Annotated in this window: 112 protein-coding genes and 1 tRNA gene (2 of these 113 only partly in view); 44 read left to right on the forward strand and 69 right to left on the reverse strand. The window is 64.7% G+C overall.

Annotation, left to right across the window (positions count from 1 at the left end; all coding sequences use genetic code 11):
- The 7 genes from IVA79_RS28715 to IVA79_RS28745 all read left to right on the forward strand — a co-directional run.
- A protein-coding gene (locus tag IVA79_RS28715) for an MDR family oxidoreductase (RefSeq protein WP_247559351.1) crosses the window boundary here: on the forward strand, positions 1–341 show its 3' portion. 646 nt of this gene lie to the left of the window's left edge; the window shows 341 of its 987 coding nt (coding positions 647–987); the start codon falls outside the window, past its left edge; it ends in the stop codon at positions 339–341.
- A gap of 113 nt (positions 342–454) precedes the next feature.
- On the forward strand, positions 455–1,054 hold the full coding sequence (locus tag IVA79_RS28720; RefSeq protein ID WP_247559353.1) for a hypothetical protein: 600 nt from the start codon (positions 455–457) through the stop codon (positions 1,052–1,054).
- A 164-nt stretch (positions 1,055–1,218) separates the two neighbouring features.
- Positions 1,219–1,470, forward strand: a complete 252-nt coding sequence (locus tag IVA79_RS28725) for a hypothetical protein (protein ID WP_247559355.1) — start codon at positions 1,219–1,221, stop codon at positions 1,468–1,470.
- A gap of 103 nt (positions 1,471–1,573) precedes the next feature.
- Positions 1,574–3,280: a methyl-accepting chemotaxis protein gene (locus IVA79_RS28730; RefSeq protein ID WP_247559357.1), complete on the forward strand. Its 1,707-nt coding sequence runs from the start codon at positions 1,574–1,576 to the stop codon at positions 3,278–3,280.
- A gap of 344 nt (positions 3,281–3,624) precedes the next feature.
- A complete protein-coding gene (locus IVA79_RS28735) occupies positions 3,625–5,781 on the forward strand; it encodes a methyl-accepting chemotaxis protein (RefSeq protein ID WP_247559359.1) in 2,157 nt (718 codons plus the stop codon).
- 139 nt (positions 5,782–5,920) lie between these two features.
- The gene (locus IVA79_RS28740) at positions 5,921–7,891 is read left to right on the forward strand and encodes a methyl-accepting chemotaxis protein (protein WP_247559361.1); all 1,971 of its coding nucleotides are present in this window, start codon (positions 5,921–5,923) and stop codon (positions 7,889–7,891) included.
- Positions 7,892–8,179: 288 nt separating this feature from the next.
- The gene (locus IVA79_RS28745) at positions 8,180–9,868 is read left to right on the forward strand and encodes a methyl-accepting chemotaxis protein (protein ID WP_247559363.1); all 1,689 of its coding nucleotides are present in this window, start codon (positions 8,180–8,182) and stop codon (positions 9,866–9,868) included.
- 3 nt (positions 9,869–9,871) lie between these two features.
- Here IVA79_RS28745 and IVA79_RS28750 read toward each other — a convergent pair whose 3' ends face one another.
- The 6 genes from IVA79_RS28750 to IVA79_RS28775 all read right to left on the reverse strand — a co-directional run bounded on the left by IVA79_RS28750 (position 9,872) and on the right by IVA79_RS28775 (position 16,365).
- Complete coding sequence (locus tag IVA79_RS28750) at positions 9,872–12,574, reverse strand: DUF2339 domain-containing protein (RefSeq protein ID WP_247559365.1); 2,703 nt, start codon at positions 12,572–12,574, stop codon at positions 9,872–9,874.
- A gap of 44 nt (positions 12,575–12,618) precedes the next feature.
- On the reverse strand, positions 12,619–13,587 hold the full coding sequence (locus tag IVA79_RS28755; protein ID WP_247559367.1) for an NAD regulator: 969 nt from the start codon (positions 13,585–13,587) through the stop codon (positions 12,619–12,621).
- 19 nt (positions 13,588–13,606) lie between these two features.
- Entirely contained in the window at positions 13,607–14,113 is a 507-nt protein-coding gene (locus tag IVA79_RS28760; RefSeq protein WP_247559369.1) for a protein tyrosine phosphatase, read from the reverse strand.
- 142 nt (positions 14,114–14,255) lie between these two features.
- Positions 14,256–14,870 carry an HD family hydrolase gene (locus tag IVA79_RS28765; RefSeq protein WP_247559371.1) on the reverse strand — a complete coding sequence of 205 codons (615 nt, stop codon included), beginning with the start codon at positions 14,868–14,870 and terminating at the stop codon, positions 14,256–14,258.
- On the reverse strand, positions 14,867–15,493 hold the full coding sequence (locus IVA79_RS28770; RefSeq protein WP_247559373.1) for a DNA-3-methyladenine glycosylase I: 627 nt from the start codon (positions 15,491–15,493) through the stop codon (positions 14,867–14,869). The genes IVA79_RS28765 and IVA79_RS28770 overlap by 4 nt, the downstream gene beginning before the upstream one ends.
- The gene (locus IVA79_RS28775) at positions 15,490–16,365 is read right to left on the reverse strand and encodes a folate-binding protein YgfZ (RefSeq protein ID WP_247559376.1); all 876 of its coding nucleotides are present in this window, start codon (positions 16,363–16,365) and stop codon (positions 15,490–15,492) included. The genes IVA79_RS28770 and IVA79_RS28775 overlap by 4 nt, the downstream gene beginning before the upstream one ends.
- A gap of 101 nt (positions 16,366–16,466) precedes the next feature.
- Here IVA79_RS28775 and IVA79_RS28780 point away from each other — a divergent pair, with 101 nt between their 5' ends.
- The 5 genes from IVA79_RS28780 (at position 16,467) to IVA79_RS28800 (ending at position 20,601) form a co-directional block, all read left to right on the forward strand.
- Positions 16,467–17,801 (forward strand): dihydroorotase, encoded by a 1,335-nt coding sequence (locus IVA79_RS28780; protein ID WP_247559378.1) that lies wholly within the window; start codon positions 16,467–16,469, stop codon positions 17,799–17,801.
- A gap of 190 nt (positions 17,802–17,991) precedes the next feature.
- Entirely contained in the window at positions 17,992–18,861 is an 870-nt protein-coding gene (locus tag IVA79_RS28785; RefSeq protein ID WP_247559380.1) for a sulfurtransferase, read from the forward strand.
- Positions 18,862–18,955: 94 nt separating this feature from the next.
- Positions 18,956–19,648, forward strand: coding sequence for an RNA polymerase sigma factor (locus IVA79_RS28790; protein WP_247559383.1), 693 nt, complete (start codon positions 18,956–18,958; stop codon positions 19,646–19,648).
- An 89-nt stretch (positions 19,649–19,737) separates the two neighbouring features.
- Positions 19,738–20,271, forward strand: coding sequence for a DUF4142 domain-containing protein (locus IVA79_RS28795; protein ID WP_247559386.1), 534 nt, complete (start codon positions 19,738–19,740; stop codon positions 20,269–20,271).
- Between the two features lie 9 nt (positions 20,272–20,280).
- Positions 20,281–20,601 (forward strand): cupredoxin family copper-binding protein, encoded by a 321-nt coding sequence (locus tag IVA79_RS28800; protein ID WP_247559388.1) that lies wholly within the window; start codon positions 20,281–20,283, stop codon positions 20,599–20,601.
- Positions 20,602–20,619: 18 nt separating this feature from the next.
- Here the strand turns inward: IVA79_RS28800 and IVA79_RS28805 are convergent, their stop codons facing one another.
- From IVA79_RS28805 to IVA79_RS28820, 4 genes are all read right to left on the reverse strand, one after another.
- Positions 20,620–20,886, reverse strand: coding sequence for a hypothetical protein (locus IVA79_RS28805; RefSeq protein ID WP_212288024.1), 267 nt, complete (start codon positions 20,884–20,886; stop codon positions 20,620–20,622).
- 272 nt (positions 20,887–21,158) lie between these two features.
- The gene (locus IVA79_RS28810; protein WP_247559390.1) at positions 21,159–21,536 is read right to left on the reverse strand and encodes a TIGR02301 family protein; all 378 of its coding nucleotides are present in this window, start codon (positions 21,534–21,536) and stop codon (positions 21,159–21,161) included.
- Positions 21,537–21,583: 47 nt separating this feature from the next.
- Positions 21,584–22,018, reverse strand: a complete 435-nt coding sequence (locus IVA79_RS28815) for an NUDIX domain-containing protein (protein ID WP_247559392.1) — start codon at positions 22,016–22,018, stop codon at positions 21,584–21,586.
- 3 nt (positions 22,019–22,021) lie between these two features.
- The gene (locus tag IVA79_RS28820; RefSeq protein ID WP_247559394.1) at positions 22,022–22,522 is read right to left on the reverse strand and encodes a hypothetical protein; all 501 of its coding nucleotides are present in this window, start codon (positions 22,520–22,522) and stop codon (positions 22,022–22,024) included.
- Between the two features lie 77 nt (positions 22,523–22,599).
- Here IVA79_RS28820 and IVA79_RS28825 point away from each other — a divergent pair, with 77 nt between their 5' ends.
- Positions 22,600–23,358: an SOS response-associated peptidase gene (locus tag IVA79_RS28825; protein WP_247559396.1), complete on the forward strand. Its 759-nt coding sequence runs from the start codon at positions 22,600–22,602 to the stop codon at positions 23,356–23,358.
- Between the two features lie 143 nt (positions 23,359–23,501).
- On the opposite strand, the gene IVA79_RS28830 is transcribed toward IVA79_RS28825, so the two are convergent.
- From IVA79_RS28830 to IVA79_RS28855, 6 genes are all read right to left on the reverse strand, one after another.
- Positions 23,502–24,695 carry a CoA transferase gene (locus IVA79_RS28830; protein ID WP_247559398.1) on the reverse strand — a complete coding sequence of 398 codons (1,194 nt, stop codon included), beginning with the start codon at positions 24,693–24,695 and terminating at the stop codon, positions 23,502–23,504.
- Between the two features lie 32 nt (positions 24,696–24,727).
- On the reverse strand, positions 24,728–25,657 hold the full coding sequence (locus IVA79_RS28835; protein WP_247559401.1) for a glycine reductase: 930 nt from the start codon (positions 25,655–25,657) through the stop codon (positions 24,728–24,730).
- Between the two features lie 138 nt (positions 25,658–25,795).
- Complete coding sequence (locus tag IVA79_RS28840) at positions 25,796–26,377, reverse strand: NUDIX domain-containing protein (protein WP_247559403.1); 582 nt, start codon at positions 26,375–26,377, stop codon at positions 25,796–25,798.
- Between the two features lie 9 nt (positions 26,378–26,386).
- Positions 26,387–26,830, reverse strand: a complete 444-nt coding sequence (locus tag IVA79_RS28845; RefSeq protein ID WP_247559405.1) for a GNAT family acetyltransferase — start codon at positions 26,828–26,830, stop codon at positions 26,387–26,389.
- Positions 26,827–28,254, reverse strand: a complete 1,428-nt coding sequence (locus IVA79_RS28850; protein WP_247559407.1) for an FAD-binding oxidoreductase — start codon at positions 28,252–28,254, stop codon at positions 26,827–26,829. The genes IVA79_RS28845 and IVA79_RS28850 overlap by 4 nt, the downstream gene beginning before the upstream one ends.
- A 101-nt stretch (positions 28,255–28,355) precedes the next feature.
- Positions 28,356–29,345: an L-threonylcarbamoyladenylate synthase gene (locus tag IVA79_RS28855; RefSeq protein ID WP_247559409.1), complete on the reverse strand. Its 990-nt coding sequence runs from the start codon at positions 29,343–29,345 to the stop codon at positions 28,356–28,358.
- 68 nt (positions 29,346–29,413) lie between these two features.
- Between IVA79_RS28855 and IVA79_RS28860 the strand changes: the two genes are divergently transcribed.
- Positions 29,414–29,490: transfer RNA gene (locus IVA79_RS28860), tRNA-Pro, on the forward strand.
- A 145-nt stretch (positions 29,491–29,635) separates the two neighbouring features.
- Here IVA79_RS28860 and IVA79_RS28865 read toward each other — a convergent pair.
- The 8 genes from IVA79_RS28865 to IVA79_RS28895 form a co-directional block, all read right to left on the reverse strand.
- The gene (locus tag IVA79_RS28865; RefSeq protein ID WP_247559411.1) at positions 29,636–30,034 is read right to left on the reverse strand and encodes a hypothetical protein; all 399 of its coding nucleotides are present in this window, start codon (positions 30,032–30,034) and stop codon (positions 29,636–29,638) included.
- Positions 30,035–30,108: 74 nt separating this feature from the next.
- Positions 30,109–30,396, reverse strand: coding sequence for a BrnA antitoxin family protein (locus IVA79_RS28870; protein WP_247559413.1), 288 nt, complete (start codon positions 30,394–30,396; stop codon positions 30,109–30,111).
- Entirely contained in the window at positions 30,377–30,637 is a 261-nt protein-coding gene (locus IVA79_RS28875; RefSeq protein WP_247559415.1) for a BrnT family toxin, read from the reverse strand. Before IVA79_RS28875 ends, IVA79_RS28870 begins: the two co-directional genes overlap by 20 nt.
- Before the next feature lie 121 nt (positions 30,638–30,758).
- Positions 30,759–30,995, reverse strand: a complete 237-nt coding sequence (locus IVA79_RS28880) for a hypothetical protein (RefSeq protein ID WP_247559417.1) — start codon at positions 30,993–30,995, stop codon at positions 30,759–30,761.
- 57 nt (positions 30,996–31,052) lie between these two features.
- Positions 31,053–31,178, reverse strand: coding sequence for a hypothetical protein (locus IVA79_RS36860; protein WP_256465665.1), 126 nt, complete (start codon positions 31,176–31,178; stop codon positions 31,053–31,055).
- 241 nt (positions 31,179–31,419) lie between these two features.
- Positions 31,420–31,716 carry a hypothetical protein gene (locus tag IVA79_RS28885; protein ID WP_247559419.1) on the reverse strand — a complete coding sequence of 99 codons (297 nt, stop codon included), beginning with the start codon at positions 31,714–31,716 and terminating at the stop codon, positions 31,420–31,422.
- Positions 31,717–31,876: 160 nt separating this feature from the next.
- Positions 31,877–32,203, reverse strand: a complete 327-nt coding sequence (locus IVA79_RS28890; RefSeq protein ID WP_247559421.1) for a hypothetical protein — start codon at positions 32,201–32,203, stop codon at positions 31,877–31,879.
- Positions 32,204–32,348: 145 nt separating this feature from the next.
- Positions 32,349–32,573, reverse strand: a complete 225-nt coding sequence (locus IVA79_RS28895) for a hypothetical protein (RefSeq protein ID WP_247559424.1) — start codon at positions 32,571–32,573, stop codon at positions 32,349–32,351.
- 275 nt (positions 32,574–32,848) lie between these two features.
- Here IVA79_RS28895 and IVA79_RS28900 point away from each other — a divergent pair, with 275 nt between their 5' ends.
- Positions 32,849–33,808: an N-carbamoyl-D-amino-acid hydrolase gene (locus IVA79_RS28900; protein WP_247559427.1), complete on the forward strand. Its 960-nt coding sequence runs from the start codon at positions 32,849–32,851 to the stop codon at positions 33,806–33,808.
- 1,147 nt (positions 33,809–34,955) lie between these two features.
- On the forward strand, positions 34,956–35,888 hold the full coding sequence (locus IVA79_RS28905) for an AraC family transcriptional regulator (RefSeq protein ID WP_247559429.1): 933 nt from the start codon (positions 34,956–34,958) through the stop codon (positions 35,886–35,888).
- A gap of 66 nt (positions 35,889–35,954) precedes the next feature.
- On the opposite strand, the gene IVA79_RS28910 is transcribed toward IVA79_RS28905, so the two are convergent.
- The 6 genes from IVA79_RS28910 to IVA79_RS28935 form a co-directional block, all read right to left on the reverse strand.
- Positions 35,955–37,187 carry a Zn-dependent hydrolase gene (locus IVA79_RS28910; protein ID WP_247559431.1) on the reverse strand — a complete coding sequence of 411 codons (1,233 nt, stop codon included), beginning with the start codon at positions 37,185–37,187 and terminating at the stop codon, positions 35,955–35,957.
- A complete protein-coding gene (locus IVA79_RS28915; RefSeq protein ID WP_247559432.1) occupies positions 37,180–37,965 on the reverse strand; it encodes an ABC transporter ATP-binding protein in 786 nt (261 codons plus the stop codon). Before IVA79_RS28915 ends, IVA79_RS28910 begins: the two co-directional genes overlap by 8 nt.
- Positions 37,962–38,735 carry an ABC transporter permease gene (locus IVA79_RS28920; RefSeq protein WP_247559728.1) on the reverse strand — a complete coding sequence of 258 codons (774 nt, stop codon included), beginning with the start codon at positions 38,733–38,735 and terminating at the stop codon, positions 37,962–37,964. The genes IVA79_RS28915 and IVA79_RS28920 overlap by 4 nt, the downstream gene beginning before the upstream one ends.
- A 72-nt stretch (positions 38,736–38,807) precedes the next feature.
- Entirely contained in the window at positions 38,808–39,752 is a 945-nt protein-coding gene (locus tag IVA79_RS28925) for an ABC transporter substrate-binding protein (protein ID WP_247559435.1), read from the reverse strand.
- A gap of 84 nt (positions 39,753–39,836) precedes the next feature.
- On the reverse strand, positions 39,837–40,565 hold the full coding sequence (gene hutC / locus IVA79_RS28930) for a histidine utilization repressor (protein WP_247559437.1): 729 nt from the start codon (positions 40,563–40,565) through the stop codon (positions 39,837–39,839).
- Positions 40,562–41,920, reverse strand: a complete 1,359-nt coding sequence (locus IVA79_RS28935) for a formimidoylglutamate deiminase (RefSeq protein WP_247559439.1) — start codon at positions 41,918–41,920, stop codon at positions 40,562–40,564. Before IVA79_RS28935 ends, hutC begins: the two co-directional genes overlap by 4 nt.
- Positions 41,921–42,019: 99 nt before the next feature.
- Between IVA79_RS28935 and hutI the strand changes: the two genes are divergently transcribed.
- The 6 genes from hutI to IVA79_RS28965 all read left to right on the forward strand — a co-directional run bounded on the left by hutI (position 42,020) and on the right by IVA79_RS28965 (position 51,505).
- Positions 42,020–43,234, forward strand: a complete 1,215-nt coding sequence (gene hutI, locus IVA79_RS28940) for an imidazolonepropionase (protein ID WP_247559441.1) — start codon at positions 42,020–42,022, stop codon at positions 43,232–43,234.
- Positions 43,231–44,790, forward strand: coding sequence for a histidine ammonia-lyase (gene hutH / locus IVA79_RS28945; protein WP_247559443.1), 1,560 nt, complete (start codon positions 43,231–43,233; stop codon positions 44,788–44,790). Before hutI ends, hutH begins: the two co-directional genes overlap by 4 nt.
- Before the next feature lie 9 nt (positions 44,791–44,799).
- Complete coding sequence (hutU, locus tag IVA79_RS28950; protein WP_247559445.1) at positions 44,800–46,470, forward strand: urocanate hydratase; 1,671 nt, start codon at positions 44,800–44,802, stop codon at positions 46,468–46,470.
- Positions 46,471–46,949: 479 nt separating this feature from the next.
- Positions 46,950–49,901: a patatin-like phospholipase family protein gene (locus IVA79_RS28955; RefSeq protein WP_247559447.1), complete on the forward strand. Its 2,952-nt coding sequence runs from the start codon at positions 46,950–46,952 to the stop codon at positions 49,899–49,901.
- 24 nt (positions 49,902–49,925) lie between these two features.
- Positions 49,926–50,849 (forward strand): hypothetical protein, encoded by a 924-nt coding sequence (locus tag IVA79_RS28960; RefSeq protein ID WP_247559449.1) that lies wholly within the window; start codon positions 49,926–49,928, stop codon positions 50,847–50,849.
- A complete protein-coding gene (locus IVA79_RS28965) occupies positions 50,753–51,505 on the forward strand; it encodes a hypothetical protein (protein WP_247559451.1) in 753 nt (250 codons plus the stop codon). Before IVA79_RS28960 ends, IVA79_RS28965 begins: the two co-directional genes overlap by 97 nt.
- A 65-nt stretch (positions 51,506–51,570) precedes the next feature.
- On the opposite strand, the gene IVA79_RS28970 is transcribed toward IVA79_RS28965, so the two are convergent.
- The 5 genes from IVA79_RS28970 to IVA79_RS28990 all read right to left on the reverse strand — a co-directional run bounded on the left by IVA79_RS28970 (position 51,571) and on the right by IVA79_RS28990 (position 56,970).
- Positions 51,571–53,589 (reverse strand): EAL domain-containing protein, encoded by a 2,019-nt coding sequence (locus IVA79_RS28970; RefSeq protein WP_247559454.1) that lies wholly within the window; start codon positions 53,587–53,589, stop codon positions 51,571–51,573.
- Positions 53,590–53,834: 245 nt separating this feature from the next.
- Positions 53,835–54,719 (reverse strand): BJP family subclass B3 metallo-beta-lactamase, encoded by an 885-nt coding sequence (gene blaBJP, locus IVA79_RS28975; RefSeq protein WP_247559456.1) that lies wholly within the window; start codon positions 54,717–54,719, stop codon positions 53,835–53,837.
- Between the two features lie 141 nt (positions 54,720–54,860).
- Entirely contained in the window at positions 54,861–55,142 is a 282-nt protein-coding gene (locus IVA79_RS28980) for a TonB-dependent receptor plug domain-containing protein (protein ID WP_247559458.1), read from the reverse strand.
- 63 nt (positions 55,143–55,205) lie between these two features.
- Positions 55,206–56,429 carry a hypothetical protein gene (locus tag IVA79_RS28985; protein ID WP_247559460.1) on the reverse strand — a complete coding sequence of 408 codons (1,224 nt, stop codon included), beginning with the start codon at positions 56,427–56,429 and terminating at the stop codon, positions 55,206–55,208.
- Between the two features lie 250 nt (positions 56,430–56,679).
- A complete protein-coding gene (locus IVA79_RS28990; protein WP_247559463.1) occupies positions 56,680–56,970 on the reverse strand; it encodes a hypothetical protein in 291 nt (96 codons plus the stop codon).
- A gap of 161 nt (positions 56,971–57,131) precedes the next feature.
- Between IVA79_RS28990 and IVA79_RS28995 the strand changes: the two genes are divergently transcribed.
- Positions 57,132–57,941 carry a substrate-binding domain-containing protein gene (locus IVA79_RS28995; RefSeq protein ID WP_247559466.1) on the forward strand — a complete coding sequence of 270 codons (810 nt, stop codon included), beginning with the start codon at positions 57,132–57,134 and terminating at the stop codon, positions 57,939–57,941.
- Here IVA79_RS28995 and IVA79_RS29000 read toward each other — a convergent pair.
- Complete coding sequence (locus IVA79_RS29000; protein ID WP_247559468.1) at positions 57,915–58,613, reverse strand: ABC transporter permease; 699 nt, start codon at positions 58,611–58,613, stop codon at positions 57,915–57,917. The genes IVA79_RS28995 and IVA79_RS29000 overlap by 27 nt on opposite strands.
- A 211-nt stretch (positions 58,614–58,824) precedes the next feature.
- Between IVA79_RS29000 and IVA79_RS29005 the strand changes: the two genes are divergently transcribed.
- From IVA79_RS29005 to IVA79_RS29020, 4 genes are all read left to right on the forward strand, one after another.
- Positions 58,825–59,775: a 3-hydroxybutyryl-CoA dehydrogenase gene (locus IVA79_RS29005; RefSeq protein ID WP_346658211.1), complete on the forward strand. Its 951-nt coding sequence runs from the start codon at positions 58,825–58,827 to the stop codon at positions 59,773–59,775.
- A gap of 139 nt (positions 59,776–59,914) precedes the next feature.
- A complete protein-coding gene (locus IVA79_RS29010) occupies positions 59,915–60,379 on the forward strand; it encodes a group III truncated hemoglobin (RefSeq protein ID WP_247559472.1) in 465 nt (154 codons plus the stop codon).
- Positions 60,380–60,642: 263 nt separating this feature from the next.
- Positions 60,643–61,296, forward strand: a complete 654-nt coding sequence (locus tag IVA79_RS29015; protein WP_247559474.1) for a Rieske 2Fe-2S domain-containing protein — start codon at positions 60,643–60,645, stop codon at positions 61,294–61,296.
- A 130-nt stretch (positions 61,297–61,426) separates the two neighbouring features.
- Positions 61,427–63,154: a methanol/ethanol family PQQ-dependent dehydrogenase gene (locus IVA79_RS29020; protein WP_247559477.1), complete on the forward strand. Its 1,728-nt coding sequence runs from the start codon at positions 61,427–61,429 to the stop codon at positions 63,152–63,154.
- A 120-nt stretch (positions 63,155–63,274) separates the two neighbouring features.
- Here the strand turns inward: IVA79_RS29020 and IVA79_RS29025 are convergent, their stop codons facing one another.
- The 7 genes from IVA79_RS29025 to xoxF5 form a co-directional block, all read right to left on the reverse strand.
- Positions 63,275–63,535, reverse strand: coding sequence for a hypothetical protein (locus tag IVA79_RS29025; protein ID WP_247559479.1), 261 nt, complete (start codon positions 63,533–63,535; stop codon positions 63,275–63,277).
- Positions 63,536–63,669: 134 nt separating this feature from the next.
- Positions 63,670–65,982 carry a molybdopterin cofactor-binding domain-containing protein gene (locus IVA79_RS29030; protein ID WP_247559481.1) on the reverse strand — a complete coding sequence of 771 codons (2,313 nt, stop codon included), beginning with the start codon at positions 65,980–65,982 and terminating at the stop codon, positions 63,670–63,672.
- Between the two features lies 1 nt (position 65,983).
- Positions 65,984–66,436 carry a (2Fe-2S)-binding protein gene (locus tag IVA79_RS29035; protein WP_247559731.1) on the reverse strand — a complete coding sequence of 151 codons (453 nt, stop codon included), beginning with the start codon at positions 66,434–66,436 and terminating at the stop codon, positions 65,984–65,986.
- A 638-nt stretch (positions 66,437–67,074) separates the two neighbouring features.
- Complete coding sequence (gfa, locus tag IVA79_RS29040) at positions 67,075–67,638, reverse strand: S-(hydroxymethyl)glutathione synthase (protein WP_247559483.1); 564 nt, start codon at positions 67,636–67,638, stop codon at positions 67,075–67,077.
- A 33-nt stretch (positions 67,639–67,671) separates the two neighbouring features.
- Positions 67,672–68,781, reverse strand: a complete 1,110-nt coding sequence (locus tag IVA79_RS29045; RefSeq protein WP_246918087.1) for an S-(hydroxymethyl)glutathione dehydrogenase/class III alcohol dehydrogenase — start codon at positions 68,779–68,781, stop codon at positions 67,672–67,674.
- 60 nt (positions 68,782–68,841) lie between these two features.
- Positions 68,842–69,336: a c-type cytochrome, methanol metabolism-related gene (locus IVA79_RS29050; protein ID WP_247559734.1), complete on the reverse strand. Its 495-nt coding sequence runs from the start codon at positions 69,334–69,336 to the stop codon at positions 68,842–68,844.
- Between the two features lie 110 nt (positions 69,337–69,446).
- Positions 69,447–71,249: a lanthanide-dependent methanol dehydrogenase XoxF5 gene (gene xoxF5, locus IVA79_RS29055; protein ID WP_247559735.1), complete on the reverse strand. Its 1,803-nt coding sequence runs from the start codon at positions 71,247–71,249 to the stop codon at positions 69,447–69,449.
- 514 nt (positions 71,250–71,763) lie between these two features.
- Here xoxF5 and IVA79_RS29060 point away from each other — a divergent pair.
- The gene (locus IVA79_RS29060) at positions 71,764–72,732 is read left to right on the forward strand and encodes a helix-turn-helix domain-containing protein (protein ID WP_247559485.1); all 969 of its coding nucleotides are present in this window, start codon (positions 71,764–71,766) and stop codon (positions 72,730–72,732) included.
- Positions 72,733–72,795: 63 nt separating this feature from the next.
- On the opposite strand, the gene IVA79_RS29065 is transcribed toward IVA79_RS29060, so the two are convergent.
- The 5 genes from IVA79_RS29065 to IVA79_RS29085 all read right to left on the reverse strand — a co-directional run bounded on the left by IVA79_RS29065 (position 72,796) and on the right by IVA79_RS29085 (position 77,488).
- On the reverse strand, positions 72,796–73,221 hold the full coding sequence (locus IVA79_RS29065; protein WP_247559487.1) for a hypothetical protein: 426 nt from the start codon (positions 73,219–73,221) through the stop codon (positions 72,796–72,798).
- Positions 73,222–73,346: 125 nt separating this feature from the next.
- Complete coding sequence (locus IVA79_RS29070) at positions 73,347–74,336, reverse strand: tripartite tricarboxylate transporter substrate binding protein (protein WP_247559489.1); 990 nt, start codon at positions 74,334–74,336, stop codon at positions 73,347–73,349.
- A gap of 193 nt (positions 74,337–74,529) precedes the next feature.
- Entirely contained in the window at positions 74,530–75,459 is a 930-nt protein-coding gene (locus IVA79_RS29075) for a transporter substrate-binding domain-containing protein (protein ID WP_247559491.1), read from the reverse strand.
- Positions 75,456–75,800, reverse strand: a complete 345-nt coding sequence (locus tag IVA79_RS29080; RefSeq protein WP_247559493.1) for a cytochrome c — start codon at positions 75,798–75,800, stop codon at positions 75,456–75,458. Before IVA79_RS29080 ends, IVA79_RS29075 begins: the two co-directional genes overlap by 4 nt.
- Positions 75,801–75,823: 23 nt before the next feature.
- Positions 75,824–77,488 carry a methanol/ethanol family PQQ-dependent dehydrogenase gene (locus tag IVA79_RS29085; RefSeq protein ID WP_247559497.1) on the reverse strand — a complete coding sequence of 555 codons (1,665 nt, stop codon included), beginning with the start codon at positions 77,486–77,488 and terminating at the stop codon, positions 75,824–75,826.
- Between the two features lie 340 nt (positions 77,489–77,828).
- Between IVA79_RS29085 and IVA79_RS29090 the strand changes: the two genes are divergently transcribed.
- The 5 genes from IVA79_RS29090 (at position 77,829) to IVA79_RS29110 (ending at position 80,273) form a co-directional block, all read left to right on the forward strand.
- Positions 77,829–78,221: an EF-hand domain-containing protein gene (locus IVA79_RS29090; RefSeq protein ID WP_247559499.1), complete on the forward strand. Its 393-nt coding sequence runs from the start codon at positions 77,829–77,831 to the stop codon at positions 78,219–78,221.
- Positions 78,222–78,363: 142 nt separating this feature from the next.
- Positions 78,364–78,693, forward strand: a complete 330-nt coding sequence (locus IVA79_RS29095) for a hypothetical protein (RefSeq protein ID WP_247559501.1) — start codon at positions 78,364–78,366, stop codon at positions 78,691–78,693.
- A gap of 228 nt (positions 78,694–78,921) precedes the next feature.
- Positions 78,922–79,002, forward strand: coding sequence for a pyrroloquinoline quinone precursor peptide PqqA (gene pqqA / locus IVA79_RS29100; RefSeq protein WP_008562446.1), 81 nt, complete (start codon positions 78,922–78,924; stop codon positions 79,000–79,002).
- A 24-nt stretch (positions 79,003–79,026) separates the two neighbouring features.
- The gene (locus IVA79_RS29105; protein WP_346658209.1) at positions 79,027–79,929 is read left to right on the forward strand and encodes a hypothetical protein; all 903 of its coding nucleotides are present in this window, start codon (positions 79,027–79,029) and stop codon (positions 79,927–79,929) included.
- 134 nt (positions 79,930–80,063) lie between these two features.
- A complete protein-coding gene (locus tag IVA79_RS29110; protein WP_247559505.1) occupies positions 80,064–80,273 on the forward strand; it encodes a hypothetical protein in 210 nt (69 codons plus the stop codon).
- A gap of 10 nt (positions 80,274–80,283) precedes the next feature.
- Here the strand turns inward: IVA79_RS29110 and IVA79_RS29115 are convergent, their stop codons facing one another.
- Genes IVA79_RS29115 through IVA79_RS29135 form a run of 5 tightly spaced genes read right to left on the reverse strand, consistent with a single transcriptional unit; the run spans position 80,284 to position 83,967 of the window.
- A complete protein-coding gene (locus IVA79_RS29115) occupies positions 80,284–80,631 on the reverse strand; it encodes a hypothetical protein (RefSeq protein WP_247559508.1) in 348 nt (115 codons plus the stop codon).
- A 26-nt stretch (positions 80,632–80,657) separates the two neighbouring features.
- Entirely contained in the window at positions 80,658–81,452 is a 795-nt protein-coding gene (locus IVA79_RS29120; protein WP_247559510.1) for a pentapeptide repeat-containing protein, read from the reverse strand.
- Between the two features lie 47 nt (positions 81,453–81,499).
- Positions 81,500–82,240, reverse strand: a complete 741-nt coding sequence (locus tag IVA79_RS29125; RefSeq protein ID WP_247559512.1) for an ATP-binding cassette domain-containing protein — start codon at positions 82,238–82,240, stop codon at positions 81,500–81,502.
- Positions 82,230–82,967: an ABC transporter permease subunit gene (locus IVA79_RS29130; protein ID WP_247559514.1), complete on the reverse strand. Its 738-nt coding sequence runs from the start codon at positions 82,965–82,967 to the stop codon at positions 82,230–82,232. The genes IVA79_RS29125 and IVA79_RS29130 overlap by 11 nt, the downstream gene beginning before the upstream one ends.
- Position 82,968: 1 nt before the next feature.
- Complete coding sequence (locus tag IVA79_RS29135) at positions 82,969–83,967, reverse strand: ABC transporter substrate-binding protein (protein ID WP_247559738.1); 999 nt, start codon at positions 83,965–83,967, stop codon at positions 82,969–82,971.
- An 87-nt stretch (positions 83,968–84,054) separates the two neighbouring features.
- Between IVA79_RS29135 and IVA79_RS29140 the strand changes: the two genes are divergently transcribed.
- Positions 84,055–84,414 carry a hypothetical protein gene (locus IVA79_RS29140; protein WP_247559516.1) on the forward strand — a complete coding sequence of 120 codons (360 nt, stop codon included), beginning with the start codon at positions 84,055–84,057 and terminating at the stop codon, positions 84,412–84,414.
- Between the two features lie 122 nt (positions 84,415–84,536).
- Here IVA79_RS29140 and IVA79_RS29145 read toward each other — a convergent pair whose 3' ends face one another.
- Complete coding sequence (locus IVA79_RS29145) at positions 84,537–85,355, reverse strand: quinoprotein dehydrogenase-associated SoxYZ-like carrier (protein ID WP_247559518.1); 819 nt, start codon at positions 85,353–85,355, stop codon at positions 84,537–84,539.
- 94 nt (positions 85,356–85,449) lie between these two features.
- Complete coding sequence (locus IVA79_RS29150) at positions 85,450–86,376, reverse strand: quinoprotein relay system zinc metallohydrolase 2 (protein ID WP_247559521.1); 927 nt, start codon at positions 86,374–86,376, stop codon at positions 85,450–85,452.
- A 126-nt stretch (positions 86,377–86,502) separates the two neighbouring features.
- Between IVA79_RS29150 and IVA79_RS29155 the strand changes: the two genes are divergently transcribed.
- Together IVA79_RS29155 and IVA79_RS29160 are read left to right on the forward strand one after the other, a co-directional pair.
- The gene (locus IVA79_RS29155) at positions 86,503–87,384 is read left to right on the forward strand and encodes a substrate-binding domain-containing protein (protein WP_247559523.1); all 882 of its coding nucleotides are present in this window, start codon (positions 86,503–86,505) and stop codon (positions 87,382–87,384) included.
- 10 nt (positions 87,385–87,394) lie between these two features.
- The gene (locus tag IVA79_RS29160) at positions 87,395–87,952 is read left to right on the forward strand and encodes a PQQ-dependent catabolism-associated CXXCW motif protein (RefSeq protein WP_247559525.1); all 558 of its coding nucleotides are present in this window, start codon (positions 87,395–87,397) and stop codon (positions 87,950–87,952) included.
- Between the two features lie 58 nt (positions 87,953–88,010).
- On the opposite strand, the gene IVA79_RS29165 is transcribed toward IVA79_RS29160, so the two are convergent.
- The 6 genes from IVA79_RS29165 to IVA79_RS29190 form a co-directional block, all read right to left on the reverse strand.
- On the reverse strand, positions 88,011–88,313 hold the full coding sequence (locus tag IVA79_RS29165) for a copper-binding protein (protein WP_247559528.1): 303 nt from the start codon (positions 88,311–88,313) through the stop codon (positions 88,011–88,013).
- A 140-nt stretch (positions 88,314–88,453) separates the two neighbouring features.
- Positions 88,454–89,062 (reverse strand): hypothetical protein, encoded by a 609-nt coding sequence (locus tag IVA79_RS29170; protein WP_247559530.1) that lies wholly within the window; start codon positions 89,060–89,062, stop codon positions 88,454–88,456.
- Positions 89,059–89,907 carry an ABC transporter permease gene (locus tag IVA79_RS29175; protein WP_247559532.1) on the reverse strand — a complete coding sequence of 283 codons (849 nt, stop codon included), beginning with the start codon at positions 89,905–89,907 and terminating at the stop codon, positions 89,059–89,061. The genes IVA79_RS29170 and IVA79_RS29175 overlap by 4 nt, the downstream gene beginning before the upstream one ends.
- Positions 89,904–90,710 (reverse strand): ABC transporter ATP-binding protein, encoded by an 807-nt coding sequence (locus IVA79_RS29180; protein WP_247559534.1) that lies wholly within the window; start codon positions 90,708–90,710, stop codon positions 89,904–89,906. Before IVA79_RS29180 ends, IVA79_RS29175 begins: the two co-directional genes overlap by 4 nt.
- Positions 90,707–91,699, reverse strand: coding sequence for a YVTN family beta-propeller repeat protein (locus tag IVA79_RS29185; RefSeq protein WP_247559536.1), 993 nt, complete (start codon positions 91,697–91,699; stop codon positions 90,707–90,709). The genes IVA79_RS29180 and IVA79_RS29185 overlap by 4 nt, the downstream gene beginning before the upstream one ends.
- Entirely contained in the window at positions 91,684–92,865 is a 1,182-nt protein-coding gene (locus IVA79_RS29190; protein WP_247559538.1) for an ABC transporter substrate-binding protein, read from the reverse strand. Before IVA79_RS29190 ends, IVA79_RS29185 begins: the two co-directional genes overlap by 16 nt.
- Before the next feature lie 59 nt (positions 92,866–92,924).
- Between IVA79_RS29190 and IVA79_RS29195 the strand changes: the two genes are divergently transcribed.
- Positions 92,925–93,497, forward strand: coding sequence for a DUF3280 domain-containing protein (locus IVA79_RS29195; RefSeq protein WP_247559540.1), 573 nt, complete (start codon positions 92,925–92,927; stop codon positions 93,495–93,497).
- A 171-nt stretch (positions 93,498–93,668) separates the two neighbouring features.
- On the opposite strand, the gene fghA is transcribed toward IVA79_RS29195, so the two are convergent.
- Both fghA and IVA79_RS29205 read right to left on the reverse strand, forming a co-directional pair.
- Positions 93,669–94,514, reverse strand: a complete 846-nt coding sequence (gene fghA / locus IVA79_RS29200; RefSeq protein WP_247559543.1) for an S-formylglutathione hydrolase — start codon at positions 94,512–94,514, stop codon at positions 93,669–93,671.
- Between the two features lie 67 nt (positions 94,515–94,581).
- Positions 94,582–95,202: a response regulator transcription factor gene (locus tag IVA79_RS29205; RefSeq protein WP_247559545.1), complete on the reverse strand. Its 621-nt coding sequence runs from the start codon at positions 95,200–95,202 to the stop codon at positions 94,582–94,584.
- Positions 95,203–95,404: 202 nt separating this feature from the next.
- On the opposite strand from IVA79_RS29205, the gene IVA79_RS29210 reads away from it, so the two are divergent.
- Together IVA79_RS29210 and IVA79_RS29215 are read left to right on the forward strand one after the other, a co-directional pair.
- A complete protein-coding gene (locus IVA79_RS29210; protein WP_247559547.1) occupies positions 95,405–96,760 on the forward strand; it encodes a histidine kinase in 1,356 nt (451 codons plus the stop codon).
- 163 nt (positions 96,761–96,923) lie between these two features.
- Positions 96,924–99,395, forward strand: a complete 2,472-nt coding sequence (locus IVA79_RS29215) for a TonB-dependent receptor (RefSeq protein WP_247559550.1) — start codon at positions 96,924–96,926, stop codon at positions 99,393–99,395.
- A gap of 68 nt (positions 99,396–99,463) precedes the next feature.
- On the opposite strand, the gene IVA79_RS29220 is transcribed toward IVA79_RS29215, so the two are convergent.
- Genes IVA79_RS29220 through IVA79_RS29230 form a run of 3 tightly spaced genes read right to left on the reverse strand, consistent with a single transcriptional unit; the run spans position 99,464 to position 102,990 of the window.
- Positions 99,464–100,489: an ABC transporter permease gene (locus IVA79_RS29220; RefSeq protein WP_247559553.1), complete on the reverse strand. Its 1,026-nt coding sequence runs from the start codon at positions 100,487–100,489 to the stop codon at positions 99,464–99,466.
- Positions 100,486–102,003 (reverse strand): sugar ABC transporter ATP-binding protein, encoded by a 1,518-nt coding sequence (locus IVA79_RS29225; protein WP_247559556.1) that lies wholly within the window; start codon positions 102,001–102,003, stop codon positions 100,486–100,488. The genes IVA79_RS29220 and IVA79_RS29225 overlap by 4 nt, the downstream gene beginning before the upstream one ends.
- A 33-nt stretch (positions 102,004–102,036) precedes the next feature.
- On the reverse strand, positions 102,037–102,990 hold the full coding sequence (locus IVA79_RS29230; protein ID WP_247559558.1) for a sugar-binding protein: 954 nt from the start codon (positions 102,988–102,990) through the stop codon (positions 102,037–102,039).
- 298 nt (positions 102,991–103,288) lie between these two features.
- On the opposite strand from IVA79_RS29230, the gene IVA79_RS29235 reads away from it, so the two are divergent.
- From IVA79_RS29235 to IVA79_RS29255, 5 genes are all read left to right on the forward strand, one after another.
- Positions 103,289–103,456: a hypothetical protein gene (locus IVA79_RS29235; RefSeq protein ID WP_247559560.1), complete on the forward strand. Its 168-nt coding sequence runs from the start codon at positions 103,289–103,291 to the stop codon at positions 103,454–103,456.
- A 60-nt stretch (positions 103,457–103,516) separates the two neighbouring features.
- Positions 103,517–103,924: a hypothetical protein gene (locus IVA79_RS29240; protein ID WP_247559561.1), complete on the forward strand. Its 408-nt coding sequence runs from the start codon at positions 103,517–103,519 to the stop codon at positions 103,922–103,924.
- Between the two features lie 152 nt (positions 103,925–104,076).
- Positions 104,077–105,540, forward strand: a complete 1,464-nt coding sequence (locus IVA79_RS29245; protein ID WP_247559563.1) for a GH1 family beta-glucosidase — start codon at positions 104,077–104,079, stop codon at positions 105,538–105,540.
- 234 nt (positions 105,541–105,774) lie between these two features.
- Positions 105,775–107,007, forward strand: coding sequence for an acetyl-CoA C-acetyltransferase (locus tag IVA79_RS29250; protein ID WP_247559565.1), 1,233 nt, complete (start codon positions 105,775–105,777; stop codon positions 107,005–107,007).
- Positions 107,008–107,288: 281 nt separating this feature from the next.
- Positions 107,289–107,591, forward strand: a complete 303-nt coding sequence (locus tag IVA79_RS29255; RefSeq protein ID WP_094891268.1) for an HU family DNA-binding protein — start codon at positions 107,289–107,291, stop codon at positions 107,589–107,591.
- A gap of 69 nt (positions 107,592–107,660) precedes the next feature.
- On the opposite strand, the gene IVA79_RS29260 is transcribed toward IVA79_RS29255, so the two are convergent.
- The 3 genes in view from IVA79_RS29260 to IVA79_RS29270 are tightly spaced (at most 8 nt apart) and all read right to left on the reverse strand, a layout consistent with a single transcriptional unit that may run on beyond the window.
- Positions 107,661–107,816, reverse strand: a complete 156-nt coding sequence (locus IVA79_RS29260) for a hypothetical protein (RefSeq protein ID WP_247559567.1) — start codon at positions 107,814–107,816, stop codon at positions 107,661–107,663.
- A gap of 5 nt (positions 107,817–107,821) precedes the next feature.
- Positions 107,822–110,215, reverse strand: coding sequence for an endopeptidase La (gene lon / locus IVA79_RS29265; protein WP_247559569.1), 2,394 nt, complete (start codon positions 110,213–110,215; stop codon positions 107,822–107,824).
- 8 nt (positions 110,216–110,223) lie between these two features.
- Positions 110,224–110,284, reverse strand: partial view of an Hsp20/alpha crystallin family protein gene (locus tag IVA79_RS29270; protein ID WP_247559575.1) — the final stretch only. The gene runs 323 nt beyond the window's last position; 61 of the gene's 384 nt are visible here — the last part of the coding sequence; its start codon lies beyond the right edge, outside the window — the gene reads right to left on this strand; the stop codon is at positions 110,224–110,226.

Consider the following 110,284-nt stretch of genomic DNA (forward strand, 5'->3'; position numbering starts at 1 on the left):
GGGCGGGCGGCGTCGACAGCGTCGGCTCGACCACACTGGCGAATCTGTTGTCGATGACGAAATACGGCGGGGCCATCGCCGCCTGCGGCCTCGCCGCCGGCATGGACCTGCCGTCGTCCGTCGCACCTTTCATTTTGCGCGGGGTGTGCCTTCTCGGCATCGATTCCGTGATGTGCCCGATCGAACCGCGCAAGGCTGCCTGGCAACGCTTGGCATCCGATCTGGATCGGACGAAACTGTCTGAAATCACTCAGGAAATATCGCTCGACGAAGTCCCGCAATGGGGTGCGAAAATCCTGGCCGGCCAGGTCCGCGGCCGCATCGTGGTAAAAATTGTCTAACGGCGTTCAGACTTTACCAACCAAGCTGCTTCAATGTCGCCATGGTTAGTATGGTAAGCAGCGGGTAAAGAGATAAGGCATCGCCCGCTGCGGGGGTCGGTTCGGAGTTGAGCATGCTTGCGCGTATTGTGTTGGGGGCTGTCACGGCGGCAGCGACGTTTGCGCCGGCCATTGCCGGAAGCATGAATGCCGATGAGGCGCGTCGTTTCGTGGCGGGCAAAGTGTTTGCCTTCACCTGTTTCGACGGCACCCGCGGTGCGGGCCGCATCCTCGACGACCTCGGCGCCGCCGGCGCGGTGCAGTTCTCCGGCGCAGGCCCGGTGAAACATCTCCGCCTGCCCGGCAACACGCTCCAGATCCGCGGCCAGAACGTCTGCGCCTCGATCAAGGGCATTCCGTTCGAGCCCTGTTTCAACCTCGAAAAGACCGATGATCGCAGCTTCCGCGGCTCGGTGTCCGGCATGGGCTTCGCCTATTGCGACTTCCATCACCAGGGCGGCAACCAGATGCTGATGGCGCGCGCCGCGGCGCGGCCGCGTTCGCTGCACAGGTCCGAGCACACCGGTTCGGTCGGCCCGTCCAACACCGAAGTCGCCGCGCGCGTGGAGACGCCGCGTGTCGAGAGCAGCCGCCTCGAGCCGGTGAAGTCGGATACCAAGTCGGAGCCTGCCAAGAACGAGGGCCCGCTGGAGCTGCGTCGCTCGACCCAGTGAAACGGTCGCGCCGGACAGCCCGCGCACTTTGTCGTTGAAGACGTCCATCGAACACGAAGCCGCCGCGCCGTAGTCATACGGACGGCGGCTTTCATGCGTTGGTAGCTGTTCGCGCTCCAGTTTGCGTACGGCCGGGGGGCGCGGCCCGATAAAAGGGTTCAACAATGTCGCTGTACTTCTTCCGCATCAGCACCGGCCGCTATTCCGGCGCCGCCGACCAGCCGTACGAGTTCGAGGATCGCGCAGCCGCCTGGACCGAGATGACCGAGGTCTGCGCCAATCTGCTCGGCGGCATCGCGCGCAGCCTGAAGCCGAATGCCGAGTGGTGCATGGAGCTGCTCGACGAAAACAAGCAGCCCGTCTTCCGCATCAGCCTCGTTGGAGAGACCCATCCGCTGCCCAATCACCGCGATTGACGCCGTGCCTTTACGGACCGGTTTCTTAAGACATCGGGAATCCTTTGGAGCGATGCTTCACCGATTTATGCTTTTCCGGTTTGGCACTTCGAAAGGGAAGCCGATGCATTTCCTTGGTCGTTTTCGCATCCTGACGAAGATTCTGGGCATCGTAGCGCTGCTTTGCGCGATCTCTGCGAGCATCGCCTATATCGGCGTCTCCGCGCTCGCCGATCTCAACGACAAGGCCGACGTCATGTCGACCGCCGCGCGAAGGGCCCTGCTGGCCGCCCGCGCCAACCAGAACGTGATCGCGCTGAACCGTGCCGAGTTCCGCAGTGCGCTCGACCCCCGCGACGACAACCGCCTGTCCGCGCGCGAAGTGATCGATACGCAGCTCAAGCAATATCAGGAGCGGTTCGATCAGGTCTCCGGGACCCTCGACGAACAGGCGAAGGCGATGTTGCCGGCCGTGCGCGAGGCATTCTCCGTCTATAAGAGCCAGCTCGACACGACCTTGACGGTCGTCGAAGGCGAGAAGTCCGCAAAGCTCAGCGACAGTGCCGACAAGCTGCGCGACACCGCGATGAAGAGCAGGGCCGCGGCCGAGAACCTGCAGGCCAAGATCCGCGCGGTGGCCGACCGCCTGAACACGCGCGTCGAGGAGAAGGCGCGCGAAGCGCGTGAGCAATATGAAACGACGTCGCGGCTGCTGATCGTGCTGGCCGCGATTGGCGTCATCGTCGGCGGCGTGGTCGGCTTCGCGCTCGGTCAGTACGGCATCGCCAAGCCCATCCGCGCTATTGTCGGCCTGCTCCAGGAGCTTGCCGCGGGCAATTATTCGGTCGAGGTGAGGGGCGGCGAGCGCAAGGACGAAGTCGGCGATGTCGCCAAGACGGCCGAGGTATTCAAGGAGAACGGCCTCGCCAAGATTCGCATGGAAGCCGAGCAGAAAGAGGCAGAGCAGCGCAGCGCCGCGCAGCGGCGTCAGGACATGTTGAGCCTCGCCGATCAGTTCGAGGCGGCCGTAGGCGAGGTCATCGAGACCGTAAGCTCGGCCTCCACCGAGCTGGAGGCATCCGCAACGACGCTCACCTCGACCGCGGAGCACGCGCAGCAGCTCGCGACGGTCGTCGCCTCGGCCTCCGAGGAAGCGTCCACCAACGTGCAGTCGGTGGCGTCTGCGACCGAGGAGCTGTCGTCCTCGATCACCGAGATCAGCCGTCAGGTGCAGGAATCCGCGCGCGTCGCGAGCGAGGCGGTGGGCCAGGCCCGCACCACGACGGAACGGGTCAGCGAATTGTCCCAGGCGGCGATGCGCATCGGCGACGTGGTCGAATTGATCAATACCATCGCCGGCCAGACCAACCTTTTGGCGCTCAACGCCACGATCGAGGCCGCGCGCGCCGGCGAGGCCGGGCGCGGCTTCGCCGTGGTCGCCTCCGAGGTCAAGGCGCTCGCCGAGCAGACCGCGAAGGCGACGGGCGAGATCGGGCAGCAGATCGCCAGCATCCAGAGCGCGACCGAGCATTCGGTCGGCGCGATCAAGGACATCAGCCACACCATCGAGAAGCTGTCGGAGATCTCTTCGACCATCGCAGCCGCCGTGGAAGAGCAGGGTGCGGCGACGCAGGAAATCTCCCGCAACGTGCAGCAGGCGGCGGCAGGCACGCATCAAGTGTCGTCCAACATCACCGACGTGCAGCGCGGCGCGAGCGAGACGGGCTCGGCATCCTCGCAGGTGCTGTCCGCCGCGCAGATGCTGTCCGGCGACAGCAACCGCCTCAAGCTCGAGGTCAGCAAGTTTCTCGGCACCGTGCGCGCTGCCTAAGCACCACGCTCAAAGCACCTCGCCCAAGAGCAGATCCCGAGACGACCCGCGCGCCTAACGCGGGTCGCTTTCGCGTGACGATGATCCGCGCAAACGTCTCGGGCAAGACAGGATGAGAGCGCGGCTGCAAGAGAACGCAGTGGCGACCTCAAGCTGAAATTTACAACTTTCTGGCGATATTAGCTCTTCAACTTCAACTATTTGGCTTGAAATCTCAGTATTACTCCGAAGCCGGTCGTTAACCAAAATGCGGAACTCTGAGCGCTAGCTTCGTGGCAAGGGCGATCAACGTCCATGCAGCTGGCAAGGACTTGGCTGCGTGTTTCCTTTGGGGGAAACGTACCATGTTGAGCCTCAGTGATAATCAGCTGATCCGAACGGGGGCCGCCAGCGGATGGAGGCGGCTCGGAGAGGTTCGAATCGGCACGATCTTGCCGACCATCATCTCTGCGCTGGTGCTGCTCGGATTGGCCTCGGCCGGATTCATTGCCTACGAGGCCATCGTCAAGAGGCAAGAGTCGGAAGCGTTCCTGAAGGTCAATGGAGCTGCCCAGCTGCTGTTGCGCAGCGCAGGACATTGGGCAATTGAACGCGGGTTGACCAACGCGGCGTTGAAGTCGCCCGATGTCGTCGGCTCCGATCGCCGTGCCGAAATCGGAAAGGCGCGCGCGACGGCGGACGAGGCCTTTCGCAGCGCTGCCCTCGAGATCGGCGCGATTCCCGAAATGGCGGCGGGGCAAAGGCAGCTTGCGGACGCCAAGGCGAAATTCGAAGCGCTGAGTCTCTTGCGCGAGAAGGTCGATGCGGGCCTTTCGCGCCCGCGCGCCGAACGCGCGCCCGAGGTGGTGGATGGCTTCGTTCCCGCGATCACAGACGTGATCGAGGTCGCGAGCAACCGCTTGCGCTTGACGCTCGAAACTCTCACCAGCCCGCCGGTATCAAGGCTGGCTCAACTCATCGGCCTGCGGCATCTGACGGCTCAGATGGCCGAGAATGCCGGAAGAGAGCGCGCCTTGCTGGCAGGGGCCGTCGGAGCCCATGCAAAGCTCGGCAAGGAGGGCTTCGAACGCCTGTCGGGGCTGCGCGCGAAGGTCGAGCTTGCGTGGGACACGGTCGTGCCGGTACGGCTGCGCTCGGATCTTCCCGTGCAGATCGGCGAAGCGATGACGGAGGTCGAAAGAACCTATTTTGGCGTCTACGGAGAAACGCGTGCGACTGCGCTCGCCGGAGCCGAAAGTGGAGACTATCGGATCACGGGACCGGACTACTTCGCGCGGGCCACTGCCGGCATCAGCGCGGTTCTGAGGCTCGGCGAGGCGATCGGCGCCGCCGCCGATCGCGAAGCCACGATGCAGGCAGAAACCAGCACTCGTAATTTCGGTTTCACGGCGGTGTTGCTCTGTGCCTCCCTGGTGCTCGCCGGCGTCAGCTTCTGGATCACCTTTTCGCGGATCCTCAAGCCGCTTTCAGCCATTTCGGTTGCGATGGGCGGTCTTGCCAATGGTGACTTCACGACGGACGTGCCCGGCACCGGCCGAGGTGACGAGGTTGGCGAGATGGCGCGCACCGTTGAAGTCTTCAAGCGGAATGGTATCGAGGTGGAACGCATGCGCGGCGAGCAGGCTGAGGCCGAGAGGCGGGCGGCCGAGCAACGCAAGGCCGAGATGCATAGGCTCGCCGACGGCTTCGAAACCGCCATCGGGGAGATTGTCGATACTGTGTCCTCGGCTGCGACCGAGCTGGAGGCCTCGGCATCGACGCTGACCTCGACTGCAGAGCGCGGGCAGCAGCTCACCACCGTGGTGGCTGCCGCCTCCGAGGAGGCATCCACCAACGTGCAGTCGGTGGCGTCTGCGACCGAGGAGCTGTCGTCCTCGATCACCGAGATCAGCCGTCAGGTGCAGGAATCCGCGCGCGTCGCGAGCGAGGCGGTGAACCAGGCCCGCACCACGACGGAACGGGTCAGCGAATTGTCCCAGGCGGCGATGCGCATCGGCGACGTGGTCGAATTGATCAATACCATCGCCGGCCAGACCAACCTTTTGGCGCTCAACGCCACGATCGAGGCCGCGCGCGCCGGCGAGGCCGGGCGCGGCTTCGCCGTGGTCGCCTCCGAGGTCAAGGCGCTCGCCGAGCAGACCGCGAAGGCGACGGGCGAGATCGGGCAGCAGATCGCCAGCATCCAGAGCGCGACCGAGCATTCGGTCGGCGCGATCAAGGACATCAGCCACACCATCGAGAAGCTGTCGGAGACCTCTTCGACCATCGCAGCCGCCGTGGAAGAGCAGGGTGCGGCGACGCAGGAAATCTCCCGCAACGTGCAGCAGGCGGCGGCAGGCACGCATCAAGTGTCGTCCAACATCACCGACGTGCAGCGCGGCGCGAGCGAGACGGGCTCGGCATCCTCGCAGGTGCTGTCCGCCGCGCAGATGCTGTCCGGCGACAGCAACCGCCTCAAGCTCGAGGTCAGCAAGTTTCTCGGCACCGTGCGCGCCGCCTGACGGCGGCGTGCTTCGGCAGGCGTTGCGACCGCGCCCGCAGGGTTAACCTTCCGGAAAAGCGACGCAGTCATGATGCCTGCAATATTCCGGGCGCTGAGTCGCCCTTCGCGTATTGCGTCTCAATCGTTGGAGCATATTCATGCGTGGCACTTCCATTCGCCTTACCCACAAGGTCACGGCGATCGGATTGTTCGGCCTTATCGGGCTCGTCGCCTTCGGCGCGATCTACGGGATCGGCAGCCTTTCCCAGGACACCTCGCGCGACGCTGCCGAAGGCGCGCGCAGAGTGTCAGATCTGAACCAGCGGATCTCCCAGCAGTTGCTCGAGGCGCGCCGTGCCGAGAAGGATTTCCAGCTTCGTCGCGATCAGTCCTATGCGAAGCGTCACGCCGAACTTGCTTCCGATATCATTCGCAACCTTGACAGCCTCGGCAGCGCGGTGCGTGCGGCAGGATACGCGGCGGTTGGCGAGAAGGTGTCGCTGGTCCGCACCGGCTTCGAAAGATACGTGAGTGAATTTGCCGCCGTCGAGCAGGCCGAGATCAAGCTCGGATTGAACGAAACCCTCGGTCTGTCCGGCTCGTTGCGCTCGGCGGTCCACGACATCGAGACCAAGCTCAAGGAGGTCGACGACCCCAGGCTCACCAGCGGCATGCTGATGATGCGTCGCCAGGAAAAGGACTTCATGCTGCGCCGGGACCAGAAATACCTCGAGGCGCTCAAGAAGACCGCGGCGGAATTCTCCAAGCAGGTCGAGGCATCGACTATTCCCCCGGCGACCAAGGCTGATATCGGCAAGAAGCTCGGCAAGTACGAGGCTGACTTCACGGCCTGGGTAGCCGGCGCGCAGGACCTGGCCGCGCACGGCTCGGCAATGTCCAAAGAATTCCGGACGATCGAACCGGTCCTCGAAGAGATCGACAAGAACGTTACTCAGCGCTACGTCGCGGCGCAGGCCGCCGAAGAGTCGACGCGCGCATCAATCAAGTTCTGGATGTGGGTCGCGCTTGGATGCTCCATCCTCCTGGTCGGGGGCGTGTCCTTCTTCACCGGCCGCTCGATCTCGGCAGCCTTGATGGCCATGGTTCGATCGATGACGGGCTTGGCGGCCGGCAACATGTCGGTCGCAATCCCCGGCATTGGCCGAAAGGATGAAATCGGCGAGATGGCCGGTGCCGTCGAGGTGTTCAGGAGCAACATGGCGGAGGCCGATCGGCTGCGCACCGAGCAGGCCGAAGCGGACGCACGCGCCCGCGCGCGGCGCAAGGCCGACATGCAGCGGCTCGCCGATACGTTCGAGGGCGCGGTCGGCGAGATCATCGAGACGGTCTCGTCGGCGGCCACCGAGCTCGAGGCCTCGTCGAACACACTGACCCAGGCCGCCGAGCGCGGCAACGGGCTGGCCACGGCAGTGGCAGCCGCCTCGGAGGAGGCGTCCGCCAATGTGCAATCGGTTTCCGCAGCCAGCGAGGAGATGACCTCGTCGGTCTCCGAGATCAGCCGCCAAGTGCAGGAATCGGCGCGCGTCGCCGACGTCGCAGTCGGGCAGGCCCAGCGCACCAATGCGCGCGTCGCCGAGCTGACGAAGGCCGCCTCGCGCATCGGCGACGTGGTCGAGCTGATCAACACCATCGCGGCGCAGACCAACCTGCTGGCGCTCAACGCGACGATCGAGGCGGCGCGGGCGGGCGAAGCCGGCAAGGGTTTTGCGGTGGTCGCGACCGAAGTGAAGGCGCTTGCCGAGCAGACCGCGAAAGCCACGGGCGAGATCGGTCAGCACATCGCTGCGATCCAGGCCGCGACGGAGGACTCTGTCGGTGCGATCAAGGAGATCGGCGACACCATCGCGAAGATGTCGGAGATCTCGTCGACCATCGCCGCTGCGGTGGAGGAACAGGGGGCCGCCACGCAGGAGATCTCCCGCAACATCCAGCACGCGGCGCAAGGTACCTCCGAAGTGTCGGCGAACATCGCCGACGTCCAGCGCGGCGCCGGCGAGACCGGGGCTGCCTCGGCGCAGGTGCATTCGGCCGCGCAATCGCTGTCGCAGGAAAGCAACCGGCTCAAGAGCGAGGTCGCGCGCTTCCTGGAATCGGTGCGGGCGGCCTAGCGGCGGTCGTCACCCCGAGACGTGTTGCAGCGCGTCAAGGCGGCGCGCTCTCGCAACAGCAGGCGATAGCCGCGTGCAGCAACGAATGATTGCAGGGAAAATAAGCGGGCCGGGCCCCGCCCGTAGTTTTACGTAGGACGATGTTAACGCCTGCTTGCGAATATGAAGGGCAATCTTGCCGGATAAGAATCAGCCAGCACCGTTGAACTGACCGCCGCACGGTCGTCCGTCGTGACGACCGTGGCGCAGGTGGCGTGCGCGTTGCAAGGCATCGTTGGGGTTTGTGTGATGTCGAAGTTGTCGATCGTATTCAAGCTTCTGACCGTGTTGTCAGTTCTCGTTCTCTCGCTCGCCGGCGTCGGCGTGATGGCGATCGGCACCATGCAGAACATCAACGCCCACACCGTCGAGATTGCGCAGAGCTGGCTGCCGAGCGTGCGTGCGCTCGGCTCGATGCGCGCCGACATCAATGAGCTGCGTGTCGCGCTCCGTCTGCACTTGATGCAGGAGACCGCCGAGGGCAAGGAAGCCGCCGAGAAGCGCCTCGCCTCGCTGCGCGAGCGCATCGAGAAGACGCGCAAGGTCTACGAGCCGCTGATCACGGCCGCCGAAGAGCGCTCGCTCTACGAGCAATGGAGCAAGGCATGGGCCGACTATCTGAACGGCGTGCAAGAGGTGATGGCACTGTCGCGCAAGAGCGTCGGCCGCTTCCCCACTGACGCCAACGAGATGCTGCAGACCAAGGTCGCGAAGATGGCCCAGGCGGCGGATCCCCTGCTCCTGAAGGGCATCGAGCTCAATAACCAGGGCGCCGAGCTGGAGACGAAGCAGGCGGCCGACAGCTACGCCACGATCTTCCGCGTGCTGGTCGGCATCATCGTGCTCTCCGTCGTGATCGCGATCGGCGCCGCCTATTATCTCGTGCGCGACGTGTCTCGCGGCATAGCCTCGATCATCCGTCCGATGCAGTCGCTCGGCGAAGGCGACCTTTCGGCCGATGTGCCGCATCGCGGCGAGAAGACCGAGATCGGCTCGATGGCGGATGCGCTCCAGATCTTCAAGGAGGCGCTGATCGCCAAGAGGGCCGCCGACGAGGCGGCCGCGCGTGACGCCGAGGCCAAGATCGAACGCGGCCGCCGCGTCGACGCCATCACGCGCAATTTCGAGGCCATGATCGGCGAGGTCGTCGAGACGGTGTCCTCGGCCTCGACCGAGCTCGAGGCTTCCGCGGCCACGCTGAGTGGCACGGCGCAGCGTGGCCAGCAACTCGCGACCGTTGTTGCGGCCGCGTCCGAGGAAGCCTCCACCAACGTCCAGGCGGTGGCGTCGGCCTCGGAGGAGCTGTCGTCCTCCATCACCGAAATCAGCCGCCGCGTGCAGGATTCGGCGCGGATGGCTGCGGAAGCCGTCGAGCAGGCGGCGCGGACCAACGACCGCGTCAACGCGCTGTCGCAGGCGGCCTCCCGCATCGGCGACGTCGTCGAGCTCATCAACACCATCGCGGGCCAGACCAACCTGTTGGCGCTGAATGCGACCATCGAAGCTGCGCGCGCCGGCGAGGCCGGCCGCGGCTTTGCCGTCGTCGCCTCCGAGGTCAAGGCACTGGCCGAGCAGACCGCGAAGGCGACCGGCGAGATCGGGGCGCAGGTTTCGGGCATCCAGGCCGCGACGCAGGAATCCGTCACCGCTATCCAGGAGATTGGCGGCACCATCGAGCGCTTGTCCGAGGTGTCCTCGGCCATCGCCGCCGCTGTCGAGGAGCAGGGCGCCGCGACGCAGGAGATTTCGCGCAACGTCCAGCAGGCCGCGCTCGGAACGCAGGAAGTCTCGTCCAACATCACCGACGTGCAGCGCGGCGCGATCGACACTGGCTCGGCCTCGGGCGAGGTGCTCTCGGCCGCGAAATCGCTGGCGACCGACAGCACCCGTCTGAAGGTCGAGGTCGCGCAGTTCCTGGAGTCGGTCCGCGCGGCCTGACGCTTATGTGCCCGTCTGCGGCGCCGGCGGCGGGGCGACCTGCCGTCGGAACAGGATGCGCTGGTAGAGCCAGCCGATCGCCACCAGCACGACGCCGAGGCACATGAACGACAGCGCCCGGTAGACGCCTGTCAGCGTCGACATGTCGATGACGAAGGCCTTGAGGATCGTCAGCGCGATGACGGCGGCCGACGCCAGACGCGCCCGCTCCGAGTTGACGAGGATGCCGACGCCGAGCAGCACCACGCCGAAGCCGAGCCAGCCGATCGAATAGGTGTATTGCTCCGCCCCCGTGGTGCCGCCGTAAAGCAGCACCGGGCCGTGATAGAAGCGGCGGATCTCCAGCGTCACGTAAGCGAGCGCGAACACCAGCGCGCCGCCTGCGATCGTGTTGGCGTAGGCGACGGCGCGATGCCCCGCCACCGCATAGGACAATAGCAGCATCAGCACTGCCGGCAGAGCGTAGCCGAGCAACAGCAGGTTGAAGACGAGGCCGCCGACATTGACGCCGGAGAACAGCAATGGATTCTCCAGGACCAGGAGACCGAACACGCTGATGAACCCGGCGATCGCCGTGAGCACGACCGCGCCGACATTGTGCACGATGCTGTGGCTGCGCAGCCGCAAGCGCTCCAGCCCGATCGCCATCGCGAGCGTGATGCAGACTTGCAGCGCGAATTCGAGCAGCGAGGGGGCAGCGGTCATGCGGCCGCCGGTCGCAAAGTGCCGGATCTCCATGAAGGCGAGCAGCGCGGTGAACAGAATCGCGGCGGTCTCGACCATGCGCAGCGGCGGATCGTCGGCGCGGCGGCGCAGGAAGATGCTCGCGCCCCAGAACGATGCCGCCGGCAGGCCGTAGCCCCACAGCAGCCAATTGAAGATCGGCGTGGTGCCGACGGCATCGCCGACGATCAGCGGGTCATAGGCGATACGCGCAGTGACGAGCCCGGCGAAAATGGCGGCGAGCCAGCGCAGGAACGGGATCGGCCGCTGCAGCGAGATCCAGGCGGTGCCGAGCGACATCAGCGCCAGTGCGATCGTCAGCCAGCCCTTCTCCAGCGCGAAGGTCAGCGCCAGCGCCAGCGCACCGAGCGTGCCGGTCGCGAACAAGGCGGTGGAGATCATGGTGCCCGGTCGGGTCTCGCGGCGCGTGAGCGCCTCGGTCGCGGCGCCGAAAGCCGCGGCGAGCAGCACGGCGAGGATCGCAAACGGGATCGAGCGGTCGAGATGGGCGATGCGCGCGTAGAGCGCAACCAGGATCGCGATCGGCGTTGCGACCGCCGTTGCCGACCACACCACCGGGATGATCGCCGAGTTCGAACGGCCCTGGGCGAGGAAGCCCGCGACGCCGAAGCCGGCGGCGAAGAGCGCGGCCGTCACCAGATGCAGCGTCACCGAGCTGTCAATCGCGGTCGGTCCGATGCCGGACATCGGGCCGCCCGGCAACACCAGCATATCAGGATTGGCGCGCACCGCCCATTCGGCGAACACGATGACGGCGGTCGCCGCGGCTGCACCGACCGCGCCGGTGGCTGCCGGCGCGCGCCAGGCGACGAACAGCGTGCCTGCGACCAGCAGCGCAAACGCGATCAGCGCAAGATCGGCATGCGCGCTCGACAGCACGATCAGCATCGCGCCGAACAGATAGGCACCGAGCGAGCTCGATGACACCGGCTCGATCTTGCCATCTTCGATCGTCGGGCCGAACATGAAGTCGCAGACGACGAGGAGGGCAGCCAGCACGAAGCCCGCCATGACATGGAAGGCGTGCGGGGCGACCTGCAAGTCTTCGGTGTCCAGACCCGGGAAGATCCACAGCACGGCGAAGGCGATCGTCGTGACCGCAAGCCAGCGCCACAGCCGGATGCGGGCGAGGCCGAAGCTCGCGGCGGTGACGACCGCGAGGTAGACATAGAGCGCCCAATAGTCCGGCTTGCCGCTGGAGACCAGAACCGGCGTCACGAAGGCGCCGACCACGCCGAGGCCGGCGAGCGCGGGTCCGTGCAGCAGCGCGGCGGCGAGCGTGCACATCGCGACGATGCCGAGCAGCACGAAGGCGGTGGCGGGCACGAGGAAGCCGTAGAGCGCATAGGCGGCATAGATGGTCGCGAACGCCACCGCCGTACCGGCCGCAGTGAGGATCGCGGGAATGTTGGCGATCGGCAGCGCCTGGATGTTGGAAATGCTTTCCTTGCGCCGCGACCACTCGCCGGCCCCAAGCAGCGCTGCTGCGAACAGACCGCCCAGGAACACGCGCACGCCGGGGCCGAGCAGGCCGGCCTCGATCGAATAGCGCACCATGAAGAAGCCGCCGAGCGCGAGCGCAAGGCCGCCGATCCACACCACCCAGCGGGTGCCGAGCTGCTCCTCGAAGCCGGGGGCAGGCGCGGGCAGCGGAGGCGGTGCTGCGGCCTCAGGGACCGCCTCAGGCGGCGGGGGTGGAGCATCTGCGGTAACGGGCGGCGGGGCCGGCTCGGCTTCCGGCGCAAGCGGCGGCGGCTCTGCGGAAGCTGTCGAAGGCGCTTCAGTTTGCACCTGCGTGGGCATCAGCGGTGGCGGCTGCACCTGCCGCTGCGCGTAAAACTTCTCTTCGAGCGCGCTGAGCCGGCGGCGCAGCTCGGCGGCCTGGTTGGAGGCCTTGATCGCAATGAGGAACGCGGCGATCGCAATGAGCCACGCAAAGACGTCAAATGGGCCGTCGAACATGGAGCCTCCAGGCGATCGACGGGCGCCGATCATGAAATCCTTGTCTAGCGCCGGGAGCGTACGCGCAAGCCTGGTGCGGGCCGCTCCTGGAGCACGTCGCGGCGGAAGCGGTAGAGCGCCGCCGGCCGTCCGCCCGTCTGTGTCGACATGACCCCGGTCGGTTCGACCAGGGCTTCCATTTCGACCAGGCGGCGGAAATTCTGCTTGTGCAGGTGCCGGCCGGAAATCGCCTCGACCGTGTGCTGCAGTTCGGTAAGTGTGAATTCAGCGGGCAAAAGTTCAAAGACCACAGGACGATACTTCAGTTTTGCACGCAGCCGCGCGATCGCCGTGGCGAGAATCCGTCGGTGGTCGAACCGCATCGAGGTCCCGAGCGGGGGAAGCGTCTTGCGCGTTAATGCCGCAGGGCGGCCGTCGCGCCGCGCTTCCTCGACCAGCCCGGCCTCGTACAGCAGCTCGTAGCGGTCGAGCACGCGCTCTTCGTCCCAGGCTGCCCCGTCGAGGCCAAAGTAGAATCGCACGCGATCCCTACGCGGCAGTGCGCGCGTCGTCTCCGGCGTCTCCTCCGCGGCCCACTCGGTCAGCGCAGGAATGATGTCGCGGGCGATGATCGCGGGCGGCTCCTCACGCCAGTCTTCCCAGGGGAAGAAGCGATACCATGGCGAAAAGCTCGCCGCGTTTGCTGCAAGCTCGCCGTCCACCGCGCGTGTCAGTGCGAGATAGCCGATCGACACCATGTGCGCCCCGGTGTCGCCGGCCTCGGCATGGCGGCCGCGATCGCCAAAGGTGTAGAGCTGCTCGACATAGCCGAGCCGCAAGCCCGCCTGTTCCTCGACCCAGGCGCGCAGCCCGATCTCGAAGGTGCGGTGCGCGAGCGCATCGAACGGGCCGAACGGCAGGCCGGCAAGCCCGTCGCTGCCACGCGCGGTCAGGATCAGCGGCTCATGACCCGCGATCGCGACGATCGCCGCGGTCAGGCCGATCTCGATCGGCGTCAGGAGCTTGTCGCTCATGCGGGGATGGTCGGACGTGTCATTCGAGCTCGATCACGAAGGGGCGGCCCTCGACCATCATCGCGCCCGGGCCGATCTCGTCGAGCGCGCGCAGCATGCGGCCGTTGCGCCCGAGCGCACGGTCGGCAAGGCCGACGATGCGCCGGTTCGGCGAGGCGATCGGCGAGGCTGCGCGGATCTTCCTGGCGATCTCGAGCTCGTCGCGATCTGGATTGAGCGCGCAGACCGCCGCAAACGCGCTCGCGGTGGAGCGGCTGATGCCGGCATAGCAATGGACCACCAGCGGCGCGCTGCGGTCCCAGCCGCGCACGAAGTTCAGCACCTGATCGATATGCGTCTCGGACGGTGCGACGAAACCGTCCATCTCCTCGGTGATGTCGTCCATCGACACTTTGAGATGGTTGGCCGGCAGCACCGACACCGGACGTGCCACCTGCTCGACATTGGCCATCACCGTCAGCACATGGCTGGCTCCGGTGAGGCGGACGGTTTCGGGAAGCGCGGCGAGGGAACAGACGTGGATCATGGCGGACCTTTTTGCCGGCGATTATAGCCAGCCCTCGTAGGGTGGGCAAAGGCGCATCGCGCCGTGCCCACCATTTCGCACCGCGTGCACGTCGCCTCCTTTGGTGGGCACGGCGCAAGAGCGCCTTTCCCCCCTACGAGACCTACGCAAACACGGCGGCGAACCGTTCCAAAAACTGTTTCTCGGCCCGTGCCGCGGTCCAGGGCGTCAGGTAGTCGCGCCGGGCGCTGTCGGGAAGGCCGGGATCCTTGCCGAACAGGCGCTTGGCCTCGGTCTCGCTGAAGCCGGCGAGCACGGTCGCCTCCAGATAGGCCGCGCCGCGATCGGCGGCCTTGATGGCCGACGTGATCTCCTCAGGCAGCTCCGGCGGCAGGCCGAAGCGGATGTGGATCGCGCCGAGCAGGCGCTTCTCCACCGCCTTGTAATGGCCGTCGAGCACGGCCTTGAACGGCGAGATCATGTCGCCGATCACATATTCGGGCGCATCGTGCAGCAGCGCAGCGAGCCGCATGCGCCGGTCGACGCGCGGCATCTCGTGCCGCAGCACGGTCTCAACCAGCAACGTATGCTGCGCGACCGAGAAGATATGCGCGCCTGTCGTCTGCCCGTTCCAGCGCGCGACGCGGGCGAGGCCGTGCGCGATGTCGGCGATCTCGACGTCGAGCGGGGAGGGATCGAGCAAATCGAGCCGCCGGCCCGACAGCATGCGCTGCCAGGCCCGGGACTGCGCATCGCGCGCGGTCTTCTTCGCGGTCATTTTGCCTTGAGGCGCGGCTTGCGCTGCGTCTTGCCGCAGATCGCGTGACAATGGCAGTCGACGAGATGGTCGTTGACCATGCCGGTCGCCTGCATGAAGGCATAGACGATGGTCGGGCCGACGAATTTGAAGCCGCGCGAGGACAGCTCTTTCGAGATTTGCACCGATAATGGTGTCGAGGCCGGCACGCTCGCGGTGGTCTTGAACTGGTTGACCTTGGGGCGTCCGTCCATGAAGTCCCACAGCAGCTTCGAGAAGCCCGGTCCCCTCTCCATGATGTCGAGATAGGACTTCGCGCTCATGATCGCGCCGTCGATCTTGGCCTTGTTGCGCACGATGCCGGCATCGTTCATCAGCGCGTGAACCTTCTTGTCGTTGTAGCGCGCGATCTTTTCCGGCTGGAAATCGTCGAAGGCTTTGCGGAAATTATCGCGCTTGCGCAAAATCGTGATCCAGGACAGCCCGGCCTGAAAGCCGTCGAGGATCAGCTTTTCGTACAGCGCACGGTCGTCATATTCAGGCACGCCCCATTCGGTGTCGTGATAGGCGACATAGAGCGGATCTTCACCAGGCCAGGGGCAGCGCGTCTTTCCGTCGGGATGCAGGCGGGGAGCGCGGCTCATGTGGTGGGCTGCTTGGCTGGAATGCGAACGACGTCTGGTTCAGCGAGCGTCAAAGCCAGTCCTCCGGCCGTGAGCGGCTGGCCGGCGTCGAGCGCGTCTGCGACACGGTCGATGCGCACCAAGGCAATGCCCTTGCCGCCGGACGTCGAGCCGATGGTGCCGACCGGCTTGTCGCCGGCGAGAATGGTCGCGCCGGCCTCGGGCGAGGGGCCATCGAGCAGCACCTTGACGCTGCGTGTGCGCGCGGTGCCGCGATGCTGCATGCGCGAGACGACCTCCTGGCCGACATAGCAACCCTTGTCGAAATCGACGCCGGCAAGGCGGTCCATGTTGGTCTCGTGCGGGAATGCGTCGCTGTACATGAAATCGAACCCGCCGCGCGGCACGCCGAGCGCGATGCGGTGCGCCTCGTATTCGCTCGCATCGACCAGTTCGGCCCCGATGAGGTCGGACAGCTTCTGCTTGAGATTTTCGGGGATCAGGATGCGAACGCCGAGGCCTTCGTTGCGCGGGTCGGTAAAGGCGAGGTCCGGCTGCGCCGCGGGCTGGCCGTCCCAGGCCGCGAGCACGCCGAGATCGAGGTTCTCCACGGTGACCTTGGCGCGCAGCTTGTAGAATTTCAGCTTGGTGGCGAGGCTGTCTGCCAGCGCCTTCGGGCAGTCGATCAGGAACCCGCCGCCATGGCCTGCGGGCACCTCCGTGATCAGGAAATCCACGATGATCTTGCCCTGCGGCGTCAGCAGCGCGCCGAATCGCCCCAGCCCCGGTTTCAGCCTGTCGACGTCGGTCGTGACAAGGCCGTTGAGGAAGTTGCGCGCATCCTCGCCCGCGACCTTGATCACGCCCCGGTCGGGAAGAAACGCTGATTTCATACGAAAATCTCTTGCGACATGTTGCTCCGGAACGTAAGCCCGCGAGGCATAAACGACAAGACCTCGAGCCCTGCGCTTGGGGATGAGAGGGGCCTTCAGCCATGACCCAGCGTTTCGATGTGATCCTTAGGGGCGGCACCGTGGTCAATCAGGACGGCGAGGGTGTTCGCGATATCGGCATCACGGGCGGCAGGATCGCCGAACTGGGCCCGCTGTCACAGGGCTCCGCGGCGGAGGTGATCGACTGCAAGGGCCTGCACATCCTGCCCGGCGTGATGGACACCCAGGTGCATTTCCGCGAGCCTGGGTTGGAGCAGAAGGAAGACCTCGAGACCGGCTCGCGCAGCGCCGTGATGGGCGGCGTCACCGCCGTGTTCGAGATGCCGAACACCTCTCCGTTGACGGTGACAGAAGCCACGTTCACCGACAAGGTGAAGCGCGCCCATCACCGCATGCATTGCGATTTCGCGTTCTTCATCGGCGGCACTCGCGAGAACGTGCAGGATTTGCCGGTGCTGGAGCGCGCGCCGGGCTGCGCGGGCGTCAAGGTGTTCATCGGTTCCTCGACCGGCGCGCTGCTGGTGGAGGACGACGAAAGCCTGCGCCGCATCTTCCAGGTGATCCGCCGCCGCGCCGCGTTCCATGCCGAGGACGAATATCGCCTCAACGATCGCAAATCGCTGCGCATCGAGGGCGACGCACGCTCGCATCCGGTGTGGCGCGACGAGACCGCGGCGCTGATGGCCACCCAGCGCCTCGTCAAGCTCGCGCATGAGACCGGCAAGCGCATCCACGTGCTGCACATCTCGACCAAGGAAGAGATCGAGTTCCTGCGCGACCACAAGGACGTCGCCTCCTGCGAGGCGACGCCGCATCACCTCACGCTGGTCGCGCCCGAATGCTATGAGCGCCTTGGCACGCTGGCGCAGATGAACCCGCCGGTGCGCGGGGCCGATCATCGCGCCGGCATCTGGCGCGGCATCGAGCAGGGCATCATCGACGTGCTTGGTTCCGATCATGCCCCGCACACGCTGGAAGAGAAGCAGAAGACCTATCCGGCCTCGCCCTCCGGCATGACCGGTGTGCAGACGCTGGTGCCGCTGATGCTCGATCACGTCAACGCAGGCCGGCTGTCGCTGGCCCGCTTCGTCGACCTCACCAGCGCCGGCCCCGCGCGGCTCTACAACATGGCCTGCAAGGGCCGCATCGCCGCCGGCTACGATGCCGACTTCACGGTCGTTGACTTGAAGCGCAGCGAGACCATCACCAACAAATGGGTCGCGTCCAAGGCCGGCTGGACTCCGTATGATGGGTTGCGCGTCACGGGCTGGCCCGTCGGCACCTTCATCCGCGGTCGCCGCGTGATGTGGCAGGGCGAGCTGGTGACGGCCTCGCAAGGCGAGCCGGTGCGGTTTCTGGAGACGCTGAAGCAGTAGGCTTCTGGCGGGGGACGAACGCACCATCCCCGTCATTGCGAGGAGCTCGCGACAAAATTGCATAGCAATTTTGCGCTGATGCGACGAAGCAATCCAGAGTCTTGCCGCGGAGGGACCCGGGATTGCTTCGCTGCGCTCGCAATGACGAGGGGAGAGGTCTACGCTTCCTCTCAAACGGGAGTGCAGTCCGATGTCCCAACCATCACCCCTCATCACCACCGAGCACCTCGCCGCCATGCTCGGCGATCCCAACCTGCGCCTCTACGACTGCACGACCCACAACGAGCCCGTCCCACCCGGCAGCGACGTGCCGTATCGCGCGGTACCCGGCGACAAGACCTTCGCGGCCGGGCACATCCCAGGTGCCGATTTCCTCGACTTGCAAGGCGAGTTCTCCGACGCCTCCGCGCAGCAATTCTACATGATGCCTGACGTCGCCCAGCTGGAGGCCGCCTTCGGTCGCCACGGCCTCGACGCAGGCAAGACCATCGTGCTCTACAGCATCGGCACGATGATGTGGTCGACGCGGTTCTGGTGGATGCTGCGCGCGCTCGGCGTCGATGCGTGCGTGCTCGATGGCGGCTTCGACAAATGGAAGGACGAGGGGCGGCCGGTCGCAACAGGCGCGCCGAAGGGATATCCGGCGACGACCTTCAAGGCTACACCGCGCGCGGGCTTCTTCGTCGACAAGACCATTGTGAAGGCGCGGATCGACGATCCCTCGACGGTCATCGTCAACGCGCTCGGGCCGCAGTTTCATCGGGGCCTCGAGCCAAGCCGCTACGGCCGGCCGGGCCGCGTTCCCGGCAGCGTCAACGTCTCAGCCGCGACGCTCGTCAACGCCGACAAAACCCTGACGAGCCTCGCCGATGCCGAAGCGAAATTCGCAGCGGCAGGCGTCACGCGCGACAAGAATGTGATTCTCTATTGCGGCGGCGGCATCTCGGCGACGATCGACCTGTTCCTGCTGACGCAGCTCGGTTACGACAGACTGACGCTCTACGACGCCTCGATGGGCGAATGGGCGAGGGATCCGGCCCTGCCGATCGAGACGGATTAGGGGGCTCTTACCCTCCTCCAGGGGAGGGTAAGAAATCTCGGAACCTTTCCCCCGGGCCTGCATCCAATGTTCGGAGCCAATGGAGGTGCCCGCCATGCCAGGGACCGCAGCCAGCCTGTCCGCCGGCGTCAGGACATCGGAAGCCGAGCTGATCGACCGCGCGCGGCGCCGGGATGAAGCCGCATTGCGCGAGATCATGCAGGCCAACAACCGCAGGCTCTACAGGCTCGCCCGTGGTATCCTCCGCAGCGACAGTGAGGCCGAGGACGTGGTGCAGGAAACCTATATCCGCGCATTCACGCATCTCGACGACTTTCTTGGTGCGTCGGCGCTGTCGACGTGGTTGTCGCGCATTGCCATCAACGAAGCGCTCGGGCGCCTGCGCAGTCGGAAGCCGCAGATCGAACTGGGATCGGTGCCGGAGGCAACGCTCGAAGCACAGATCATCAAGTTTCCGCTTTCGTCCGCCGCCACTGATCCGGAAAAATCCATGGCTCAACGCGAGATCCAGCGCGTCGTCGAACACGCGGTCGATGAATTGCCGGACGCCTACCGCATGGTCTTCATCGCGCGGGCGATGGAGGGAATGAGCATGGAGGAGACGGCCGAGCTGCTCGGCGTCAAGCCCGAGACGGTCAAGACGCGACTGCACCGTGCGCGTACCATGCTGCGCGAGAACGTCGAGAAGAAGATCGGTCCCGTCGTGATGGACGCATTTCCGTTTGCCGGACAGCGCTGTGAGCGCCTGACCGAAGCCGTGCTCAGGCGCCTTGGCGTGGGCGCGTAATTATTCGGGAACGTTCGCGCGAAAGTCCCATCCAATCCCTGTGACGCAACGCGCCGGGCAACCTTCCGGCACCACAGGAGTATCAAGCCATGTTTACCCGACGGAGCGCGGCGATCGCCGCCGCCATTCTGTTGTCGAGTCCCGCGCTGCTGCAAAGCGCCAGCGCAGCCGACAAACCCACCGATCCGCAGATCGCCCACATCGCCTATACCGCCGGCGTGATCGACATCAACGCGGCCAAACAGGCGCAGAAGAAGGCGAAGAGCAAGGATGTCAAAGCTTTCGCCGAGGACATGTTGCGCGACCACGAGGCGGTCAACAAACAGGCGCTCGCGCTGGTCAAGAAGCTGAACGTCACCCCTGAAGACAACGACACCAGCAAGGCGTTGTCCAAGCAGGCGAGCGACAAGCTGGCCGAGCTCGATAAGCTGAGCGGTGCTGCCTTCGACAAGGCCTATGTCGCTAACGAGGTCGCCTACCACAAGCAGGTCAACGGCGCGCTGGAGACCCAGCTGATTCCGTCGGCGAACAATGCCGAGCTGAAGAGCCTGCTGCAAACCGGTCTGAAGATCTTCCAGGGCCATCAGCAGCACGCCGAGCATGTCGTGGCCGAGCTGAAATAGGGGAGCGCGATGATGTCGGGACGGCTGTTTTCGCTTCCTATCGCGCTTGTCTTCGCGGCGATGGTCGTCCCGGTGCACGCCGCGACGATAGAGATCACGATGGAGAACCTCGTGATCTCACCGGCCGAGATATCGGCCAGGGTCGGCGATACCATCACCTGGATCAACAAGGACGTCTTCGCCCATACCGCCACCGCGAAGAACGGCGACTTCGACGTGACCCTGCCGCCGAAGAAATCGGCGACATCAGTTCTGAAGAAGGCGGGAACGGTCGAGTATTACTGCCGCTATCATCCCAACATGAAAGCGACGCTCAAGGTCGAGCCGTGAGTGCGGCCTTTGGCAGGCTTACTGCCGCGCGATGCTGACTGAGAATTCGCCGTTGCGGATGCGGCCGGGGAAGCCCTCGACGAACTTGGCCACCGCGTCCTCGCCATAGGTGCCGACGAGCTCGGCAAAGGCCGCAAACAGGCTCGCCTGCGCCAGGCAGTCGCCGTCGACGCCGTCGTGGCGCGCCTCGGCCCAGGCCTCGTTGAGATAGCTCAGTGCGGCCTGCTTCTGCTCGTGATCGGGCAGTGGTGCGCGGGCGGGGGCGTAGGAAATCGGCTGGCTCATGAAACTCGATCAGGGCTGGGGCGCGATCCACGGCGATGCGCTGTGCGAGAGGTGTAGCACGGGCGTTAACGACCGCTAGGCCACATCTTTAAGAACGGTTAACGGCTGTGTACAAACTCGATGACAGAGTTCCACAGGGCTCGTCATTCCGGGGCGCGCGCAGCGCGAGCCCGGAATCCATCGGCCAGAGAGAGGGTGGAATGGATTCTCAGATGCGCAATTGCGCATCACAGCTTGCGACTTTGTCTCGCCCCGGAATAACGGACGCACGCTCAGTTCGCGTAGCGCGCCGTCAGATCGCGCGAGATCTTCGAGCCTTCCTCGATATAGCGGCGGATCGCCACCGTCGCGGCCGGCGTGCAGCTCCGGTAGGTCTGCTGAAAGCCGTTATAGCCGCGATTGAAGCCGGCGATCATGCGGGTGCGGCGCTCGCCGGAGGGGGTTTCGGCGTCGATCAGCGCCTGCATCTCGTTGCGCCATTTGTTGCCCTCGTTGGACCCGCAGATGCCGCGCAGATAGTGCAGCCCGCCGAGGATCTCCGCCAACCGCTGCAAATCGCCGTCAAACGGCGCCGCTACGTCCTGGGCCCTCATGGGCACGGAGGTGCAGGCGAGAATCAGGGCAAAAATGGCGAGAAATCGCGTGGACATCGGCGGGCTGTATGCCCCCTCGGGGCGATGGACGCAAGGCGGGGCGGTCAGGGGCCGATCAGGCGCGCGGCGGACTGGATGACCTCTTCCAGCCCCCCGGTCAACTTGAGCTCGCCGAGGCCTGCCAGGGCGTCGGGCGCGATCCAGCGGTAGTCGTCGAGTTCGTCGTTCAGGACCGGCTCCTTGGCCACCCAGCGGGCGGCAAATGACAGGATCAGGTAATGGCCGGCGCCAGCCGTCGCCGGCAGCACCTCGCGCCAGCCGGCGAGGCCGACGATCGCGATGGCGAGCCCGGTCTCCTCGTCGACCTCGCGGCTCAGCGCCTGGTGCAGCGATTCGCCGAACTCGACCCGGCCGCCCGGGAGCGAATAGAAACCCTTGGCGGGCGAGCGGGCGCGGCGGGTCAGCAGCACCTTGCCGTCGCGGAAAATGGCGGCGCTGACGGCAAGCTGGGGATGGCTCGGCTGGACGACTGCAGCCACGGCTCAGTTCGCCATGATGGTATCGACGTCAGCTTCGGCCCCGCCATGGATGATGCCGCCGCAGGCGGCGATCAGCGGCTTGACCCAGAGCGCGGCCTGCTCGGCGAGGCGGACGCGCGTCGTGTCCTTCTCGACCTCGCGCATGGCCGAGCCGACCGCTGTTAGAATCGAGGTCATGGTATCGGTGAGGTGGTCGAACTGGGCGCGGACGTTGGGATCGGCCTTCTCATAGGCTTCGATGGCGAGGTCGCGCGCCTTGAAGTTGGAGGCCGTGAAATGCTCGGCATAGGACAGCGGCGACCAGGTCAGAAAATCTTCCGCGCATTCGGGCATGTCGGGAACCATTTCCAGCAGCATCACGGCTTCATTGAAATGGTTGAGATAGTCGGTGGCAAGCCCGGTCCGCGGATTGATATTGGCCACGCGCAGCCGCTCGGCCCAGGCGGCGGCCTCGGGGCCCGTCTGTACATGCGTCCGCGCGGGTTGGGAGGCCATTGAGCTCATCCGCCGCAGTGTTAACGTTCGGGGTTAAAAGGACCTGAACGGACCCTATATAGACGCCCTGATATAGACGGCTTGGGATGTGTGGACGCTTCGTCATAACTTCGGCCCCCGCGGCCTTGCGGCAACTGTTCGGCTATATCGAGCAGCCGAATTTCCCGCCGCGGTACAACGTGGCGCCGACCCAGCCGATTCCGGTCGTATTGGTCGAGAACGGCGCGCGGCATTTCCACCTGATGCGCTGGGGGCTGTTGCCGGGCTGGGTCAAGGACCCCCGCGGATTCACGCTGCTGATCAACGCCCGCTCGGAGACGGTCCTCGAGAAGCCCGCCTTCAAGAGGGCGATACGCCGGCGGCGCGGGCTGATCCCGGCCGATGGCTATTACGAATGGAAGGTGGAGGACGGCCGCAAGCAGCCCTTCTTCATCCACCGTGCCGACGGTGCGCCGCTTGGTTTCGCTGCGGTGTTCGAGACCTGGGCCGGGCCGAACGGCGAAGAGCTCGACACGGTCGCGATCGTCACGGCCGCGGCGGGCGAGGATCTCGCCGCGCTGCATGACCGCGTGCCCGTCACCATCAGCCAGCGCGATTTCGAGCGCTGGCTCGACATCAAAGGCGACGAGGTCGACGCGATCCTGCCGCTGATGACCACCCCGCGCCGCGGCGAATTCGCCTGGCACCCGGTCTCAACCCGCGTCAACCGCGTCGCCAATGACGACGAGCAGCTCGTGCTGCCGATCAGCGCGAAGGAGATGGCGGCGGAGGCAGGGACGGCCAAGCCGAAGAAGGCGGTGCGGAAGGTCGCGGCGGCCGATGACGGGCAGGGCTCGTTGTTCTAGCTGCGGTGCCGTAGGGTGGGCAAAGGCGCAACGCGCCGTACCCACGATCTCTCGCTCAAGCGCGCGATGGTGGGCACGCTTCCGCCTTCGCTCTTCGAGCTACGGCGGACAAGTCGCTTTGCCCACCCTACGGCAGCGGAGCTTTACACAATCTCCCGTGCCCGCAACGCCGCGATCTCCGCGGCATCAAACCCCAACTCGCCGAGCACCGCCTCCGTATCCGCCCCCAGCTCCGGCGCCATCCGGTCCAGCTGGCCGCCGCCATGGGCGAGCTTGAAGCCGCTGCCGGCAAAGCGCAGGCGCCCGTAGGGCGTGTCCAGCTCCTGGATCGCGCCGCGCGCCTTGATTTGCGGATGGTCGATGACCTCCTCGACCTTCCAAATGCTGGCGCAGGGCGCGCCGGCGTCTTCCAGGATCGTCTCCCATTCGCGCGCCGGCCGTGCCGCCAGCGCCTCCTCGATGATGGCGCGCAGCGCCGGTTCGTTCTCGTTGCGCGAAAACCAATCGGCAAAGCGGGGGTCAGCGAGTGTGTCCTCGCGGCCGAGCGCAGCCATCAGCGCGCGGTACTGCTTCTCGTTGTTGACGGCGAGCAGGATATGGCCGTCGCCGCACTTGAACAAATTCGCCGTGGTCCTGCGGCTGACCGCCTGGTTGCCCGACAGCCTCTGACGATGGCCGGCGACCGACCAGTCCGCGATCTGCCCGGACAGGAACGCCAGCGTCGCCTCCAGCATGGAGACGTCGATGAGCTGGCCCTTGCCGGTGCGGTCGCGCTGGTAGAGCGCGCTCGACACGCCGAAGGCAGCGGTGGCGCCCGACAGTACGTCGCAGACCGCAAAGCCGGCGCGCGTCGGCCCGGTCTCGGGATGGCCCGTGATCGCCATGATGCCCGACAGCGCCTGCATCTTGCCGTCATAGCCGGGCCGCAAGCGATCCGGGCCGGTCTGGCCGAAGCCGGACACCGCGCAATAGATCAGCTTGGGGTTGATCGCGGACAGCGCCTCGTAGCCGATGCCGAGCTTGTCCATCACGCCGGGGCGGAAATTCTCCATGACCACGTCGACGGTCTCTGCGAGCTTCTTCACGATCGCAATCGCCTCGGGCTTCTGCAGATCGAGCGTCAGGCTGCGCTTGTTGCCGTTGATGGCCTGGAACGCCGGTGCCAGCCCACGCTCGGCCCATTCGCGGCTGAGCGGCGTACGGCGCATGTCCTCGCCCTCGCGCCGCTCGACCTTGATGACGTCAGCCCCGAGCAGCGCAAGTTGGTAGCTGGCATAGGGGCCGGCCAGCACCTGCGTGAAATCCAGGATCTTCACGCCCTCGAACGGTCGCGTCACGTCGCTCTCCCTTGGTCGGTTGTTGGAGGACGTCAGGCGGCGCGGTTGCCGCGCGCGATCTCCTTCTGCTTGTCGAATTCGGCGCGGCGGCGGGCGAGCTCTTCGGCTGAGAGCTGCGCGACGTTGTTGTAGTCGAGCTTCCAGGAGGCGTCCTCGCTCCAGCGCAGCGGCGATTGCATTGTGGTCTGCGGGCCGCTCGCGGTCTCCAGTAGACGCAGTGCCAGCTCGAGCGTCTGGGTCTGCGAGGCGACATCGTGCGGCTTGCCGGCCGAATTGCCGAGCGGGAAGTCGCTGAACAGGAAGCGCGGCACCGCCGCGTGCTCGATGATGTCCTTGGCGCAGCCCATGATCACGGTCGGAATGCCATTGGCTTCAAGGTGCCGCGCCACCAGTGCGGTGGTCTGGTGGCAGACCGGGCAGTTCGGCACCAGCACGGCGAGATCGACCTTGTCCGCAAGACAGCGCGAAAGAATCTCCGGCGCGTCGGTGTCGAGTGTGACGCGATGGCTGCGGTTGGTCGGCGCGCCGAAGAAGCGGGGGGCCACTTCGCCGATGCGGCCCGTAGCGGACGCCTTCAGGAGCTGCGGCAGCGGAAACCAGGTGCCGTTGTCGGTCGCGCTCGTGTGCTTGCGGTCGTAGCCGATGTGCGAGATGCGAAGGTCGTGCTGCTTCGAGGTGTCGCCGTCATAGACCTCATAGAATTTCGCAGCTCCGTTATACGCCGCGCCCGGCCCCTGGTCGCCCTTGGCGGGATCGTACGGCGCTGCGGTCGTGATGATGGTCACCCGCGACTGCGCCAGCGGCTTTTTCAGCGGCTGGAACGGCGCCGCGGTGTAATGCGCCCAGCGATACGCCGTGGTGTAGCCGATCGCCGCGTAATAATCGCGCGTGCGCTGCATGTAGGGAACGGGAGCATCATAGTCGGGCGCAAAGCCGAATTCGTCGTCGCGCGGAGCGGACATGGGCGCGTCTCCTGGTTCTTGGTTAAGCCCAGACTAGAGATAGTTTTCGCGTTGCTCAACGGGGGGAGGGGCGGCGCAGGACAGGATTGCATTGCGCAATGGCTCGCCCTGCACGGGGGGGAGAGGCGAAGAAAGCACCTACCTGAACACATGCAGCGCCACATATTGCAGCAGCATGATCGCCTTGGCGTCGATGATGCGGCCATCGGCGATCATCGCCAGCGCCTCGTCGATGCCGAGCTCCAGCACCTCGATGTCCTCGCCCTCGTGCTCCAGGCCGCCGCCGTCGCTGACCCGCATTTCAGGCTCGTACTCGGCGACGAAGAAATGCAGCTTCTCGGTGATGGCGCCCGGGCTCATGAAGGCCTCGAACACCTTGTGGACGTGGTGCAGGCGATAGCCGGTCTCCTCCTCGGCCTCGGCGCGGATGCGCTGCTCGGGCTCGGCGTTATCGAGCACGCCGGCGGCGGCCTCGATCAGCAGGTCGTCGTAGCCGCGGATGAAGGCCGGCAGGCGGAACTGGCGCACCAGGATCACGGTGCGCCGTGCGCGATTATACGGCAGCACGGCGGCGGCGTTGTCGCGCTCATAGGTCTCGCGGTGCTGCGTCTGCCACGCGCCATTGGCGCGCCGGTAGTCGAACGTCGTGGTCTTCAGCGTGGTCCAGCCGTCCGAGAGCACGCGGACGTCCTTGATGCGGACGCGGTCGGAAATGGTCATGGCTCGATCTCAGTTGCTTGGCGTGGTCGCGCGGCCGTCGAGCCACTTCTGGAACATCACGGATGTCGAAAGCTCGAAGCCCAGCGAGCCGTAAAACGCATTGGCCGGCGCATTCTCGCGGCGGACCAGCAGCTGCAGCTTCGAAATTCCAGCGGCGCGCAGCCAGTCCTCGGCCGCGGCCATGATGGCGCGGCCAAAGCCGCGCTTCTGGCAGTCTGGATCGACCGCGACGTAGTAGATCCAACCGCGATGGCCGTCATGGCCAACCATGATTGTTGCCACGATCGCGCCATTGTCGCGGCCGAGCAGGATGGTCGAGTTGTCGCGCCGCCGCGCCAGCGCGATGTCGGCATGCGGATCGTTCCAGGGACGCGTCAGGCCGCAGCGCTGCCACAGCGCCACCACCGGCTGGATATCGGCATCGGTGATGGCGTCGATCGCAAGACTATTCACAGCACTTTCCCCGGATTCATGATTCCGCGCGGATCGAGCATCGCCTTGATGGCGCGCATCAGCTCGATCGCGGTCTTGTCCTTGACGTCGGGCAGCTCGTCGCGCTTGAGCACGCCGATGCCGTGCTCGGCCGAGATCGAGCCGCCCATGCGCAGCACGATCGCGAACACCACCGCGTTCATCTCGTGCCAGCGCGCCAGAAAATCCGCGGTGTCGCCGCCGATCGGCTGGCTGACATTGTAATGCAGATTGCCATCGCCGAGATGGCCGAACGGCACCGGCCGCGCGCCGGGGATCAGCTTCACCACCGCGGCATCGGCCTCGGCGATGAATTCAGGCACGGCCGCGACCGGCACGGAGATGTCGTGCTTGATCGAGCCGCCCTCCGGCTTCTGCGCCGAAGACATCTCGTCGCGCAGCTTCCAGAAGCCGGCGCGCTGGGTGAGGTTGGCGGCGATCACGGCGTCGTCGACGATCTCCTCCTCCATGGCGCGGGCCAGGATCGTCTCCAGCGGCGTGCGAGCATCATCGCCGGGCGAAGACAACTCCATGAGCACGTACCAGGGATGCTTCTCGGCAAGCGGATCGCGCACGTCGATGCCGTGCTTGATCGAGAACTCCACCGCCATCTCCGACAGCAGCTCGAAACTCGTCAGCGCATTGGCAGCTTCGCTCTGCGCGATCGTGAGCAGCTTGAGCGCCGCCGCCGGCGACTTCAGCCCGACGAACGCGGTCTCGACCGCCCGCGGCTTCGGAAACAGTTTGAGCGTTGCCGCGGTGATGATGCCGAGCGTGCCTTCTGCGCCGATGAAGAGGTTGTGCAGATTGTAGCCGGTGTTGTCCTTCTTCAGCTTCGAGAGAGCATTGAGCACGCGCCCGTCGGCCAGCACCACCTCGAGCCCCAGCGCCATCTCGCGCGCGACGCCGTAGGCGAGCGCGGCGGTGCCACCGGCATTGGTCGAGAGATTGCCGCCGATGGTGCAGCTGCCTTCGGCCCCCAGCGACAGCGGAAACAGCCGGTCCACCTCCACCGCCTTCGCTTGCGCGATCTGCAGCACGACGCCGGCTTCGCAGGTCATGGTGTTGGAGGCGGTGTCGACCTCGCGGATCTTGTCCAGGCGCCGCAGCGACACCACGACTTCGCCATTGTGCGGCGTCTGCCCGCCGACGAGCCCGGTGTTGCCGCCCTGCGGCACCAGCGCGATGTTGTGCGCGGAAGCGAGCTTGCAGATCTCCGAGACCTCCGCCGTCGAGCCCGGGCGCAGCACCAGCGGCGAGCGGCCGTGGAACAGATTGCGCTCTTCGGTGAGGTAGGGCTCGATGTCGGTCGCATCGGTGATGGCATGGCGTTCGCCGACGATCTTGCGGAATTGCGCGATCAATTCGGGCGCAAGCGGCGGGGTGGCGGATTGATTGACGTTCATTCTCGTGTCTCTTCTCAAGCGTCTTACTCTTTGCGCATGATCTTGTCGGAAAACCGCTGCACACTTTGCGCTAACGCGGCCCTCCGGGTCCGGATCATGCGCTATCGTGCCACCGCCGCCCGGCGCAGCCGGTCGTTGATCGCTTCGCCGAGGCCGTCCTCGGGCACCGTCATTACCGCGATCGCCCGCGGGCTCTTCGCATCGAGCTCGCGAAGATAGCCGAACAGATTGGCGGCGGCTTCATCGAGATCAGCTGTGGGCGACAAATTCATGACGACGCAGGCGGCATCAACGCCGGGCAGCCGCACAGGGCCGAACGCGAGCAGGGCCTCGCCCGGCGCCACCTCACGCGCATCGAGCCGCACAGGGGCGCGCGGCGCGTAATGCGAGGCCAGCATGCCCGGGGCCAGCGGCTGGCTGTCATCGCTTTCGGCGTCCAGCGGCGGCCGCGCCAGCGGCTCGCCCAGCACCGCCTCGATCCGTTCGCGCGACAGCCCGCCGGGCCGCAGCAGCATCGGCGTCTCGAAGCAGCCCACGATGGTCGATTCGACGCCGACCTCGACCGGTCCGCCGTCAATGATGAGGTCGATCCGTCCCGATAAGTCGCTCTCGACATGGGCGGCCAGCGTCGGCGAGACGTGGCCGGAGACGTTGGCCGACGGCGCCACCACGGCCCCGCCGAAGGCGCGCAGGATCGCCTGCGCGACCGGGTGGGCGGGAATCCGGATCGCCACGGTGTCGAGGCCGGCGGTGGCGAGATCCGCCACCGGGCAGCCCTCCGTCTTCGGCACCACCAGCGTCAGCGGCCCCGGCCAGAACGCCTCGGCGAGCCTCAACGCGCGCGCGTCGAACCGCCCGATCCGCCGCGCGGCTTTGAGGTCGGCGACATGGGCGATCAGCGGATTGAATGCCGGGCGCCCCTTGGCGGCGTAGAGATGGGCGATCGCCGTGGCATTGGCGGCGTCCGCCCCGAGCCCGTAGACCGTCTCGGTCGGAAACGCGACCAGCCCGCCGGCGGCCAAGGCCCTGGCGGCCGCCTCCGCGCCGGCCGCGCCGGCCGGTAAAATCAGCGTTTCAAGGCCCGTTTTCACAGGGACAAAATTCCTCATCTCGGCCGCTTGCGGTGCGTCAAACCCGACGCTATAAGCCGCCTTCTTGTCGGAGTGTGGCTCAGCCCGGTAGAGCACTGCGTTCGGGACGCAGGGGTCGCAGGTTCGAATCCTGCCACTCCGACCATTCTTCCAAAAGTTGACGTTTTCCAGAGGCTTGGCGGACCGGCCGCCGGCGCCTCGGAACGCCTTATTGCAACGATTTTCGGGGCGGGTCCACGGCCGATTTGGCTGGGCAGGGCCGCTTGTCGCCGCGGCATGGCTTGTCAGGTTCAGGATGCCCCGGCCGGCCGGGGCTCAAACGAGACCACGACCCGCTTGGCCTTGATCCGGCCGTGCACGCCATAGCTGGACTTGACGCTTAGTGTCGTGCCGTCGGGATCGATCTTTGTGTCGAGCCCGAACATGATTCCGGCTTCCGTGAAGTCTGACAGCTGGACTTCGATCAACTCAAAGATGGTGAATGTGACGTCGACATGCTTGGTCAGCACGAAATGGCCGCGTGAGTCGACCTCTGACGTGATCTGGAATGCGCGGGCGACGAGCCGGCTTGGCGCGCCCTGGTGAAGCTCCAGCTGCAACAACGTTGCATCGTGAAACGAGGGAACGCCTTCGAACCAGGCGCACAATGCTGCGCCGCCTTCCAGTTCAGCAATCGTCGCTTTCGCCATTGATCAGTTCTTATAGTGAGCGCGCTTGTGCCGACGCTTGAGTGCCAAGCTTGGTAACGCCCTAGTCTTGGGCGCTAGATCGATTTTTGAGCCTTCTTGACGGCCTTCAGAAGCGCATCGTCGATCCGGCTCTGCCATCCGCGCCCGGAGGCCTTGAAATGGTCGATCACGGCGGGGCTCAATCGCAGCGACACGAGCTTCTTTGTAGGTGCCTTGTTGGGACCTCGGCCTCTGCGCATCCCAGGGAGGACTTCGTCGAACGGTTTGGCTTTCGCCATATCGCTCTCGGTCCATTCCGGATTGTTGCTCACCGCGCGCATATCGTTCGCGGTGTAGCGTTTGTTAGCGGCGGTTCGCTTCATAGAGTTGTGTTTCCTTCTTGCTGGCAGGGCGCATGCTGATGATGCTGACGGCCTCATTGCCATAGATGGCGAAGATCACCGAAATGACGCCGCGGATATTTACACCGATAGCCCGATAGCGGTTGAGCGCGGCTTGACGAACTAAGGCAGTATCGAAGAACCGGTCATTGAGATCAGCGAAATCCATCCCGTGCTTGTCGAGATTGGCCAGGCGCTTCGGTTCGTCCCAGATGATCTTCACTGATTATTTTGTATCTACAAAATAATCCATCGTCAATGGCCGGCAGAATGGCTTGTCTGATGACATGCCCCCAGACGTCTCTACCTCCGCGCCACCAGCACGCCCACCAGAAACGCCACCATCAGCGACGGCAGCGGCGCCTCTCAAACCATGTCGCGCACGACATCCGGCCAGTGCTGTTCCGGGACCAGTCTCGGCGATCCACCTTGGGCGTCGGCTCGATGCCCCAGTGTGATGCGAGCTCGGCGATCTCGCTTTGCGCCAGGCGCTGGCTGTCGCAGACGCGGAAGATCGCGGCCTCGAAGCGCTCACGCGGCGCGAGCCGCATCAGCGTCGCGACGGCGGTGCGCAACGTCATCTCGCCAAACCTTGCAGCCGCACCTGCTCCTCGGGGTCGGACGTCATGCGAAATCCCTCACAGCGCGAAATGGCGCGCGAGGGAGAAGGCCGCCGTCGCGGAACCGGACCAGCACCGGACCAGCGTGGATACCGCGCCCGCCCCGCCGCTCACGAGATGGGATCGCGTCAGCTGTCCGGTCATGATCGTGCTCCTTGCTCTCATGGAAAGGGCGGCCGTGGAGCTTTTTCCTCGCATCACACTCATCTTCGAGTTCGTGGAATGGGGTAGAGCCCTTGCGAAACCCATCACCTTTGCCTTTTGAGAGGGTTTCGATGGGTTTTCGCTCCGCTCTACCCATCCTACGCACTGTTCGGAGCCCCGCAAACGCGAGCGGCGCGGCCGTGATCGGCCGCGCCGCTGTGACCTTGCGACGTGAAGGGCATTAGTCCTCGTAGGGTGCGTAGGCTGATGTGCCCAAGCGAGGCTCGTCATAGCCGTAGCCCGGGCCCCAATAGCCGTAGGTGTTGGCGGGGTGCCAACCGCCGATGCGCTGGCATTGGCCGACGCCTGCCATCAATTGGCCGCCGTTCATAGCCGGGCCAGCAGCGCCGACAGCTTCTCCACTGGGTGTCGTACACCAGCCGGGACCGCGCCCCGCAGCGAGGCTGGGGCTTGCAGTTGCGAGCGGCAAAATCGCGGCCAGAGTTGCGGCGACGCTCACGAGTTTCGTACGTGTCATGGTTGTCTCCATGTTCGAGGTTTAACGGGGGACCAATCCCTCCTCCCAAGAGACGTTCCGTGCGGAGCGGTCGCGATTTCGCGAGCGAAAAGGGTTTCCTCGGGTTTCACGGAACGCCGCTAATCCATTCACGTGAGCGCGTCGTTGCGAGCGCGCATCATCATCTGCGAGCGATCAGCACGCCCACCAGAAACGCCACCATCAGCGACGGCAGCGGTGCCTCTCGCACCATGTCACGCACGACATCCGGCCAGTGCTGTTCCGGGACCAGTCTCGGCGATCGCACGTTTGGCGTCGGCTCGATGCCCCAGTGTGATGCGAGCTCGGCGATCTCGCTTTGCGCCAGGCGCACGTCGTCGCGGACGCGGAAGATCGTGGCCTCGACGCGCTCGCGCGGCGCAAGCTGCATCAGCGTCGCGACGGCGGTGCGCAACGTCATCTCGCCAAAACCTTGCAGCCTCACCTGCTCCTCGGGGTCCGACGTCATGCCCAATCCCTCACAGCGCCAAAATCCCTCACAGCGCAAAGTGGCGCGCGAGGGCGAAGGCCGCCGTCTTGCTCCATGCTCTCATGGAAATGGCGATCGTGGGAGCTTGGTTCCTTCGGGCACGCCAGCGAATCGCAGCCGCCGGCTACTTCCGCAGCAGCTCGCTCAAGGCCGCCGTCGCCTCGGCGCAGCGGATGTCGTCGATCTCGCGCGACAGGCTGAGCGCGCTCGCTCTCAGCTCTTCGAGCGTCCAGCTATCCGGCTGCTGGCTTTCGAGTTGACCGAGACGCTTGTTCAGATCGTCCAGTCTCGATTGGAGCTGCCCGATGCTGGCATCCCCATTCACTTTCCAAACGCGTTGTGCACGCATCGTCGTTCCCCTGATCGTCTCACGGCCTTGTGAGAGCGGTTCGTGGCCGGAATGGGAGTTTGTTTTGTCCGGCTTCAGACGGTGGGGAACCGTTGCATATTCGCAACGAAGTTCCTGGATTTTCGCGAGCGCTCGCCGCGGGCCCCACGATGATACCCGCAAGGCACGGAATTTGATTGTGTCCCATCACGACGATGGGCGAGCCGGCTTGTGCGCGCGGTGCGCCGCTCGATAGGCTCATGCCGGACGCACTTCGGGACATGAAGGAATGACGCGTGGCGAGATTTGTGACTGTCGCGGCCGGCCAGCTCGGCCCGATCGCGAGGACCGAGACCAGGACCGAAGTGGTGGCGCGGCTGATGATCTTGATGCGCGAGGCGAAGGCCTGCGGCTGCGACCTGATCGTCTATCCCGAGCTCGCGCTGACGACGTTTTTTCCGCGTTGGTATTTTGAGGATCAGGCCGAGATCGACAGCTTCTTCGAGCGCGAGATGCCGGGGCCGGAGACGCGAGGCCTGTTCGATCTGGCGCGCGAGCTCGGGATCGGCTTCTGTCTCGGCTATGCCGAGCTGACGGTCGAGGCCGGACTTGTCAGGCGCTACAACACGTCCATCCTCGTCGACCAGAGCGGCGCGATCACCTTGACGTATCGCAAGGTCCATCTGCCAGGCCACGCCGAGCACGAACCGTGGCGGAAATTCCAGCATCTGGAAAAGCGCTATTTCGAGCCCGGCAGCGGCTTCGGCGTCGCCAGCGCCTTCGGCGGCGTGATGGGCATGGCGATCTGCAATGACCGCCGCTGGAGCGAGACCTATCGGGTGATGGGTCTGCAGGGCGTCGAGATGGTGATGATCGGCTACAACACGCCGGTCCACAATCCGCCGGCGCCCGAGCATGACGATCTCTCGCTGTTCCACAACCATCTGGTGATGCAGGCCGGCGCCTATCAGAACGGCACCTTCGTGGTCGGCGTCGCCAAGGCCGGTATCGAGGAGGGCGTGGACCACATCGGCGGCAGCTGCATCATCGCGCCCTCCGGCGAGATCATCGCGAGATGCGCGACCAAGGGCGATGAGCTCGCGCTGGCGCGCTGCGATCTCGATCTCTGCAATTCCTACAAGCGCACCACCTTCAATTTCGACCTCCACCGCCAGCCGCACGCCTATGGGATGATCGTGGAGCGGAAGGGGGTGACGACGATGGCGGATGGGACGGCGGTAAGGCCGAAGGGGTGATCTCCTCTTCGTAGCCCGGGTGAGCGCAGCGATACCCGGGACAGCGTCTGTGGAGACCCGGATATCGCTGCGCTCATCCGGGCTACGCGATTGTGCCTGTGTCGCCCTCTGTCAATCCCTCTCGCCAAAAATATTCCGCTTTACCGAAATTCGGTTTTGTCGTATGTGTCGCCCATCCCGGCTCATCCAAGAGGGGCGATCTCGAGGTCGTCTTGATCGCGAGCCGGGCTTGCGGTGGACGCGGCAGCGTCGGCATGAGAGGCGCGGGCAGGGCGGGTAGTCCCTGTGAGCCCGAGGCTTCGTGCAGACGAGCGGCGCTGCTAGGTTCGTCTCGCCTGTAAGTTTCCAGCTTCGTCGACAGGGCTGGAAATACTGCGGCGACATGGCGGGCCGTGCGTACGGCAAAACCGTGTGGTCCTGACCGTCGTTGCCACGGTCAAGCTGTCGCGAAGGTGCGAGCGAGTCCAACCGGGCAGAACTGCATCATCCAATTCGCAGGTAGCGAGGGAGGCCAGAAGGAAAGTTCGGCTCCCGGGAGAGCACGGCATAAGCCGTCCGACCATCGCGCAGGGAAGGCCGAGTGATCGGCACCACCTGTATGCTGCTGTGCGGTTCTTCCTGCGTGTGCATTTCGCGCAGCGGACCGCGGGTGCCTGTCGGCACCCGGCCTTCCCTGCGCCCTCCTGGATAAGAGGGTGAGAGATCAAGCAAAGCTCGGGTGAATCAAGCCGCGAGAGCGAGAAGGCATGTCTGCGTGTCACAAATTCAAATATCGTAGGGTGGGCAAAGGCGCTCTTGCGCCGTGCCCACGATTTCTGTCGGCCGCGAAAGATACGTGGGCACGCTCCGCTTTGCCCACCCTACGGCACTCGATATCGTAGGGTGGGCAAAGCGCAGCGTGCCCACGCCTTGTTGCTCATGGAGGGAGATCGTGGGCACGGCGCTGCGCGCCTTTGCCCACCCTACGGCAGTGCGAAGGCGTGTCTGCGATTCAAATGTCCACGTCGCGCCATGTGATCGTGCGTTTGTGAAAACCTGTGAAGCTCGCTTCGCGCGCGCACGTGGACAGAAGCTGTCGGATATTGTAATGCGCATCTGAAATGCTGGAGCAATGTGGCCCGCACGCGGACTTCCAAAGGCCAATCCGATGACCCAGGCAGGCGCCTACGGAGAGAAGCTCGGGCAATTCCTGCGTTTGAAGGAGGCGCCGCCCGCCCTGGTCACGCGCTCGCTGCGCAGCGCCGAGCTCGCGGTCACCGAGACGCGGAATGATCGCCCGCTGATGGGTCTGTCCGGCTCGCTCACCGCGGAAGATGCGTTTCTCGTCAGCCTGAAGCTTCGCGACTACCCGGATTGCGAGCTCTGGGAGCGCGGCAAATCCATCATGAAGGCGGACGTTCGCGCCGGGACGACCTATCTCTACGACCTCAAGCTCGATCCGCGCTATGTGATCGACAAGCCGTTCCACTCGCTCTTTTTCTATCTTCCACGCTCAGCCCTCGATGGCGTCGCCGAGCAGAGCGGGGCGAAGCGCGTCGATCAGCTCGACTGTCAGATTGGCGTCGGCCACGACGACGAGATCATCCGACACATCGGAGCGGCGCTGCAACACGGGCTGCGACGGCCGCACGAAGCCAACCAGCTTTTCATCGATCACATGATGCTCGCCTTGACCGTCCATGTCGTCCGGACTTACGGCGGCCTTCAAGCCTTGGCGGGGCCCACCCGCGGCGGTCTCGCGCCCTGGCAGGTAAAACGCGCCTGCGAGCGGCTGGAATCCGATCTCGGCGGCAAACTCTCGCTGCAGACGATCGCGAGCGAGCTCGACCTCTCGGTCAGCCATTTTTCACGTGCATTTCGAAGCGCGGTCGGCATGCCGCCGCATCAATGGCTGCTTCATCAGCGCGTGAATGCCGCCAAGCAGTTGATGAGCGTGCGCGGCCTGCCCCTGTCGGAGATCGCGATCTCGGCGGGGTTTGCCAACCAAAGTCACTTCACCCGCGTGTTTTCCTCGATCGTCGGCGTCAGCCCGGCCGTGTGGCGCCGACAGACGTCCGGCGTCTCGGGCACAGACGCGTGAACTCCGGTGATGCGGGGCGACTGCCCGCAGCATTCGCGTCAGATCGCGCAATCGCTTGTCGTCACATCAGCCGCCGAGGATGCGCCGGCAAGCGTCGACGAAGACCTCCGCACCAGTGACGATATCGGCATCAGTGGTGTCTTCGGTCCAGTGATGGCTGATGCCGCCGATCGACGGCACGAACAGCATGCCGGCGGGCATGACCGTTGCCAGCATCTGCGCATCGTGGCCCGCGCCGCTGGGCATGCGAACGGATCGTCCACCAGCGAACGCCTTGCTTGCGACGTCGATCGCATCCTGGAAGCCGGCGTTCATCATCGCGGGCGCGCCGGTGCGCAGCTTCGTCACGGTGGCGGTGCAGGGACCGCTCGCACTGGCCTCCTCCGCCATGGTCCGCAGCAATTTCTCCAGCCGGGCGATGACGGCCGGATCGTCGTCGCGGATCTGGAACAGCATTTCGGCGCCGCCCGGAATGATGCTCGGCGCACCCGGATCGAGCGTGATGCGCCCGGTGGTCCAGACCGTGCGCGGACCGCAGGCATCAGGAAAACGCTCGTCGATGGCGACGCAGAATTTGGCCAGCGCCAGCCCCGCATCCCTGCGCACGGCCATGCGCGTGGTGCCGGCGTGATTCTGCTCGCCAACGAAATTGATCTGGTATTGCCAGATGCCGACGATGGAGGTGACGACGCCGATCGCGAGCTTGCCGCTTTCGAGCGTGTCGCCCTGCTCGATATGCGCCTCGAGATATCCGACGTGGCGGCCCGGCTCGGCGGTGACGCGCGGGCGGCCGGCGAGCCCCATGTCGGCGAGTGCGTCGCGCATCGTGCGGCCGCTGGTGCGATCGCACGCGGCGTCGATGTCGGCTTCCGTCACTTGCCCGACATAGGAGCGAGAGCCGAGGAAATGGCCGAAATGCCCTTCCTCGTCGCACCAGGCGGCGACTTCGACCGCGCCGTTCACGGAAGGATCGGCATTGAGCACGCGCGCGGCCTCGAGCGCATAGACGACGCCGAGCGGGCCATCGAGCCAGCCGGCATAGTTCTGGCTCTCCAGATGCGAGCCGGCCAGCAGCTTCGGTCCGGGCTTGGTGCTGGTGCCGAACACGTTGCCGATGCCGTCGATCGAAGCGGAGAGGCCCGCCTCCGGCAGCTTGCGCACCAGCCAGTCCAGCGAAAGCTTGTGCGGCTCGGAGAAGGTCGGCTTGTGCACGCCTGTTTTGTAAGCACCAATGGCACGGAGTGCATTCAAGTCGGCGAGGACGCGCTGGCCGTCGGCGCGCGGCGTGGTGTCAGGCATGTTCGGCAACCTTGAGTGCCTCGGTGCGGATTTCCTCGACCAGCCGCTCCTTGAGCTGGACGAATTCCGGCGTCGTCTTGATCTTGTAGGAGCGCGGATGCGGCAGGTCCACATTGATCTCGGCTTTGATCCGGCCGGGGCGCGCGCTCATGACGATGACGCGGCTGCCGAGGAAGATCGCTTCCTCGATGTCGTGGGTCACGAACAGCACGGTTTTCTGGTCGCGCTCCCAGATCCCGAGCAGCATCTCCTGCATCAAGGCGCGGGTCTGGTTGTCCAGTGCGCCGAACGGCTCGTCGAGCAGCAGGATTTTCGGATCGTTGGCGAGCGCGCGGGCAATTGCGGTGCGCTGCTGCATGCCGCCGGACAGCTGCTTCGGCCAATGGTTCTCGAAGCCGGACAACCCGACCTGGCGGATGAACGCGTCGGCAATCTTGTTGCGCTCCGCCTCGGACACACCACGCTCGCGCAGGCCGAACGCGATGTTCTCGCGCACAGTGAGCCAGGGAAATAGCGTGTAGGACTGGAACACCATGCCGCGATCGGCGCCGGGACCTGTCACCTCGCGCCCATCGAGCGTGACGCGCCCGCTGGTGGGACGATCGAGGCCGGCGACGATGCGGAGCAGCGTGGACTTGCCGCAGCCGGAGGGCCCAAGGATGGTGACGAAGTCGTTGTTGCCGATGGTGAGGTCGGTCGGCTCCAGCGCCCGCGTCGGCGCGTTGCCGTGGCGCGCGGGGAAGGTGCGGGAGACCTGCTCGATCTTGAGGATCGTCATGCGAGCCTCCACGGAAACAGCCAGGCGTTGAATGCCTTGAACATGAAGTCCGAGAGGAGCCCGATCAGCCCGATCACGATGATGCCGAAGATGATCTGGCCGGTGTTGAGCAGCGCCTGGCTGTCGGTGATCATGTGACCGATCCCCGAGGACGAGCCGATCAGCTCGGCGACGATGACGTAAGTCCAGGCCCAGCCCAGCACCAGCCGCAGGATTTCCGCGATCTCGGGGGCGGAGGAGGGCAGCAGCACGCGGCGGATGATGCCGCGGTCGCTGGCACCCAACGTATAGGCCGCCTCGACCAGGTCGCGCCGCGTCGCGCCGACGGTGACGGCGACCATCAGGATGACCTGGAACACCGAGCCGATGAAGATGACGAGCAGTTTTTGCAGTTCACCGATGCCGGCCCACAGGATCAGCAGCGGGATGAAGGCGGAGGCAGGCAGATAGCGCGCAAAGGAGACGAAGGGCTCAAGGAATGCCTCGATCGGCTTGTAGGCGCCCATCAGCACACCGAGCGGGACTGCGATGATCGCCGCGAGCGCGAAGCCGCCGACGACGCGCCAGATCGTCATGCCGATATCGTAGACGAAGCCCTGCTTGGCCAGCAGGTCATAACCCTCCTGCACCATGGTCAAGGGGTTGGCGAGGAAGGTTTTCGACACATGGCCGCCGAGCGTTGCCCAGGACCAGAGGGCAACGAACAGCACGAAGAACGCGAGGCCATAGGCCACGCGCTGCTTCGATGTCACAGGGTCCAGGGGACGCATCAAACTGTCTATCCGGCGTTGAAACGATTTGCCGGCCCCGCCGCGAGACGGGGCCGGCAGCTCTCGAGAGGTTTACTTGATGTAGCTCGCGTCGAAGAGGTCCTCGACCTTCGGCGCGGCCTTGATGATGCCGATCTCGAGCAGGAGGTCGGCGGCCTCCTTGTTGAAGGTCAGGAAGTCGCCGGCGAAGAACTTCTGGTTCGCGGCCTTGTCCTGCCAGCGCAGATATTTTGCCGAGTTGCCGAACTGCTCGCCGGTCTGCTTCACGTCGGCGCCCATGATCTCGTAGGCCTTGGCCTGGTCCTTGGCGATCATGTCGAGCGCCTCGAAATAACTGTCGGCGAGTGCCTTGGCGGCCTTGGGATTCTCGGTAAGGAATTTCGGCGTACAGCCGAAAGTGTCCATCACCATCGGATAGTCCAGCGTGGTCGCGATGATCTTGCCCTTGTCGGGCGCGGCGCGCACCGTCGACAGGTAAGGCTCATAGGTCATCGCGGCATCGTTCTGGCCGGAGACGAAAGCCTGCGCGGCCGCAGCCGGCTCCAGGTTGACGACGGTGACGTCCTTCACGGTGAGGCCGTTCTTCTTCAGCATCCAGGCCAGCGCAAAATACGGCGAGGTGCCGGGCGCCGAGGCCGCGACGGTCTTGCCCTTGAGGTCCTTGATCGAGGCGAGGTCGTTGCGTACGGCCATGCCGTCGGCGCCATAGCTCTTGTCGAGCTGGAAGATCTGCTTGGTCGCAACGCCATTGGCGTTCCAGGAGATCCAGGTCTCGACCGTCGTTGCCGCGCACTGGACGTCACCGGAGGCGATCGCGAGATGACGGTCCTTCTGCGGGATTTTCTTGATCGTCACGTCGAGCCCGTTCTTCTTGAAGATGCCGGCCTCCTTCGCCAGCGTCAGCGGCGCAAAGCCGGTCCATCCGGAAATGCCGACGCCGACCTTGACGTCGTCGGCGAGCACGGGAGTGGAGGCCGCGAGGGCAATGATTGTCGCAAATATCGTCGAATTACGCATGATTGTCGTCCTCTGCCGATCGATGGATTGACGTCCTGTTGATCTCTTCATGTAGCGATGCACGATTTGTGCCGACATATCCTCTCAGCCTCCCTTGAATCGCGCGACAAGGCGGTGAGAGTCACCGGGATAGAGCAGGCGCACGGCGGTGATCGTGCGCGCGCTGCGCCAGGTGTAACGGTCGATCACGAGACAGGGCGCGCCGACGGCGATCGCGAGCGCGTCCGCCGTATGGTCGTCCGCAACGATGGCGCTGATCGTATGCTCGGCCTCCGTCCATGGGACGTGGTGAAGCAGCCACGAGCCGGGCGGCTCGCGCGAGAAATCCGCGGCCGCGGCGGCAGGCACCGACGACAGGTCGATCAGCCTGTCCTCGACCGCAAACGGCACGTTGTCGGCGCTGTGCCGGCAGGTGATCGAAACCACCTTGCCGGCCTTCCTCACGCCGAGACGGTCACGGTCGGCTGCGGTCGCAGCTCGCAGCTTGCGATGGATCAGCTCATAGCCGTAGGCGCGCCCCAATGCGGTGATCTCGGCGCGGATGTCGGCGATCTTGAGCACCGCCGACTGATGTTGCGGTCGGCGTACGAACGAGCCGGCGCGCCGCCGCCGTTCGATCAGATCGGCTTGCGCGAGCTCCGACAGCGCCTTGTTCACCGTCATGCGCGAGCAGCCGTAACGCGCCACCAGCTCGTGCTCGAACGGGATGCGATGTCCGGGAGGCCACTCACCGGTCAGGATGCGCTTCTCGATGTCGGCGCGAATGCGCTTGTAGAGCGTCGGCTTGTCGGCGGCATCGGTCGCGAGGCTCATGCGAGGAGCCTCCGCACCGCCGCATTGAAGCGCTCGCGCGCGGCCTGGCGCAATCTGTGCCGGCCGCCTTCGACGACCTTGTGGCCGCCGGCCCAGACGCAATCGATCGCGCCAGTCCCTGCGGCAAAGATCCAACCGTCGATGGCGGCATCGCCGTGGCGTCCCGCGAGCGACGGATGCGCGGCGTCGAGCGTGACGATGTCGGCGCGCGCGCCGGGCGTAAGTCCCACCATCCCCTGCGCCAGCGCTTGGGCGCCGCCTGCGAGCGCGTGATCGAATAATGTGCGCCCCGTCGAACGGCCCGCGCCGCTGGAGAGCACGTTGCGCGCGCGATGCTTGAGCCGTTGGCCGTATTCGAGCTGGCGCAATTCGTCGGCGACGCCGACCAGCACGTTGGAATCGGTGCCGATACCGAACGCGCCGCCAGCGTCCAGAAATTCGCGCGCCGGAAAAATGCCGTCGCCAAGGCTCGCCTCGGTGATGGGGCAGAGGCCGGCAACCGCGCCGGTCTCCGCAAAGGCGGCGACTTCCTCATCCGTCGTATGAGTCGCGTGAATGAGGCACCAGCGCTGATCGACTGGCGCGTGCTCCAGCAACCATTGCACCGGTCGCCGTCCTGACCATGCCAGGCAATCCTCGACTTCCTTCACCTGCTCGGCGGCATGGATATGCACCGGCCCGCCTTCGGCAAACGGAATGATCGCCGCAAGCTCGTCCGGCGTGGCCGCACGCAGGCTGTGCGGTGCGATGCCGATATTGGCGCCGGGCAACGTGCTGATCGCCTTGCGCGAGGCGCTCATCAGCGCGGCGAACTGATCGACCGAGCAAATGAAGCGGCGCTGGCCGGCATGCGGCGCGGCGCCGCCGAACGAGCCGTGCGCATAAAAGCTCGGCAGCAACGTCAGGGCAATGCCGGAGGCCTCGGCAGCCTGCGCAATCCGCGCGGCCATCTCGGCGGGATCGGCATAGTGAGCGCCGTCGCGGTCGTGATGCAGATAGTGGAATTCGCCGACGCGGGTAAAACCCTGCTCCAGCATCTCGACATAGAGCAGCGTGGCAACGGCAACGACGTCGTCCGGCGTCATCGCCAACGCAAAGCGATACATCGTCTCGCGCCAGGTCCAGAAGGTGTCGGTGGAATCGCCGCGCAGCTCGGCAAGCCCGGCCATGCCGCGCTGGAACGCGTGGCTGTGCAGGCTCGCCAATCCCGGCAGCGCGATAGCGTGGCGCTCGTCGCCTGCGGCAGGCTGCACGCCCGCGGTCACCTCCGCGATCGCGCCGGCGGTGATCACCACCTGCACGTCATTGGCCCAGCCCGAGGGCAGGAGCGCGGAGGCGAAATGCAGTCGTGTCATGTTTCCATGCCGGCTGGACAGAAGGCCCATACGATTATATGTCTAGACATATAAGTCAAGCATCCCAAGGCGCAGGGACATCCGCGAAGGGACCATTGCATGGCAGAGCGCTTCGACCGGATCTGGCACAATGCCCGCCTCGCCACGATGCGGGCCGACCGTCCTGATCTCGGCGAGATCGAGCACGGGGTGATCGCCGCGCGCGGCGGACGTATTGTCTATGCCGGTGCCCAGACAGATTTTCCCGTCGATGCCGATGCAGCCGAAACGATCGACTGCGAAGGGCGCTGGATCACGCCCGGCCTCGTCGACTGTCACACCCATCTCGTCTATGGCGGCAACCGCGCCCACGAATTCGAGCTGCGCCTGAAGGGCGCGAGCTACGAGGAGATCGCGCGCGCCGGCGGCGGCATCGTCTCGACGGTGGCTGCCACGCGCAAGGCGAGCGAGGCAGATCTCATCGCCACCGCGTTGCCACGGCTCGATGCGCTGATCGACGAGGGCGCAACCACCGTCGAGATCAAATCCGGCTATGGCCTCGACACCGAGGCCGAGATGCGGCAGCTCGTGGCCGCGCGCGGCCTTAGCCGTCAACGACCGGTTGCGATCCGCACGTCCTTTCTCGGAGCCCACGCCCTGCCGCTGGAAGCGGACGGCGACAAGGATCGCTACATCGATCGCGTGTGCAAGGAGATGCTGCCGGCTGTTGCAAAGGCCGGCCTCGCCGACGCCGTCGATGCTTTCATGGAGGGCATCGCGTTCTCGGCCGAGCAGACGGCGCGGGTGTTCGAGACGGCGAGAGGGCTTGGGCTGCCGGTCAAGCTTCATGCCGATCAGCTGTCGAACCTCGGGGGTGCTGCGCTCGCCGCAAGATTCTCGGCGCTGTCGGCCGATCATCTCGAGCACACGGATGACGCCGGCGCCGCCGCGCTGGCGAAGGCCGGAACCGTCGCCGTGCTGCTGCCCGGCGCGTTCTACTTCATCCGCGAGACGCAGAAGCCTCCGGTCGAGGCATTCCGCAAACATGGCGTGCACATGGCGCTCGCGACCGATTGCAACCCGGGCAGCTCGCCGCTGACCTCGCTGCTGCTCACCATGAACATGGGCGCGACGCTGTTCCGGATGAACGTGGCCGAATGCCTTGCGGGCGTCACCCGTGAAGGCGCGCGGGCGCTCGGCATGCTCAATGAGACCGGCACGCTGGAGGCCGGCAAATGGTGCGATCTCGCGATCTGGGACATCGAGCGACCGGCCGAGCTCGTCTACCGCATCGGCTTCAATCCGCTGCATCGCCGGGTGTGGAGGGGTCAATGATGGGGCAGGGTGCAGCGATCGTCGTTACGCCGGGCACGGTCAGCCTCGATGATCTCGCGCGCGTGCTCGCAGGACAAGCCGTTGTGCTCGATTCCTCGTTCTGGCCGCGCGTGGTGGCGGCCGCCGAGATTGTTGCGAAGGCCGCGCAAGCCGATGCCCCCGTCTACGGCATCAACACCGGATTCGGGAAACTCGCCTCGAAGCGTATTCCGCCCGATCAGACCGCGCTGCTTCAGCGCAATCTGATCGTGTCGCATTGCTGCGGTGTCGGCCCCGCGACGCCTGAGCCGATTGTTCGCCTGATGATGGCGCTGAAGATCGTCTCGCTTGGGCGCGGCGCCTCGGGCGTACGCCGTGAGGTGATCGAGCAATTGCAGGGGATGCTGGCGCGAGGCGTCACTCCACTGGTACCGCAGCAGGGCTCGGTCGGCGCCTCCGGCGATCTTGCACCGCTGGCGCACATGACTGCGGTCATGATCGGCGAAGGACAGGCGATCGTCGATGGCAAGATCGTATCCGGCAGCGAGGCGCTCGCCGCGGCCGGAATCGCGCCGCTGACCCTCGGCCCCAAGGAAGGCCTCGCGCTGATCAACGGCACGCAGTTCTCGACCGCCTACGCGATATCAGGCGTGCTGCGTGCATTTCGCATGGCGCGCGCCGCGCTCGTGACCGGCGCATTGTCGGTGGACGCGGCCATGGCCTCGACGGCGCCGTTCCGTCCCGAAATCCAGGCGCTGCGCGGTCATGCCGGGCAGATCGCCGCGGCCGCGACGCTGACGGCGCTGCTCGATGGCAGCGACATCCGCCTGTCGCATCTCGACGGCGACGAACGCGTGCAGGATCCTTATTGCCTGCGTTGCCAGCCGCAGGTCGCGGGTGCGGCGCTCGACCTGATCACGCAGGCCGCGCGCACGCTGATTATCGAGGCCAATGCCGTCACCGACAATCCGTTGGTGCTGGTCGAGAGCGGCGAGATCGTCTCCGGTGGCAATTTCCACGCCGAGCCGGTGGCGTTTGCCGCCGACTCGATTGCGCTGGCGCTGTCGGAGATCGGTGCGATCAGCGAGCGGCGTATCGCGACGCTGGTCGATCCCGCGCTCAATTTCGGCCTGCCGCCGTTCCTGACACCTGATCCCGGCATCAATTCGGGCTTCATGATCGCCGAGGTCACGGCCGCCGCGCTCTATGCCGAGAACAAGCAGCGCGCAGCGGCCTGCTCGATCGACTCGACCCCGACCAGCGCCAATCAGGAAGACCACGTCTCGATGGCGGCGCACGCCGCGCGGCGGCTGTCGGACATGGCCGACAATCTCGCCGCCATTTTGGGCATCGAGTTGCTGGTCGCCGCGCAAGGCATCACCCTGCGCGCGCCGCATGCGACCAGCACGCCGCTCGTTGCCGTCATTGATAAGCTTCGCGAGCAGGTGCCCGCACTCGGCGCCGACCGCTACATGGCCGGCGATCTCGCCAAGGCCGCCGCACTGATCGAAGCCGATGCGTTGCCGGCCGCGGCCATTGCCGCACTTCCATCCGATCCGTTTCCGAGACTTGATTAAGAGGTCCGCATGAACCGCCGACTGGACAATGACCGCACCATCCGCGCGCCCCGCGGCAGCGACATCAGCGCCAAGACCTGGCTGACGGAAGCGCCGCTGCGCATGCTGATGAACAACCTCGATCCTGACGTCGCAGAGCGCCCGAGCGAGCTCGTCGTCTATGGCGGGATCGGCCGCGCCGCGCGCGACTGGGAGAGCTTTGACCGGATCGTTGCGGCCTTGCGCAAGCTCGAAGGCGACCAGACGCTGCTGGTCCAGTCCGGTAAGCCGGTCGGCGTGTTTCGGACCCATGCCGATGCGCCGCGCGTGCTGATCGCGAACTCCAACATCGTGCCGCATTGGGCGACGCTCGATCATTTTAACGAGCTCGATCGCCAGGGCCTGATGATGTACGGCCAGATGACGGCGGGCTCCTGGATCTATATCGGCAGTCAGGGCATCGTGCAGGGCACCTACGAGACCTTCGTCGAGGTCGGACGGCGTCACTATGGCGGCAGCCTTGCCGGCAAATGGATTCTCACCGCCGGTCTCGGCGGCATGGGCGGCGCGCAGCCGCTGGCTGCGACCATGGCCGGTGCTTCGATGCTCGCGGTCGAATGCCAGCCGAGCCGCATCGAGATGCGCTTGCGCACCGGCTATCTCGATCGCCAGGCCGCGACGCTCGACGAGGCGCTGGCGATCATGGCGGACGCCGCAAAGACGAAGAAGGCGGTCTCGGTCGGCCTGCTCGGCAATGCCGCCGAGATCTTCCCAGAACTGGTGCGCCGTGGCGTCAAGCCCGACGTCGTCACCGACCAGACCAGCGCGCACGATCCGGTCAACGGATATCTGCCGAAGGGCTGGACGCTCGCCGAGTGGGAAGCCAAGCGCAGCGCCGATCCGAAGGCGGTCGAACGCGCCTCGAAGTCCTCGATGGTCGAGCACGTCCAGGCCATGCTGGACTTCCACGCGCTGGGCATTCCGACGGTCGACTACGGCAACAACATCCGCCAGATGGCGCAGGACATGGGCCTGAAGAACGCCTTCGATTTCCCCGGCTTCGTTCCCGCCTATATCCGCCCTCTGTTCTGCCGCGGCGTCGGGCCGTTCCGCTGGGCTGCGCTCTCGGGTGACCCCGAGGACATCTTCAAGACCGACGCCAAGGTCAAGGAGCTGATGCCCGACGACAAGCATCTGCACAACTGGCTCGACATGGCCAAGGCGCGCATCAAGTTTCAGGGCCTGCCGGCGCGGATCTGCTGGGTCGGTCTCGGCGATCGTCACCGGCTCGGCCTCGCCTTCAACGAGATGGTGGCACGCGGCGAGCTCAAGGCGCCGATCGTGATCGGCCGCGATCATCTCGACAGCGGCTCGGTGGCGAGCCCCAACCGCGAGACCGAGGCGATGAAGGACGGCTCGGACGCGGTGTCGGACTGGCCGCTGTTGAACGCGCTGCTCAATTGCGCCAGCGGCGCCACCTGGGTGTCGCTGCATCACGGCGGCGGCGTCGGCATCGGCTATTCCCAGCATGCCGGCATGGTGATCGTTGCCGACGGCACGCCGGAAGCGGCCAAACGGATCGAGCGCGTGCTGTGGAACGACCCGGCCACCGGCGTCATGCGCCACGCCGATGCCGGCTACGACATCGCGATCGACTGTGCCCGCGACAAGGGGCTCGACCTGCCGAGCCTGGCGAAGTAGCGACAGCTCCCTTGTTCACCTGTCCCACAGGAAGAGGTATGAGATGCGGTCCGGGTGAGGGGTTAAAGTCCCTCTGAACGCCGCGGGCGTATAGACCAGCAGCTTCAGCATCGCGACGCAGCGGAACGTCGAATGGGCCCTGGCCAACCGCGCCGTCATCATCGACCAGGATAGCCGGTGCATGAGAGCAACGCGACGGAGCTTTTGGCAGACCAGGACGTCCAGGAGCGCGACTGCGTGTGAGCCGCTCGGACCGGCACCAGAGTGCGGTTTCGGCGTGCCCCGACGGCAGAATTCGTCCATGAGATAGCGGCCATCGCGTCGGCCCTCATCGATTTGTCGCAACGATCGCCCCATCCCTCGTCTGATACCTTGTCGGGATGTCAACCATTTATTTCGACCTGAGCGAGCTTTTTTGCTTCTTGCTAGCTCAGGTTTTGCGGCATCATGTGTCGCCGGCGTGTACAGGGGGCTGGGACATGGCTGACGATGGGCAAGCGCCGCCCGATCCAAGAGGCGTGGAGGCTCTGACAAGGATCTTGCGCCGCAAGATCTCGATTGTACCGGACCTGCTGGGGCTCGGCAGTCCTGCCACTGACGTCCACCCGATCGGATGGGATAAGGTGCAGGCCGACGAGCTTGCTTGGATTCGCAAGCGCCGCGAGTCGCTTGGCGGCCGTAGCGACGATGGCAACGCGCACGATATGCAGCTCTCGGCGCTCTCATTATCCGGTGGCGGCATCCGTAGCGCGGCATTTGCGCTTGGCGTGGTCCAGGCGCTCGCGTCCAGAAAGCTGCTCAAGCATTTTGATTATCTCTCGACCGTCTCGGGCGGAGGCTACGTCGGCGCCTTCCTCACCGCTTGGGTACAGCGTACCGACTATGACAAGGTTGAGAAGCAGCTGGACCTATGGGCGAGGCCGGCGCCCGACTCGCCATTGTCGCATCTCCGAAGGTACAGCCGCTATCTGGCTCCGCATTCGGGCCTGGTGTCCGCTGATACCCTGACGATCGTAGCGCTGTTCACGCGCAATCTGCTGCTCAACTGGATGATCATATTTCCTTTTGTCATTGCCGGCATCATCGCCGTGAAGCTCGGGGCAATGGGCGTCTGGCTGCTTGATCGGGTCGAATGGTTGCAGGAACTGCCCGCCTTGCTCGCCAGCATCGGGTTGGCGTTGATCGGCGCCTCACTGGTGGATTCGCTGCGACAACGGCCCGGCTGGGAGAGCGAAGTTTCGCAGGGATTGCGCTTCAATAAGAACGAGCTACTTCCCATGGCGCTCGGCACCATTTTCACGATGACCGCTGCGGCAACGGCCTTCGCAAAAAACAGGAGCTTCGATCTTGCCGACGCGGTGAGCATCACAGGCACGGGTGCGGTGATCGGGCTCACGGTATGGCTCCTGGCGTTCTACTTCGCGCGGAAGGCCGAACTCGATTCCAGCGAAACGGGCAGCGTCACGGCGAGCGCCGCGTTGCCTAAATCCACGGATTCTACGGTCGCGACGGAGCCGGCCAAGCGATACGTGGTGCTGACCGCATTCAGTTTCACGGTCGCCGGCGCGGTGACCGGGGCAGCCGCTGCCCTGCTCGCCTACGCCTTCCCAATGGTCAAGCCGGACTGGATGGACCGCGATCTGGCGATCATCACCTTCGGCCCTCCGCTGGCGATGAGTGCGCTGTTCTTCGGCGAGTTGGCGTATATTGGCCTCGCCAGCAAGACCCCGTGGGCAGATGCCGAGCGCGAATGGCTAGCGCGCGCTGCGGGCTATCACAGCCTTGTTGCAGGCATCTACCTCATCGTTACGGCGCTGGTGCTTCTCGGGTCGCCGTCGATGTTCAAGCTGGTCTGCTTGGCGCCGACGGTCGGTCCGCAGGCCATTGCCGCCGCCGGCGTCCTCGCCGGCATCCTGATCGCGTTGCTCGGCAAGGCTCCATCAACGGCTGCCATGAAGCGAGAGCAGGCCAATTCATTGACGGCCGTCCTCTACCGCGCCATCCTCGGTTGCGCCATGCCCGTTTTCCTGGCAAGCGTCGCCATCCTGATTTCGTGGAAGTTCGACGATTTGCTGTTCGGCGAGCCGCTCACGCGATCGTACTTCACGAGCGCGCCGACTCCACGCGTGAGTCAGTGCCTTCCCGAGACCGATGCGCTCGCCAAGCCCGTACCGCTCTTGACGGCGATGAGCTGGACGCTATGGGCCTTCATAGGCCTTACCGTCCTCGGGCTCATTGTGTCGCATTTCGTCAATATCAACCGCTTCTCGCTGCACAACATCTATCGCAACCGCCTGATCCGTACGTTCCTGGGCGCATCGCGTACGGATCGCACGCCGAATTTGTTCACCGATTTCGACGAGCGCGATAATCTCAAGCTGCGTGACATCTGGCCAAGCAAGGCCGAACCGCTGAAGGGGAAACCGCCGCACGAACCCACGCCGCCACCCCAGTTCCTCGTCGTCAACATGGCTCTGAACACGCTGGCCTCGCAGGAGCTGCAGCTCCAGGAGCGCAGAGCGCTATCGTTCGTGGCCACGCCGCAGTACATCGGCTCGGGTGACCAGAAATGGCGCCCGTCGCCGGATGCGGTCCCGATCGAGGGCTGCTTCCGTCCGGCGGCGTACTACAACGGCGGCATGTCGCTCGGCACTGCGGTGACAATCTCAGGTGCCGCCGCCAGTCCGAACATGGGGTATCACTCCTCACCGTCGCTCGGCGTGCTGATGACGATGTTCAACGTGCGGCTTGGCATGTGGGCCGGCAATCCAGGTCCGGAAGGCGCCGCTACGTTCTTCCGCCAGGGACCGCGGCCCGCCTACGAGCCACTGTTCCGCGAGGCGATGGGAATGACCAAGGCGAATGATCCGTACGTCTACCTGTCGGACGGTGGCCATTTCGAGAATCTCGGCGCTTACGAGATGATCCGCCGCGGCTGCAAGTTCATCATGATCAGCGACGCGGCCTGCGATCCCAATTACGGCTACGAGGATCTCGGAAATCTGGTTCGGCGGGTCTCGATCGATTTCGGCGTACGCATCAAGTTCCGGCCGCCGCTTGACGCGAGCGGGAAGGCCTCGCCCTACAAGGGCGAACCCTGCTCGCTCGCAGACATTTATTACCCCGATGATGGTGCTGCCCCGCCCGACCTCGATGAGGAGACGAAGGCAGAACGCCGGCACGGGCTGCTATTCTACGTGAAGCCCGTCCTGTTCGGTACCGAGCCCACATCGGTCATTGCCTATTTCAATCAGCATCCCGAATTTCCCCACGAGTCGACCGCAAACCAATGGTTCGGCGAGACCCAGTTCGAGGCGTACCGCGCGCTCGGCGCTTTCGTGATGGAAGAAGCTCTCGGCGATGTCCGACCCGGACGTGGATCGGAGATCGCGGACCTGTTTGCCGTGCTCGATAACAGATACCCAAAGTGATTCTTGGCCCGAGGGAGGTCTTTCATGCTCTGCCCGTCTCGCGCTCGAACGACTGCCAGAGGCATTACGGCGCTTCTGCTACTGTGCGCGCCGGTCGCATCGCTGGCGCAGTCCGATTTCAACTGCGCCCAATTGGCAAATGCGCCGCCTGGTCTCTACGTCAAGCGATTGGAGGACGCGGTGCCGGTGCCAATGCCGCGGGAGCTCAAATATGATATCAACGCACAGTTCTACTACATTCCCGCCGGGCCACGTACGGTCGGCGAGAACGAGGAGGTTGTCTATCACGTCCGTTCGCAGACAAAGGCGGCCGATGCCGGCCTACGGGCTGATCAGGCATTGGTCTATCGCAAGGAGGTTCGGACTTCCTGCCAGCGTGGCCATCTCGTTCAGCCTTTCACGGGCGACGAGTTCGCCTCGTTCACCGAGAACAGCCGATACGTGTCGTTGAACCGCTACTTCGATCATCACGCCGAGCAGGCGAAGGACCGGCGCGAAGACTCGGGGCTGCGCACGTACTTCCATTTCGAGGTCAGCGATGTCGGTCGCGGGTGCTTCCGTACAGACGATCCAAATAAGGTCGGCCCACTGCACGGCGCTTATGGCTTTCCCGACGTGCGGCCGAGCGCCGTCCTGGTCGCACGCGCGACAGAAGTTGTTGGCCCGGTTGCTGCGGGCGAGCTGACTGCGCGGTCGCAGCGCTATGCCGGACTTTCGTCGGAGTTCGCCTATGTGCGGGGACCGGGGCCCATCTGCTTCAGCTTCACCTCGCCGCGGCCTACCGCCTCTTCGCTGCGCGGCCAGATATTCACCTGGAATCGCGACTTTTACGCGGTGGAGCAGGCGAAGACTTGGCGGCCGATCCGCACCGATTTCGTGATCCATCGCGTACCGAAGGGCGAGAGCATGACAGCTACGATCACGTGGAAGGGTGGGCCGGGGCAATGATGACAGCGGATCCCGGCACCGCGCATCAGTCCGTCGGCTGGCGTATCGTGGCGACGCCGTTTCCGAATGCGGCGATCGTCTCGAATCCCGAGCGTGAGCGCAGAATTATCAATTGGGTATGGGCGACCGTTCCGCTTCAGTACTACACGCTCACGCGCTATGCAGGCGCGCTGAAGAGTAACGAATGGCTGGCGATCATCGTTTCAGTCTCGTCCTGCATGCTGTTGATCCTTCTAGTGAGCTTCATCCTGTCCCGGATTGTTCCGATGCAGGTTGCGGTCGAGCCGCAGCTCAAGCGTGAAGTCAAGTTGCGAGCCTGGTCGGTGGCGCTGATCACGCATTGGGCCGCCGCGGTTACGCTGATCGCGATTTCATTCTTCCTGGGAGACGTGATCGTCGGCAAGAACGAGGATCTGGTGCAGCAATTGTTCTGCCGGCTCGCCGTTTGTCACAATCACCCCGAGTTGCTTTCGGGCGCGACTATCTCGATCTTCCTGATCTACTCGGTTCTGGCGATGGCGCTCGTGCTCGGCGTGCTCAGGCTCGGTCGAAACACAACGCCGCCAGCGAGCGTTCCAGCCCCGTATGCGCTTGCAGTGATCGCGATCAGCACGGTGTTGCTCGACTTCCTGCACAGCGCAACGAAATGGAATTGAGGCAGTCAGCAAAAGGGGGTGCGGCCACGAAAACATCCGGCAGCGCTGCGGCATGCAGCGCCTGCTCAGGCCGGCACCAGCGACGTGGCTTCGGCGTGCAGCCCGAGCCGGCGGGTTTCGTCGGCGAGATACCCGGTCACGGCAGGGCCTGGCATGGGTTTTGCGAAATAATAGCCCTGGATGAAATCGCAGCCGAGCCGGCGCAGGGTGTCGAGCTGGGCACGGGTCTCGACGCCCTCGGCGACGCAGGCGATCTCCATGTCGTCGCAGAGGCCCGTGAGCGACTTGATGATCTTGTAGCTCACGGGATTGTCGTTGATGTCGGAAACGAAGCTGCGGTCGATCTTGATCTTGTCGAGCGGCAGCCGGTGCACGTGGCTCAGTGAGGAATAGCCGGTGCCGAAATCGTCCAGCGAAACGCCGCATCCCATCGCCTTCAGCGTCGCGATCGACTGCTGCGCGCGCACGAAGTCGAAAGTGACCGCAGTCTCGGTGATCTCGAAATCGATCCGGTGCGGCGGCAGCCCGCTCTTTTCGATGATGGAGATCAGCGGCAGGATGCCTTCGGCCGTGCAGACGTCGTGGGCGGAGAGGTTGAACGACAGGCGGATGTGATCGGGCCAGGTTCTGGCGGTCGCGAGCGCGCGAGCCAGCAGGGCCTGCGTCAGCGGCCGGATCAGGCCGATGCGCTCGGCGGCTGGAATGAAGTCGGCGGGCGAGACCAGGCCGAGACGGGAGCTGTGCCAGCGCGCCAGAACCTCGAAGCCGGCGGTGTGCTCGCTCATGGCATCCACGATCGGCTGGAACACCAGGTCCATCTCGGTGCTGAAATCGGCGCTGCGCAGCAAATTCTCGATAACGCCGCGGCTGCGGATCTCGGCCTCGAGCTCGCTCGAGAAGATCACGGTGCGGCCGCGCAGATGGCGCTTGGCATGATAGAGCGAGTAATCGGCGCATTCATAGAGCGCTTCCGACGTCGTCGCGGAGTCCGGGAATAATGCGAAACCGATCGAGCAGGACAGCCCGGTATGGGCGGTGTCGAGCTGATAGGGCAGCCTGACCTGATTGCCGATGCGCTCGCCGAGCCGCATCAGGTCGGCGTCCTCGGGGTCGCCGCACACCACGAGACCGAACTCGTCGCCGCCGAGCCGGGCTATTTCCACGCGCTGCGGGCCAAAGCCCTCGCAAACTTCGCGGATGCGCCGGCCCGCCTCGATCAGGACGCGGTCGCCGACTGAGTGGCCGGAATTGTCGTTGATCGGCTTGAAGCCATCGAGGTCGATGATCCCGACCGCGACCCGAACGTTCCTGCGCTCGGCGTCAGTGAAGGCGCTCGACAGCTCGGCGAAGAAGCGGCGGCGGTTCGGCAGCTCGGTGAGGGAATCGAGATTGGCAAGGCGGAAGTTTTCGTCCGAGAGCGCCTGCGTCGCCGCCTGCTGTGCGAGCAGCGACTTGCGGCTGGCGACGAGATCGGCGAAATCGCGGTAATAGATGAACAGCACCGTCACCATCGCGCCCGAGACCAGCAGGTTGTTGACCGCGATCGCCTTCAGTGTCGGCTCGCCCGTGGCGAAGAAGAACAGCACGTAAGGCACGTCGACGATCAGCGTCACGATCAGCGCCGCCGAGCGCAGATGCATCAGCGAAAAGATGCAGCCGATTACGGTGACCGCCATGTAGAAAGCGACCTGGCTCTTGGCGAAGGGATCGCCGTAGGGATAGAGTGCAAAGGACCAGGCGGTGAAGCCGGCGCCGACCGGCAGGGTCAGCCAGTTGGTGGCGCGCAGATTGCGCAGGATGTCGGCATCGCTGCGCACGATGTGACGCTGGCGCAGCCACCAATAGGTTCGAAGCCCCGCGAGCCCGGTCAGCAGGCTCGGCACGATCATCGTCAGCCAGTCCGGCGCCACATTCACATAGGTGTAGGCGACGGCGATCGTGTTGCTGATGAGGATGAAGTAGAGCAGCGGGACCTGCTTGGAGAAGGCGTCGAACTGCGCGCGCATCAGATCCGGATTGTCCGCCGGAACGCGAAACAGCCGCGTTGCGGCGGCAAAGTAAGACTTCAAATCGGCAACAGGCATTGCAATACGAGCCCCGGAATCCCTTGAAAAACGCCGGCGATCTTGCATGGCGGGGGTAAAGGGCGAGTTAGGTGGAACTTGCGCTCAAGCGCTAGCGCAAGTTGCACGCGACCGCGGACGTTTCGGGTCGCGTGCATTGGTGAGGCCGCATTAACGATAAGGGTGCCGCAGAAGCGGGCATCGGCCGCAAAGTTCTGCAAAGCCGTTGCTACGCCCTGCTAACCATAGGCCGCATCCGATGGCCGCTACTTCTTTTCCAGAGCTGCGGTCTGCTTGGCGAGTTGCTTGTCGAATTCCACCGACAGGCCGGTCACATAGGTCGCAAGCTCGCCCGGTTTGACGAACGGATTCGGCGCGCCGTCCTTCATCTGCGCGCGTTTGGCCTGCATGCCATAGACCTCCGGGTGCGGCCCGAGCAGCACGTCGATCTTCATCGCCTTGGCCTTGAGGTAGGTCGCCCGGTAGTCGTCGACGATACCGGCATAGGTCGGCTGGCCGACCAGGCGGTTCAGTGCCACCGTGCCGCTGCAGAAGAACAGCACCTCGCGGTTCTGGTCGCCGTCCTTGACGGTCATCTCCCAGCTCGTGCAGCCCGGCGAGTGGCCAGGCGTTGCATGTGCGGTGAGCGTGGTATCGCCGAGCGTGACCTTGTCGCCTTCCTTCACCGTGCGGTCGACCTTCACCGCGGGAAAGGTGAGATCCTCGTTCTTCTCGTCGCCGGGATAATAGCCGCCTTCGAGCAGAGGCTTGTCGCGCTCGCCGGCCACGAGCTGCGCACCCGTCTCCTTCTTGATCTCGGCAAAACCGCCGGTGTGATCGATATGCGCGTGCGAGTTGAGGACGATCTTGATGTCGGAAACCTTGAAGCCGAGCTTGGCGATGTTGTCCTTGATCATACCGGTCGACTGGGGCACCGCCGTGTCCATCAGGATCAGGCCCTGCGATGTCTTGATGACATAGACGGCAATGCCTTCGGTCCCGACATAGTAGATGTTGCCAATGAGCTGGAACGGCTCGAACGGTGCCGTCCACCTCTGCATAGCCGTCGCCAGGAAGGCCTTGAGGGTCTGCGCTTGCGCGCCCGTTGCGAGCAGTGCCAGGGCGCACAGCCCGGCCGAAAGTATTCTCATGGTTTGCCTCCCATCGTGTTCTTGTCGTTTTGATCGGGCGGATGTCGCGGCTCGACCGGTGCGCAGGTTACGTCGCAGCCGGCGTTGCGGGCAACTGCTTGTCGGAGCAAATTTACGTGCCGCGCGGGAATAGCGGCGTGCCTAGCGCCCGATCGTCACGCCGGCAGTCGAGCGCAGCGCGCCTCTCAGGCTAGTCGCGTTCATGTCGTCGAGCACTTGCCGCGTCAGCACGGTGGTCTGGCCCGGCGTGTCGAGGATCCGCTCTCCGCGCGAGGAGGAGAGCCTGTCGGCCCTGTAGGACGCGGCCGGATCGGTGGCGGGAACGGCAGCGACTGCATGACGTGGCCGTTTGTCCGCAGCGATAGCCGGCTGCGAGACGCAGAATGCGGCGATCACGATCAGAAGCAACGAGCTTGCGCGCATGTGCGATCTCCCATGACGGGATATCAGCCTAGCACATCATGACAGTGATCGCGGAAGAAAGGATCAGGCGAGAGCGGCCTGGCGTTCCCGCGCTGGTTCGCGGACCCGCTCGATCTTCCCAGGCTCGGCGAGCCGCGTGAAACTGCGATGGCTCGCCTGCGCGGGCGCTTCGACGATGACGCCCTCACAGACGATCTGGCCGCCGAGCATCTTGAATTCCAGCTTGTCGTAGCGCGGCATGGTCTCGCCGGGCGCGGGCGGCAGCAGCCCGACACTTCCCTGGATGTTCAGCGCGGCTTCGCCGGTGCCGTGCAGCCGCGGATTCCACATCCTGATTCCGGTTTCCGCCCAGCGCTGCCGGATCAGCGCGGTGCGATCGGCAGGTTCCGCGGCTCTTGCGCGAACTTTCGATGCGCTGAGGCTCGCGGGAGAAGGCGACGCGAGAGCCGGAGCCGGCTCGATGTCGGTGACGCTGGCTGTCTCGGCGGAACACTGCGCCGTGGCCGCTGCTATGACCGGCGCAGCAACGTCCGTAGCGGCCGGCTCGATTGCCACCGCGGCACTCGTGGAGAGATCGCTGTCGAAACGAGTCTCAGAGACCGGCTCTGCCAGAACTTCGCTATCGGCAGACCTGACACACGGCTCGTCTACGGTCGCCTCAATATCCACGATGACGTCAGGGGAACGATCATCGTTGACGACAAGAGCGCGGGCATCAACCGGAGCGCTCTCGACAGCGACGGACAACGGCGATGCCTCCTCCGCGACAACGAGCTCAGCGTCGGTCAGAGGTGCGGGAAGTGGATCGCTGCCGATGACGGATTCGGCGTCGGCCGGTTCGCTGACGCTCGTCGAGATTTCAACAGCCGGGTCATTGCTGGCGACTGATTCGGGAACATCGGCTGCCGCGATTTCGATCTCGACGGTCGAGACCGAAGCCTTCTCGACGACGACCGGCTCGATTTCTGATGGTGTCTCTCGCGAGGAATCATCGTTGCCGCTGGCATCGGTCGGCGCGGCCGGCGGGCTCTCCGCCATGACAGAGATCGCGGTATCATCCTGGGCGGACGGAGCCGCGCCCGCGATCTCGGCGTCGTCGCTCGCCACAACCGTGCCGATATCGGTGATTTGAGTCGAAGTCGTTTCCGCGATGTCCTCGGCCGCGATGTCTTCGGCGATGACAGGCGAGACGTCTGCGGCGACCGGCGTGACGTCAATGCTGCCGCTATGCGGCGCGGACCGAAGCCCGGTGAATGCCCATTTCACCACGGGGATGCGGCGCAGCAACGATATCAGTCTCGAAAGCACTAGGAGTTGTCCAGGAGGTACTCGGCGTGAGGCAATCGCTGATTCGCCAGCAATGTAAAAAACTGCCCCGGCCGTCACACCCCTGTCAATCTAGGTGAGACCAATTGCAGAACATCCGCACGTTCGCCCGCGGTGTGACCGCGACCACAGTGATGATGGATACGCTTCCTTCGAAGAGGGAACGTGATCCACAAGATCACAATCCCTCCCGGAAGCTGCGATCTTCCGACTATTTGTCCGAGCCCGCGCCGCCGCCGGAGCCCGAGTTGCCGCCGGCCTGGCTGCCCGTGTTGTTGGTGTTGGTGCCGCCATCCGACGGATGCTGCGCACCCTTGCTGTCGCTGGCCTCGTTCTGCATGTTCGACGAACGTCCGGTCGTCATACCCTTGGTGGCGGGACCTCGCGATGAGGGGCCGACGTCGCTTTGGCCGGAGGCGCCTGGCGCAGGTTGTGTCTGCGCTGCGGCGCTACCGGTCGACAGCGCCATGATGCATGCGGATGCCAAGATGATCTTCTTCATTGGACTCTCCCTGACTTTACATCCCAGACAATCCGCCTGCGCCAACCACGTTCCTGCCGCTTGGTAGCCACCCATTCAACTCTACGCGGCCTAACGTCGGGGTTCCCGTCTGTATCGACAGGGGCTATTCAGGACCGTCATTGTTGGTTGAGGAACGACGCATGAGGAAGATTGCCGCCCTGGGAGCGGTTCTGCTCTGGTCCACCATCGCATTCGCGCAGGATCGCACCATCACGATAGCCTCGACCACGTCGACGGAACAATCGGGCCTGTTCGGCCATCTGCTGCCATTGTTCGCGAAGGCCGAGGGCATTGGCGTGAAGGTCGTCGCCGTCGGCACCGGCCAAGCGCTGGATATCGGGCGGCGCGGCGATGCCGACGTGGTATTCGTCCATGACAGGCCCGCCGAAGACAAGTTCATGTCGGAAGGGCAGGGCGTGAGGCGCTTCGACGTCATGTACAATGACTTCGTCATCGTCGGCCCGAAGAGCGATCCCGCAAAGATTGCCGGCGGCAAGGACGTTGCGGATGCGCTGCGCAAGATCGCGGCGGCGAAGGCGCCGTTCATCTCACGCGGCGACAAGTCCGGCACGCATGCCGCCGAGCTCCGGCTTTGGAAGGAAGCGGGTGTCGACACCGGCGCGGCGAAGGAGAGCTGGTACCGGGAGATCGGCCAGGGCATGGGTCCCGCGCTGAACATGGCCTCATCGTCGAACGCCTATCTGCTGTCGGACCGCGGCACCTGGCTGTCCTTCAAGAACCGCGGCGAGCTCGCGATCCTGACCGAGGGGGACAAACGGCTGTTCAACCAGTACGGCGTCATGCTGGTGAATCCCGCCACGCATCCGAACGTGAAGGCAAAAGACGGGCAGGCTTTCATCGACTGGCTCGTGTCATCGAAGGGACAGGAGGCGATCGCCGGGTACAAGGTCGGCGGCGAGCAGCTATTTTTCCCCAATGCGTCCCACTAGCAGGAAGGCGACGGTCGACACCGCCACGCTGAGCGCGAGCAGGATCAGCCCGAGTCCGAGCGCCAGCGGCAAGTCGCCCTTGCTGGTCTCCAGCGCGATCGCGGTCGTCATCGTGCGCGTGAAGCCGCGGATGTTGCCGCCGACGATGATGATGGCGCCGACCTCGGCGATGGCGCGCCCGAACGCTGCGAGAAACGCCGTCAGCAGCGAGGTTCGGCCGAGCGCGAACAGAAGCGCCATGCTGCGGAAGGCCGAGAGGCCGTCGATCCGGGCCAGATCACCATACTCCGCCCACAACAGGCTCGCGGGCCGGTGCACCAGCGCCACCACAATCGGGGTCGCCAGCAGCGACTGGGCGATCACCATGGCGGCCGGCGTGAACAGCAGGCCGGCCACCCCGAGCGGGCCCGACCGCGACAGTAAAAGATAGAGTGCAAGGCCGACCACGACCGGCGGAAGGCCGAGCAGTGCATTGATCAGAACGATGATCACCTGCCGGCCGCGGAAACGGGTGATCGCGAGCATGGCCCCGAGTGGCGCGCCGATCACGAGCGCGACGAAGCTTGCGGTCAGGCTGACCCGCACCGACAGGGCGACGATGCCGAGCAGCTCGGCGTCGGCCTCGGCGATCAGATTGAGGGCGGAGCCGATGGAGCGTGCAAAGTCGTTCATCCGGCCTCAGGCAGCTTCCTTCCGCGGGCTCCCGCGACGTGCGTTCTCGCCGTTGCGGCTGCCAAAATCAAGACCCGCCGGGTGGCGGAAACCGGGACTGGACTGCGGAGGGCGCCGAGGTCACAAACCGGCCTCTGGGGCGCTGATGGCGTCGTTTGAAGCCTGTCAGGCGGCTTTATTCCGGCCATGGATGCTTTAAGGAAGGGACAGGATCAGGTCGCAGCCGCCCCGTGGCGGTGCTAGACCCTGGTGCAGGTACAAATGGCCGTGCCGTGCTGGCGCGGACCGCAAGGATGAAGGATATGAGGCAATGATCCAGACCGTTGGCATCATCGGGGCAGGGACCATGGGAAACGGCATCGCGCAAATCTGCGCGGCGGCCGGGCTCTCGGTCGTGATGGTCGACATTTCCGATGCGGCGGTGAACCGCGGGATTTCGACCGTCGGCGGCAGCCTCGAGCGCCTTGTCAAGAAGGAGAAGATGTCGGCGGCCGATCGCGAGGCGACGCTCAAGCGCATCACCGGCACCACCGATCGGGCGAAGCTGTCGGATTGCGACCTGGTGATCGAGGCCGCGACCGAGAATGAGGAGCTCAAGGTCAAGATCCTGAAGGACCTCTGCGCCACCTTGTCGCCGCGCACGCTGGTCGCGACCAACACCTCGTCGATCTCGATCACCAAGCTCGCCGCCGCGACCGACCGTCCCGATCGTTTCATCGGCATGCACTTCTTCAACCCGGTGCCGGTGATGGCACTGCTGGAACTCATCCGCGGCTTGCAGACCTCGGACGACACCCACGCCAAGGCGCTCGATTTCGCCCAGCGCGTCGGCAAGGTGGCGATCACGGCGAAGAACAGCCCGGGCTTTGCCGTCAACCGCATCCTGTGCCCGATGATCAACGAGGCGATCTTCGCGCTCCAGGAGGGGATTGCGACGGCAGAAGAAATCGACGCCGGCATGAAGCTCGGCTGCAACCATCCGATCGGGCCGCTGGCTCTGGCCGATCTGGTCGGGCTCGACACCATGCTTTCGGTGATGGAGGTCTTTTACAAGGGCTTCAACGATCCTAAATATCGGCCAGCGCCGCTGCTGAAAGAAATGGTCGATGCCGGCCATCTCGGCCGCAAGACCGGGCAGGGCTTCTACACCTATAGCGCCTGATCAGGCGGCCGGTGGCGGGCCTTTCGCGTTCGCCGCCGGATTTCCGCACTTTGCGCTGCGACAAAGACGCCGCGCGCGATTGGCCCGACACTGTCGAACGGGCGCGGCCTGCGAGAACAACGGAACGGACACAGAGGACATGTCGGATCGACTGAAGGCCGAGCGCGAGGCGGCGGCGGCGCGACGGAGCCTGCTGACCCAGGATGCGATCGAGCGCACCGGGATCACGGAGGAGATGATCGGGGAACTCGTGACCCGCTTCTACGGGCGCGTGCGTGAAGATGCACTTCTGGGGCCGGTGTTTGGGATCGTGCAGAACTGGGACGAGCATCTCGCCAAGCTCAGAGACTTCTGGTCCTCGGTCGTGCTGATGAGCGGCCGCTATCGCGGCTCGCCGATGCGGGCACATCTGCCGCTGAGCCTGGAGGGCGATCATTTCGACCGCTGGCTCGATCTGTTCGAGCAGACCGCGCGCGAGGTCTGCCCACCGCCGGCAGCCAGCCTGTTCATCGACAAGGCGCGTCGCATCGCCGACAGTTTTGAAATGGCATCGGCGACCGTCGCCGGTTCTATCGCGGCACCGCGCCACGTGCTCAGGTCCTGATGGCGACCGACAGCCCGCAGAGTGTGCAAGCATGTCGCGCTGCGTTTGCGCAGTGCGAGCGATAGCGCGCCGCACCAATTCCGACATCATCGGTCTGATCTGCAAATTCATCATGCCGATCGCGCGGCGTGACGTTGATTTTGCGAAAACGCGTTTGAATGCGTTCATTCTCGTTCAATCAACGCGAGTGAAGCCATATTGATGCACTGCGGCGCCAATTCTTCGCCTTGTTTTCGGCAGAGTTCCAGCGCCTGCTTGTGAACATGTCCCGCGCATCGTTCACGACCAATTCCTCATCGTCTGAGAGCATCACGGAACCCGAAGCCGGCGCCTGCGCCGAGCAGACGCGGCGAACGGTTCTGCTTGGCGCAATCGCGACCACCGCCTGCCTCGGTTGTTCCGCGCACGCGCGCGCGGGCGAGGATCCGCCTGGCTCCGACGAGCGGCCCCAGAATGGCGATGTGCTGGTCTTCTCCGAAGGCGACAAGGAAGGAAAGCTCATCACCGCGGCCGATCTGACCGCTGGCGGACCGCCGGTGCATGCCTGGCCGAAGGATCCCAAGACATCGGTGGTGCGCAGCGCCTCCCGGCTCAACGAGATCCTGATCATCCGGCTCGATCCCGCCGAGCTCGACGAGAAGACCAAAGCGCGCGCCATCGACGGCATCATCGCCTATTCGGCGATCTGCTCGCACGCCGGTTGTCCCGTCACCGCCTGGGTGAAAAGCGATGTCGGCGACAAGGAGGTGCTCAAGTGCATGTGCCACAATTCTGAATACGATCCCCGCGCGGGCGCGCAGGTCGTGTTCGGGCCGGCGCCGCGACGGCTCGCGGCGTTGCCATTGGCGCTGGCTGACGGATCGCTCAGCGTTGCCGGCAATTTCATCGGAAAGGTAGGTGGCGCGCAGCCAGGATGATGGACGGTTGCGGGCTGGGCCCGCGTCACGAATGGCCGCCTCCGCCGAAGCGCGGACGACGGGACGAACGACAAGAATTCACATCAAGAATTCAAGCGGATGAAAAAGGGGAACGTCCATGAAAATGTCCATGACCAGGAAGCAATGGTACCTGTCCGGCTTCGTCGCCTTTACCTGCCTCGTTTCGACCGCCGCGCTGGCTGGCCCGATCGAGAATTATTCGCCGGTCACCGCGCAGCGGCTGGAGAATCCGGAGCCGAGCAACTGGATGCTCTATCGGCGCACCTATGACGGCCACGGCTACAGTCCGCTCGACCAGATCAACACCTCCAACGTGAAGAACCTCACGCCGGTCTGGACCTTTGCCACCGGCGTTGTCGAAGGCCACGAAGCGCCGCCGATCGTCAACAACGGCGTGATGTTCGTCGCGACCCCGATGGGCCAGGTGATCGCCCTGAACGCCAAGACCGGCGACGAATATTGGCGCTACAAGCGGCAGCTCCCCGACGATCTGTTCCAGCTGCATCCGACCAGCCGCGGCGTCGGCCTCTGGGAGGACAAGCTCTACCTCGCCACCACCGACGACCACGTCGTCGCGCTGGATGCCAAGACCGGCAAGGTGGTGTGGGACACCAAGGTGCAGGACTACAAGAAGGGCCAGTACATGACCCTGATGCCGCTGATCGTCGACGGCAAGGTCATTGTCGGCGGCTCCGGCGGCGAGTTCGGCGTGCGCGGCTATGTCGCCGCCTATGACGCCAAGGACGGCAAGGAGCTGTGGCGGACGTTCACCATTCCGGGCGAAGGCGAGCCCGGCCACGACACCTGGCAGGGCGACGACTGGAAGAACGGCGGCGGCTCGGCCTGGATGACCGGCAATTACGACAAGGAGACCAAGACGATCTATTGGGGCGTCGGCAACGCCGCACCATGGCCCGGCGAGACTCATCCCGGCGACAATCTCTACACCTCCTCGGTGCTCGCGCTCGATCCCAACACCGGCAAGATCAAGACCTATCACCAGTACCACCAGAATGATTCCTGGGATTGGGACGAGGTCGACGCGCCGATGCTGATCGACCTGCAACGCGACGGCCGCAACATCAAGAGCCTGGTCCATCCTGGCCGCGACGCGATCTTCTGGATACTCGAGCGCACGCCGACCAAGATCAACTATGTTGCCGGCTGGCCGTTCGTTTCCACCGACGTCTGGAAGGGCATCGAACCCGAGAGCGGCAAGCCGATCGTCGACCCCGCGCACAAGCCGGTGATCGGCAAGCGCGTCGAGTTCTGTCCGTCGCTGTGGGGCGGCAAGGATTGGCCGTCGGCGGCCTACAGTCAGAAGACCGGCCTCGTCTACGTGCCCGCCAACGAGAATTTCTGCGGCGGGTTCACCGGCGAGAAGGTTGCGCTCAAGCCGGGCGAGCTCTGGCTCGGCACCAAGCCGGAGGACATCGGCTTGAAGACGAAGCCGGGCGCGGATCACTTCGGCGAGCTGCAGGCCTGGGATCCCGCGACGGGGAAGAAGGTGTGGCAGCACAATTTCCCGAAGTCGCAGCTGTTCGGCTCGGTGACGGCGACCGCGGGCGACCTCATCTTCGTCGGCGGCACCAATGACCGCAACTTCCGGGCGTTCAATGCCAAGACCGGCGAGCTGTTGTGGGAGCAGAAGACCAACTCCGGCATCATGGGCATGCCGGTGTCCTATGAGATCGACGGCACGCAGTACATCGCGATCCAGTCGGGGTGGGGCGTGGACGCGCAGCGCATCCAGGATGCGCTGGTGACCAACAACATCGGCATCGAAGCCAACGTGCCGCAAGGCGGCGTCATCTGGGTGTTCGCGCTGAAGAAGTAGCTCCGCGGGCGGATCGAAAGAAGCGGAGCAACAGGGGGGTGGCGAATGCGGCGGACGGCAACGTCCGCCGCATTCTTGTAGACACAATGGGTCGCTGCCCTTGCTACGCGTCGTGGGCCACTACTTCCCCTCGCGCTCGACCTTGCCCTTTTCCTTCTGGTTCATTTCGCGAACCTTCGGATCCGGATTGTGCTGCCCGGTGGTCTGGGTGGTCGAGGCGGGCGGGGCGCTGGCGTTGGGGAGTGAGTTCTGGTCCGGCGCGGTGGGGCGCGTCGCCGTGGTCGGCGGCGTCGTATTGCTCTGGGCGAATGCGCCGGAGGCCGTAAAAAGAAAGGCGCCCGACAGCAGCGAGACTGCGAGCGCCCTGGAGATGTTGGTCATCGATCTGCTCCTGTCAGATCGATGGAAACGGCGCGAGGCCGCTTCTGTTCCGGAGCGCGATACACTTCTATCGCGCTCCTTTGTTTGAGCATGATCTATCCGGAAAACCGGTGTCCACTTTTTCGGATCATGCTCTACGCTTCCAGCTGTTTGCCGATCGGAAGCGAGCGGATCCGTTTTCCCGTCGCGGCGAAGATCGCGTTGATCAGCGCCGGCGCGAATGGCGGCACGCCGGGCTCGCCGACGCCGCTCGGCGGCGTATCGGGTCCAGGCGGCACGATGTAGACGTTGGTCACCACGGGAGAGTCGTCCATTCTGACGACCTGGAAGTCGTCAAAATTCTTCTGCTGCACCTTGCCGTCCTTGAAGCTGATCTCGCCATATTTGGCGAGGCTCAGCCCCATGATCGCGGCCCCCTCGATCTGCGAGGCGATGCGTTCGGGGTTGACATAGGTGCCGCAATCGATCGCGGTGTCGACCCTTGGCACCGTCAGCTTGCCCTTGTCGTCGACGGCCACCTCGATGATGGTCGCGATATAGCTGACGAAACTGCGGTGCACGGCGATGCCGAGGCCATGGCCCTTCGGCACCTGACGGCCCCATTCGCCCTTCTCGGCAACCAGCTCGACCACCTTGCGCAGGCGCGCGGTGTCGATCGGGTAGCTGTCCTGCGGCTCACCGTAGTTCCAGAGGTCCTTCACGTTGGGCTTGACGATGCGGGGCGAGCCGATCAGCTCGAGCAGCATGTCTTTCTGGTCGCGGCCGGTCGCCTGCGCGATCTCGCCGACCATCGACTGCACCGCAAAGGCGCGCGGGATGTTCGAGACCGAGCGGAACCAGCCGATGCGGGTATGCGCCGCGGCTTCCGGATTCTCGCAGGAGATGTTGGCGATCTCGAACGGCATGTCGGCGAGGCCCATGCCGATCTCGAACGGGGCCTGATGCACCGTGCCGGCGGCGAAGGTCGAGGCGATGCTGGGCGCCACGCTGCGGTGGCGCCAGGCGATCACCTTGCCGCTCTTGTCGAGACCGGCCTCGATGCGCTCGGCCGAGACCGTGTGCAGGAAGCCGTTGCGAATGTCGTCCTCCCGCGTCCACTGCACCTTCACCGGCGCGCCGAGCTCCTTCGAGAGCAGCGCGGCCTCGAGCGCAAAGTCGCATTTCGACTTGCGGCCGAAACCGCCGCCGAGCAGGGTCACGTTGACGGTGACGTTGCCTTCGGGAATGCCGAGCGTCTTGGCGACGTCCTCGCGGGTGCCGCCGGGGCTCTGCACCGGCGCCCAGATCTCCGCCTTGTCGCCCTTGACGTCGGCGACCGCCACCGGCGGCTCCATGCTGACATGGGCGAGATGCGGGATGTAGTACTCGCCGACGATGACCTTGTCGGCGCCCTTCAGCGCAGTATCCGCATCGCCTTCCTTGCGCACGACGAGGCCCGGCTTGCGTGAGGCCTCTTCGAGCTCCTTGCGGTAGGCGACCGAGTCGTACTTGCCGTTGGCTCCATCGTCCCAGGTCAGCTTCAGCGCATCGCGCCCCTTGATCGCAGCGCCGGTGTTGCGGGCGATCACCGCGACGCCGCCGAGCGGCTGGAACTTCGACGGCCACGGCCAGCCTTGAACCTTCATCACCTTCTCGACGCCGGGGACCTTCAGTGCCGCATCCGGATCGAACGAGACCAGCTTGCCGCCGGTCACCGGCGGACGCGCGATCACGGCATATTTCATGCCTGGCAGCCGCACATCTGCGCCGTAATGCGCCTTGCCGGTGGTGATGTCGTGGAGATCGACGATGCTGACCTGGCCCTTGCCGAGATAGCGGAAATCCTTGGGATCCTTCAGCTTGAGGCCTTCGATTGCAGGCACCGATTCCTTGGCGGCATCAGTGGCGAGCTCGCCGAAGCCGAGCTTGCGGCCGCTGGTGCTGTGGACGACCTCGTGGTTGACGGCCTTGACCTCGGTCGCCGGCACGCCCCAGCGCTTCGCCGCCGCTTGCTCCAGCATGGTGCGCGCCGAAGCGCCGATCTGGCGCATCGGGATCAGATAATGCCGCGTGCTGCGCGAGCCGTCGGTATCCTGGTTGCCGAACTTGACCTCGTCGCCATGGGCTTGCTGCACCTTGACCCTGGACCAGTCGGCTTCCATCTCCTCGGCCACGATCAGCGGCAGGCTGGTGCGCACGCCGGTGCCCATCTCCGAACGGTGTCCGACGATGGTGACGATGCCGTCCGGGGCGACCGAAACGAACACGCGCGGATCGACCACGACGCCATGTGGCATCTTGCCGGCGCCGGTTTCGTAAGCGAGCGCCTGGCGCGTCATCACGGGTGCGGCGAGCACGAAGCCGCCGGTGACGCCGAGCCCCTTCAGGATGCTGCGGCGTGAGACCTTCTCGACCTTGATGTTCTTCTCGAAGCCGCGAAGCTTGCGGGGATTGTCGATGAAATTCATGTCACACTCCCGTCGATGCGAGATGGACCGCGTTCTCGATGCGCTGGTAGCAGCCGCAGCGGCAGATGTTGCCGGCCATCGCCTCGCGGATCTGGTCATGCGAGGGCTTTGGGTTGTCCATCAGAAGCGCGGCCGCCTGCATGATCTGGCCGGCCTGGCAGAAGCCGCATTGGGGCACGTTGACCTGGCGCCAGGCCTTTTGCACCGGATGATCGCCGTTCGGATGCAGCCCTTCGATCGTGGTGATCTCGCGTCCGGCGACGTCGTTCACCGACGTGATGCAGGCCCGTACGGCCTGCTTGTCGACGATGACGGTGCAGGCGCCGCACAGGGCCTGGCCGCAGCCGTATTTGGTGCCGGTCAGCCCGGCCTCGTCACGCAGGAACCAGAGTAGCGGGAGATCCGGGTCGCCGTCCCAGCTCTGTTCCTGGCCGTTGATCTTCACCTTGATCATGATCATCCCTCGCTCTTTATAAGCATGCCAAATTCAAAATGCGCCGACGCCAGTCGGCGCAACGCCAGTTGCGTCGTGCCGTCACATTCCGGCCCGCGGGCAGATCCCGGCAGCAACCAGGAATGTGAATCTCGATGTCCGGATGTGTTCGATACCTCCCGTTTTTGTTCTTAATTGATTGTATTTCGCGCGGCATCGTGACGGCGCGATCGTAACAGAGATGGCGCCGGCCCGGCGTTCACAGCCGAGTGTTCTCACCGGGAAAAGATTGCATCGATGGTTTGTCAAAAGCAGGGCGCATCAGCACGCCGCGATGGATCGCGCGTGCTCTCATGCGAGGTGCAACGAAAAAGGCTTCGTCCGCCAGAAAGACTGCGCGGACGAAGCAAGATGCCTCAGTCGAGGGAGGGAGAAACGCAGGCACCGCGGCTTCGAGCAGGTAGCGGGCGGACCTGCGCAGTCATTCAGAGACCAGGACTGAGGGAGCTGATGCCCTCACAGACGCTTGGTACGCAAGCGGCGGCATCGCCGCCACGGTCTTAGAACACGGACCGGTCCGGCTCGCTGGCGGAGGTTGGCGCCAGCGAGCCGCGGGGGTCTGGCCGAAGCTCGCGGCCCGGCCAGCTCGGGGGGCCTTCTTAGGCGGCCTTGGCTTTGGCGACGTGGGTCGCGATCGCGTCCATCAGCGCCGGGGACAGGCAATCATAGGGCTCGAGCCCGATTTCCTTCAGCCGCGAACGGATGCCCGCCATCTGCTCCGGCTTCACGCCGGCTTCGATCACCGAGGAGACGAAGGCGGCGAATTGCGGCGCCTGCGAGCCCTGCTCCTGGAACAGCTCGGGATGAATGAAGTCGAGGCCGTAGAACGGGTGGCCCTTGTTCTCGATGCGGCCGTACATGTGCGTGCCGCACGCCTTGCAGGCATGGCGCTGGATCACCGCGGAGGGATCGACGATTTGGAGCTTGTCGCCGTTCTCGAGCACGGTGACGTTCTGGCGCGGCACCACGGCGACAACGGAGAACGTCGCGCCTTGCGGCTTCCAGCATTTGGTGCAGCCGCAGGCGTGATTATGGGCGACGTCGCCCTTGACGGCGACTTTCACCGGATGGTCGCTGCATTTGCAGACCAGCGTGCCGCCGGCAAAGCTGCCGCTGCCCTGTTTGACGCCGTTGTCGATCGAGGGATGGAGTGCAACAGTCATGGGTCGTTCCTCCTTGGGGGTGACGCTTTCGAGCTAGAACACGACGACTGAACGGATGGATTTGCCCTCATGCATGAGGTCAAAGCCCTTGTTGATCTCCTCGAGCTTGAGCACGTGGGTGATCATCGGATCGATCTGAATCTTTCCGTTCATGTACCAGTCGACGATCTTCGGCACGTCGGTGCGGCCGCGCGCGCCGCCGAAGGCCGTGCCGCGCCAGTTGCGCCCGGTGACGAGCTGGAACGGGCGGGTGGCGATCTCCTTGCCGGACTCGGCAACGCCGATGATGATCGAGGTGCCCCAGCCGCGATGGCAGGCTTCCAGCGCCTGGCGCATCACCGTGGTGTTGCCGGTGCAATCGAAGGTGTAGTCGGCGCCGCCGTCGGTGAGGCCGACAAGATGCTGGACGATGTCGCCGGTGACCTTCTTGGGGTTGACGAACTCCGTCATGCCGAACCTGCGGCCCCAATCCTCCTTGGCGTCGTTGATGTCGACGCCGATGATCTTGTCGGCGCCGGCCATCTTGGCGCCCTGGATCACGTTGAGGCCGATGCCGCCGAGGCCGAACACGACCACGTTGGAGCCTGGCGTGACCTTCGCGGTGTTGACGACGGCGCCGACGCCGGTGGTGACGCCGCAGCCGATGTAGCAGCTCTTGTCGAAGGGGGCGTCCTCGCGGATCTTGGCGACCGCGATCTCCGGCAGCACGGTGAAGTTCGAGAAGGTCGAGCAGCCCATGTAGTGGTAGACCGGCTTGCCCTTGTAGGAAAAGCGGCTGGTGCCGTCGGGCATCACGCCCTTGCCTTGCGTCGCGCGGATCGCGGTGCAGAGATTGGTCTTCTGGCTGAGGCAGCTTTTGCACTGCCGGCATTCCGGCGTGTAGAGCGGGATGACGTGGTCGCCCGGCTTCACCGAGGTCACGCCGGGACCGATCTCGCGGATGATGCCTGCGCCCTCATGCCCAAGGATCGACGGGAAGATTCCCTCGCTGTCGAAGCCGTCGAGCGTATAGGCGTCGGTATGGCAGATGCCCGTCGCCTTGATCTCGACCAGGACTTCGCCGGCCTTCGGTCCTTCCAGGTCGAGCTCGACGATCTCAAGCGGCTTCTTGGCTTCGAAAGCGACGGCGGCACGTGTCTTCATCGTAAACTCCTCAAATCCTCATAGGATGCCAAGGCGTCGTCTCGGCAATCCCGGCAACGTTCACTTATTGCCCATGCAGGCGTCTTCCGCCTTGGTGTAGTCCGGTGTCTTGTCTTCCTTTTTGGCAGGACGCTGCCGGCCCCAAGCTTCGGTGGAGCGGGCGCGCAGATAGACGTAGAGATCGTCCATGTAGCAGGCGACGTTCGGGTTGTCGCCGAAGGCCGGCATGACGTTCTCCTGCGCGGTCGAGATGTTCTTGCGACCGGAGGCGATTACGCCGATGAAGTCGCCATAGCTCATCGACTTGACGGAATCCTTCAATGCCGGTGCGTAGGTCGATCCCATGCCGTCGGGGCCATGGCACACGTGGCAGTCCGAGTGATAGCGGCGGTACCCGGAATAGGTGAACCAGTCCACGGTGCCGTCGGCCGAAATCTTGTAGGTGGGGTTTCCTTCCTTATCGAGCCACTTTCCGTCGTCTTCCTTCTTCACGGCGGTCGGGTCGCCCGGACCGTCGTCCGCGACCGCAATTCCTCCGGAAGCAACCAAGATCATCGCAGCAATGACAGAGCAGATTTTACGCAAGAGATTTATCCTCGACGGAGCCCGGGGGAGACGAGCCGGCGCGTGGAGTTGATCCACGCGCCGGAGCGATGCTGATGGGCCTAGTTCGGCAGCGCGAACACGGTCAGCGTGCCGCCGAGTGCCGTGTAGTTGCTGAGGGCCGCGTAGCCACCGACGGCACCGAGGCCTGCGGTCGGATCGGTCAGACCTGCTGCCAGACCGATGCCGGCCCAGCCGCCGACGCCGGAGAGCACTGCGACATACTGCTTGCCGCCGTTCTCATAGGTCGTGACGTTGCCGATGATGCCGGAGGGAGTCTTGAACTTGTAGAGCTCCTTGCCGGTCTTGGCATCGACCGCCTTCAGGTAACCTTCGAGCGTGCCGTAGAACACCACGCCGCCGGCGGTTGCGAGCGCACCGGACCAGACCGAGAACTGCTCCTTGTTCGACCAGACGATCTTGCCGGTCTTGCCGTCCCAGGCGATGAAGTTGCCCATGTGGCTTTCACCCTGCGGCGGATACATCGAGAGCGTCGCACCCACATAGGGCTGGCCCGCGGTGTAGCTCACCTTGAACGGCTCGTAGTCCATGCAGACGTGGTTGGTCGGAACGTAGAACAGCTGCGTGTCCGGCGAGTAGGCTGCCGGCTGCTCGTCCTTGGTGCCGAGCGCGGCCGGGCAGATGCCCTTCACGTTGACGTCCTCGCCCGCCTTGTCGGTCGAAGCTGCGTCGAGCACCTTCGGGCGGCCGTAGGTCGGCGAGTTCTTGTCCATGTCGACGCCGGAGGTCCAGTTCACCTTCGGATCGTACTTTTCAGCGACCAGAAGCTCACCGTTGACGCGATCGAGAGTGTAGGCGAGACCGTTGCGATCGAAATGCGTCAGCAGCTTGCGCGGCTGGCCGTTGATCGCCTGATCCGAGAGGATCATCTCGTTGACGCCGTCATAGTCCCACTCGTCGTGGGGTGTCATCTGATAGACCCACTTGGCAACGCCGGTATCCGGGTTACGCGCCCAGATCGTCATCGACCATTTGTTGTCGCCGGGACGCTGCTTCGGATTCCAGGTCGAGGGGTTGCCCGATCCGTAATAGACAAGGTTCAGCTCGGGATCGTAGGAGATCCAGCCCCAGGTGGCACCGCCACCGATCTTCCACTGATCGCCTTGCCAGGTCTTGAGGCTCGAGTCCTTACCGATCGGCTTGCCGAGCGCGGTGGTCTTGTCGTCGACCAGAAGCTGGTTGTCCGGTCCTTCCGAATATCCGCGCCATGCCAGCTTGCCGGTCTTGATGTCGTAGGCCGACATATGAGCCTGGACGCCGAACTCGCCGCCGGAGATGCCGATCAGCACCTTGTCCTTGACGACCATGGGCGCCGACGTGCCGGTCTCGCCCTTGCTGGGATCGCCGTTCTTGGCGGTCCATGCGACCTGACCGGTCTTGACATCGAGTGCGACGAGGGTGGTGTCGGCCTGATGCAGGAAGATCTTGCCGTCGCCGTAGGCCAAGCCACGATTAACCGTGTCGCAGCACATCACGGGGATGACGTTCGGATCCTGCTTCGGCTCGTACTTCCAGATGATTTTGTTCTCGTTGGAAAGGTCAATGGCGTAGACCTTGTTCGGGAACGGGGTGTGGACGTACATGACGTTGCCGATGATCAGCGGGCCGCCCTCATGGCCGCGCAGCACGCCGGTCGAGAAGGTCCAGGCAACCTGGAGCTTGCCCACGTTCTGTGCGTTGATCTGGTTGAGCTTGGAGTAGCGGGTATTGGCGTAATCGCCGGTCGGCATCACCCAATCTTTCGGGTTCTGCGACATCTTGATCAGCTCGTCATTGGCCGAGGCGCTCCCGACAGCGAGAGCCGCCGCTGAGCCGAGAAAGGTCGCCAGTAGCACCTTGCGCATAGTCATTCCTCCGTTGGTCTCGTTTATTGTTTCCGAAGCAATAGTGATTCACCGGGCTTCTCGTCCGGCGTCTGCTCGTGCAGGGCGGTCACGATTGGGACCAGAAACGATGCTGTGCTGTTTCCTCCTCCTGATGAGAGCCACGGGTCCACGTGCAGGAGCGGCCCGTTCTTGTTGTTCCTACCGCAATCCCTAACGACTTCGTCAACGGGAAACTTGCCCAAGAGAGAAGCCGGTTTGCTCGACAGCGCACGGAGGAAAAGATTTTGATTTTGCAGTAGCGAATTCAGCGGCTTCCGCGCGGCATCGAGGCCGCTTTGAACGGGCAGGTTCCCCTTGACGGCGCTGCAACTAAGGCGGAGGATTAACTTTCAAGGGTGGCAATGGAACGATGGCGCTCGTGCCAACAGACCGCTCAAATTCGAGGTAAACGTCACGCAATCACGGCTGAGGGCTCCGGCAGCGCTGGTCGCGATTCGCGTCGAATCTCCGGATCAAACCAGTGGCTGGATTAATGTCCGACACCATTCACACGCTCTCGACGACCGGCATGACGCCGAAGCGCCAGATCCAGAGCTGGATCGACGGGCTGACGAGCCTGTGTGGGCATTTCGACGTCGATCCGTTGGAGGCGTCCTCGCTCGAAGGCCGCATCGACTACACGAGCGTCTCGCGCCTGAAGCTCTGCCAGATCGAGGTGAGCCAGCATCGCATCGCGCATACACTGGCGCGCGCCAAGGCCAATGAACATCCCTACATCAAGATCCACTTCCAGACCTACGGCGTGTCCTATTTCGAGCAGGAAGGCCGTCACATCGAAATCAATCCCGGCGACATCATCGCCTATGACGTCTCCTGCCCGCATTCGATCATCAGCCCGGCCTTCACGCGTCACGACGTGGTGATCGTGCCGAAGGCGCTGCTGCGCGACCGTGGATTCCCGTCGCAGCGAATGCCCGCCTGCAAGCTGACGTCGAAGACGGGCACGGGGCGGATCGCCCACGATTTCGTCCATGCGACCTTCGACGAGGCGGCCAAGCTGTCGGCGAACAGCGCGGTCGGCGTCGCCGATTCGCTGATCGACCTGTTGCTGCTGCCGCTGCGCGAAGCCGACACGATGTTCGACCGGGTCGGGCCCGAAGCGATGTATGTGCGCGCGCAGTTCTTCATCCGCGAGCATCTGCGCGATCCGGATCTGTGCATCGACCAGATCTCCGCCGAGCTCGGCTGCTCCAAGCGCTATCTGCACATGCTGTTCTCGGAGCGTGGCACCACGGTGAGCGACTACATCTGGCAGGCGCGCTTGCAGAATTGCCGCCAGGAGCTCGAAGCTCACGCCGGCAAGACCATCACCGACGTCGCGTTCTCCTGGGGCTTCTCCAGCTCATCGCATTTCAGCCGGGTGTTCCGGAAATATTTCGGCGTGGTGCCGTCCTCGATCCACAAGGCGCAGCAGGGCACGGCGAGTTCGGGCGAGCATTAGGCGCTTTCGCGAGAATGCTCTACGTGGTGAGAGTCCCGCCGGTCGCGCCGCGGTGGCGATAGTTCACGCGGACGTGGCGATATAGGGAATGCCGGCCACGAGGGCGACGAGCACCACGGCGTTGCCCAGCATTCCGCTCCAATGCAGCCGGCGCAACCGACGCGGGGCGTCGGCATCACCGGCGTCCCTCGCGCTGAGCTGGTCGTCCACTCTCTGCATGAACCAGCGGCGTCCCCAGATCGCCAGGGCAGCGATCATGGCGACGCCCAGCGCGGCAAGCAGGCGGCCGTCGAGGAGGAGCGCCAACGTTCCAATGATTCCGGCGACGCGCATCACCAGAAAATGGGCGTTGAACATTCCGCGCAGCAACTGGGCGACGGGCTGAATATCGAGCCTCACCAGCAGGAAGGCGGGCGAGGCCAGCGTGAAATAGCCCATCGGAAACAGCAGAATGACCATAACGGCGACGGCGACTGCATCCGGTGTCATGCGATCGGCCCTTCTTGTCCGCAGAGGGCGCAATCATAGCGGGAAAATGCACGTCCGACACCAGGCTTTGGCCGGCCTTCCGGGCCGGGGAGGGAGCAACCGGCGCGCCGGCCCGGCTCCGAAGTTCAGGCCGGCTCGAGGCCGAGCGACTTTGCGCTCTCGATCCAGATCGGCAGTTCGCGCTGATACAGCGCATTGGTCTCCTTGAAGCCGATCGCGGGCTCGAGCACGAAGGTCGTGAGAACCTCCTTCACTTTCGGATCATTGTTGGCCGCGACGCAGAGCTCCGCCAGGCGGTCGACGATCGGTTGCGGCGTCGCCCTTGGCACCGCCCAGCCCGAAAAGCCGCTGACGGTGAAGAATTTCGAGGTGGCGCCCTGCTCGGGAAGAGTCTTGATGGCCGGGATCGCGTCGACCTTCTTCGAATGCACCGCGAACACGGTGCCGCGGTCGCTTTGCAGGACCGACTGTGCTGCGGTGTAGCTTCCCATCGCGGCATCGAGCGTGCCTTCGAGCATCCCCGTCCACATCGGGGCCTCGCCGCGGTAATGGACCGGCTCGATGTTGAGGCCGTACTGCTTGTTGAGCTCGTGGATCGTCATGTGCGGGGCCGATCCCGCGCTATAGGTGCCGAAGTTCACCCTGCCGCTCTTGCGCGCGAATGCGACGAAATCCTCCAGCGTCTTGACCCCGGTCTTCGGGTTCGCCACCAGCAACAGGCCGGCGCCGGGAATGACGCTGACGAGCGTCAAATCCTTGTCCATGTCGTAGCCGGGATTCTTCATCACCACGCGGTTCATGATGTAGGTGGTCGAGATCGAGCACAGCATGGTGTGGCCGTCCGGCTCGGCGCGGGCGACCTCCGCCGTGCCGATCGCGCCGGAGGCGCCCGGCTTGTTCTCGATGACCACGGTCTTGCCGATTTGCTTGGAGATGAATTCGCCGTAGGCGCGCGCGAGCAGGTCGGTCTGCCCGCCGGCCGGATAGCTGCAAATCATGCGGATCTGCCGCGCCGGCCAGGTGCCTTGCGCCGAGGCGCTGCGCGAGACGAAAGGCATCGCGAATGCACCGGCTCCGGCGGCGATGAAGTGGCGGCGATCGATTTTTGTGGACATGATTCTCTCCCGATTTCAGGCAAGGTAATGCATCGGGCTGGCGGTGCCACGGGCCTCAGGCGAGACAGATTGGCGCATTCTGTCGGACAGAGCTAGGACATGGTACGGCGCGGTGTTCGTGCCCCGGACGCAGCGCAGCGCTACGTCAGCGGAGCGTCACTGCGTGCCGCACCGCGCCCGGGACACAAGAGCCTCACCGCTGGATGATCTTCGTCCAGACGTCGCCCAGGATCGCGGGCTCGCGCGGTGGCAGATAGGTGAGGCCGGCCTGTCTGCCAAATTCGGCGATCTTGCCTTCGGCCGCGAGGGCGCTCAGCGCCTTGTTGACGGCCTCGATCAGCGCGCCATCGCTGGCAAGCCCGACATAGCCGCGATTGGCACCGATCGGATAGTAATAGCCGGACGCCGCGAGCGCATTGTCGGGGTGCGCGGCGCGATGGGCGTCGAAGCGCGCAAGGTCGATCAGCGTCGCGTCATGGTCGCCGCGCTGGAGCGCGCCGAGAAGATCGTCGCGGCCGGGGACGAGATGGGTGATGCTGCCGATCAGGCGTCCCTTGTCGAAGGTCATCAGGATGGCGTCGCCGAGCGAGCCGCTTTCGATGACCAGACGAAGCCCGGTGAGATCGCCGATGTCGCCGATCTTGCGGCCGCTTGCTTTCGGTCCGAGCACCACCGTCATCGGCGAATAAACGTAAGGCTGGCTCGGCGCGAGCACGCCGAGCGCGACACGGCGGCGCCGATCGTCGCGTTTGGCGCCGGCGAAGTCGGGCAATCGCGCCGTTTTCATCCCGGGGACGACGAGCGAATCCTGCGTCAGCGCATAGCCGCCAATGAGCGAGCAGCGCCCATCCGAGAGCAGCGCGTTGGCCTCGAGCTGCGGGCTGGAATCCTCGTCCAGCTTGCTCTCGAACCACTGGATCGTCAGGGTGCGTCCGAGCCGCTCCGCGATCGCCTGCGCCAGCAGCACGTCGAAGCCGGCATCCGGCTTGCCGCGGTGATGCATCGAGAGCGGCGGCCGGTCCTCGTCGAGACAGACTCTTAGGGGATCGTCGGCGGCAAAGGCGACCGACGCCATCATCGACAGAAGGGTCGCGACGCTCCATGCGACATGCCGGCCCCTCATGGCTTTCTCCGGCTGGAGATGAAGGCCCAGAGTTCACCGATCTGGTCGTCGCTGAGGATGTCGCCCCAGGGCGGCATCTTGTTATTCTTGCCGTTCTTCACCGTGGTGACGAAGCGCGCCTTGTCGTCGGGGAAGACCCGCAGATCCGGCGTGATGGTGCCGGAGTTCATCAGGTTCGGGCCGTGGCAGTGCGAGCATTTCTCGGCATAGGTCGACTTGCCGTGGTCGATCTGTGCCTGCATGGGATTGCCCGTTGGCTCGTCGGCGGCACCAGCGGTCGCCGCAAGCGCGACCGTCAGCACCAGGGCGGCGGCGAAGATCGCCGCCGTCCCGTCAAACATGTCTCTCAGCATCATGCCGCGGATTACTGCTTGACCGCAAAGACCCACAGCGAGCCGCCGGGCGGCACCTTGGCAAGCCGCTCGTCGCCGGAGAACAGCGAGTAGACGCCGCCATAGCCGCTGGTCACCGCGACATACTGCACGCCGTCCTGCTGCCAGGTCACCGGCTGGCCCTCGATGCCGGACCCGGTCTGGAACTGCCAGAGCTTCTTGCCGGTGTCGGCGTCGAAGGCCTCGAACTCGCCGGTCAAGGCGCCCGAGAACACGACGCCGCCCGCGGTCGACAGCACGCCCGAGAAGCGCGGAATGTCGCTCGGCGCTTCCCACTTCGCCTTGCCGGTCATGGGGTCGATCGCCTTGAGGTGACCGCGGGGGCCGTCCCCGAACTCCCAGGGATCGGTCAGGTCCATGCCGAGATACCATTCACCCTGCTTGAAGGTGACCGGCTCGGCCTTGTACTTGCCGCCGAAATTGAGCGTGTTGGCGTAAGCAAGGCCGGTCTGCGGGTTGAACGACATCGGCTCCCAGTTCTTGCCGCCGAGGATCGACGGATAGACCGTCACCTTCTTGCCCTCGCGAGCATCCTTCGACACGTCGGTCTCGATCGGACGTCCGGTCTTCATGTCGATGCCGGTCGCCCAATTCACCTTCACGTAAGGGTTGGCCGCCAGCAGCTTGCCGTTGGTGCGGTCGAGCACGTAGAAGAAGCCGTTGCGGTTGGCATTCATCAGCGCCTTGGTCGGCTTGCCCTCGACGTTCACATCCGCGAGCACCATCTCGGCGACCGCGTCATAGTCGAACGGATTGTTCGGCGAGAACTGGTAGTGCCACTTGATCTTGCCGGTCTTGGGGTCCATCGCCAGCACGGAGCAGGTGTAGAGATTGTCGCCGGGACGCACCGCGGAATTGAACGGTCCGGGATTGCCGATGCCCCAATACACGGTGTTCAGCTCGGGATCATAAGACCCCGTGATCCAGGTCGAACCGCCGCCGAGCTTCCAGGTGTCGCCCTTCCAGGTGTCGCCGCCGGGCTCCTCCGGCGAAGGGATCGAATGGGTGCGCCACAGGTGCTTGCCGGTCGAGGGATCCCAGCCGTCGATGAAGCCTCTCGTGCCGAACTCCGCACCGGAGATGCCGGTGATGACGACGCCGTCGGCAACCAGCGGGGCCACCGTCATCGAATAGCCTTCCTTGATGTCGGCCGCCTTCTGCCGCCACAGCTCCTTGCCGTTCTTGGCGTCGAGCGCGATCACGTTGGCATCGAGCGTCGTACGAAACAATTTGCCTTCGTGGATTGCGACACCGCGATTGATGATACCGCAGCAGACGATGCGGGGCGTCTCGGAGGGATATTCGACCTTGCTCTTCCAGATCTGCTTGCCGGTCTTGGCGTCCACCGCCATGGTCGCATTGTGCGAGGTCACATAGATCACGCCCTGATAGACTATGGGCTGGGATTCCTCGCTGCGATCGTCGTTGAAGGAGTAGTTCCAGACCGGGACAAGGTTCTTGACGCTGTCCTTGTTGATCTGGTTCAGCGTCGAGAAGCGCTGCAGATTGTAGCCCATCCCGTAATTGAGAACGTTCGATGTATCGGTCGCACCCTTGACCAGTTGCTCGGTGGTCTGTGCGCTCGCACAAGTCGATGCAAGCATGACGAGGCTCGCGGCCATCGCAAAGCGTTTCATCCGTTCCTCCCAATATGCGCGCCTCTTGACGCTGCGGAAGCAAATCTCCGTCGGAAACCAAAACGCGTCAATACGAAAGTCGCACGCGTCGTGCCGATATCGTTGAACGCAGGTGATGGTCACCTTACGGAAACCTGACGCAGCCGAGTCCCACTTGTGCGCAGACGCTGGGAATTCCGCGCCGCGAACCAGCTCCGGTCAAAGTGGTCTGGGCGAGCGGGGGCTTTCGCGAGTTGTGGCGCGCGCAAGTTGCATTGCGAACTTGAACCGCGAGCCGCTTGTGGATTTATCTCGTTGCTGCCCCGCCTCGCACGGGGATTCTTTGTCCAGGGAGGTCCTGATGATTTCGCGCCGCTCAATTGCGCTTGCGCTCGCGATTGCATTGTTGTCCGGTCCGGCATGGCCCGCCTCCGGCAACGCAGTCAAGTTGTTCGACACCGACAATGACGGCACGCTCGATCTTGCCGAGGTCAAGAAGGCAGCCGCCGCATTGTTCGCAAAGCTCGATCCCGATCATGACGGCACGCTCGATGCGCGCGAATTGCGCGGACGGCTTTCGGCGAAAGAACTCGCCGCCGCCGATCCTGACCGCGATGGGACCCTGACGCTCGACGAATATCTGTCCGTGGTCGAGCAGCGCTTCAATGCCGCCAATCCCGACAAGGATGGAACGCTGGATGCGAAGGAGCTGAACACGCGCGCCGGCCGCGCACTGCTGCGATTGCTGCGGTGAGCGCAACCGGAACAGAGGTGACGAGGCTGGCATTTTGCGAGCATTCCGCTCCGGCACTCGGAACATCGGGCAGCCCGGTCTGTTCTCCTCGCGATATCCTGCCCGGCGCCGGGGCAGCGCGGCGGGAGAAGAGGAGATACCGATGAACACGAAACATTCCGTTCTTGCCGCCTGCGCGATCCTGACGTTGAGCGCCGGCGTCGCCATCGCCGGCCCATGCAATACGGGCAGCGCCACCACCGACAAGGATGCTGGCTCCGGTCCGGTCACCGTAGGCTCGGCGCAATCGCACTCGTCCAGCTCCGCGGCCGCCACCAGCCAGCATCCGCCGACCAGCACGATGAATCGGGCGAGCGGTGAAGCGCCGGCGTCATCGGAAGATGCGCAGCGGCAGATGCAGAGCGAGCCGACGGCGGCCCAGCGGGCCGAAGGGGCCAAGCCGAACGCCGAAATGGCCGATAAGGGCTGCTGACGGCGAGCTCTCGTTGGTGTCGATTCGACGCGCGGTGCGTCGCACAAGGCTGCGTCTCGCAGGTCGTGTTTGACCAAGAGGGAACTGGTTTTGTCCGAGAGAGAAATGCAATCGCGAAGAATCGACACGGACGCGCTCAAGAGCCGAATCGAGGCTTGAACTGCATCTGACGCAGCCCTAGGTTTTGCGCCGCGCGATGTCGCGCTCAATACCTTGGGGAGACCCCGAATGGCTTGGAAAGCTCCGAAGATCGTGGAAGTGCCGGTCGGCATGGAAATCAACATGTACGCCTGCGCTTCGCGCAAGTAAGACTGACGACCTGCCGCGGCTTCGATGGCAAACGCCGTCGAAGCCGTGGTAGTGTCAGGAATGCGCGCGAGAGCCACCAGCTTCTGGACGATTGCTGCCTGCACGGTCGCGCTTCTACCGGTATGCGTCAGCGCCGAGGAAGGCTTCGATACCGAGCACATCTTCGGCTTCACGATCGGCACCGATGTCGGCACTGTCGGCGAGCGCGAATTCCAGAGCGAGACGACGGGGCGCATCGGCAAGGGCGGCACATATCGCGCGCTCGCGCAGGAGTTCGAGATCGAGGTCGTGCCGCTGCCGAACTTTCGCATCGAGGTCGGCGCCACGGCAACGCTGCACGACATCACCGGCGTCCCCGATATCGATGATCGCCGCCAATTCAACTTCCAGGGGGCTTCGCTCGACCTGCGTTATCGCCTGCTCAACCGGGAGCATGCGCCGTTCGGTCTCACCATCGCCGCCGAGCTCCATGGCGACCGCATCGACGAGACCAGCGGTGCGAAAGGGCGGATGTACGGCACCGATTTCACCCTCGCCATCGACCGCGAACTCATCCCGAACTTCGCCATCGGCGCCCTCAACCTGATCTATCAGCCGGAATGGGCGCGCTTCGAGGTGGCGGGCGTGTCCGAGAAGAGCTCGACGATCGGGGCGGCGTTTGCCGGCCTGGTGCGGGTGCGGCCCAATATGCTGCTCGGCGGGGAGCTGCGCTACTTCCGGCAATATGAAGGCATCGGCCTCGGGGAGTTTTCCGGCCAGGCCCTGTTCGTCGGCCCGACCGCTTATTTCCAGCTCTCCGAGCGCTCGCGGCTCACCTTGAGCTGGAGCATGCAGGCCTGGGGCCGTCCGGCCGGCTCATCCGCAAATCTCGACCTCGTCAATTTCGAGCGCCATCAGGCCCGGATGGTGTTTGGGGTGAACTTTTAGGTCTGCTCTTCGCCTCTGCCGCTTGCGGGGAGAGGGGAACAGAGGGCCCGTTTCTCACCAGACTTGAAACTTCCCCCTCCGTGGAACGTAACCTTTCGTGCTATTCTTGGTCGCCCTTGCGAGAGGATCCCGGCATGAACCCGATTGACCTGGTGGTGACTGTGTGTGCGGTGCTCTCGCCTGCGACCTGCGAGGAGCAGCATCTGATGTTCAACTATTCCGGTTCGCCCCGCCAATGCGTGATGGCCGCGCCGCCCTATATTGCGCAATGGGTTGGCGAGCATCCGAAGTGGCAGGCGGTGCGGTGGCGCTGCGAATATCCACACCCGAACGACAAGGCGTAAGGCGTCCGCGCTATTTCGTGCAGTCCTTCAGATCCTTGTCGGCGATCGAGAACACCGCATCCGCCCTGATCTCGATGTCGCGAACGATGCACTGCCGCGCATTGGGATAGCTGACCTTGGCATCGTAGCGGCCCGGCTCGACGCCGGTGATGCGCAGCCGCTCGTCGTGGTCGACTTCCTTGTCCTTGTCGTTGAGGCACTGGTTCGGTCCCCAGTCGGTTCTGCCGGCCGGGGCGAGCTGGAAGCCGGAGATCGTCTCGGTCGTCAGATTCCAGAGCCGGATTCCCTTGCCTTTGCCTTGCGCGGCGGCTTCGCCGGCAAACGCCAGCACCGCGATCAACACCAGAGCCCAACGCATCAAATCGTCCTCCCAAGGCGGCGCCGTTATTGCCTGATCAGACGCTCGCGGTTCTTTGCCTTGTCGAAATTTTTGGCGCGGTCAAGGCCGATCGGTGCAATCAGCTTGGTGGAGGTGAGATCGGCGCCCTCGAAATCGGCGTCGATGACGGTTGCCCCGGTCAGATCGGCGCCGCCAAGCTGCGCATTCCGGAGCGACGCACCGGTGAGGTCGGCTCCCCTGAGGGAGGCAAACTCGAGATCGACGCGTGACAAATCGGCGTTGCGCGCGTTCAACCGTTCCAGATTGGCCGATCGCAGCACGGCGCGCATCAACCCCATCGACTGGTTGCGCATGTCGGCGCCGAGATGAGCGTCGGCGATCGAGGCGCCGACCAGGCTCGCGCCGCTGAGATCGGCTGCGATGCGCGCGCCGGTCAGGTCAGCGCCGTCGAGGTGAGCGCGCGCCATCTGCGTAGCGAACAAATTGGCGCCCTTCAGGCTCGCGTCCGTGAGATCCGCGTCGAGAAGCCACGCCTGATCGAGGATCGCTCGATCAAGACGGGCGCGGCCGAGTTTTGTCTTGTTGAGCCGTGCCGCGCGAAGCACCGCCCTGGAAAGGTCGAGCCCCGAGAGATCGAGCCCCGACAAGCGCGTGCCGGTGAAGTCGGCGGGCGCGCCGGCGCTCGCCTTGGCCAGCACGGCCTCGACCTCTTGCCGGCTCATTTCAGCGGAGACCATGGCGGGTGAGGTGAGGTCGACGTCACGCATCATGTCCTGAGCGCTCGCCATGGTCGCGACGAGCGCGAAGCCAAGCGTCGTCAGAGCAACGGTTCGTCTCATCGGCAGGCTCCGCTACGGGCTGTTTAGCACACGCGCCGCACGGCTGCCTATGAGACATCGCGCCCGGAGCGTTCGCCGCCCTGTTCACCCTGGGCTTGCCGCGCCAGCCCGGCCTTGATCGCGGCAATCGCGGCGTCGCCGCGCGCCTCGCGCGGGATGCCGATGGGCACCTCGGCCAGAATGCGCGCCGGGCGCGGCGACAGGAAGAACAGGCGATCGCCGAGCCGCACCGCATCGTCCAGGCTGTGCGTCACGAGCAGCGTCGTGACGGGCCGGCTGGCGACCAGCGTCGCGATCTCGTCGCGCAATCGGCCGGCCAGAGCGTCGTCAAGCGAGGCCAGGGGCTCGTCGAGCACCAGAATGTCGGGCTCGACCGCAAAGGCGCGGGCGAGTGCGACGCGGCGGGCCAGCCCCAGTGACAGTTCGCCGGGGAAGTGGCTGCGATGCTGCTCCAGCTCGAGGATCCTGAACAGCTCGGCGAGCTTCTTGTCGGTGACGTCGGGGGCGACGAGCCGGATATTCTGCTCGACCGAGCGCCACGGCAGCAGCCGCGGCTCCTGGAACACCATGCCGATCCGTGCTTGCGGAGGCCGCGCGATGCGTCCCTGAAATTCATGATCGAGCCCCAGGATGATGCGCAGCATCGTGCTCTTGCCGCAGCCGGAGGGGCCGATCAGCACGCCGACCTCGCCGGACTGAAGCGCGAACTTGACCGGCGCCAGCACCTCGTGCGTTCCGCCCGCGGCACTCCTGTAGGTCTTGCCCGTGATCTCGACCTCAAGCCGCACGGGGCCGCCACCGTGTTGCGCGGGCTTCGAACGGCTGCACCAGCAAGGTTTCGATCACGAGCACGACGGCGGCGAAGGTCAGGGAATAGGCCAGCAGCCGCGGCGTGTCGAACAGCTGGAAGGCGACCCCGATCTCGAAGCCGACGCCGTTCGGACGGCCCAGGAGCTCGGCGACCAGCACGATCTTCCACACCAGCGACAGTCCGGAGCGCGCGGAGGCTGCGATATAGGGCGCAAGCTGCGGCAGCACGACGTGGCGGAAGGCGCGCCAGCGCGGCATCGCGAACACGCGCGCCATCTCGTCGAGCGAGCGGTCGAGCGCGCGCGTGCCCTCGCGCAAGGTGACGATGGCGGTCGGCAGCTTGTTGATGGCGATCGCCGCAATCGCGGCAGCCTCGGTGAGGCCGGCCCAGATATAGGCCAGCACGATCACGACCAAGGCGGGCAGATTGAGCAGCAGGATCAGCCAGGGATCGCCGAGCCGGTCGGCGAGCTTGATCCGTCCCATCAGGTAACCGATCGCGCTACCGACCGACATCGCCAGCACGAAGGCGAGCGTGACGCGCGCCAGCGTGGCGCCGAGATGCAGGAATAGCGCGCCGGATGAGGCTTCCACGATCATCACCTCGAGCACGGCCGGCGGGGAGGGCAGCTTTGCGCCGCCGACGAACAGCGCGGCAATCCACCAGGTCACGAGAAACAGGGCGAACGACAGAAGACGCAGCACCTCAGTCTCCAGGCACGGCGTGATAGAACGTGCCGGGATCGAGCTCGGCGGCGGGGCCGACGAGGTCGCGGCCGCCGGTCTCGGCCAGCACGCGGTAGAGCACGCGCGCATCCTTTTCCTCGTCGTCGATGCTCCGGTGCGGAATGCCGTCGCGATAGCGGTCACGATAGGTCTTGAGCAGGGTGGCATCGCTTGTGCCGGTCAGCGGCGCGATCTTGTCCCAGGCCGCATCCGAAGTCACCAGCAGCTGCTTGGCCTTGCGGGTCATGGCGATGAAGCGCGCCACCGCGTCGCGATGGCTCGCGGCCCAGCTCTCGTCAAAGACATAGCCGACCGCGGAGACCGCGCCCTTCGCGCCGAGTTTCGGCAGGATGTCCTCGATGCCGGCGAGGCGCCGAAAACCCTTGGCTTCGAGCTGGGCGCAGAAATTCCAGAAATTGAGGCTCGCATCCATCTCGCCATCGAGTGATTTGGCGGTGATCAAGGGCGGCGCGCCATAGACGATGGTCGCCTCCGACTTCAGGTCGATGCCGTCCTGCTTCATGCGCGCCTGGAGCAGCAGCCAGCTCTTGTCGATGGCTCCGCCGGCAACCGCAAGCTTGCGGCCCTTCAGGTCGGCGAGCGACTTGATCGGCGATGACGCCGGCACCATCACCGCGCCGAGCGCACTGGAGTAGGGATAGAAAGTGAGCTTGGCGCCGAGCGCCCGCTCGCGCGACACCCACAGCCAGTCCGACAGGATGATGTCGGCGCTGCCCGCGCGCATCGCGATCTTGCCGGCCTCTGTGCTCGCGAGCTCGCTGACCTCCAGCGTGAGATCCGCTTCCTTGTCGAGACCGCTCGCGCGGATCGCGGCCAGCTCCCAGGAGAATGTTCCGGTTTTCTGCACCGCAAGGCGGATGGTATCCGCGGCGCGGCCGGGTGTGGCCAGCGTCAGCGCCAGCGTCGTTGCGAGCGCCAATGTTCGACCAAGTGCCTTTATCACACCGCGTGCTCTCATCACCTTGTGAGCCGTTTCCTCTGACAGAGTGCTTTTCAGGACAATACGCATAGCATAGCTTTGCTCGCAACCAGCGGGAGGATGCGCATGAAATGGGCCGGACAGCTACGACCGATTGTCGCCGCATTGACGGTGCTGGCGGCGACGGCGTGCGTGGCGCGGGCCGAGGAAGCCAACGATTATCCGACGGCGGCGCGCGCGGAGTACGTCTATGGCTGCATGAAGGCCAATGGTGAGAGCCGGCAGTCGATCGAGCAATGTTCCTGCTCGATCGACGTGGTGGCCTCGATCGTCCCCTATGAGCGCTATGTGACCGCGGAGACCGCGCTCAGCATGTCGCAGGTGCGCGGCAATCTCGGCGTTCAGTTCCGCACCTCGGAGCAGGCGAACACGGCGGTGAATGATCTGAGGCGCGCGCAGGCGGAAGCCGAGGTGAGGTGTTTCTAGTTATCGCCGCGTTGGCGGTGCCATTCCTTCTCCCTTGCGGGAGACGGTGGCGCGAAGCGCCGGATGAGGGGTATCTCTCCTCTAGCTCAGACGTTTGAGAGGAGAGGGAAAGAGCGTTCGCCTCACGTCCCCGGCTTCTCCACGTCCCACTCGTTCCGGAACACGTGTCCGTCCGTGTCCTTCGCCTCCGCGCGAAAGCGCTTGGCGCCGTTGGAGACGTAGGTGAAGCGCAGATTGGGATCTTCCGAGATCGAGATGCCGCCTTCCATCGACAGCACGGGGCTGTCGTCCTGCGTCAGCTTCAGCCGGTTGATGAAGAAGGCGGGAATATAGAGATGCGTGACCTGGTCCATCTGCAGCCCGGAATTGTTGGGATGGCCGATCATGATCTGCGCCTCGCGGATGCGGCTCGCCGGCGCCTCCTCGCGCGCGAACTGCCGGTAGCGCATCTGGCCGAGCCGGCTGTTGGCTTCCTCGGCGTTCTTTCCTGCCGGCGCCGAGCAGCCGCCCGAGGCCTTCACATAGACTTTCGAGACATAGAGCTGGCCATCGCTGAGCTCGGCCACCGCATGGACGTCGGTGTAATTGTTGACGCGCACGCGCGTCGAGATCTCGGTGACATTGGCATCGGAGCCGAGCTCGAACTTCGCCGCCATCGGCGCCGGGTTACGGTCGATCACCAGCGTGATCGAACGGATACGGCGGCTATCTGCGGGCGATAGTTTGCTGCGCAGAGTCACCGGCACGATCGCCGCGTCCTCGGCGCGATACGGCATCTCGATGCCGATGACGGCGCTGCCGTCATTCATCGGACGATTATTGAAGATGTCCTGCACCAGGCCCGGCCAGGGATCGTCGGCGTCTTCAGCCTGCGCCGGCACAGCGAAGGCGATGCCGAGCAATGCGGCGATCAGGGGCAGGCGGCGTGTCCATCCGGTCATGGTCATGGTCCTCTGAGTCAGCAAAGCTGATCTCATGAGTCAGCGAAGCTGATCTCCTGCGGAAGCTGATCTCCTGCCTATGTTAGCGCGCCCGCTACTCCCATTCAATTTCCGAGAATGCTGCGGTTGCGTTGCGGGCATTGTAATCGCCGAACAGCTCCCAGCGCGGCCGTTCCTCAGCCGCCGCCTTGTCGGCAGCGGCTCGGATCGGCTCGCCGTTCTTGTTCAGCGCGCGCACGTCGGACAGCAGCGTAGACAGGTAGCGCCGTTCATCGGTCAGCGCGGCAGGCCAATCGCTCACGGGTCCGTGACCGGGAACGACGCGTTGCGCCGGAATGGCCTCCAATTCCTTCAACGTGTCGAGCCAGCCGCCGATGCTGCCGTCCATGACCGGAATGTGGCGGAGAAAGACGAGGTCGCCTGCGAACAGGGTCCTGGTCGTCTCGTCGTACACGGTGACATCGCTGTCGCTGTGCCCGGTCCGCCAGGCGCGCAACGTCAGTCGACGCGACCCGAGATCGAGCATCATCGCGTCCGAAACCAGGAGGGTAGGGGCAATGATCTTCACCGGATTGATCAACTCGCTGCCCATGATCCGACGAAAATTGTCGAGATAATAGGGCCCGCGCGTCGCGAGCGCCTGCGGCAGCTTGCTATGGCCGACGAAGCTCGTGTCTGCGGTGGCGAAGGCCGCATTGCCGAAGACATGGTCGGGATGGCCGTGGGTGTTGATGACATAGCGGATCGGCTTGGATGTGCGGGCCCTCACGGCCGCCAGCAGGGCCTCGCCTTCGCGCAAGCTGCCGCCGGTGTCGATGACAGCCACGGCATCATCGCCCACGATGAAGCCGACATTGGCAATGTCGCCCTCGTTGTCGCGGGTCATCAGGGCAATGGCCCCGGAGTGTACGAAGATTCCCGGTGCGACTTCGCTCACAGGCAATTCGGCCGCCCCAGCCCGTGCTAGCGTTGTGATCCCCAGCAGGGACAAGGCCGCGATCACTCGAGCGATGCGAGACACTTTTCCGCCTCAGTTCAAAGGGTTTGCTGCATTGCACTGCAACAAAGCGAAGCCAGCGAAGTCTGGCCAACATGGCGCGTCATGCGTTGCATGGATAGCATTCAAACAAAACGAGGAGGAAGCGGGATGACGGAGGCCGGACGACATCGTCGCTGGTTGTTTTCAACTTGGGTCCTGGTTGCGTGCTGTGCGTTCGGCGATCTCGCTGTCGCGCAGACCAATGACAGCGGCGACCTCTCGTTCGAGCTGGTCGACCCCAACGTGCTGCGCGTCTGTGCCGATCCACGCAATCTGCCGTTCTCGAACGAGAAGGGTGAAGGGTTCGAGAACAAGCTGGCCGAGCTGCTTGCAGACAAGCTCAAGAAGAAGCTCGACTACGTCTTCTTCCCGCAGGCCACCGGCTTCGTGCGGATGACGCTGGGTGCGCATCGTTGCGACGTCATCATGGGCTTTCCGCAAGGCGACGACGTCGTGCAGGGCACCAATCCCTATTACCGCACGAGCTATGCACTGGTCGCCAAGGCCGGCAGCGGACTGGAGGAGGTCGATACGCTCGAGGATCCGAAGTTGAAGGGCAAGCATGTCGGCATCGTCGCCGGAACGCCACCGGCGACCAACATGGCCATCGCCGGCCTGATGAGCGATGCAAAACCCTATCCCTTGATGATCGACACGCGCTACGACAATTCGGCGCAGGCCATGGTCGACGACCTCGCCGCCGGCAAGATCGACGCCGGGGTGCTGTGGGGACCGATGGCCGGCTACTATGCGAAGAAGGTCGGCTCGCTTCACGTCACACCGCTGGTGAAGGAAACCACGGGGCCGAAGCTGGTCTATCGCATCGGCATGGGCGTGCGTCCCGCCGACCAGAACTGGAAGCGGCAGCTCAACAAGCTGATCCAGGAGAACCAGGCCGAGATCAACAAGATCCTGGTCGACTTCGGCGTACCGTTGCTCGACGAGAACAATCGGCCGCTCAGTGCGGAGACGGCCAAGAAGACGCCATGAGGTAGACGCCATGAGGCGGCCTCTTGCCGCTGCGTTCGTCGCTGCCCTGCTGGCGGCGCCCGTTCTGGCGCAGCAGCAGGAGCCGTTCGAGCCCGAGGGGTATCGCGCCGACAATTATCGCGCACTGGTGCCGGCGACGCTCGCCGGCGCGCGCGTGCTCACCACAATTGAAGCCGAAGCGATCTGGCGTGCGAAGCGCGGTGCGTTCATCGACGTGCTGCCGCGCCCGCCGAAGCCGAAGAACCTTCCGGAAGGCACGGTGTGGCGCGATGCGCCGCGCAGGAACATTCCCGGCAGCACCTGGCTGCCCGATACCGGCTACGGCAATTTGCCGCCGGCCACGGAGGATTATTTCCAGCGCGGGCTCGCGCGTGCCTCGGGCGGCGACAAGGCCGCGCTGGTGGTGATCTATTGCCTCGCCGATTGCTGGATGTCCTGGAACGCCGCCAAGCGCGCGCTGGCCTATGGCTATTCCAACATTGCCTGGTACCCCGACGGCACCGACGGCTGGGAGCGTGCCAAGCTCCCCACCGAAGAGGTGCAGCCGGAACCGCGGCCGGAGCAATAGGTGAGTGAACGCAGGTCTGCTCCCTCGCGCCGCTTGCGGGGAGAGGCGAAGCAAAAACCTACTTCTGCTTCTGCAACTTCGTCAGCGTGCCGGTGCCGTTGGTTTCGGTGGCAGAATAACTCACCCGGTCGCCGGCATGAACGGCATCCAGCATCGCGGCGTCCTTGGCCTTGTACTCCTGGAGCGCGCCGGCACTGCCAGTGCTGGCGCCGACCGTGCCCTTTTGCGTCTCTTGGATCGAGATCGTGCCGTTGAGCCGATCGATCCGCGTGATCATCCCCGTCATGTCGTCAGCGAGGGCGCTGGTTGCGAGCATGCTGAGGGCCGCAGCTCCCGCATAGATGAATCTTGTGGTTCCCATCGAGGCCTCCCGACGTCTTGGAGTTCACTTCGACAAGACATCCTAGATCGATTTGGTTCCGGCAGATAGCAGGGCAATAGGTTAACGATGCCCCCTGCGGCGAGTCCGGGAACCCTTTGCGCGCCGTCAGCGAGGCGGCGCTATTCCATTTCCTGTTGGATCACGCGGCCGAGCGCGAACAGGCGCTGGTCGATCGTGGTTGGAACCTCGCAGACGAATCGCACGACCTTGTTGCGGTCCTCGAAAATGCGGGTCTTCCAGATCAGCTCGTTGCCGAGCGCCTCGACCTTGGCCTCGTCCCGCGGGGTGGTGCCCTGCAGCGCCTGGAGCTGGATTGTCTCCTCGCGGATCTTGTCGGCGGCCTCGCGCTGCTTGCGGCTGACGCGTTCGAGCCCGCTCATCACCTGCGAGCGCTGGGCATTGAGCGTCTCGAACAGGCCGGCGAACAGCAGCTTGGCATTCGCGGTCTTGTCGGCGGAAGAGCCGGCCAAGAAGTCTTTCACCGACTTCTCGGCTTCGTCGAGCGGCGTCTTGCGCGCCGACAGTTTGGCGACCAATGCGGTGATCTTGGTGTCGTTCTTCCACCTGGTCTCGGCGTCGTCGAGCGCGGGACCAGCCCAGACGGCGGCGAGCGAAATCTCCGGCACCTTGGCTTGCGTGCAGGGCCAGTTGGGGTAGCGCGGATCGGCTGCGCGCACAGCCGTGCCCGACAGCGCGAGCGTCAGAACAGCCATCGCCAGAACCTTCATCCTTCGCCTCCTGCAGGCCCCCGTCGCGCCAGCCCACGCGAGGGATCATAGGCCCAAATCGCGCCGATCATGAAGACGATTGTGCAAGCGGCGACCACCGCGAGCGAGATCCAGTTGATTTGCCCGTAGAGCGCAAACCGCATCAGCTCGACCGTATGGGTGAACGGATTGGCCTCGCAGAGATAGTACAGATAAGGGCTGCCCTCCTGCACCCGCCAGAGCGGGTAGAGCGCGGAGGAGGCGAAGAACATCGGGAAGATGACGAAGTTCATCACGCCGGCGAAGTTCTCGAGCTGCTTGATGCCGGAGGAGATCAGCATGCCGAGCGAACCCAGCATCAGCCCGGACAGGATCAGCGCCGGCAGCACGGTGAGATAGCCCGATGACGGCGGGGTGATGTCCCAGAACCAGGCGATCAGTAGGAACGCGTAGACCTGGAGCAACGACACCGCGGTGCCCGCCAGCAGCTTGCAGAACAGCAGGAACCCGCGCGGCAGCGGGCTCACCAGCAGCGTGCGCATGTTGCCCATCTCGCGGTCGTAGACCATCGAGAGCGAGGATTGCATGCCGTTGAAGAGCTGGATCATCGCCATCAGCCCGGGCGCGATATAGACCTCGTAGAGGATGTAGGTCTCGTAAGGCGGGATGATGGAGATGCCGAGCACCTGGCGGAAGCCGGCGGCGAAGATGAAGAGCCACACCAAGGGCCGCACCAGCGCCGAGACGAAGCGCTCGCGCTGATGCAGGAAGCGCAGGCCTTCGCGCCAGACGATGCCGGTGATGCACGTCATGTACTCTGCGGCCGAGAAGCCGCGCGGGGCCTCACGCGTGGTGATGCTGCTCATGCGCCGCCTCCCGGCATGGTATGCGCACCGGTCAGGCGCATGAAGGCGGTGTTGACGTCCTGCGCGCCGGCTTCGGTGATGACGCGGCTCATCGGCCCCCGCGCCAGCACCTTGCCCTGATGCAGCACCACGAGGTCGTCACTGGGCATGATCTCGTCGAACAAATGCGTGGCCCAGAGTACGCCGATGCCTTGCTCGGTCACGAGCTGGCGGACTTGACCGATGATGTCGGCGCGCGCCTTGACATCCAGGCCGACGGTCGGCTCGTCGAGGAGCAGCAGCCGCGGCCGGTGCAGCAGCGCGCGGGCGATCTCCAGCCGCCGCATCTGCCCGCCCGAGAGATCGCGCACCTTGCTGCCGGCGCGATCCGCAAGCCCGATGCGGCCGAGCAGCTCGGCGCTGCGTGCGGCGGCCTCGCGGCGGCTGATGCCGTGGAGTGCGGCGTGGTAGAGCAAATTCTGCGTCAGCGACAAGTCGAGATCGAGCGTGCGCGGCTGGAACACGACCCCTAACAGTCGCAGCGCCTCGCCGGGGCTCTTGCTGATGTCGTGGCCGAAAATGCCGACGCGGCCGGACTGGATGCCGAACAGGCGCGTGACGAGCGAGAACAACGTGCTCTTGCCGGCGCCGTTGAGGCCGAGCAGCGCCGTGAAGCTCGCCGGCTGCACATTGAAAGAGACGTCGATCAATGCCCGCCGCGCCCCATAGGCATGGCTGACACCGTCGATCGACAGCGCCGGTGCCGCGGCTGGATCGGGTCGCGGCACCTCGCGTGGGTCGGGAATCGGAGCAGGGCTGGTCATGGCGCGATCGCGATGCCCCAGGGTAGTTCGCCGACCTGAATGGTCTTGATCACCTTTTGCGCGGCGACGTCGATCACCGAGACATCGTTGGAAACGCCGTTGGTGGTGAGCAGGTATTTTTCATCGGGCGTGAACGCCATGTGCCAGACCCGCTGACCGACCAAGAGATATTTCGCCACCTTGCGCGTGGCGACATCGACCACGGCGATGCGGTTGGCCGGGCCGAGCGCGATGAAGGCGGTCTTGTCGTCCTTGGTCATGCCGATGCCAACCGGCTGGATCGCCTCCTTCCGCAGGCCCGGAATCTCGAAGGTGACCTTGCCGATCACTTCGTGCTTTTTCGGGTCGATCACCGAGACGGTGCCGCCGATCTCGGAGGAGACCCACACTTCCGAAGAGTCGTGCTTGAACTCGGCAAAGCGCGGCCGCGCATCGACCAGCACGTTGGCGACGATCTGGCGCGAGGCCGTGTCGATGAAATGCGCCATGTTGGTCGTTTCCGACGTGTTGATCAGCGTCTTGCCGTCGGGGCTGATGGTCATGCCCTCGGGCTCGACGCCGACCTGGATGTCGCCGAGCCGGGCGCGCTTCTCGAGGTCGATCACGGTCACCGTGTTGTCGTTCTCGTTGGCCACATAGAGAATTTTTCCCGCCGCATCCTGAGCGAACAATTCCGGGTCGGGGCCGGAGGGCAGGCTGTCGACGACGGCTTGCGTCTTCGCGTCGATCATCTGGATGGTGTCGTCGTCGCCGACCGCGACCATCACGAACTTGCCGTCGCGCGTGAAGTCGATGCCGCGCGGGCGCTGGCCGACCTTGATGGTCTTGGTCACGGTCCAGCTGTCGGTGTCGATCACCGTCACCGTATTGCTCTTCTCGTTCGAGACATAGGCGATGAACGCATGCGCCGGCGAAGCCGCCAGCACCAGTCCGGCGAGAAGCCCAACGCGCCCCATGCGCAACATCTGCGTCCTCACTTCAATTTGCATTTGCTCTCCGGACGATCATAGCCGAGCGTGTCGAGCTCGGAGACTTGGTGCAGAAATCCCTCCTGCGGCGAGACCGACACCACCATGCGGCCGTCGACCAAGAGGATCGGCTGCCGCAGCTGCAGATTCCAATCGCGCAGCGTCAGCCGGGTGCCTTTGAAGGCGGCGACCGAGAAGTCCGGACCCTTGATGAAGTCGGTGACCTTCTTGGCGTCGCCGGAATTGGTGCGCGAGGTGGCTTCGCCGATCATGCGGGCGGCAGTCCAGGCCTGCATGTCGAGCGCGGTCATCCGCCGCGCGTTCAGCTTGACGAAACGGTTCTGCATCTGGATCGCGCCCCACTGGTCCTGCGCCGCGTCCCAGCTGCGCGGCACGAGCCCAGCCGAGCCGGCGACGGGCCTCGGATCCCAGGTGCGATAGGGCAGGTAGGCGCCGAACACCTCGCTCTCGTCGGCGGCGACCAGCACGTCGTAGGCCGGCGCGCCTTGCGTGAACACCGGCATCTGGCGCTGGATCAGCGTCACGCCGCTATCCGTGCGCCGCGCGCCGCCTTTGTCTTCGAACGTCTTCTCCTGCACGATCTTGGCGCCGAACCGCGTCGCCGCGCGCCGGAGCGCGTCCGCGAACAGTCTGTCTTCGTCATGCGAGCCGACCACCAGCAGCCAGCGCGACCACTTCTTCCACACCAGATATTGCCCAAGCGCATCCGCCAGCATCGCGCGCGTCGGCGCGGTGTGGATGACGTTGGCGCGGCAATCGGCCTCGCGCAGCCGCTCGTCGATCGCCCCCGCATTGAACAGCAGCGTGCCGCGGCCGCGCAGGGCGTCGGCCACTTTCAGCAGCGCATCGGCGGGCAGGTCGGTGATGATGAAGCTGTTCTTGTCCGCGAGCGCGGTCGCGGCCTGCACCACGTCCTCGCCTTCCCTAATGCGGCGCTCCTCCAGCGCAAAGCGCTGACCCAGAAATTTTCCGGTGGTGTTGTTGTCCTCGATCGCGAGCCGCGCGCCGGCGACGCCGTCATTCTCCGCGGGCTGCTCGACCAGCGACAGCGTCGATCGGGTGCCGGCGATGCCGAGATAGCCGACGCCGATCAGGGCAGGCTCCGCCGCGAGCGCGCTCGTCGCAGCAAGACCGAAGCCGATCAGACCGGCCAACCATCGGATCATGTTTCCTCCGGACGATCTCCCCGGCTTGACCGCCGGTAGAGAATTGTCTCTGCTAAAGCATGACCAATTTGTCAGGGCATGCAACCCCGCATTTCGTCCCCGCGCGCGCGAGGACTGGAATCACGATCATGCGAGCGCTGCTATGTTTCGCCGCATTGCTGTTGGCGGGGTCGGTCGCGCGCGCCGACCCGCCGAAACTCGCGGTGTTCGATTTCGAGCTGATCGACACCAGCCTGCCCGGTGAGTTCTACGGCTCCAGGCCCGAAGAGGCGCGGCTCCTGCGCATCAGCGAGCAGCTGCGCAAGGAATTGACGGAGTCCGGCAGGTTCCAGGTGCTCGACATCGCGCCGGTCAGGGACGCGGCCCGTCACGCCAATCTGCAGGCCTGTGGCGGCTGCGATCTCAAGCTCGCCGGGCAGCTGGGAGCTGACCTCGAGATCACCGGCATGGTGCAGAAGGTCTCGAACCTGATCATCAACCTCAACATTTATCTGCGCGACGTGAAAACCGGTGCCATGATCACGGCGGCGAGCGCCGACATGCGCGGCAACACGGATGAGGCCTGGACGCGCACGATGAGCTATCTGATCCGCAACCGCTTGCTGGCGCCGAATTACGGGCGGCCGGAGTAGATATTTCTCTCCGCGAGCCGGGAATCGTAGGGTGGGCAAAGGCGCACTTGCGCCGTGCCCACGATCAATCAATGATTCGAGAGAAATCGTGGGCACGCTTCGCTTTGCCCACCCTACGATACTGCGGTCGTGGAGAGACACCCCTCATCAAAACGAGAGAAGGGAGGAAAATCACCCCTTCAGCTTCTCCGCATGCCAGTGCAGATGATCGCCCATGAAGGTCGAGATGAAATAATAGCTGTGATCGTAACCTGCCTGCCGTCGCAGCGTCAGCGGGATGCTCGCCTTGGCGCAGGCGGCTTCGAGCAGCTCGGGCCTCAGCTGCTCTTTCAGGAAATTGTCGGCCTCGCCGACGTCGACCAGGAAACCGGAGAATTTCGCGCCGTCCTCGATCAGCGCTACCGTGTCGTGGCTGCGCCAGGCGTCCTTGTTCGGTCCGAGATAGCCGGTCAGTGCCTTGATGCCCCAGGGCACGAGCGAGGGCGCCACGATCGGCGCGAACGCGCTCGCGGCGCGATAGCGGTGCGGGTTGCGCAGCGCCACCGTCAGCGCGCCGTGGCCGCCCATCGAATGTCCCATCACCGATTGCCGCTTGGCGTCGACCGGAAAGTTCTCGGCCACCAGCTTCGGCAGCTCGTCGGTCACATAGCTCCACATCCGATAATTGCGTGCGAACGGCTCTTGGGTCGCATCGACATAGAAGCCGGCGCCCAGGCCGAAATCATAGGCATTGTTGGCATCACCGGGCACGTCGGCGCCGCGCGGCGAGGTGTCGGGCGCAACGAAGATCAGGCCGAGCTCCGCGCAGGCCTTTCGGAATTCGCCCTTCTCGGTGACGTTGGCATGGGTGCAGGTGAGGCCGGACAGATACCAGACGACCGGCAGCTTGGCGCCTTCGGCATGCGGGGGAACATAGACCGAGAACACCATGTCGGTTCCGGTCGCCTGGCTCGCATGGCGATAGACACCCTGCACGCCGCCGTAGGATTTGTTGGTCGAGACAGTCTGAACAGTCATGCCTTCACTCCGTGGCATCTCACCACATCAAGATTGCAACGCTTGTGTGACCGAATTTGTGGCGCCCTCAGGCGACGCCGCTGTCGATCGCCAGCCGCACCAGCTCGACCGAGGTCTTCACCCCGAGCTTCTGGCGCATGATGGATGAGGTGTTGGCGACCGTCTTGTACGACGACTGCACCAGCCAGGCGATCTCGGATAGGCTCTTTCCGGCGCTGAGCAGCCGCAGGATCTCGATCTCGCGCGCGTTCAGCTTGGACAGCGGGCTTTGCGCCAGTGCAGGTCCTGCAAAGGCGATACTGCGCGCGATTGCGCTCGGGAGATAGGTACCGCCGCCGCCGACGGCGCGGATCGCCTCGACGAGGTCGTCGGGATCGCCGGTCTTGGAGACATAACCCTTGGCGCCGCATTCGATCGCCCGCGCGGCAAAGGCCGGGTCGTCGTTCATGCTGAACATGATGATGCGGGCCTCGGGCGCGCGCTCGAGGATGCGGCGCGCGAGCTCGAATCCGGAGACGGTCGGCAAGTTGATGTCGATGATGCAGAGGTCGGGGCGTTCGACGATGAAGACGGACTCGCCGTCTTCGGCGTCGGCGGCCTCCAAAATCTCGATCTCGCCCTCGTCGGCCAGCACGGCGCGGCAGCCGGAGGCGACAATGGGATGATCGTCGACGATCAGAATGCGCATAAGCGTTCCCCGCGACAGCGCGTTCCCCCTGGTCGAATTTGCCTGTTTCGCGCCGCATGATCGGGCGAGACACGCGTCTCACGACAATCATGCAACCCGGCCGGGTTTGCTGTACGCTTTCGATTAGATATCCGCAGCTTCCCCTCTGTCAACGTCATCGGGCAGGCGCGGGCCAAACCTTCGCGGGGCACGAGCGATACCAATGTGGCAAAATCTATCCTTGCGCGGGCGCATCAATCTGTTGCTGGCGCTGCTGCTGGCCCTGGGGCTCGCCGTCAATATCGGCCGCCAGGTCGCGGAGGCGGGGCCGCGGGTGCAGGCCGAGGACCAGAGCGTGATCCGGCTCGCGCGCGAGTTCATCGAGATGATCGTGGCCGATCTCAACGAGGCGCCCGATCCGGATGGCAGGCTGAACCAGATCGCGCGCGACCTCAGCCGTCTGCGCCATGTCAGCATCACGCTGCGGGATGCCGGCGATAGTCCGCAGACGCCGCCCCGGCTCGACACTGATGCCGACACGCGCGGGCCGCCGGCCTGGTTCGTCAGCCTGGTTCACCCCGAGCAGACCGCGGTCAGCGTACCGGTGTCGATCCGCGGCAGGCCCGGCTCGCTCCTGATCACCTCGCATCCCGATGACGAGATCGCCGAGATCTGGGACGGCATCGTGACCCAGCTCGAAGTCGGCTCGGTGATCGCGCTGGCGCTGTTTTTCTTGATGATGAATGTGGTCGGCCGGGCGCTGGCACCGCTGCAGTCGCTGGCGGAGGCCATGGGGAAGCTTGAAGGCGGACATTACGAGGCCCGTGTCAGGCCGGGCGGCGCGCCGGAGCTCGCCGCGATCTGCACCAAGCTCAACCACCTGGCCGCAACGCTTCACGAGGCGGTCGAGGACAAAAGGCGCCTCGCCGAGCGCGCGGTGTCGCTCCAGGACATCGAGCGCAAGGAGATCGCGCGCGAGCTCCACGACGAGTTCGGGCCGTATCTGTTCTCGCTGCGCGCGCATGCGAGCGCGCTGGCCAAGCAGGCGGATGGACGCGTCCCGAGCGCGGAGGCCGTGCGAAAACATGGCAGTGCCATGCTGGAGCAGATCAACGCGCTGCAGCAGTTCAATCGCCGCGTGCTGGAGCGCCTCCGCCCCGTCGGCCTCGCCGAGCTCGGCCTGCGCCAGGCGCTGGAATCGCTGTCGCGGCTGTGGCGGGAATCGCATCCCGATGTCGCGATAAAGACCGTGATCTCGCCATCGCTCGGGGTCACCGGCGAGACCGCCGATCTCACCATCTACCGCATCGTGCAGGAGGCGCTCACCAACGTGTTCCGCCACGCCGGGGCGACCTCGGTCAATGTCGTCATCGAGCCGGTGGAGCAGGCGCGCGACGGCCGCTTCTGCGCCCGGGTGCGGGTCAGCGACAATGGCCGCGGCATGGAGCCGGGCCAGAAGCTCGGCTTCGGCCTCGTCGGCATGCGTGAGCGGATTCTGGCGCTGGGCGGCACGCTCAACGTCGTCTCCGGCGACGGCGGCCTGACCGTGGAAGCGCTGGTGCCGACGGCGGCGGCCTGATCGTACCCGAAACGATCGGGAAAAATTCCCGATTTGATCGGGAAAACGGGAGCCGATATTGCCCGACCTTTTGTGGCTGGCGCACCCATTGCGGCCGAATACACTCGTCTCGACTAATCGGCGAAAATCAAAACAGCCGGTGGTCGCGGATGGGAAGGCGGGGATGGGCACGGTTGTTTCGTTCAAGCGTCGTTTGTTGATGGCCTCGGTATCGACCGGTCTGGTGTCCGGGCTGGTGTTCGCGAGCCCCGCCGGGGCCGCGCCAGACGAGGAGACCAACGTCCAGAATCTGCCGCCGATCGAGGTGACGGCGCCGCCGCCGTCGGTGGCGAGACGCAGCGCGCCGACCCGGCCGGTCGCACGCATCGGCGCCGCGTCGTCCGCCAGTCCCCGGACACGCATCTATGTCTACCCGACCGCGCCGGGCACCGGCAGAGGTCTCGATGTCGACAAGGTCCCGTCGGCGATCAACGCCGTCGATGCCGGCCAGATCAAGCGCGCCGGCTCGCTGAACGTCACCGACGCGTTGCGCGATAACATCGCCGGCGTCAACATCACCGAAGTCACCGGCAATCCGTTCCAGCCGGACGTCGAATTCCGCGGCTTCGTCGCTTCGCCCGTGACGGGCACGCCGCAAGGCCTTGCCGTGTACCAGAACGGCGTCCGCATCAACGAGGCCTTCTCGGACGCCGTCAATTGGGACCTGATCCCGACCGCCGCGATCAGGTCGGTGACGTTGGTGACCAACAATCCCGCCTTCGGCCTCAACGCATTGGGCGGCGCGATCAATCTGCAAATGAAGGACGGTTTTACCTATCAGGGCGCCGAGATCGACGTGATGGGCGGCTCGTTCGGCCGCATCCAGGGCTCGGCGCAATGGGGCAAGCAGGTCGACGAGAACTACGCTGTCTATGCCGTGCTCGAAGGCCTGCGCGACAACGGCTTCCGCAATTTCTCTCAATCGACCGTGCGGCGCTTCTACGGCGATGTCGGCTACAAGGCGGGCGACAGCGAATTCCACGCCAATATGGGCGTCGCCAAGAACGATTTCGGCGCCAGCGCCACCGTTCCCGCCGAGCTGCTCGACAAATATTGGGGCGCGACCTACACCACGCCGCAGACCACGTCCAACCGCGTCGGCTATCTCAACCTGACCGGAAAGGCCGATGCGACGCCGACCTGGACGCTCGAAGGCACCGCGCATGTGCGCAGGTATGAGCAGAAGCTCGTCGACGGCAATCCGACCGACGTACAGGAATGCGCTGTCCTCGGGCTATTGTGCTTCGGCGACGATACGACGCCGGCGAACGGCACCAACGGCGCGCAGCTCGTCAATCCCTATCCGCTCGGGACCATCCTCGGCGAGATCGACCGCAGCACGATACGCTCGACCAGTTTCGGCGTGTCGGGGCAGGCCACCAACACCGACCAATTGTTCGGGCACGACAACCGCTTCGTGATGGGCGCGAGCTATGATGCCGGCGTCACGCGCTACAGCGCCACTGCCGAGATCGGCTCGATCGGAGAAAACTACGTCGTCAGCGGCAGCGGCGTCTTCCTGGGGCCGACCGGCCAGCCGACGACAGTTGCCGGTCCCGTCTCGCTGCGGACCGTCAATCAGTATAACGGCCTGTATGCGATGGACACGTTCAACGTCACGGATGCCTTCGCGGTCACCGGCGGCGGCCGCTTCAACGTGGCGCGGATCTCGCTGGAGGACCAGCTCGGGACCGATCTGAACGGCAATCATACCTTCACGCGCTTCAATCCGGTGATCGGCGGCACCTACAAGATCACCCCGGGGCTGACCGCCTATGCAGGCTATTCCGAAGCCAACCGTGTGCCGACGCCGCTCGAGCTCGGCTGCTCCGATCCAGCCCGTCCCTGTTTGCTCGCGGCGTTTCTGGTCTCCGATCCGCCGCTCAAGCAGGTCGTGTCCAAGACCGTGGAAGCCGGCCTGCGCGGCACCAGGGAGCTGAACATCGGCACCCTCGGCTGGAAGGTCGGCGGCTTTCGCGCCACCAATTACGACGACATCGTCGCGGTCCCCGTCGTCGGGCGAACCGGCTTCGGCTATTTCTCCAATGTCGGCCGCACCAGGCGGCAGGGCCTCGAGGCCGAAATCAACATCAAATCGCCCACGCTTCAGTTCCAGGCGAGCTACGCCTTCGTCGACGCGCGCTTCCTCGATCCGCTCGAACTCGGCTCGGAAAGCCCGTTTGCCGATCCGGCCACCGACACCATCCAGGTCAGGCCCGGCAACCAGATCCCCGCGATCCCGCGCCACCGCGTCAAGGTCGGCATCGATTATGCCGTGACCGACGTCTGGAAGGTCGGCGGCAACGCGCTGTTCGTCTCCAGCCAATATCTGGTCGGCGATGAGTCGAACCAGTACACCAAGCTGCCGTCCTATACGGTGTTCAATCTCCACACCTCTTATCAGGTGACGAAGAACATCCAGCTCTATGGCAAGATCGACAACATCTTCGACAAGCGCTATGCGACCTACGGCCAGTTCTTCGATCGCGACGCCTTGCCCAACTTCACCAACGGCGGCAACGACTTCACCGATCCGCGCTCTCTCAGCCCGGCGAGGCCGCGCGCGTTCTATGCGGGGATGCGGGTGACGTTCTAGCTGCTTTGGGAGTGCCGGCGTCCTCTTGATTGGCCGTCCAGGACACACGCCTGCGCCAACCGTCGCTTTCACTCCACCTTCATTCTCTCGAGCGGTGCGGCCGCGACGCTCGTCTGCTCCCGGACTTTGGCCACACTTGCGCGGTGGCGTCGCTGCACCAGATACTGATCGCCGAGCACCCCGGCCAGGATCACCGTTCCCATCACCGCGAAATTGAGCGAGCTCGGAATGCCCAGCAGGTTGACCAGATTCTGTAGCATCTGGAGCAGCACGGTGCCGAGCACGACGCCGATGATCGAGCCTTCGCCGCCGCGCAAGGAGCAGCCGCCGAGCACAGCGGCGGCGATGGCGTAGAGCTCGTAGAACGAGCCATGCACCGCCGGCGAAATCGAGCGGGTGTACATCGCGATCAGGATTGCTGAAAATGCGGTCAGACCGCCGCAGATGACATAGGCCGAGATGATCACGCGGTTGGAGCGAATGCCGGAGTAGCGTGCCGCTTCCTCGTTCTTGCCGACGGCATAGAGATAGCGGCCGAACACGGAGCGGTGAAGCATCACCCAGGCGATGACGGCCACCACGGCAAGGGCCACCACGCTGTGCGGCAGCGGAAAGCCGAGCACGTTGGTGCGGCCAGCGGCCAGCCATTCCAGCATCGGAAAGCTTGCACCAAAGCCGAAGCCCGCGGTCGCGTCCTCGGTGTAATAACGAGCCGCGCCGCGATAGATCAGGAGGCCGCACAGCGTCACCACGAAAGGCTGGATCCGCATCCTGGTCACCAGCGTGCCGTGAACCAGACCGATCACGAGCCCAGCCGCAACGATCATGGCGATGGCCGCGAGCCAGTTGACGTCGTGATTGACGATGAGGTCGATGAACAGGACGCCGAGGAGCGCGATCACGGAACCGACCGACAGCTCGATTCCGCCGATAATGATGACGACGGCTTCCGCGATGGAGAAGATGCCGAACAGCCCGACCTGGTTGGCGGTATTGGAAAGATTGCCAACGAAAAGGAATCTCGGATTGATGAGGGCGACGACGGTCCCGACCACAAGGATCAGAACCAGAAGGCTCACGTCTTTCTTGCTCAAGGTCCCTCCGCCTCAATTGTGTGGCCGACGGCAAGCTGCAGCACATTGTGCTCGCTGAACCGGCTGCGATCAAGGAAGCCAGAGATTGCGCCTTCATGCATGACCGCGATCCGGTCGCTGACCCCGATCACCTCCTCCATGTCGCTGGAGATCATCAGGATCGCAACGCCGGCGTCGGTCAGGCGGCGCAGCATGTCGTAGATTTCCTGTTTGGCTCCGACGTCGACCCCACGCGTCGGCTCGTCGAAAATCAGGACCTTCGGCCGCATCGACAGCCATTTGGCGAGTACGACCTTCTGCTGATTGCCTCCCGACAGAGAGCCGACGGTGGTCTCGACGTCGGGCGTGCGGATCTTGAGACGCTCCCGCTGGCGCATTGCATTCTCGTTCTCGCGCGCCGTGTCCACCAGCCAGAAGCGCGTATAGGATGCCAGATCGGGCAGCGAGATGTTTTCGGCGATCGAGACGTCGAGCAGCAGGCCCGCGCCCTTGCGGTCCTCCGGAACGAGATAGATGCCTTGCTCGATCGCGGCCCGCGGGCTTGCGATACGAATTGGCTCGCCGTCCAGTCTTATCGCGCCGCCACGCAATCGATCGATGCCGAAAACCGCGCGCGCGAGTTCCGTGCGACCGGATCCGACGAGGCCGGCAAGTCCGAGGATCTCGCCGCGGCGGACCGACAGGCTCACGGCGCGCTCGGGATAGGTGTCGGTGACGGCATCGACGATCTGGAGCACGCTGTCGCCAGGCGGCGCGGCGGGGCGAACGTAGAGCGATTTCAGGTCGCGGCCGATCATCAGGCGGATCATCGCCGCCGGCGAGAGCTCCGCGCGCGTCAGCGCGCCGACCACGCGCCCATCACACAGCACGACCGCGCGGTCGGCGCACTGCATCACCTCGTTGAGCCGGTGTGTGATGAAGATGATGCTGACCCCGTGGGCTTTCAGGCCGGCGACGATCCGCATCAAGCGGTCCGTCTCGGTCAGCGTCAGGCTCGAGGTCGGCTCGTCCATGATGACGAGACGAGCATCGAGCGAGAGCGCCTTCATGATCTCGACGAGCTGGCGCTGCGCCAGCGACAATTCGGCGAGCGGTGCATCGGCCGCGAAATCGCAGCCCAGCCGATCGAGCAGCGGAGCGAGGTCGGCATACATCCGTTTGCGGTCGATCAGCCGCAAGGGCCCGCCATGCACGGGCTCGCGGCCGATGAAGACGTTGCCGGCGACGTCGAGATTGTCGAACAGGTTCAGTTCCTGATGGACGAACGCGATGCCGGCCTTGATCGCATCCGCCACGGTGAGCGAGCTTCGCGCGGCGCCGTCGACACGGATGACGCCGCCGCTCGGCTCCACGACCCCGCCAAGCACGCGCATCAGCGTCGACTTGCCGGCGCCGTTCTCGCCGATCAGCGCAATGACCTCGCCGGGCGACACCTCCAAACTGACGTGGTCGAGAGCGACCACGCCTGGATAGCTTTTGCTGATGTCAACCAGCTCGAGAAACGGTTCTGACATGGCGGGCTGCGGGGCGGGCAGCGGGGATACCTCCTATTTCTTCAGCATCTGCTTCATCGAGGCCATGAAGTCGTCGACATTCGCCTTTTCGATGACCTTGCCGGGCACGATGATGATGCTGTTGGCCGGGATGCCGGACTTGTCGCCGCCGATGTAGCTCGCCATCAGCTTCATGCCCTGATAGCCCCATTCGAACGGCTGCTGCACCACCGTGCCGACGATGCTGCCTTCCTTGACGCCGCCGAGCGTGATCGGATCCTCGTCAAAGCCGATGATCTTGATCTTGTTGAGCTTGCCGGCTTCCTTGAGCACCTCGTAGATGCGCGGTGTATTGTAGGAGTAGAAGCCGACGAGGCAGCTCACATCGGGCATGGCTGCGAGGATGTCCTCGACGTTGCGCTTGGCGCGGGTCTGGTCGATCTCGTCGCCGCGGACGTCGACAAGCTCGACCTTCGAGCCTTTGATCGTTTCCTTGACGCCTTCGATGCGCTCGCGCGCATTGTCGGCGCCGGGCAGGCCGACGAAGCCGACGCATTTGCCGCCGTCCGGCAGCGCCTTGACCATCAGCTTTCCTGCCTCCTTGCCGAGGTCGGTGTTGGAGGAGCCGATATAGGCCACGCGCTTGGATTGCGGCGCGTCGCTGTCGGTGGTGAACAGCACCGTCTGGGACGCAACCTTGTTGAGGTGTTCGGTCTGGTTCTTCGGATCGACCGCGCTGACCATGATGCCGGCGGCGCCGGCGGCGACGAGGTCGTCCATCACGCGCTGCTGCACGGCGGCGGCTGCCTGTTCCGGATATTTGAACTGGAGCTCGTAGTTGGGCAGCTCGCCCTGCGCCTTCTTCAACCCGGCCTCGGCGATCTTCCAGAAGTCGGATGCGCCATTCACAACGAAGGCCAGAACCTTCTTGTCCGCCGCATCGGCCGAGCCGGCACCCGCTGCTATCGCGAAGGCAATAGATACACCTGCAACCAAGAGACGCTGCATATCATCCTCCCCTAAGGCGGTCGGCCCTTGATGAAGGCCAACTCTGCTTGAGCCCAGATTGGGCGCATGCCTCACCCCCGGCTGCAGGGCGATCAGCCGCCACCCGCATCGTTGCGGCAGAGGCGGGCTAGTGACCCGGCCGGCGAGGTGAAATGAGGCGCGTACCTCAAACGGTAGCAGAAGCACGCAGGGCGTGCAATCGGAAGACTTAACCGATCAGAAACCATTGCAAATGATCCGAAAATTTTAACGAAACTCTCCGGCTGTCTCTGCGTCGGTTCGCCGGGAGGGCCGTCTGATGACAGAGCACCAGTTGCGAGAGCAGGAATTCCGGATTGCGCGTTATCGGCGTTTGGAGCGGGAAGTGACTGATCCGCTTGCCGCATGTCTGCTTCACGACATCGTCGAGGAGCTTGAAGCCGAGCTGCGCAAGCAGCGTCCGGAATGGCACGGGCCGCGCGATTAACGCTTTCTTAGCGCTAATCATGCGGATGATCGCAAGGGAATGCCAGGGGACACTGCTCCCATGCTGAAGGACGGGACATATGCGGCGTGGTACAAGACGCCGCTCGACCAGGGGACCGGGATCGTCCATGTCGCGGACGGACAGATCTGGGGCCGCGACAGCCTGATGACCTATCACGGCTCGTGTCAGGTCGATGGAGATCGCTTCACCGCAACAGTGTCGACCAAGCGTCATACCGACGGACGGGTAACGGTGTTCGGCATCGACGACGAGCTCACTTTGGATATCGAGGGAAACTGCCCCGGCAAGATCGCGACTTACACCGCGACGGCACAGCAAGTGCCGGGAATGGTTCTCCAGGGAACGCTCATCCTCACCGAACAGCCGCCGCCGGCACATGAACCGGCCGAGCCGCGCCCGGCATTCAACCCCGACAAGCTGCCAAAGTTGCCGAAACGCCCGCGCTGACCAGGGAAGCCAGCGCGTCGGCTGGCCCGCATCCATATGTCGCGCCCAGGCCGCGCGATTCCGCATCCGGCCTTCCCCGAAGCTTGCTTCTCAAACCGCCCTGAACTCGCCATTGTGCGCCCGCAACAGCTCGGAAAAGCGGAGAAGCATCAATGTCGGACAAGGTCTCGCGTCGCCGGTTCGCGAAAATCGCGGGGCTGTCCGCAGCCGGCTTGACCGGTCCGCTCGACGCGGCGAAGGCAAGGCCTGCGTCGCCGACACGCAATGGAAGCGGCTTTCCGGCGGGCTTCGTCTGGGGCACGGCGACCTCGTCCTACCAGGTCGAGGGCGCTGTCAACGAGGACGGGCGAGGAGCCTCGATCTGGGACAAGTTCGTGCGCATCCCCGGCAAGATCGAGGACAGCACCAATGGCGACCGCGCCAATGAGCATTATCACCGCTACAAGGAGGACATCGCGCTGATCAAGGCGCTCGGCTGCAAGGCCTACCGCTTCTCGGTGGCCTGGCCGCGGCTGTTTCCGGACGGCGACGGCAAGCCCAACCCGAAGGGGCTCGACTTCTACAACCGGCTCATTGACGAGCTCCTGAAGAACGGCATCGAACCGTGGCTGACACTCTACCATTGGGACCTGCCGCAATCGCTCGAGGATCGCTTCGGCGGCTGGCGCTCGACGGAGACCTGCAAGATCTTCGGCGACTACGCCGCCTATGTCGCCAAGCATCTGACTGACCGCGTCAAGAACGTGTTCACGCTGAACGAGAGCGGCCGCTTCGTCTATTTCGGCTACGGCATCGGCATCGACGCGCCGGGCCTGACGCTGCCGCAAGCCGACGTCAACCAGATCAGGCACAACAGCGCGCTGGCGCATGGGCTCGCGGTGCAGGCGGTGCGCGCCCATGGCCGGCGCGGCACCAAAGTGGGGCCGGCCGAGAACATCGATGCCTGCATTCCCGCGATCGATACGCCGGAGAATGTTCGTGCCGCAGAGATCGCGCTGCGCGAATTGAATGCCGGCTACCTCAATGTCATCATGACGGGCCGCTATACCGACGCGTTCCTGAAATTCGCTGGCGCCAACGCGCCGAAATTCACCGATGCGGAGCTGAAGATCATCTCCTCGCCGGTCGATTTCCTCGGCCTCAACATCTACGCGCCGCAGCACTACGTGGTGGCCTCCGATCAGGGCGCGGGATTCATGCCGCTGCCGATCCCGAAATCGTTCCCGCACATGAATTCGGACTGGCTGCGCGTCGGTCCCGAGACCCTCTATTGGGTACCGAAGCTGGCGGCAAAGATCTGGAAGACGGATGCGATCTATATCAGCGAGAACGGCGCCTCCGGCGACGACGTCGTGACGCCGGACGGCAAGGTCTACGACACCGACCGCATCATGTATTTGCGCAATTATCTCGCCCAGCTCCAGCGCGCCACCAATGAGGGCGTGCCGGTGCGCGGCTATTTCCTCTGGAGCCTGATGGACAATTTCGAGTGGGTGTATGGGCTGAACAAGCGTTTCGGGCTGTACCACGTCAATTTCGACACGCAGGTGCGTACGCCGAAACTCAGCGCGAGTTTTTACCGCAACGTGATCGCGAACAACGCGGCGGGGGTGTAGCAGCTCTTGTTGCATCCAGAGGGCCGTCATGCCCGGGCTTGTCCCGGGCAACCACGTTCTTCGTGCCGCGTAGCAAGGATGGCCGGGACAAGCCCGGCCATGACGGTGTGGAGGCTCTTGTGCGCTATCCGCGCAGCGGAAAATGCGGGTGAGGGAGCGCAAATACCGCGCATTGACTCTCCTCGCCCCCTTATTCAGAACCGTCCTCAACACTCACAACAAGAGGACACGCTCATGACTGACGCGCTGATCATCGATGCCTGCCGGACCCCGCGCGGCGTCGGCAAGGCCGGCAAGGGAGCGCTGTCGGGCATTCATCCGCAGCAGCTCGGCGCAACCGTGCTACGCGCACTCGCAAGCCGCACCGGCATCAATACGGCCGACGTCGACGACATCGTCTGGGGCTGCAGCGCGCAGGTCGCAACGCAAGGCGGTGATCTCGGCCGCATGTCGGCGCTCGATGCCGGCTATGACGTGCGCGCCAGCGCCGTGACGCTGGATCGCTTCTGCGGAAGCGGCATCACCAGCGTCAACATGGCGGCAAGCTCGATCATGGCGGGCGCGGAAGACCTCGTCATCGCCGGCGGCTGCGAGATGATGTCGATGGAGGGACGCCGCGGCTCGGGTCCGATGATGATGGACAACGGCAATCTGCGCCTGCGGGCAAAGCATCCGCAGTCGCATCAGGGCGTCTGCGCGGATGCGATCGCGACGCTGGAAGGCATCACGCGGCGGGACGTCGACGCGCTCGGGCTGGAGAGCCAGAAGCGCGCGGCGCATGCGATTGCGAACGGGCACTTCACGAAGAGCCTCGTGCCCGTCCACCGCGAGGACGGCAGCCTCGCGCTCGACCACGAGGAGTATCCGCGGCCGCAGACCACGATGGAAGGCCTCAGCAGCCTGAAGCCGGCCTTCCCCGCCGTCGCCGACTACGCGCTCGACGACAAGGGCACGACCTATCGCGGCCTGATCCTGCAGCAGTACCCGGATCTCGAGATCGACTTCGTGCATCACGCCGGCAACTCGTCCGGCGTCGTCGACGGCGCCGCCGCGATCCTGTTGGCCTCGCCCGCTTACGCCAAAGCGCATGGCCTCAAAGCCCGCGCCCGTGTCGTCGCGATGGCGAATATGGGGGACTCGCCGACCCTGATGCTGAACGCGCCGGTGCCGGCGACGCGCAAGGTGCTGGCGAAGGCGGGCCTCACCATCGACGACATCGACCTGTTCGAGATCAACGAGGCCTTTGCGGTGGTGGCGGAAAAATACATCCGCGACCTCGAGCTCGATCGCGCCAAGGTCAACGTCAATGGCGGCTCGATCGCACTCGGCCATCCCATCGGCGCCACCGGCTCGATCCTGATCGGCACCGTGCTCGACGAGCTCGAACGGCGCGATCTCAAGCGTGGTCTCGTCACCATGTGCGCCGCCGGCGGCATGGCGCCCGCCGTCATCATCGAGCGCGTCTAGCCTTATTTTCTAGGGTGAAACGCACGGCTCCTCTCACAAAGAGGCTCCACGTCGCTTGTCGAAAGCGGCGAATCAGTTCTAGCAAGATGGCGTGCGGGCCTTTGAAACAAGGCAAAATCCGCTGCCCGAGGCTCCTCCCGCTCCGGAAGTAGCTAAAATGCAGGGTTTTTTGTCACAGAGGGCCAAAAAAGCCCGTAAAACCCCGACAAAACTGTGCAGAAGGCTATAGGCCTTGGCCGGTTGGTCTAATATGCAACCGCCAACGAATCAGAGGAGACACGATGGCAACCCAAATGTCCAAATCGCAGTTGATCGAAAAGATTGCGACCGCCACCGAGCTTTCCAAGCGCGACGTCAAGAGCGTCATGGAGACGCTGACCGACGTCGGTCACAAGGAGCTCAAGAAGAACGGCCTGTTCCTGGTGCCGGGCTTCGCCAAGTTCGTGGTCATCAAGAAGCCGGCGACCAAGGCACGCAAGGGCACCAACCCGTTCACGGGCGAAGAGATGATGTTCAAGGCCAAGCCGGCCCGGAAGATCGTCCGCGCCCGCCCGGTCAAGGCCGCCAAGGACGCCGTGGGCTAACGACGCAAAGGCCCCCTTGGGTAGGGGGCCTTTTGGTTGGGGCAGTCGCGAGGGCCTGAGACGGAGGGCTCAACCCTTGCGGCGCTTCACCCGGATTGGAATGGGTTGAAGCTGCGGCCCGAGCGCCGCCAGCGCATCGCGAACCCGGTCGATGGCACGATCGAGCAAATGGCGCAGCCGCTGCGCCTTCCGCACTTCCTTCGCTTTCTCCAGCAGTTTCTTCATCGCATTCACTCCGCCGCTTCGACCTTCGCGTCGACTTTTGCCTCGACCGGTTCGAGCGCCGCGGCGATGGCTTCGTCGACGCGCTCCAGCCAGATGAATTCGAGGTTGTCCCGCGCGCTCTGCGGGATGTCGTCATAGTCCCGCTTGTTGCGCGCCGGCAGCATCACCCGCTTCAGTCCGGCGGCCGCGGCTGCGACCACCTTCTCCTTGATGCCGCCGACCGGCAGCACCAGGCCGCGCAGCGAGATCTCGCCGGTCATCGCGGTGTCGCTCCTCACCGTGCGGTTGGTGAGCAGCGACGTCAGCGCCGTGAACATCGCTACCCCCGCGCTCGGCCCGTCCTTCGGAGTTGCTCCCGCAGGGACGTGGACGTGGATGTCGCTCTTCTCGAACAGAAGCGGATCGATGCCGAGCTGCGTGGCTTTGCCCTTCACCAGCGTCATCGCGGCCTGCACGCTCTCGCGCATGACGTCGCCGAGCTGGCCGGTCAGGATCATCCCGCCCTTGCCGGCCACCCGTGATGCCTCGATGAACAGGATGTCGCCGCCGACAGGCGTCCAGGCAAGGCCGGTGGCGACGCCCGGAATGCTGGTGCGCTGTGCGATCTCGCCTTCGAAGCGCGGCTGGCCGAGCACAATGGCGATGTCCTTCGGCGTCACCACGACCTTCGCGGCCGTGCCCTCGGCGACCTGCACCGCGGCATGCCGGAACAGCTTGCCGATCTCGCGCTCGAGGTTACGCACGCCGGCCTCGCGGGTGTAGCCCTTGACCACCAGCTTCAGCGCCTCCGGCTCGATCTCGGCCTGCTCGGGCGTCAGACCATTGGCCTCGAGCTGCCGCCGTACCAGATAGCGGCGCGCGATCTCCAGCTTCTCGTCCTCGGTGTAGCCGGCGAGGCTGATCAGCTCCATGCGGTCCAGGAGCGGACCCGGAATTTGGTCCAGCATGTTGGCGGTCGCGATGAACACCACGCGCGACAGGTCGAAGGGCACGCCGAGGTAATTGTCCCGGAACGTCCCGTTCTGCTCGGGGTCGAGCACCTCCAGCATGGCAGCCGAGGGATCGCCCTGCACGCCACGGCCCATCTTGTCGATCTCGTCCAGCATCATGACGCAGTTGCGGCTGCCTGCCTTTTTGATGCCCTGGATGATGTTGCCCGGCAGCGCGCCGATATAGGTGCGCCGGTGGCCGCGGATCTCGGCTTCGTCGTGCACGCCCCCTAAGCTGACGCGCACGAAGGGACGGTCCATCGCGCGTGCGATGGATTGGCCGAGCGAGGTCTTGCCGACGCCGGGCGGGCCGACGAAGCACAGGATCGGGGCCTTGCCCTGTGGCGCCAGCTTACGGACCGCCAGATATTCGATGATCCGGCTCTTGATCTTCTCCAGGCCGAAATGATCGGCATCCAGGATGGCTCGCGCCTCCTTGATGTCGATCGGCTTCTCCGGGGGCAGCGCCCAGGGCAGCTCGATCAGCCAGTCGAGATAGGTGCGGACCATGCCGGCTTCGCCGGCGGCCTCGGGCATGCGTTCGTAGCGGCGCAGCTCCTTCTTGGCGTGCGCGTCCGCCTCGGGCGGCATGTTGGCCTTGGCAATGGCGGCAGTCAGTTCGGCGACCTCGGCCGCCTTGCCGTCGCCTTCGCCGAGCTGGCGCTGGATGGTCGCCATCTGCTCGCGCAGGATCGCCTCGCGCTGCCGCTCGTCGAAGGAGGCCTTGGTCTTCTGGCCGATTTCATTGCTGATGCGCAGCACCTCGAGCCGCTCGGCCAGATGCTTCGACACCTTCTCGACGCGCAAGGCGAGGTCGATGGTCTCCAGCACCTCCTGCTTGTCCTGCGGCTTGATGTCCATGAACGAGGTTGCGAGGTCCGCCAGCGCGCCGGGCGCGCTGATGCCCTGGAACATCGCGGCCAGCTCGGGCGGCGCCTGCGGCAGCAGCTCGATCGCCTCGATGGCCTGGCGCTGCAAATTCAGCGCGCGCGCCTCGATCTCGGGCGAGGTCGTGGTCGGCTCCGGGATCTGCTGGATCCGCGCCGCCGGGAACGGCGTCCCCGGCAGCAAGTCGAGGATACGCGCGCGCTGCACGCCCTGGCAGACGATGTGGTGGGTGCCGTCCGGTGCGGTGATGTAGCGCACGATGTTGGCGATGGTCGCGACCCGGTAGAGATCGTCCGGGCCGGGCTCCTCGGTCTCGGGGCTGCGCTGCAGGACGATACCAACCGGCCGCTGCTCGCGCAGCGCCTGCTGTGCGGCGGCGATCGACTTCGCCCGGCCGATCGTGATCGGCGCGATGGCGCCGGGAAACAGCACCATCTCACGCACGGGGATGATGATCAGCGCGTCGTCGGGGATCTTCACGTCGTTATTGGTCTGTTCGTTGTTCATCTGTTCGGTGGCCATGATCGACCTCAGGATTTGGCAAGGCGCAGCGCGACGCAGCCGTCCATCACGAAGCGGCTGATGGCGTAG

Source organism: Bradyrhizobium sp. 138, assembly GCF_023074075.1.
Classification (GTDB): domain Bacteria; phylum Pseudomonadota; class Alphaproteobacteria; order Rhizobiales; family Xanthobacteraceae; genus Bradyrhizobium.

What these genes read in the sequence shown, in the direction of transcription:
- IVA79_RS28970 (WP_247559454.1), bottom strand. Translation starts at nt 53,589, where the DNA reads ATGCCTGTTGCCGATTTGAAGTCTTACTTTGCCGCCGCAACGCGGCTG.
- IVA79_RS29230 (WP_247559558.1), bottom strand. Translation starts at nt 102,990, where the DNA reads ATGCAGCGTCTCTTGGTTGCAGGTGTATCTATTGCCTTCGCGATAGCA.
- IVA79_RS29000 (WP_247559468.1), bottom strand. Translation starts at nt 58,613, where the DNA reads ATGAACGACTTTGCACGCTCCATCGGCTCCGCCCTCAATCTGATCGCC.
- IVA79_RS28935 (WP_247559439.1), bottom strand. Translation starts at nt 41,920, where the DNA reads ATGACACGACTGCATTTCGCCTCCGCGCTCCTGCCCTCGGGCTGGGCC.
- IVA79_RS28745 (WP_247559363.1), top strand. Translation starts at nt 8,180, where the DNA reads ATGTCGAAGTTGTCGATCGTATTCAAGCTTCTGACCGTGTTGTCAGTT.
- IVA79_RS28720 (WP_247559353.1), top strand. Translation starts at nt 455, where the DNA reads ATGCTTGCGCGTATTGTGTTGGGGGCTGTCACGGCGGCAGCGACGTTT.
- hutI (WP_247559441.1), top strand. Translation starts at nt 42,020, where the DNA reads ATGGCAGAGCGCTTCGACCGGATCTGGCACAATGCCCGCCTCGCCACG.
- IVA79_RS28790 (WP_247559383.1), top strand. Translation starts at nt 18,956, where the DNA reads ATGCCAGGGACCGCAGCCAGCCTGTCCGCCGGCGTCAGGACATCGGAA.
- IVA79_RS29160 (WP_247559525.1), top strand. Translation starts at nt 87,395, where the DNA reads ATGAGGCGGCCTCTTGCCGCTGCGTTCGTCGCTGCCCTGCTGGCGGCG.
- xoxF5 (WP_247559735.1), bottom strand. Translation starts at nt 71,249, where the DNA reads ATGCGCAAGGTGCTACTGGCGACCTTTCTCGGCTCAGCGGCGGCTCTC.
- IVA79_RS29250 (WP_247559565.1), top strand. Translation starts at nt 105,775, where the DNA reads ATGACTGACGCGCTGATCATCGATGCCTGCCGGACCCCGCGCGGCGTC.
- IVA79_RS28725 (WP_247559355.1), top strand. Translation starts at nt 1,219, where the DNA reads ATGTCGCTGTACTTCTTCCGCATCAGCACCGGCCGCTATTCCGGCGCC.
- IVA79_RS29215 (WP_247559550.1), top strand. Translation starts at nt 96,924, where the DNA reads ATGGGCACGGTTGTTTCGTTCAAGCGTCGTTTGTTGATGGCCTCGGTA.
- IVA79_RS29085 (WP_247559497.1), bottom strand. Translation starts at nt 77,488, where the DNA reads ATGAAACGCTTTGCGATGGCCGCGAGCCTCGTCATGCTTGCATCGACT.
- IVA79_RS29175 (WP_247559532.1), bottom strand. Translation starts at nt 89,907, where the DNA reads ATGAGCAGCATCACCACGCGTGAGGCCCCGCGCGGCTTCTCGGCCGCA.
- IVA79_RS28955 (WP_247559447.1), top strand. Translation starts at nt 46,950, where the DNA reads ATGGCTGACGATGGGCAAGCGCCGCCCGATCCAAGAGGCGTGGAGGCT.
- IVA79_RS29050 (WP_247559734.1), bottom strand. Translation starts at nt 69,336, where the DNA reads ATGATCTTGGTTGCTTCCGGAGGAATTGCGGTCGCGGACGACGGTCCG.
- IVA79_RS28810 (WP_247559390.1), bottom strand. Translation starts at nt 21,536, where the DNA reads ATGTCCACGCGATTTCTCGCCATTTTTGCCCTGATTCTCGCCTGCACC.
- IVA79_RS28760 (WP_247559369.1), bottom strand. Translation starts at nt 14,113, where the DNA reads ATGATCCACGTCTGTTCCCTCGCCGCGCTTCCCGAAACCGTCCGCCTC.
- IVA79_RS29080 (WP_247559493.1), bottom strand. Translation starts at nt 75,800, where the DNA reads ATGTTTGACGGGACGGCGGCGATCTTCGCCGCCGCCCTGGTGCTGACG.
- IVA79_RS28850 (WP_247559407.1), bottom strand. Translation starts at nt 28,254, where the DNA reads ATGAACGTCAATCAATCCGCCACCCCGCCGCTTGCGCCCGAATTGATC.
- IVA79_RS28995 (WP_247559466.1), top strand. Translation starts at nt 57,132, where the DNA reads ATGAGGAAGATTGCCGCCCTGGGAGCGGTTCTGCTCTGGTCCACCATC.
- IVA79_RS29115 (WP_247559508.1), bottom strand. Translation starts at nt 80,631, where the DNA reads ATGCGTTGGGCTCTGGTGTTGATCGCGGTGCTGGCGTTTGCCGGCGAA.
- IVA79_RS29110 (WP_247559505.1), top strand. Translation starts at nt 80,064, where the DNA reads ATGAACCCGATTGACCTGGTGGTGACTGTGTGTGCGGTGCTCTCGCCT.
- IVA79_RS28840 (WP_247559403.1), bottom strand. Translation starts at nt 26,377, where the DNA reads ATGACCATTTCCGACCGCGTCCGCATCAAGGACGTCCGCGTGCTCTCG.
- IVA79_RS29075 (WP_247559491.1), bottom strand. Translation starts at nt 75,459, where the DNA reads ATGAGGGGCCGGCATGTCGCATGGAGCGTCGCGACCCTTCTGTCGATG.
- IVA79_RS29065 (WP_247559487.1), bottom strand. Translation starts at nt 73,221, where the DNA reads ATGACACCGGATGCAGTCGCCGTCGCCGTTATGGTCATTCTGCTGTTT.
- IVA79_RS28885 (WP_247559419.1), bottom strand. Translation starts at nt 31,716, where the DNA reads ATGACACGTACGAAACTCGTGAGCGTCGCCGCAACTCTGGCCGCGATT.
- IVA79_RS28915 (WP_247559432.1), bottom strand. Translation starts at nt 37,965, where the DNA reads ATGACGATCCTCAAGATCGAGCAGGTCTCCCGCACCTTCCCCGCGCGC.
- IVA79_RS29010 (WP_247559472.1), top strand. Translation starts at nt 59,915, where the DNA reads ATGTCGGATCGACTGAAGGCCGAGCGCGAGGCGGCGGCGGCGCGACGG.
- IVA79_RS29240 (WP_247559561.1), top strand. Translation starts at nt 103,517, where the DNA reads ATGCTGAAGGACGGGACATATGCGGCGTGGTACAAGACGCCGCTCGAC.
- IVA79_RS28890 (WP_247559421.1), bottom strand. Translation starts at nt 32,203, where the DNA reads ATGACGTCGGACCCCGAGGAGCAGGTGAGGCTGCAAGGTTTTGGCGAG.
- IVA79_RS28905 (WP_247559429.1), top strand. Translation starts at nt 34,956, where the DNA reads ATGACCCAGGCAGGCGCCTACGGAGAGAAGCTCGGGCAATTCCTGCGT.
- IVA79_RS29225 (WP_247559556.1), bottom strand. Translation starts at nt 102,003, where the DNA reads ATGTCAGAACCGTTTCTCGAGCTGGTTGACATCAGCAAAAGCTATCCA.
- IVA79_RS29205 (WP_247559545.1), bottom strand. Translation starts at nt 95,202, where the DNA reads ATGCGCATTCTGATCGTCGACGATCATCCCATTGTCGCCTCCGGCTGC.
- IVA79_RS29155 (WP_247559523.1), top strand. Translation starts at nt 86,503, where the DNA reads ATGACGGAGGCCGGACGACATCGTCGCTGGTTGTTTTCAACTTGGGTC.
- IVA79_RS28765 (WP_247559371.1), bottom strand. Translation starts at nt 14,870, where the DNA reads ATGACCGCGAAGAAGACCGCGCGCGATGCGCAGTCCCGGGCCTGGCAG.
- IVA79_RS28730 (WP_247559357.1), top strand. Translation starts at nt 1,574, where the DNA reads ATGCATTTCCTTGGTCGTTTTCGCATCCTGACGAAGATTCTGGGCATC.
- hutC (WP_247559437.1), bottom strand. Translation starts at nt 40,565, where the DNA reads ATGAGCCTCGCGACCGATGCCGCCGACAAGCCGACGCTCTACAAGCGC.
- IVA79_RS29210 (WP_247559547.1), top strand. Translation starts at nt 95,405, where the DNA reads ATGTGGCAAAATCTATCCTTGCGCGGGCGCATCAATCTGTTGCTGGCG.
- IVA79_RS28750 (WP_247559365.1), bottom strand. Translation starts at nt 12,574, where the DNA reads ATGTTCGACGGCCCATTTGACGTCTTTGCGTGGCTCATTGCGATCGCC.
- IVA79_RS28740 (WP_247559361.1), top strand. Translation starts at nt 5,921, where the DNA reads ATGCGTGGCACTTCCATTCGCCTTACCCACAAGGTCACGGCGATCGGA.
- gfa (WP_247559483.1), bottom strand. Translation starts at nt 67,638, where the DNA reads ATGACTGTTGCACTCCATCCCTCGATCGACAACGGCGTCAAACAGGGC.
- IVA79_RS29030 (WP_247559481.1), bottom strand. Translation starts at nt 65,982, where the DNA reads ATGAATTTCATCGACAATCCCCGCAAGCTTCGCGGCTTCGAGAAGAAC.
- lon (WP_247559569.1), bottom strand. Translation starts at nt 110,215, where the DNA reads ATGGCCACCGAACAGATGAACAACGAACAGACCAATAACGACGTGAAG.
- IVA79_RS28870 (WP_247559413.1), bottom strand. Translation starts at nt 30,396, where the DNA reads ATGAAGCGAACCGCCGCTAACAAACGCTACACCGCGAACGATATGCGC.
- IVA79_RS28825 (WP_247559396.1), top strand. Translation starts at nt 22,600, where the DNA reads ATGTGTGGACGCTTCGTCATAACTTCGGCCCCCGCGGCCTTGCGGCAA.
- IVA79_RS29095 (WP_247559501.1), top strand. Translation starts at nt 78,364, where the DNA reads ATGAACACGAAACATTCCGTTCTTGCCGCCTGCGCGATCCTGACGTTG.
- IVA79_RS28785 (WP_247559380.1), top strand. Translation starts at nt 17,992, where the DNA reads ATGTCCCAACCATCACCCCTCATCACCACCGAGCACCTCGCCGCCATG.
- IVA79_RS29090 (WP_247559499.1), top strand. Translation starts at nt 77,829, where the DNA reads ATGATTTCGCGCCGCTCAATTGCGCTTGCGCTCGCGATTGCATTGTTG.
- IVA79_RS29195 (WP_247559540.1), top strand. Translation starts at nt 92,925, where the DNA reads ATGACCAATTTGTCAGGGCATGCAACCCCGCATTTCGTCCCCGCGCGC.
- IVA79_RS28755 (WP_247559367.1), bottom strand. Translation starts at nt 13,587, where the DNA reads ATGAGCGACAAGCTCCTGACGCCGATCGAGATCGGCCTGACCGCGGCG.
- IVA79_RS28820 (WP_247559394.1), bottom strand. Translation starts at nt 22,522, where the DNA reads ATGAGCTCAATGGCCTCCCAACCCGCGCGGACGCATGTACAGACGGGC.
- IVA79_RS29260 (WP_247559567.1), bottom strand. Translation starts at nt 107,816, where the DNA reads ATGAAGAAACTGCTGGAGAAAGCGAAGGAAGTGCGGAAGGCGCAGCGG.
- IVA79_RS28910 (WP_247559431.1), bottom strand. Translation starts at nt 37,187, where the DNA reads ATGCCTGACACCACGCCGCGCGCCGACGGCCAGCGCGTCCTCGCCGAC.
- IVA79_RS29060 (WP_247559485.1), top strand. Translation starts at nt 71,764, where the DNA reads ATGTCCGACACCATTCACACGCTCTCGACGACCGGCATGACGCCGAAG.
- IVA79_RS28990 (WP_247559463.1), bottom strand. Translation starts at nt 56,970, where the DNA reads ATGAAGAAGATCATCTTGGCATCCGCATGCATCATGGCGCTGTCGACC.
- IVA79_RS28835 (WP_247559401.1), bottom strand. Translation starts at nt 25,657, where the DNA reads ATGTCCGCTCCGCGCGACGACGAATTCGGCTTTGCGCCCGACTATGAT.
- IVA79_RS29190 (WP_247559538.1), bottom strand. Translation starts at nt 92,865, where the DNA reads ATGATCCGATGGTTGGCCGGTCTGATCGGCTTCGGTCTTGCTGCGACG.
- fghA (WP_247559543.1), bottom strand. Translation starts at nt 94,514, where the DNA reads ATGACTGTTCAGACTGTCTCGACCAACAAATCCTACGGCGGCGTGCAG.
- IVA79_RS28865 (WP_247559411.1), bottom strand. Translation starts at nt 30,034, where the DNA reads ATGGCGAAAGCGACGATTGCTGAACTGGAAGGCGGCGCAGCATTGTGC.
- IVA79_RS29025 (WP_247559479.1), bottom strand. Translation starts at nt 63,535, where the DNA reads ATGACCAACATCTCCAGGGCGCTCGCAGTCTCGCTGCTGTCGGGCGCC.
- IVA79_RS29140 (WP_247559516.1), top strand. Translation starts at nt 84,055, where the DNA reads ATGAAATGGGCCGGACAGCTACGACCGATTGTCGCCGCATTGACGGTG.
- IVA79_RS29145 (WP_247559518.1), bottom strand. Translation starts at nt 85,355, where the DNA reads ATGACCGGATGGACACGCCGCCTGCCCCTGATCGCCGCATTGCTCGGC.
- IVA79_RS28770 (WP_247559373.1), bottom strand. Translation starts at nt 15,493, where the DNA reads ATGAGCCGCGCTCCCCGCCTGCATCCCGACGGAAAGACGCGCTGCCCC.
- blaBJP (WP_247559456.1), bottom strand. Translation starts at nt 54,719, where the DNA reads ATGAGAATACTTTCGGCCGGGCTGTGCGCCCTGGCACTGCTCGCAACG.
- IVA79_RS36860 (WP_256465665.1), bottom strand. Translation starts at nt 31,178, where the DNA reads ATGACCGGACAGCTGACGCGATCCCATCTCGTGAGCGGCGGGGCGGGC.
- IVA79_RS28775 (WP_247559376.1), bottom strand. Translation starts at nt 16,365, where the DNA reads ATGAAATCAGCGTTTCTTCCCGACCGGGGCGTGATCAAGGTCGCGGGC.
- IVA79_RS29180 (WP_247559534.1), bottom strand. Translation starts at nt 90,710, where the DNA reads ATGACCAGCCCTGCTCCGATTCCCGACCCACGCGAGGTGCCGCGACCC.
- IVA79_RS29020 (WP_247559477.1), top strand. Translation starts at nt 61,427, where the DNA reads ATGACCAGGAAGCAATGGTACCTGTCCGGCTTCGTCGCCTTTACCTGC.
- IVA79_RS28795 (WP_247559386.1), top strand. Translation starts at nt 19,738, where the DNA reads ATGTTTACCCGACGGAGCGCGGCGATCGCCGCCGCCATTCTGTTGTCG.
- IVA79_RS29120 (WP_247559510.1), bottom strand. Translation starts at nt 81,452, where the DNA reads ATGAGACGAACCGTTGCTCTGACGACGCTTGGCTTCGCGCTCGTCGCG.
- IVA79_RS28895 (WP_247559424.1), bottom strand. Translation starts at nt 32,573, where the DNA reads ATGCGTGCACAACGCGTTTGGAAAGTGAATGGGGATGCCAGCATCGGG.
- IVA79_RS28735 (WP_247559359.1), top strand. Translation starts at nt 3,625, where the DNA reads ATGTTGAGCCTCAGTGATAATCAGCTGATCCGAACGGGGGCCGCCAGC.
- IVA79_RS29015 (WP_247559474.1), top strand. Translation starts at nt 60,643, where the DNA reads ATGTCCCGCGCATCGTTCACGACCAATTCCTCATCGTCTGAGAGCATC.
- IVA79_RS29045 (WP_246918087.1), bottom strand. Translation starts at nt 68,781, where the DNA reads ATGAAGACACGTGCCGCCGTCGCTTTCGAAGCCAAGAAGCCGCTTGAG.
- IVA79_RS29070 (WP_247559489.1), bottom strand. Translation starts at nt 74,336, where the DNA reads ATGTCCACAAAAATCGATCGCCGCCACTTCATCGCCGCCGGAGCCGGT.
- IVA79_RS29185 (WP_247559536.1), bottom strand. Translation starts at nt 91,699, where the DNA reads ATGCAAATTGAAGTGAGGACGCAGATGTTGCGCATGGGGCGCGTTGGG.
- IVA79_RS29135 (WP_247559738.1), bottom strand. Translation starts at nt 83,967, where the DNA reads ATGAGAGCACGCGGTGTGATAAAGGCACTTGGTCGAACATTGGCGCTC.
- pqqA (WP_008562446.1), top strand. Translation starts at nt 78,922, where the DNA reads ATGGCTTGGAAAGCTCCGAAGATCGTGGAAGTGCCGGTCGGCATGGAA.
- IVA79_RS28925 (WP_247559435.1), bottom strand. Translation starts at nt 39,752, where the DNA reads ATGCGTAATTCGACGATATTTGCGACAATCATTGCCCTCGCGGCCTCC.
- IVA79_RS28805 (WP_212288024.1), bottom strand. Translation starts at nt 20,886, where the DNA reads ATGAGCCAGCCGATTTCCTACGCCCCCGCCCGCGCACCACTGCCCGAT.
- IVA79_RS28960 (WP_247559449.1), top strand. Translation starts at nt 49,926, where the DNA reads ATGCTCTGCCCGTCTCGCGCTCGAACGACTGCCAGAGGCATTACGGCG.
- IVA79_RS29255 (WP_094891268.1), top strand. Translation starts at nt 107,289, where the DNA reads ATGGCAACCCAAATGTCCAAATCGCAGTTGATCGAAAAGATTGCGACC.
- IVA79_RS29245 (WP_247559563.1), top strand. Translation starts at nt 104,077, where the DNA reads ATGTCGGACAAGGTCTCGCGTCGCCGGTTCGCGAAAATCGCGGGGCTG.
- IVA79_RS28920 (WP_247559728.1), bottom strand. Translation starts at nt 38,735, where the DNA reads ATGCGTCCCCTGGACCCTGTGACATCGAAGCAGCGCGTGGCCTATGGC.
- IVA79_RS28780 (WP_247559378.1), top strand. Translation starts at nt 16,467, where the DNA reads ATGACCCAGCGTTTCGATGTGATCCTTAGGGGCGGCACCGTGGTCAAT.
- IVA79_RS29235 (WP_247559560.1), top strand. Translation starts at nt 103,289, where the DNA reads ATGACAGAGCACCAGTTGCGAGAGCAGGAATTCCGGATTGCGCGTTAT.
- IVA79_RS29170 (WP_247559530.1), bottom strand. Translation starts at nt 89,062, where the DNA reads ATGAAGGTTCTGGCGATGGCTGTTCTGACGCTCGCGCTGTCGGGCACG.
- IVA79_RS28800 (WP_247559388.1), top strand. Translation starts at nt 20,281, where the DNA reads ATGATGTCGGGACGGCTGTTTTCGCTTCCTATCGCGCTTGTCTTCGCG.
- IVA79_RS29035 (WP_247559731.1), bottom strand. Translation starts at nt 66,436, where the DNA reads ATGATCAAGGTGAAGATCAACGGCCAGGAACAGAGCTGGGACGGCGAC.
- IVA79_RS29105 (WP_346658209.1), top strand. Translation starts at nt 79,027, where the DNA reads ATGGCAAACGCCGTCGAAGCCGTGGTAGTGTCAGGAATGCGCGCGAGA.
- IVA79_RS29165 (WP_247559528.1), bottom strand. Translation starts at nt 88,313, where the DNA reads ATGGGAACCACAAGATTCATCTATGCGGGAGCTGCGGCCCTCAGCATG.
- hutH (WP_247559443.1), top strand. Translation starts at nt 43,231, where the DNA reads ATGATGGGGCAGGGTGCAGCGATCGTCGTTACGCCGGGCACGGTCAGC.
- hutU (WP_247559445.1), top strand. Translation starts at nt 44,800, where the DNA reads ATGAACCGCCGACTGGACAATGACCGCACCATCCGCGCGCCCCGCGGC.
- IVA79_RS28980 (WP_247559458.1), bottom strand. Translation starts at nt 55,142, where the DNA reads ATGCGCGCAAGCTCGTTGCTTCTGATCGTGATCGCCGCATTCTGCGTC.
- IVA79_RS28880 (WP_247559417.1), bottom strand. Translation starts at nt 30,995, where the DNA reads ATGACGTTGCGCACCGCCGTCGCGACGCTGATGCGGCTCGCGCCGCGT.